Genomic DNA, 115,343 nt, shown 5'->3' with positions numbered 1-115,343 from the left:
CGGGCCCGCACGCTGCTGTCGGGACCCTCCGAGGTGCTGCTCACCGAGCTGGGGGACCCGCCGCAGACCGGCTTCGCCGTGGTGGGCCGGCTCATCGCGCGTTACGGATTCAGCTGCCACATCGAGTCCTCGCCGTACGGCGGGATGCGCACGATGCTCCGTATCCCGGCCCATCTGCTGACCGTGATGGACGACGACCGCACCCTGTCCGTGCTCGCACCGAAACCGGTGCACGCGCGGGGCACCGGTGCCGCCGCCGAAATCCCGGAACCCGCCGCGCCCTTGGCACCGGCGGAACCCGCCGCGACCACCGGGCCCGGACACACCGAACCGGTCGGCCCCGCGCCCGCCGAACCGGTCGGGCCCGCATCCGCCGAACCCGTCGCGCCCGCCGACGTCGCACCAGCCTCGGCCGGTGAGGCCCGGGAGGCCCGGGAGGTCGAGGAGCCTCCGGCAGGGCTGCCCTCCCGGCGGCGCAGATCACGTCGGACGGACTCCCCGGAGACGTCCACGACCCGGCCGCAGGCGGTGGAGGAGCCCACGCTCCGCACACCCGAGCAGGCCGGAGCAGCCTGGGCCGCCCTCCAGGAGGGCACCCTCAGCGGCCGGAAGGCGCCCGGGCCTCCGGCGCAGGCGCCCTCGGCATCCCCATCGGACGACCTAGGAGACGACGAGACGTGAGCACCACCCCCAACGCCGGTGATCTCGCCTGGGTGCTGACCCCGCTGCTGGAACTGCCCGGCGTACAGCACGCCGTGGTCGCCACCGGCGACGGGCTTGTCGAGGGTGCCTCGCCCGGACTGGACCGGGCGTCCGCCGAGCGTGTCGCCGCGATGACAGCCACCCTGCACGCGGCGGCCCGCGCCTTCACCACCGCCTTCACCGAGGCGACCTCGCCGCGCCTGGCCCAGACGGTCGTGGAGTCCGACCTCGGCTTCGCCGTCGTCGTACCGGCCGGGAAGAACACCACCCTGGCCCTCTTCGCCGCGCCCGACGCGCACCTGGGGAACATCGCGTACCAGATGCAGGTACAGGTCACCGCCCTGACCCGCGCCATGCACGCCCCCACCCGCCAACCGGACGCTGCCACCCGGCCATGACCCCCGGCCCAGGGCGCCGCCTGATTCCCGCCTACCTGGTCACCGGTGGCCGTTCCGCGCCCACCGGCCCCGCGCTCGACCGGCTCGCCGTGCTCATCCGCACGGAGTCGTCACTGCCGCCGAACACCGGTTCGGAGCAGCGCAGGCTGTGTGAACTCCTGGCACCAGGAGCCCTCACCGTCGTCGAATGCGCCGCCCACCTGGAACTGCCGGTCAGCGCAACCGTCTTCCTGGCCACGGACCTCGTGGCCGCAGGACATCTGCACGCTCGACCACCGATCCCCAGCGCCGGTGAGATCGACCGGTCGCTCGTCGAGAGGCTGCTCGTTGGACTCCGTTCCCTCCACTGACCGGGGCGGCATCGGCTATCTGCCGAGCGCCGCCGAGACCCTGATGAAGCTCGTCGTCACGGGTCCCTTCGGCGTGGGCAAGACGACCCTGATCCGTACGCTCTCCGAGATCCCGACCCTGCACACGGAGGAGGCGATGACGCAGTCCAGTACGGGACTCGACGACACCGCCGGGCTCCCGGAGAAGACGACCACCACCGTCGCCATCGACTTCGGCCGGCTGACCGTCCAGGACGACCTGGTGCTCTACATGTTCGGCACGCCGGGCCAGGAGCGCTTCATCCCTCTCTGGGAGGACATCGCGCGCGGTGCGCTCGGGGCCCTCGTCATGGTCGACACCCGCCGCCTGGAGGACTCCTTCGCCGTCATGGACATGGTGGAGGAGCAAGGGCTCCCGTACGCCGTGGCCGTGAACCGCTTCCCCGATGCCCCCGCCCATGCCGACGAGGTCCTGCGCAAGCACCTCGACCTCGACCCGCGTACCCCGCTCGTGCAGTGCGACGCCCGTGAACGCCGGGGCAGCATCGATGCCCTGATCGCCCTCGCCGAGCACGCGCTGAACAATCTGCCCGCGTCCCAGGAACCCTCATGACCCCTCCCGTGCCCGGCACCCCGGCCGCCCCCTCGATCCTCGAACCGCTCGCGCTGTACGGCGCCGCCTTCGCCGCCGATCCGCACGGCCACTACCGGAAACTGCGCGCACAGGGGCCGCTGGCGAGGGTTCGCGTCGCTCCCGACGTCGACGCGATGCTGGTCACCGACTACCACGCGGCCGTCGACCTGCTGCGGGACACCGAGACCTTCACCAAGGACCCGCGCGCCTGGCAGGCGGGCGTACCGGCCGACTCCCCGGTCCTGCCCGTGCTCGGACACCGGCCCACGGCGCTCTTCACCGACGGCGCCGTCCACGCCCGCTACCGCGACGCCATCAACGACACCCTCGCCCTGATCGAACCGCACCTGCTGCGCGCGGAGGTCACCCGTGTCGCGCAGCGGCTCATCGCCGACTTCTCGGCCACCGGCACAGGCGACCTGATCGCCCAGTACGCCCGCGGGCTCCCCCTGCACGTCTTCACCGCCTCCTTCGGTGTGGCCCCGGAGGACACCGAGCGGGTGGTCCGCGGGACCGCCGGGATGATGGACCCGGCGGCGGACGCGACGGCGGCCTACGACGAACTGGTCGGCGTGGTCACCGCGCTCGTGGCCGAACGGCGTCGCAGACCGGGCCGCGACCTCACCACCTACCTGCTCGCGCATCCGGCCGGCCTCGACGACGACGAGACGGTGCGTCAGATCACGCTCATCATGAGCACGGGTCACGATCCGACGACCAATCTGATCGGCAACGCGCTGCTGCGGATGCTGAGCGACACCGGATACGGGGGCTCCCTGCACGGCGGCGCCATGACCGCGCACGAAGCGGTGAACGACGTGCTCTGGCGGGACCCGCCGCTGGCCAACATGGGGGCGCACTTCCCGCGCCACGACACCGAGTTCCACGGCGTCCCGCTGCGGGCCGGGCAGCTCGTCCTGGTCTCCTTCGCCGCCGCCAACACGCAGTCGCCGCCGTCCTTCACGGACCCCGCGGCACGTTCGGGGGACGGTGCCCACCTGGCGTGGTCGACGGGACCGCACCGCTGCCCGGCCAAGCAGCCCGCCCTGCTGATGGCGATGACCGCGATCGAGCAGCTCACCAGCCAGCTCTGCGATCTGGAACTGGCCGTCGAACCGGACGCGCTGGTGTGGCGGCCGGGCCCCTTCCACCGTGCCCCGGCTCATCTCCCGGTGCGATTCACCCCGCTCGACAGCGTCCCGGAACCGGCTGGTCCGGGCGCTCGGCAGGCCACGGATCACGTTCCGACCCGTGTCGGTGGTACGCCGAACGGGTGAGGGACGAGAGAATTGCCCGATGAACAGCGAGCGCAGCCGGCGCACAGCCAACCGGCATACGGACGGGGTGGTCCTGTGAGCAGGTACGACAGATACGACCCCACCGACGAACAGTGGGAGGGTCTCGCCCAGGTCGTACCCCTGAGAGGCCGCAACGAATGGCCTTCGAGGGTCGACCACAGGTCGGTCCCGGAACAGCGGGGGGCGGCCGAGCAGCGGCGCCTGGTCGTCCTGCGGGTCCAGGTCTTCGCGGACGCGCGCGAGGTCGCCGAATACCTGGTGGCGCAGATCCCGGTCCTGCTGGACCTGACCGGCGCGGAGACAGATGTGGCCAAGCGGATCCTGGACTTCAGCAGCGGCGTCGTCTTCGGACTGGGCAGCGGGATGCACCGGGTGGACCGCAACGTCTTCCTGCTCGCGCCGGTGGGCATGGAGGTCGAGGGGGTCACCGCGGCGGGCGTACCTCAATCGTAGGAAGGTCGTGCGGGCGGAACGGTTCGCCGCCCACGGCCGTGCGTACGGTCCGCTCATGACTGTGATCTCCTCCGGGCCGGCGGCTCCGCCGCTGTCGGGCGCGGCCCGTCCCGCACGTCCCCTCGTCGGCGAACTCCGGCTCGACGCCTTCGCCTCGCACCGCCGCACCGTCATCCCGCTCGGGCCGCTCACGCTGCTCGCCGGTGGCAGCGGCACCGGGAAGTCGACCGCCCTGCGCGGATACGAGTCCCTCGCCCGGCTGGCCGCCGGCGATCCGCTGGAGGACGTCTTCCCCGATCCGGCGGCGTGGGTGCCGGAACGGGCGCAGGCAGACGCGCAGGGGCGGCGCGGATTCAGGCTCGGCTGCACGGTGGAGGGCCCGGCCGGCCCGGTGAGGCTCGACCTCGCCGTGCAGGCCGAGCCCGCGCTCCGCATCGTGGGCGAGCGGCTGACGGGCGGCGGGGAGACCCTGCTGACCACCGCGCTGAGGGACCCCCGCCGTTCCCACGTCCAGGCCGCCTGGCACACCGCGGGGGCGGTGCCCGTGACGCGGGCGCCCTTCCCCGACGACCGGCTCGGCACGGCGCTGCTCCCACTGCGTGTCGCGGGGACCACGGACGGGCAGCTCAGGGTGCTGGCCGCCGCCGAACAGGTGGTGGTCGCCCTGCGCTCCGCCTTCGTCTGCGACCCTCAGCCGCGGTGGATGCGTGCGCCGGTGCCGGTCGGGGAGGGGCGGCTCACCTCGAGCTGCGACAACCTCGCCGACGTCCTCCACCGCACCCGCGGCCAGTGCGCCCAGCGGCACGCCAGACTCGTCGCCGCGGCGGACACCGGGTGCGCGGAGCCGGTCACCGGACTGACCGTCGAACACCTCCGGGACGGGACCGTGCGCGCCCTGGCAGGCCGGGGCCCGGACCGCAGCACACCTATCGGCCGCCTGGGCGACGGCGAACTCCGTTGTCTCGCCCACGCCCTGGTGCTGCTGACCGGCCCGCACGTGCTGGTGGTGGACCCGGTGGCGGAGGTACCGGACGCCATGCAGGCGCTCACCGTCCTGGCCGACGGGCTCGACCGGGATCTGGACGTGCGGCAGACCCGGGCGCTGCTGGCACTCGCGGCGTCGGTCTGCGCGGACGGGCACATGCGCCTGCTGGGGACGGTCGGTGAGGCGGCCGCGGTGACGGCCCGGGGGACGGCCGGAGCGACGGTGGTAGACCTGGGACCGTGACGGATCTGGATATTGCGCAACTGCAGCGACGACTCGCCGACTTCGCGGCATCCCGGGCCTGGGAGCCCTACCACACCCCCAAGAACCTGTGCGCGGCGCTGAGCGTGGAGGCGTCCGAACTCCTGGAGATCTTCCAGTGGCTGACACCGGAGCAGTCGGCGAGGGTGATGGAGGACGAGGACACCGCCTTCCGTGTCACGGACGAGGTCGCGGACGTGCTGGCGTATCTGCTGCAGTTCTGCGAGGTGTTGGGCATCGACGCGCTGGCGGCACTCTCGGCGAAGATCGAGCGGAATGAGACGCGTTTCCCGGTGCCGGACAGCACCGAGCCGACAGGTCGTCACTCTTCGGAGTGATCGACTTATGCACAATCGACTTCCTGTCCACAGATTTCCGATTTCCTCTGGCGTTCGTGTGCCATGACCCTCACTGTGGGTAATGAAGAGGTGAGTGGGTTCTTGTACGGGTGGTCTCGGCGACGGGGGAATCGCATGGAAGCGGAGCGACTGATCGCGGCGGGCCGGAGCGCGCTGGCGGGGAGCCGGGGAGTGCCGGCCGTCATGGCGGAGGCCTGGCAGGCCCAGGCACTCGCCCGGGCGGTCGGCGGGCAGCTGGCACGGTACGGCCCGGCGGAGTTACGGACGGATGCGCGCGGGCTCAGCGAGACCTGCGCCCTGGGCAGTGCCGTGCTCGACCACCCGATGGTCCCGGCGGGAAGTGTGAGGGCGTCGCAGCTCACCGAGGTGGCACATGCGGCACGGTCCCTGGCCGCTCTCGCGCTGCTCCTCGGCGAGGCGGGTATCGCCCTCGTGGGCGTCGCCTGTGGGACGGAGGAGGAAGGGCTCTACTGGCAGTGCATCGAGGCGATAGACGCCGTCGACGAATCCGTTGACCGGGTGCAGAGCATGCTGAGACGGCTCGCCGAACAGGAACGGGAGCGTGACCGACCGCCCGAGCGTGAGCGGGACGGTCCGTTCGGAGTGGTCCACGGGCCGGCGGGTTTCGTCGCCGGCCAGCCGTGATCCGGCCGGCGGCCCGCCGGTGGTGAGGCGGCCGGCCGTGGCCGGGCCGGTCACGAGCCTCGCGAAAAGGGGCCGGCGGCGGCCCGTCACGGGCGGAGAGGGCAGGGGAGACGGGGCGCGGCGGCTTCGAAGGTGCAGGATGGAGACATGGATCTTCGAATCTTCACCGAGCCCCAGCAAGGGGCGAGCTACGACACCCTGCTGACCGTCGCCAAGGCCACCGAGGACCTCGGCTTCGACGCCTTCTACCGGTCGGACCACTATCTGCGCATGGGCTCCGGCGACGGCCTGCCCGGCCCGACCGACGCGTGGATCACCCTGGCCGGACTGGCCCGTGAGACCAAGCGGATCCGCCTCGGCACCCTGATGACGGCGGGCACCTTCCGGCTGCCGGGGGTGCTGGCCATCCAGGTCGCCCAGGTCGACCAGATGTCCGGCGGCCGGGTCGAGCTGGGCCTGGGTGCCGGCTGGTTCGAGGAGGAACACAAGGCGTACGGCATTCCCTTCCCGAAGGAGAAGTTCGGCCGGCTGGAGGAGCAGCTGGCGATCGTCACGGGCCTCTGGGAGACCGAGACCGGCAAGACGTTCAGCTACGACGGGACGTACTACCAGCTCACGGACTCGCCGGCCCTGCCGAAGCCCGCCCAGGCGAAGGTGCCGGTCCTGATCGGCGGACACGGCGCGGTCCGCACCCCGCGTCTCGCCGCTCGGTACGCGGACGAGTTCAACATCCCCTTCGCGTCGATCGAGGACAGCGAGAAGCAGTTCGGCCGGGTCAGGGACGCCGCCGTGGCGGTCGGGCGCGCGCCTGACGACCTGGTCTACTCCAACGCCCTGGTGGTGTGCGTCGGGAAGGACGACGCGGAAGTGGCCCGGCGTGCGTCCGCCATCGGACGGGACGTCGAGGAGATCAAGGCGAACGGGCTCGCGGGATCGCCCGACGAGGTGGTCGACAAGATCGGCCGCTACGCCGTCATCGGAGCCTCGCGGATCTACCTCCAGGTCCTGGACCTGGACGACCTGGACCATCTGGAACTGATCTCGTCGCGGGTCCAGTCACAGCTGGGTTGACGGGGGAGGCCCGTGTGATCCGGCGGCCGTGGGTACCGGCAGGATCAGCGGGCCGGTACCGGCAGGCAGCAGCAGGCAGGACGGGAGCGCGGGAATGCGGGACCGACTGCGATCAGCCGACAGCGAGGAGCAGTTGTGCACACCGCCCGGACACCGGAGGCCCGGACGGGCCGTACGCTCGGCCAGGCGCTCGCCGAGGAGACCGTCCTGCTGGACGGGGGCCTCTCCAACCAGTTGGAGGCCCAGGGATGCGATCTGTCCGACGCCCTGTGGTCGGCCAGGCTGCTGAGCGATGAGCCCCTGCAGATCGAGGCAGCCCACAGGGCGTACGCACAGGCGGGTGCGCAGGTGCTCATCACCGCCAGCTATCAGGCCACCTTCGAAGGGTTCGCGCGGCGCGGGATCGGGCGGGCCCGGGCCGCGGAGCTGATGGCCGGCAGCGTGGAGCTGGCGCGCCGGGCGGGGGCGGAAACGGGGCGGGAGCTCTGGGTCGCCGCCTCGGTCGGCCCGTACGGAGCGATGCTCGCGGACGGCAGCGAGTACCGCGGACGGTACGGGATGACCGTCCGGGAGCTGGTGCGCTTCCACCGGCCCCGAGTGGAGACACTGGCCGCGGCGGGGCCCGATGTACTTGCCCTGGAGACGGTTCCGGACACGGACGAGGCCGAGGCCCTGCTGCTGGCGGTCCAGGACCTGGACGTGCCGGTCTGGCTCTCGTACAGCGTGAAGGGGGACCGCACCAGGGCGGGGCAGCCCCTGGCGGAGGCGTTCGGGCTCGTCGCCGGTATCGACCAGGTGGTGGCCGTCGGGGTCAACTGCTGCGAACCGGTCGACGCGGACCGTGCCGTGGAGGTGGCGGCCGCGGCCACAGGCAAGCCGGTCGTCGTCTATCCGAACAGCGGTGAGGAGTGGGACGCCGACGGCCGGGGCTGGACCGGGAGAGGCGCGTTCGAACCCGGCAGGGTACGGGACTGGCAGCGGGCGGGCGCGCGGCTGGTAGGCGGATGCTGCCGGGTCGGACCGTCCGAGATTGCCGCACTGGCAGCCCGAACGGAGGCGTCGGGAACATGAAAATGCCTGGTCGGAGACAGATCGCCGGACCATACTCGGACACGTGTTCCTGACTATCAGCACGACCGGCACCCCTGAGCGTCCCGCCACCGATCTCGGCTTCCTGCTGCACAAGCATCCCGACAAGGCGCAGACGTTCTCCACCTCGCACGGCACCGCGCACGTCTTCTACCCCGAGGCGTCCGCCGAGCGCTGCACAGCCGCGCTGCTGCTGGAGGTGGATCCGGTGGCGCTGGTCAGGCGTGGCAAGGGAAAGGGCCGCGGCGGGGCACCCGACGCCGCGCTCGCGCAGTACGTCAACGACCGGCCGTACGCGGCGTCCTCGCTGCTCTCGGTCGCGATGACGACGGTGTTCAAATCCGCGCTGAACGGGGCCTGCCGGGCCATGCCCGAGCGGGCCGGGGAAGCGCTCCCGCTGCGGATCGAGGTGCCCGCGCTGCCCGCCCGAGGGGGCGCGGAACTCGTGCACAAGCTCTTCGCTCCGCTCGGCTGGACACACGTCGAGGCCGTGGCCGTACCCCTGGACGAGCACTTCCCGGAATGGGGCGACTCGCGCTACGTACGGCTGGTGCTGGAGGGCGAGCTGAGGCTCGCGGACGCGCTGCGCCAGCTGTACGTCCTGCTGCCCGTGCTCGACGACGCCAAGCACTACTGGGTCGCACCCGACGAGGTGGACAAGCTCCTGCGGGCCGGTGAGGGCTGGCTGGCACGGCACCCGGAACAGCGGCTGATCACCAGCCGTTACCTCTCCCGTCGCGGGGGGCTCACGCGGCAGGCGATGGAGCGGCTCGAACTGGTGCGGCTGGCGGAGTCGGACGACCTGGAGGTGGAGAGCGTCGACAACGCGGTGGACGAGACCACCGACACGGAGGAGAAGCCGGTGCCGCTCGCCGGGCAGCGCCGCGACGCGATCCTTCATGCGCTGCGCGCCGCCGGGGCGAGCCGGGTGCTCGATCTGGGCTGCGGCCAGGGCCAGTTGGTGCAGGCGCTGCTCAAGGACGTGCGCTTCACCGAGATCGTCGGGGTCGACGTGTCGATGCGGGCACTGACCGTCGCCGCCCGCCGGCTGAAGCTGGACCGGATGGGCGAGAGGCAGGCCTGCCGGATCACCCTCCGCCAGGGTGCGCTCACCTACACCGACAAGCAGCTGAAGGGGTATGACGCCGCCGTCCTGAGCGAGGTGATCGAGCACCTCGACCTGCCGCGGCTCCCCGCCCTGGAGTACGCGGTGTTCGGCTCCGCGCGGCCGCGCACCGTCCTGGTGACGACGCCCAACGTCGAGTACAACGTCCGCTGGGAGACGCTGCCCGCCGGGCACGTACGCCACGGGGACCACCGCTTCGAGTGGACCAGGCAGGAGTTCCGGGACTGGGCGGGGCAGGTGGCCGGACGCCACGGTTACGCGGTGGAGTTCGTACCCGTGGGGCCGGACGACCCCGAGGTGGGGCCGCCCACACAGATGGCCGTGTTCACCCTGACCACGGTCCACGGGACGACGAAGGAGGAGAAGGCCGCATGACCGGTACCTCTCGCACACTGCCCGTGACCGACCTGTCCCTCGTCGTCCTCGTCGGCGCCAGCGGTTCGGGCAAGTCCACGTTCGCACGGAAGCACTTCAGGCCGACCGAGGTCCTTTCCTCCGACTTCTGCCGGGGCCTGGTCGCCGACGACGAGAACGACCAGGGCGCCAGCCGTGACGCCTTCGACGTCCTGCACTACATCGCCGGCAAGCGGCTCGCCGCGGGCAGGCTCACCGTCGTCGACGCCACCAACGTGCAGCCGGAGAGCCGCAAGCAGCTCGTCCAGCTGGCCCGGCAGTACGACGTGCTGCCCATCGCGATCGTCCTCGACCTGCCGGAAGAGGTCTGCCAGGCGCGCAACGCCGGCCTGCCCGACCGTGCGGACATGCCCCGCCACGTCGTGCAGCGGCACCGCCGTGAGCTGCGCCGCTCGTTGCGCGGTCTGGAGCGCGAAGGCTTCCGCAAGGTCCACGTCCTGCGCACCGAGGAGGAGGCCGACACGGCCGAAGTCGTCCTGGAGCGCCGCTACAACGACCTGCGGCACCTCACCGGTCCCTTCGACATCATCGGCGACATCCACGGCTGCAGCTCGGAACTGGACACCCTGCTCGGCAAGCTGGGCTACGAGGACGGCTCCCACCCCGAGGGGCGTACCGCCGTGTTCGTCGGAGACCTCGTGGACCGCGGCCCCGACAGTCCCGGCGTGCTGCGCCGCGTGATGTCCATGGTGGCCTCGGGCGACGCGCTGTGCGTCCCCGGCAACCACGAGAACAAGCTCGGCCGTTACCTCAAGGGGCGCAAGGTCCAGCACAGTCACGGACTCGCCGAGACCGTGGAGCAGCTGGAGCGCGAGGACGCCGAGCACCCCGAGTTCCGCGAGCAGGTGGCGGAGTTCATCGACGGACTGGTCAGCCACTACGTCCTGGACGGCGGCAAGCTGGTCGTCTGCCACGCGGGGCTGCCCGAGAAGTACCACGGGCGCACGTCGGGGCGGGTCCGTTCGCACGCGCTGTACGGGGACACGACGGGGGAGACCGACGAGTTCGGCCTGCCCGTGCGCTACCCGTGGGCCGAGGAGTACCGGGGCGCGGCGGCGGTGGTCTACGGCCACACGCCGGTGCCCACCGCCTCCTGGGTGAACAACACCCTCTGCCTGGACACCGGGGCCGTCTTCGGAGGGAAGATGACCGCGCTGCGCTGGCCGGAGCGCGAGATCGTCGACGTCCCGGCCGAGCGCGTCTGGTACGAGCCGGTGAAGCCGCTGACCACCGAGGCCCCCGGGGGCAGGGAGGGCCTGCCGCTCGACCTCGCGGATGTGCAGGGCCGCCGCATCGTGGAGACCCGGCACATGGGCCGGGTCGCGGTGCGCGAGGAGAACGCGGCGGCGGCACTCGAGGTCATGAGCCGCTTCGCCGTCGACCCCCGGCTGCTGGCCTACCTCCCGCCGACCATGGCTCCGACCGCGACCTCCCGGGAGGAGGGGTTCCTGGAGCACCCGGCCGAGGCATTCGCGCAGTACCGGGCGGACGGCGTGACCGAGGTCGTCTGCGAGGAGAAGCACATGGGCTCGCGTGCCGTGGCGCTGGTCTGCCGCGACGCGGACGCCGCCCGTGAGCGCTTCGGGGTGGACGGCCCCACCGGCGCCCTGCACACCCGCACCGGGCGGCCGTTCCTGGACGACACCGCGCTCACGGAGGTCGTCCTCGGCAGGCTGCGCGCGGCCGTCACCGCGGCCGGGCTCTGGGAGGAGTGGGACACCGACTGGGTGGTGCTCGACGCCGAGCTGATGCCCTGGTCCCTCAAGGCCGCCGGGCTGCTGCGCTCGCAGTACGCGGCCGTGGGCGCGGCCGCCGGTGCCGTCCTGCCCGTCGCGGACAAGGCGCTGACCGCGGCAGCCGCCCGCGGGGTCGACGTCGGCGCCCTGGCCGGCCGACAGCGGGAGCGCGCCGAGGACGCGGCCGCCTTCACGGAGGCCTACCGCCGATACTGCTGGAGCACCGAGGGCCTCGACGGCGTACGCCTCGCACCGTTCCAGATCCTCGCGGTGCAGGGCCGCTCGCTCGCCTCCGTGCCGCACGACGAGCAGCTGGCGTGGCTGGACCGTCTGGTCGAGCACGACCCGACCGGACTGCTCCAGGTCACCCGGCGTCTCGTCGTCCACACGGGGGACGAGGCCTCCGTGCGCTCGGGCATCGACTGGTGGCTGGAGATGACCGGCCGCGGGGGAGAAGGCATGGTCGTCAAACCGCTGGGCGCCCTTGTCCGCGACGAGAAGGACCGTCTCGTCCAGCCGGGCATCAAGGTGCGCGGCCGGGAGTACCTGCGGATCATCTACGGGCCCGAGTACACACGGCCGGAGAATCTGGAGCGGCTGCGTTCCCGGTTCCTCGGACACAAGCGGTCGCTGGCCCTGAGGGAGTACGCCCTCGGCCTGGAGGCGCTGGACCGGCTGGCCGACGGGGAGCCGCTCTGGCGGATCCACGAGGCGGTCTTCGCGGTGCTGGCGCTGGAGTCGGAGCCGGTGGACCCCCGGCTGTAGAAGGGGCACGCCCCGGACGCAGCGGGACGGTGCCCCGGACGAGCGGTCAGCCCGTCCGGGGCCCGGTCATGTCGCGGTCAGGCCGTGATGCGCATCAGGCCGATGAGTCCTTCCCGCACGGTGAACGTGAAGTGCGAGGGCCCGTTGAAGCCGTCGCCGCCGACCTGCGCCAGGACGGTGACGTCCTCGTCCCCGGGCCCCGTCGACACCTCGGTGACGTCGAGGGTGACGCGCGCGCCGATGAACTCCGCGTCGCTCCAGCCGCGCACCGCCTCGTACCCGGTGAACACGCGTCCCCAGTCGTCCACGGCGCCGTCCGGTGCGAAGGTCCGGAGCCAGGCGGCCGTGTCACGGGCGTTCGCGGCGTCCAGGAACGCACTGACCACCGGGGGCAGGGGCGATTCGGCTGACATGGAGGAGGGCTCCTTCGGTGGTGGGGGGAGCGTGGACGTCCGGCGGCCGGCAGCGAGAGGCAGGGCGCGTCGGGGACGCCGGACGGCGCGGGCGGGGTGACCGGTCCCAGTCTCGCTGGCAGGACCGCCGGCCGGCCCGGTCGGCACGCCGGTGCGGGGGGACGAGAGCGCACCGTCGCCTGTGGGAGCGGTCGCAGAACTGGCGCGGCGAGCCGAGGGAGCAGGGCGTCTGCGGTCCGACTTCGTCCTGGACGACCTGATCCTCGTACTCATGGCCGACAAGGGGATCCACGCCACTTCGGCCGCCGCCCAGGTCAAGGCCTCGCGGCGCTTCGCAGGGCTGGTGATCCAGGCATTCGAAGCCTGTCCTCGGCACGCACCACTGCCGCCGGCGGCACGACTGGCGTCCGCGGGAGAGCAACAGGCGCCCGCCGGCGCCCGGTCCCGGCCCGTTCCGGATCGGGATGGCGGTTCGCAGGGTGAACGGTGCCCCGCGCGGTGAGGATGAGGACATGGGATTCCATGTCGATTCCGAGGCCGGGCGGCTGCGCCGCGTCATCCTGCACCGCCCCGATCTGGAGCTGAAGCGGCTCACACCCAGCAACAAGGACGCGCTGCTGTTCGACGACGTGCTGTGGGTGCGGCGCGCCAGGGAGGAACACGACGGCTTCGCCGATGTGCTGCGCGACCGAGGTGTGGAGGTGCACCTCTTCGGCGAGTTGCTCCGGGAGTCCCTCGACATCCCGGTGGCGAGGCGCCTCGTCCTCGACCGGGTATTCGCGGAGAAGGAGTACGGCCCGCTCGCCACCGAGCATCTGCGCGCCGCCTTCGAGGAGCTGTCCGCCGCGGACCTGACCGAGGCCCTGGTGGGCGGGATGACGAAGCGGGAGTTCCTGGAACGGCACGCGGAACCGACCTCCGTCCGCTTCCACGTCATGGATCTGGACGACTTCCTGCTCAGCCCCCTGCCCAACCACCTCTTCACCCGTGACACCTCCGCCTGGATCTACGACGGTGTGTCCATCAACGCGATGCGCTGGCCGGCCAGGCAGCGCGAGACCGTCCACTTCGAGGCGATCTACCGGCACCACCCGCTCTTCACCGGCCCCGAGGCGGGGGTCTTCCACCACTGGTCGGAGGGCCAGGACGACTACCCGTCCACGATCGAGGGCGGCGACGTCCTCGTCATCGGCCGGGGCGCCGTCCTGATCGGGATGAGTGAACGCACGACGCCGCAGGCCGTGGAGATGCTGGCCAGAGGTCTCTTCGACGCCGGGTCGGCCCGGACGATCGTGGCGCTCGACATGCCCAAGCGCCGGGCGTTCATGCACCTGGACACGGTGATGACGATGATCGACGGCGACACGTTCACCCAGTACGCCGGACTCGGCATGCTCCGCTCCTACACGATCGAGCCCGGCTCCGGCCCCCGCGAGCTGAAGGTGACCGATCACCCGCCCGAGCACATGCACCGGGCCATCGCCGCGGCTCTCGGCCTGGACAGGATCAGGGTGCTCACCGCCACCCAGGACGTGCACGCCGCCGAGCGGGAGCAGTGGGACGACGGGTGCAACGTGCTGGCGGTGGAGCCCGGTGTCGTCGTCGCCTACGAGCGCAACGCCACCACCAACACCTATCTGCGCAGGGAAGGCATCGAGGTCATCGAGATCCGGGGCAGCGAGCTGGGCCGTGGCCGGGGCGGCCCACGCTGCATGAGCTGCCCCGTGGTGCGCGACGCGGTGTGAGGCGGGGCGGGCGGCTGCCGGGATGCGGAGCGCCCGGAGGCGCGGCTCACGGACGGAGCTCCCTCCGCGCACAGCCATGGACACCTCTGTATAGCAATACGGTGCTTCGTATAGAGTTCCAGGGAGTAGTTCGTACGTCCGCAGTCCGACCCAGGAGCAGTCACCATGGCCATAGACCTCACAGGCCGCCATTTCCTCAAGGAGCTGGACTTCACGGCCGAGGAGTTCCGCGGCCTGCTCGCCCTGTCCGCCGAGCTCAAGGCCGCCAAGAAGGCCGGCGCGGAGGTGCAGCGGCTGCGTGGCAGCAACATCGCCCTGATCTTCGAGAAGACCTCGACGCGTACCCGTTGCGCCTTCGAGGTGGCTGCCGCGGACCAGGGCGCGTCCACCACGTACCTCGACCCCTCGGGGTCCCAGATGGGACACAAGGAGTCGGTGAAGGACACCGCCCGGGTGCTCGGCCGGATGTTCGACGCCATCGAGTACCGGGGTGACAGCCAGCAGGCCGTCGAGGAGCTGGCGGCGTACGGCGGTGTGCCGGTCTACAACGGATTGACCGACGACTGGCACCCCACCCAGATGCTCGCCGACGTCCTCACGATGACCGAGCACAGCGCGGGGCCCCTGGAGGAGATCGCCTTCGCCTACCTCGGCGACGCCCGCTTCAACATGGGCAACTCCTACCTGATCACCGGCGCCCTGCTGGGCATGGACGTCAGGATCGTCGCGCCCGCCGCCTACTGGCCGGCCCAGGACGTCGTGGACCGTGCGCACGAGCTCGCCGCGCGGAGCGGCGCGCGCATCACCCTCACCGAGGACATCGCCGAAGGTGTACGAGGTGCCGGCTTCGTCGTCACCGACGTCTGGGTCTCCATGGGGGAGCCCAAGGACGTCTGGGACGAGCGCATCGCCTCCCTCTCGCCCTACGCCGTGACCATGGACGTCCTGCGCGCCACGGGCAACGACGACGTGAAGTTCATGCACTGCCTCCCCGCCTTTCACGACCTCGGGACGAAGGTGGGCAAGGAGATCCACGAGCGGCACGGGCTGTCCGAGCTGGAGGTCACCGACGAGGTCTTCGAGTCCTCGCACTCGGTCGTCTTCGACGAGGCCGAGAACCGGATGCACACGATCAAGGCGGTCCTGGTCGCGACCCTGGCCGGCGGTTCACAGTCCGCATGAAAATGCACCCGATTGGGTGAACATGCGTGCAAGTGGCTACGATGGTGCTACTTGGTGGGGTTCGGGCTCGCGCGCCCGAACCCCTTTTCACGTGCCCGGTCCGGAGCGCGTACCCAGGTGAGAGCCCCCCACAGGCTCCGTTTCCCCGCACCACCAGAGAAGAGACCCCGTCCCCCCATGAGTGCCGTCTCCCCCACCCCGCCAAGCCCTTCACGCAGAAACGGGGCGCGCATCAAGAGCCCCGAACTGCTGCTCGCCGAGTCCGGAGCCGACCTGGAAGGGCACGGCCTGCGGCGCACCATGGGGCTGTTCCAGCTCGTGTGCTTCGGCGTCGGTGCGATCGTCGGCACCGGCATCTTCGTCGGTCTGTCCGACAGCGTCGCCGAGGCGGGCCCCGCCGTGGTGGTCTCGTTCGTCCTCGCCGCCATCACCTGCATCTTCACCGCCTTCTCGTTCGCCGAGCTCGGCGGCGCCATCCCGGTCTCCGGCAGTTCCTACTCCTTCGCCTACGCCACGCTCGGGGAGCGGGTCGCCTTCCTCGTGGGCTGGTGCCTGCTCCTGGAGTACGGCGTCTCGGTCTCCGCCGTCGCGGTCGGGTGGAGCCAGTACGTCAACGAGCTGCTGGACAGCGTCGTCGGCTGGAGTCTGCCGGCCGCGCTCTCCTCGGGGCCCGGCGACGGCGGTGTGATCAACCTGCCGGCGATCGTCGTGGTCATGATGGCGGCCACACTCCTGGTGCGCGGCATCAGGGAGAGCGCGCGGGCCACGGCGGCGATGGCGGTGCTCAAGATCGGCATCCTCGTCGCGTTCTGCGCGATCGCCTTCACCGCTTTCGAGGACGGGCACCTCTCCCCCTTCGCTCCGGAGGGCATGGCAGGGATCACGGCCGGCGCGTCGGTGGCGTTCTTCTCGTACATCGGCTTCGACGCCATCACCACCGCCGGCGAGGAGGTCAAGAACCCCCGCCGGAACATCCCGATCGCGATCCTGATCTGCATCGGCGTGGTCACGCTGCTCTACTGCGCGGTCGCCCTCGGGGCCATCGGGTCGCTGGGCGCGGACGCCGTCTCCGACAAGCCCGCCGCGCTCTCGCTGGTCGTCGACAAGGTCACCGGATCGAGCGTCGGCGGCGGGATCATCGCCTTCGGCGCGGTTGTCGCCATCGCCTCCGTCGTCCTGGCGGTGATGTACGGCCAGACCCGGATCCTGATGTCGATGTCCCGCGACGGGCTGATCCCCCGGGTCTTCGAGCGCGTGTCGCCGAAGACCCGCACCCCGGTCGCCAACACCTGGATCGTTGCGGTCCTCTTCGCGGTCCCCGCCGCGTTCGCGTCCCTCGACGTCGTCGTGAACCTGACGACCATCGGCACGCTCGCCACCATGGCGGTCGTCAACATCGCCGTCATCGCGCTGCGCCGCCGCAACCCGGACCTGAAGCGTTCCTTCCGGGTGCCGTTGTACCCGGTCAGCCCCGTTCTGGGCGTCGGCTTCTGCCTGTATCTGATGTACGGGACGGGCTGGACGACCTGGGTGCAGTTCGTGGTCTTCCTGGCCGTGGGCGCCCTGGTGTACGCGCTGTACAGCCGCAGCCGCTCCCGGCTCGTCAGCGGGCGGCAGGACCGGGCGGCGGCGGGCCCGACGGAAGGGTGAACCAGACCGCCTTGCCGTGTTCGGTGGGGCGGTGACCGCAGGCGGAGCTCAGGGCGCGGATCAGGAGGAGCCCCCTGCCGTGCTCCTGCCAGGGGTCCGGAGTGCTCTCCGGAAGCAGGCCGGACAGGTCGCCGGGCGGCTCGGGATCGTGGTCGTGCACCTCGACCTGGCAGCCGGAGGCCAGGAGCTCGACCACCAGCTCGATGGGCCCGGAGCCGTCGGTGTGCTCCACGGCGTTGGCGACCAGCTCGGCCGTCAGCAGTTCGGCCGTGTCACTGTCCGCCGGCGCCTCGAGTTCCGCCAGCGCCGTACGGACCAGCGCGCGGGCGATCGGCACCGCGGCCGTGGAGTGCGGCAGGGCGATACGCCAGAAGGGCTGAGGGGGGACGTCGGGCGGCACAGTGGGGGCTTCCGTTCGGCAGCGGGACATCCGAGGGGGCACGGGCGTGCCCCCTCGGATGCGTCCTGGCCGTGTGGTCCGTACCAGGACTTCCTGCGCTCAACCATACGAAGCGAGGCGCCCCGGACATAGAGGCTGTCGGCCGGCACAAAAGGGACCTTCGCCACAGTGGTGACGACGCGCTATCGCGTACTCATGACGGAAGTCACGGACGAGTGATAACTTCGAAGCGCATCTGCCGCAGCCCGACGGCCGGAGGGGACCCTTCCATGAGCCCGTTCACCGGCTCCGCCTCGCGGACCGAACGCTGGAAGCATCTGCGCCTGACCATCGACGACGGCGTGGCGACCGTCACGCTCGCCCGTCCCGAGAAGCTCAACGCACTCACCTTCGGCGCCTACGCCGACCTGCGCGACCTTCTCGCCGAGCTCTCCCGCGAACGCTCCGTGCGCGCCCTCGTGCTCGCCGGGGAAGGGCGCGGTTTCTGCTCGGGCGGCGACGTGGACGAGATCATCGGCGCCACGCTGGCGATGGACACCGCGCAGCTCCTGGACTTCAACCGGATGACGGGGCAGGTCGTACGAGCCCTCCGGGAATGCCCGTTCCCCGTCGTCGCCGCCGTGCACGGAGTCGCCGCCGGTGCCGGGGCGGTCCTCGCCCTGGCCTCCGACTTCCGGGTCGCGGCCCCCTCCGCCCGTTTCGCCTTCCTCTTCACCGCGGTCGGCCTCTCCGGCGGCGACATGGGCGCCGCCTACCTTCTGCCCCGCGTCGTCGGCCTCGGCCACGCCACCCGGATCCTGATGCTCGGAGAACCCGTCCGCGCCCCCGAGGCCGAGCGCATCGGGCTGATCAGCGAGCTGACCGGCGAAGGGGAGGCCGACACCCGGGCAGCCGCGCTGGCCCGACGCCTCGCCGACGGGCCGGCCCTCGCCCTCGCCCAGACGAAGGCGCTCCTCACCGCGGAGCTCGACATGCCGCTCGCCGCCTCCGTGGAGATGGACGCGGCTACCCAGGCCCTGCTGATGAACGGTGAGGACTACGCCGAGTTCCACGCCGCCTTCACCGAGAAACGGCCGCCGAAGTGGCGGGGCAGGTGACGCGATGCCCTCCCCGGACACGCAACGGATCGCGGTCGTCGGCGGGGGACCGGGCGGGCTCTACGCCGCCGCGCTCCTGAAGCGGCTGCGCCCCGGCCGCGAGGTCACCGTGTGGGAACGCAACGCCCCGGACGACACCTTCGGCTTCGGCGTGGTCCTCTCCGACGAGACGCTCGGCGGTATCGAGCACGCCGACCCCGCCGTGTACGCGGCCCTGAGCGAGGCGTTCGTGCGCTGGGACACCATCGACGTCGTGCACCGGGGCACCACCCAGACCTCCGGCGGCCACGGCTTCGCCGCGCTGGAGCGCCGTACGCTCCTGCGGATCCTGCACGAGCGCTGCGCGTCCCTCGGCGTGCGGCTCCGCTTCCGGACCGAGGCGCCGCCCGCCGCGGAGCTCGCCGCGAGCCACGACCTGGTCGTCGCCGCGGACGGGGTGCACAGCGCCACCCGCGAGGCACACGCCCGCCACTTCCGCCCCACGGTCACGCACCACCGCAACCGCTACATCTGGCTCGCCGCCGACTTCGCGTTCGACGCCTTCCGCTTCGAGATCGCCGAGACCGGGCACGGCGTGATGCAGCTGCACGCCTACCCCTTCGCCCTCCCTTCGCCCGGCGGCCGGTCCCCGACGGGCGTCCGCGGCCCGGCGGACGGATCCGGCGCCTCCACCGTCATCGTGGAGATGCGCGACGAGGTCTGGCGGGCCGCCGGGTTCGACAGCTGCGGCACCGCCGAGTCGGCCGAGCGCTGTGCCGAGGTCTTCGCCGACGCGCTCGGAGGCCGGCCGCTGCGCTCCAACAAGTCCTCCTGGCTCACCTTCGCCACCGTTACCAACCAGCACTGGTCGCACGGCCGCACGGTCCTCCTCGGCGACGCCGCCCACACCGCCCACTTCTCGATCGGCTCCGGCACCAAACTCGCCGTCGAGGACGCCCTCGCCCTCGCCGCCTGCATCGAGGAGCAGCCCGATCTGCCCGCCGCCCTCGCCGCGTACGAGGCCGAGCGCCGTCCCGTCGTCCTGTCCACCCAGCGCGCCGCCGCGGCCAGCCTGCGCTGGTTCGAGGAACTCCCGCAGTACGCGCACCAGCCGCCCCGGCGGTTCGCCTTCAACCTCCTCACCCGCAGCCGCCGCGTCACCCACGACAACCTCCGGCTCCGCGACCCCGGTTTCACCGGAGCGGTCGAGGAGGAGTTCGGCTGCCCGCCCGGCACCCCGCCGATGTTCACCCCGCTGCGGCTCCGCGGCCTCGAACTCCGCAACAGGGTCGTCGTGTCGCCCATGGACATGTACTCCGCCGCCGCCGACGGCGTGCCCGGCGACTTCCACCTCGTCCACCTCGGCGCCCGGGCGCTCGGCGGTGCCGGTCTCGTCATGACGGAGATGGTCTGCGTGAGCCCGGAAGGCCGTATCACCCCCGGCTGCACCGGCCTGTGGACCGACGAACAGGCCGACGCGTGGACCAGGATCACTCGCTTCGTCCACGACAGCGGCCATGGCGCCGCGATCGGTGTCCAGCTGGGCCACTCCGGCCGCAAGGGATCGACCCGGCGGATGTGGGAGGGCATCGACCAACCGCTGGACGACGGGAACTGGCCGGTCGTCGCCGCCTCACCCCTCCCGTACGCGCACGGTGTCAGCCAGATCCCGCAGACGCTGGACAGGGACGGGATGGACGCGGTCCGCGACCGGTTCACCGAGGCCGCCCGCCGCGCCGCCCGCTGCGGATTCGACCTCCTCGAACTGCACTGCGCCCACGGCTACCTGCTCTCCGGTTTCCTGTCCCCGCTCACCAACCGGCGCACCGACGCCTACGGCGGGTCCGTGGAGAACCGGCTGCGATTCCCCCTGGAGGTCTTCGACGCGGTCCGTGCCGTATGGCCGCGGGAGCGGCCGACGACCGTACGGATCTCCGCGACGGACTGGTTCCACGGCGGCACGAGCGACGCGGACGCCCTGGCGGTCGCACGCGCCTTCGCCGCCCACGGGGCCGACGCCATCGACGTCTCCACCGGCCAGGTCGTCCCGGAGGAGCGCCCCGGGTACGGCCGCTCGTACCAGACCCCGTACGCCGACCGCATCCGCAACGTCCTCGGCGTGCCCGTCATCGCGGTGGGCGCCATCTCCTCCTGGGACGACGTCAATTCGCTGCTGCTCGCCGGCCGGGCCGACCTCTGCGCCCTGGCCCGCCCCCACCTCCACGACCCGCACTGGACGCTGCACGCGGCGGCAGAGCAGGGGTACGAAGGGCCGGGTGCCCCCTGGCCGCTGCCGTACCGCGCGGGCAGCCGCCCTCCGCCGACCGGCCGCACCGACGCCCCCAAGCCCCGGCTCACGCTTGACTGACCGTCAGCCGTGCGCCCGAAGAAGGGCGGGGCCGGCCTCCGGTCCGCCCGCCCGGCGCGGCGGACGGCCCGCCCCCGGCGTCATTCCGGCTCCGCGGTGATCAGCAGGCGGTCGGAGACGGCCTCGTAGCCGATGCGGAGGTACACGCCGTTGCTCGTCGGATTCGCGAGGTCGGCGAAGAGCAGCACCTCCGCGGCCCCGTCCTCCCGGGCCAGGCGGCCGGCTTCCGCCGTGACCGCCGCCGCGTAGCCCCGGCCCCGGTGCTCCGGCGGGGTGTAGACGGCCGAGACCCGCACCGTGCCCGCGATCCTGCCCGAGACACCAGCCATCGACACCGGCATCCCGTCCGTCTCCCAGAGGGTCAGCCCGCCGTGCGCGGTGCGCTCGTCCACGATGTGTTCCGCGCTGTCGCCCGCCTGCCCGGTCTCCGCACCGAACGCCCGCATCCACGTGACGAGCAGCGCGCGGTCGGCGCCGGTTGCGGCCCGGGGTCTCCCGGCGGGCGCGGGGGAGGGTGGCACCGCAGTGCCGAGCCGGTACAGCCGTTGCTCCTCGTCGACGCGGTGGCGCGGCCAGCGGGCGGCCAGTGCCGTCGCCGCCTCACGGTCGGCGTTGATGCCGGGCAGCGGGAGCGCGTCGGCCAGGGCGCGGACCGCTTCGGGGGCCGCCGAGCCGAGGACCGGCGGGAAGGGCGGTGTGCGCACCAGTGCGCCGGCCACCTCCCCGTCCGGCCCGCGCCACCAGCCCAGCACGGGAACCCCCGCGCCGTAGGCATGCGGCCCGCCGTCCCGCAGGGTGGCCGTGACGGTCAGCAGCAGTGTGTTCTCGGCGGGCCGGGCGGCCAGTGACGGTCCGGCCGTCTCCAGGAAGGTGTCGACGTCGTCGGTGAAGGTCCAGGACATGCCTCATCCTGTCCGGCCGCCCGCCTCCAGGGCACCCCGTTTTCCGGCCGGTCACTCCGGGGCGGTGGCCTCACGCAGCAGGAAGCGCTGGAGCTTCCCCGTCGCGGTCCTCGGAAGCGCCGGCACGAACTCGACGGTGCGCGGGCACTTGTGCGGTGCCAGTTCGGCCTTCATATGGGTACGCAGGTCGTCCGCCGACAGGGACGCGCCCTCGCGCAGGACGACGTAGGCGGCCACGATCTGCCCGCGCAGTTCGTCGGCCCGTCCCACCACCGCCGCCTCGGAGACGTCGGCGTGGCGCAGGAGGGCCTCCTCGACCTCGGGACCGGCGATGTTGTAACCGGCGGAGATGATCATGTCGTCGGCGCGGGCGACGTAACGGAAGTAGCCGTCCGGCTCGCGCACATAGGTGTCGCCGGTGATGTTCCAGCCGTGGCGCACGTACACCCGCTGGCGTTCGTCGGCGAGGTACCGGCAGCCGACCGGACCGCGCACGGCCAGCAGGCCGGGCTCCCCGTCGGGCAGTTCCATGCCGTCCTCGTCCACCACGCGCGCCTGCCAGCCGGGCACGGGCACGCCCGTGGTGCCGGGCCGGATCGCCCCGTCGGCCGCCGAGATGAAGATGTGCAGCAGCTCGGTCGCGCCGATGCCGTTGATGATGCGCAGCCCCGTCCGTTCGTACCAGGACCGCCAGGTCGCGGCGGGCAGGTTCTCCCCGGCCGAGACGCAGCGGCGCAGGGCGGACAGGTCGTGGCCGTCGAGCGCGTCGAGCATCACGCGGTACGCGGTCGGCGCCGTGAACAGGACGGAGACCCGGTGGGCGGCGAGCGCGGGCAGCAACTGCTTGGGCCCCGCCTGCTCCAGCAGCAGGGCCGAGGCGCCGGCCCGGAGCGGGAAGACCACGAGCCCGCCCAGCCCGAAGGTGAAGCCGAGCGGCGGGCTGCCCGTGAACACGTCGTCGGGGCCCGGCCGCAGGACATGCCGGGCGAACGTGTCCGCGACGGCCAGCACGTCGCGGTGCGCGTGCATGCAGCCCTTGGGCAGGCCGGTGGTACCCGAGGTGAACGCGATGAGGGCGATGTCGTCGGCGGCGGTGTCCACCGCCCGGTAGGGCCCCGGCCGGGCCGCCGCGAGCTCCGTCAGATCGTCTGAGGAGCCGCCCCCGTACGTCGTGACGCGCAGCCCGGGTACCCCGGCGTCGAGCAGGTCGTCCACCGATCGGATGTCGCACAGTGCGTGGCCGACACGGGCGATGGAGCAGATCGTGGCGAGCTCGGAGGCCCGCTGCCGGTCCAGCACCGTCACGGCGACCGCTCCGGCCTTCATCACCGCGAGCCAGCAGGCCGCGAGCCACGGCGTGGTGGGACCGCGCAGCAGCACGCGGTTGCCGGGGACCACTCCCAGATCATGTGTCAGCACCTGGGCGATCCGGTCCACCCTGTCGCGCAGGTCCCCGTAGTTCCACACGGTTCCGTCGCCGCTGCGGAAGGCGGGACGGTCGGGGCCGAAGGCGGCGACCGTGCGGTCGAGCAGCTCGTATCCGCAGTTCAGCCGGTCCGGATAGGCCAGTTCGGGGAGGTCGAAGACCAGCTCGGGCCAGTCCTCGGCGGGTGGGAGATGGTCGCGCGCGAAGGTGTCGGTGTGCGCGCTCGCGGTACCTGACGGCTTCATGAAGCATCGCCCCCTTGTCGCCCCTGGAGCGTATCGTTTGAGTGACGGTAGTCAACGGTCCGCGATAAGACGCGACAAGAGAGGCGCCGGTATGACGGCATTCTCCCTCGATCCCGGTCAAACCGCCTGGTGCGAAGAGCTGTACGCACTCGCCCGTGAGGAACTCCGCCCGCTCGCCGAGAAGGGCGAGCCCGGCCACGTCAACCGCCCGCTCGTCGCCGCGCTCGGCGGGCTGGGGCTCCTGGACCGGCTCCTCGGATCGGGCGCGCTCGACCTCTGCCTGCTGCGCGAATCACTGGCGCGCGGCTGCACGGAGGCGGAGACCGCGCTCGCGCTCCAGGGTCTCGGAGCCGGACCGGTCCGCCTGGCGGGCACCGAGGCCCAGCGCGCGCGCTGGCTCCCCGAGGTGCGTGCCGGACGCGCCGTCGCCGCCTTCGCCCTCAGCGAGCCGGGCGCGGGCTCCGACGCGGCCGCCCTCGCCCTCGCCGCGCGGCCGGCGCCCGGCGGTGACGGCTGGCGGCTCACCGGCGAGAAGTGCTGGATCTCCAACGCCCCCGAGGCCGACTTCTACACCGTCTTCGCCCGGACGGGGGAGGGCGACGGAGCCCGCGGCGTCACCGCCTTCCTCGTGCCCGCCGACCGGCCGGGGCTCACCGGGGAGGCACTGGACATGCTGTCCCCGCACCCCGTCGGGGCACTGGACTTCGACGGGGTACCGGTGACCGCCGACGACGTGCTCGGCGAGCCCGGCCGTGGGTTCCGGGTCGCCATGGACACCCTGAACCTCTTCCGCCCCAGCGTCGGAGCGTTCGCGGTCGGCATGGCGCGCGCGGCGCTCGACGCGACCCTGGAACACACGGCAGACCGCACCGCCTTCGGAGCCCCGCTCAAGGACCTGCAGGCCGTCTCGCACCAGGTGGCCGAGATGGCCACCCGCACCGAGGCCGCCCGGCTCCTGGTCCTCGCGGCCGCCGCCGCCCACGACGCGGGCGAGCCGGGGGTGCCCCGGCGCGCGGCCATGGCCAAGCTGTACGCCACCGAGACCGCGCAGTACGTCGTCGACGCGGCGGTCCAGCTGCACGGCGCCCGCGCCCTGCGCCGGGGACACCTGCTCGAACATCTCTACCGGGAGGTCCGCGCGCCCCGGATCTACGAGGGCGCCACCGAGGTACAGCGCACGATCATCGCCAAGGATCTGTACGCGACACAGGAGACCCCCGCATGAATCCGATCACCCGGATCAACCCCGCCGAGCTCTCCCCGCCCACCGGCTTCTCGCACGCCGTCACGGCCACCGGTGGCCGGCTGGTCTTCCTGGCCGGCCAGACCGCGCTGGACGGCGACGGGAAGGTCGTCGGAGCCACCCTGCCGGAGCAGTTCGAGACCGCTCTGGGAAACCTGCTCACCGCGCTGCGCGCGGCCGGCGGCGCCCCGACCGCCCTGGCCAGGGTCACCGTCTACACCACCGACGTGGCCGGCTACCGCGCCCACGCCCGTGAACTGGGCGCCGTCTGGCGGAGGCTGGCGGGGCGCGAGTACCCGGCCATGGCGGTCGTCGGCGCGGTCAGGCTGTGGGACGAACAGGCCATGGTCGAGATCGACGGCATCGCGGTGCTGGACTGAGCCGACACGCGGAAGTGGCCTCGCATGTGCAACACGGCGCGCACACGGAACACGCACCCTTCCCTGCCGAAGTGTCGGGGATGCCTGTCATGCCCAGGTAGCGGTGCACACGCTCCGGAGTGACGCTGAAGACGCGCACGGTTCTGCCGCGCACGGGGAGGTGACGGCGGTGACCCGAGGGCCGTCCCCGCACACGGTGAACAGGTCGACCGAAGGTGGCGGCATCACCGCGCGTGACGAGGCGCGCTGCGGCCTTCACGTCACCGGGGCCGGCCGGGGGCTGCCGGACGAGGTTCCCGAGGAACCGCGCCATCTGTCCCTGAACGCCGACCGGGTGTTCCACGAAGGAGAAGTGCCCGGCGCGCAGGAACGTTCCCATGTCATGCCGTGTGGGCACGGGTGAACAGGGCAGACGCCGTTCTGTGACCTCAGTGGGACGAAAGGCGGCCGCCACCGACGCGGACCGGAACCAGCAGGCCGTCCGGCGCGCGGCGCGCCGGACGGGTGAACCGGGCCGGGGGATATATCTCTATTCGGTGGCCTTTGTTCCGGAACACCCGTCGTGACCGTCCTCATCCTCTGCCATTTCGCACTGGCGGCGTGCGCCGTGCCGCTGGTGCGACGGCTCGGCCGCCGGGCCTTCGTCGTGCTCGCGCTGCCCCCCGCCGCCACCACGGTGTGGGCATTCACCCAGTGGGGCACCACGGCCGACGGCGGGTCGGTCACCTCGTCATGGGAATGGATCGCCACCTACGACGTCTCGTTCGCCCTGCGCCTGGACGCGCTCGCCGAGCTCATGGTGCTGCTCGCAGCCGGTGTCGGCATGCTGGTCCTGCTGTACTGCGCGTCCTACTTCACCGACGGCTCACCCCGACTGGCGCCCTTCGCGGGGAACCTGCTGGCCTTCGCGGGCGCCATGCTCGCTCTCGTCCTCGCGGACGACCTGATCACCCTCTACGTCTTCTGGGAACTGACCACCGTCTTCTCCTACCTGCTGATCGGACACACCAGCGAACGCAAGAAGAACCGCCGCTCCGCCCTCCAGGCCCTGACGGTCACCACACTGGGCGGACTCGCCATGCTGGTCGGCTTCCTGATCCTCGGTGAGGCGGCGGGCACCTACCGGATCTCCGCGATCGTGGCCGACCCTCCGGAGGCGACCCTCGCCGTATCCGTGGCCGTCGTCCTCGTGCTGTGCGGGGCCCTCTCCAAGTCGGCGATCTGGCCGTTCAGCCTCTGGCTGCCGAACGCCATGGCCGCACCCACCCCCGTCAGCGCCTATCTGCACGCCGCGGCCATGGTCAAGGCCGGCGTCTACCTCGTTGCACGGCTCGCTCCCGCATTCGCCGACGTACCCGTCTGGCGGCCCGTCGTCCTCGTGCTGGGGGGAGCGACCATGCTCCTCGGAGGCTGGCGCGCCCTGCGCCTCCACGACCTGAAACTCGTCCTCGCCTACGGCACCGTCAGCCAGCTCGGATTCCTCACCGTGCTCGCCGGGGCGGGCAACCGGAACGCGGCACTCGCCGCGGTCGCGATGATCCTGGCGCACGCCCTGTTCAAGGCCGCCCTGTTCCTCGTCACCGGCATCGTGGACCACGCGGCCGGCACCCGGGACCTGCGTGAGCTCTCCGGTCTCGGCCGCACCATGCCCTACGTGTGCGCGGTCGGCGTACTCGCCGCGGCCTCGATGGCCGCCCTGCCACCGTTCCTCGGATTCGCCGCCAAGGAAGCCGCCCTCGAAGCGCTGCTGCACGGAGACACCGCCGACCGCTGGGAACTCGCCGTCGTCGTCCTCGGCTCGGTGCTGACGGTCGCCTACACCCTGCGCTTCGTATGGGGAGCGTTCGCCCGCAAGCGAGGAGCCGCCGACACCCCCGTCCACCGCGTCGGCGCCGCGCTCCTCGCCCCGCCCGCGGTGCTCGCCGTCGCCGGTCTCGTCCTCGGCCCCGGCGTCGGATGGACGGACCGTCTGTTCGCCGCGTACGCCGACGTCTTCCCCGCCGCCGCACACCCCTACCACCTCGCGCTCTGGCACGGTTTCGGGACGGCCCTGCTGCTGTCCGCCGTGACGTGGGCGGGCGGAGCCGTGCTCTTCGCCCTGCGCGGTACGGTCACCAAGGTCTCCCGCCGCGTCGCGTGGCCCACCGCGGACAGCGTGTTCGGCCACCTCCTGCTCGGCCTGGAGCGCGTCGCCCTCCAGATCACCGGTTTCGTCCAGCGCGGCTCCCTCTCCGGCTACCTGGCCATCACCATGACGGTGATGCTGGCCGGCCAGCTCGCCGTGCTGGTCACGGACCGCCCCTGGGAGGGTGCGGTCGCCCCCCGGGCGTGGGACGTCCCGCTCCAGGGCGCGGTGGCCTTCCTCACCTGCGCCGCCGCACTCTCCTGCCTGACCGTCAGCCGCCGGATGAAGGCCGTCGTCCTGGCCGGACTCACCGGATACGGGGCCGCGCTCCTCTTCGTCGTGCAGGGCGCACCCGACCTGGCGCTCACCCAGTTCTGCGTCGAAACGGTGTCGATGATCGTGTTCGTGCTGGTCCTGCGCCGGCTGCCGGTGCGCTTCGAGGAGTCCATCGGCACCTGGCGGCGGGCCCTGCGGATCCCGGTGGCGCTGGGCGCCGCTGCGACGGTCGGCGTGGCCGTCTGGGCGGCGGGCGCCGCACGCGTCGCCGAGCCCGCGGGCGCCGCGATGGTCGAGGAGGTCGCACACCACGGCCTCAAGGACGTCGTGGCCACCATCCTCGTCGATCTGCGCGCCTGGGACACGATGGGGGAGTCCGCAGTCCTCGCGGCGGCGGCGATCGGCGTCACCAGCCTCATCTATCTGCACCGCCGCGGCGAGGCCTCCATGAACAGGGAGGAACTGCGGGGGGAGACCGCGTGGACGCTGTCGGGCCGACGCCTCACCGGACTGCCGCAGGGCGACGACACCGCACCCGAACGCAGTTGGCTGGCCGCCGGATCCACTCTCGCGCCCGAGCACCGGTCCGTCGTCTTCGAGGTGGTGGGCCGCCTCCTCTTCCACCCCATCCTGGTGCTCTCCCTCTACCTGCTGTTCTGCGCGGAGAACATGCCGGGCGGCGGATTCGTCGCCGGGCTGGTGGCGGGACTCGCCCTCATCACCCGCTACCTGGCAGGAGGCAGATTCGAGCTCGCGGAGGCCGCGCCGCTGCAGCCGGGCCTCTTCACCGGGCTCGGACTGTTCGTGTCCACGGCGGTCGCCCTGGGCGGCCTCGCGGAAGGCACGGTGCTGCACGCCTGGACCTACCACGGGCACCTGCCCGTGTTCGGTGACTACCACCTGAGCACCTCGGTCCTCTTCGACTTCGGCGTCTACCTGCTGGTCCTCGGCGTCGTCCTCGACATCGTGCGGGCGCTGGGCGCCAAGGTCGACCGGCAGATCGAGCGGGCGGCGGGCGCGCTGGCCCCCGCCACGGACCCCGGGACGGGGGAGCCGAACCGATGACCATGAGCGTCTCGCTCCTCGCCACCGCCGTCGTCCTCTGCGCGGTCGGCGGCATCCTCATGCTCACCCGGCCGCTCACCCGCATCCTGCTCGGCGCGGTGATCGCGGGGAACGGCATCAACCTGCTGGTCCTCTCGTCGACCGGGTCGGCCGGGGCCGCACCTCTGCTCTACGGGGTGCCGCTGCGCCGGGTCACCGACCCGCTGCCGCAGGCCATCGCCCTCACCGCCATCGTCATCACGCTCGCCACCACGGCCTTCCTGCTCGCGATGGCCTACCGCAGCTACCAGCTCACCGGCACCGACGAGGTCCACGACGACCTGGAGGACCGGCGCATCTTCCTGCGCGCCGAAGTGCTGGGGGAGCGTGCCGAACTCCGCGAGGAATACCGGGCGGAGCCCGGACGCACCCGCAGGGAACGCGCACGCTACCGGCAGGAACGCCACCGCCTGCGCGCCCGGCTGCGCGCCGACCGGGCGCTCCAGGCCCGGGGCCGGGACGCCGGCGGCGACCTGTGGCACGACGTGCTGGGCGCCGATCCGGAGGACTACGTGAACGACACGCACGACGACCGAGGAGCCGCCGGATGAACGCGCTCGTCCCGCTGCCGGTCCTGCTGCCCCTCTGCGCCACCGGGGTGAGCCTCGCCTTCGGTGTCAGGCTCGCACGCTTCCAGCGCTTCATCAGCGTCGCCGTGCTCACCGCCGTCCTCGCGCTCTCGGTGACCCTGATGATCGCCGCGGACCGGCAGGGCCCCCTGTCCGTCCACCTGGGGGACTTCGCCCCGCCGCTCGGCATCACGCTGGTCGCCGACCGGCTGTCCGGACTGATGCTGACCGTCTCCTCGGCCGTCACCCTCTCCGTACTCGTCTACTCACTCGGCCAGGGCATGGCGGACCGGGACAAGGAGACGCCCGTCGCCGTCTTCCACCCCGCCTACCTCATCCTGGTCGCCGGGGTCTCCCTCACCTTCATCGCGGGCGACCTCGTCAACCTCTACGTCGGCTTCGAGATCATGCTGGTCGCCAGCTTCGTCCTGCTCACGCTCGGCGGTACCGGGCCCCGCATCCGCGCCGGCTCCACCTACGTGATCATCTCGCTGTTCTCCTCGATGCTGTTCCTGACGGCGATCGCCATGACCTACGCCGCCACCGGCACCGCCAACTTCGCCCAACTGGCCCTGCGGCTGCCCGACCTGCCACTGGGTGTGCAGACCCTGGTCCAGGCGATGCTCCTCACCGTCTTCGCCATCAAGGCCGCTGTCTTCCCCCTGGCCGCCTGGCTCCCCGACTCCTACCCGACCGCGCCCGCGCCCGTCACCGCCGTCTTCGCGGGCCTGCTGACGAAGGTCGGCATCTACTGCATGCTGCGGACCGAGACCCTGCTCTTCCCCGGCAACCGGCTCGGCGACCTGCTCATGGCCGTCGCCCTCGCCTCGATGATCGTGGGCATCCTCGGCGCGGTCGCCCAGACCGACCTGAAGCGGCTGTTCTCCTTCACCCTCGTCAGCCACATCGGCTACATGGTCTTCGGGATCGGCCTCGCCACCCGTGAGGCGTACGGCGGCGCGATCTTCTACGTCGCCCACCACATCACCGTCCAGACCAGTCTGTTCCTCGTCGCGGGGCTCATCGAGCGCCGGGGCGGCACCAACGAGCTCACCCGGCTCGGCGGGCTGGCCAGGTCGGCCCCGCTGCTCGCGGTCCTCTTCTTCGTCCCCGCCATGAACTTCGCGGGGATCCCGCCGCTCTCCGGCTTCATCGGGAAACTCGGACTCATGCGGGCCGGCGTCTCGGACGGCAGCGTCTGGGCCTGGATCCTCGTCGCCGGGGCCACCGTGACGAGCCTGCTCACCCTGTACGTGATGGCCAAGATCTGGAACCTGGCCTTCTGGCGCACCGAGCCGCCGGGCCAGGCCGCCTACGGCACCGTCCTCGAGACCGCCGACGACAGCGACGACGACGAAGGCCCCGGGCCCGACCGCGTCCCGGGCACCGGCGACGAAGGAGTCGGGCCGGCGCCGGCCGGACGGACCGTGGCCGCCACCCTCCAGGGGCAGGCCGTCACCACCACGGTCCGCCCGCCCCGGGCCATGACCGCCGCCACCGCGGGCGCCGTCGTGCTCGGTCTGGCCTTCACGGTGCTGGCAGGGCCCCTGACGGCCTTCACCGACCGCTCGGCGGCCGAACTCATCTCCCGCCGGCCCTACGTGGAGGAGGTGCTCGGCCCGTGAAGCGCCTGATCACCCTGTCGTACCACAACCCCGATCTGCCGCCCTTCAGCATCGGGTTCGCAGGCCGGCGGCGCCGGGTGCTCGACCTCCCGCTGATCGCCTGGCTCACCTTCATCTGGGTCCTGCTGTGGTCCACCCTGACCTGGGCCAACGTCATCACCGGTGTCGTCGTCGCGGTGGCCGTCTGTCTCGCGTTCCCGCTGCCCCAGGTCGACCTCGGGCTGAGACTGCACCCCTGGGGCATCCTGCGGCTCGCCGCCTACCTGCTCTACGACATGTACACCTCGGGGGTGAAGGTCACCCGGCAGATCTTCGCCGACCGGCCGCACCGGCCCGCCGTCATCGGCGTCCCGCTGCGCTGCCGGAGCGACCTGATGCTCGCCGCGACCGCCGTCACCGTGTCCAACGTCCCCGGGGGCTCCGTCGTCGAGGTGCGCAGGGCCACGGCCACGCTCTTCCTGCACGTCCTGGACGCCGACCGGCCGGCGGAGCTCGAGGCGGCCCGGCGCTCCGTCTGGAAGCTGGAGGAGCTGACGGTCCGGGCGTTCGGCACGCGCGACGAGATCACCCGGGTGTCCGGGCCGCCGCCACCGGTCCCCGGTTCCGACACGGGTTCCGACACCGGGGAGGAGGGGGCATGAGTGGTCCCGAGACCGTCGACCGGGTGCTGATCACCGCCGCAGTCGTGTTCGTCGTCGTGGCCGGAGCGCTGCTGCTCTTCCGCATCAGCCGCGGTCCCTCGATGCTGGACCGGGCCATCGGCCTCGACGTGTTCGCCGCCGTGATGATCGCGGGTCTGGGCGCCAAGTCGGCGTTCGCCCGGGACTCCTTCTACTTCCCGATCATGCTGGTGCTCGCGTTCCTCGGCTTCACCGGCTCGGTGGGGATCGCCCGGTTCATCGCCGTACGCGACAAGCCGTTGTCGCGGCGCAGGGCCAAGGGAAAGGAGGAGCGGAAATGAGCGTCTGGCTCCAGATCACGGACACGGCCGGTGCGGTGCTGGTCTTTCTCGGCGCGGCCATCTGCCTCCTCGGCGTGGTCGGCATGCTGAAGCTGCCCGACGTCCTGTCGCGCAGTCACGCGGCGACCAAACCGCAGACCCTCGGGCTGCTCCTGGTGCTGGCCGGGGTCGCGCTGAGACTGCGCGGCGGCATGGACTTCGCGACGCTCGCGCTCATCGGCTTCTTCCAGCTGATGACCGGTCCGGTGGCCTCCCACCTCGTGGCGCGGTCGGCGTACCGCACGGGACAGATCGAGCGTGGCGAGCTGCTGTTCGACGACCTGGACGCGCAGCTCACCGAGCCCGGCCAGGAAACAGGGGAGCGGCCGGATCCCGACAGCGGGCCCGACCGCGGCTGACAGCGGCCGTCAGCCGTCGAGCAGCCTCCCCCGCAGGGCGCCGACCGTGGCGTCCGTGACGCCGAGCCGGCCGGTGACGTACCCCTGGACCGAACCGTGGGCAGCCGTCAGGTCCGCGAGGAACAATCGGATGACCTCCTCGGGCGCCCGTCCGTAGCCGGGCCACAGCGGTGTGCGGCCGCCGTGGAGGGCCGCCCAGTCGGCGATCAGCAGATCCGTGGCCGCCTCGGTGAGGGCGAAGTCCTCGGCCACGCCGTCCTCGTCGACCCCGAGCAGGGACAGGATCAGGGCGGCCAGCAGGCCGGTGCGGTCCTTGCCGGACGCGCAGTGGAAGACGAGGGGCCCCGTGCTCCCGGCGACGGTCTCCAGCGCCTGCCGCAGTTCGGCGACCCCGTCCTCGGCGACCTCCGCGTAACGGTCGGCGAGATATCGCCACGGGTCGAGCTCCGGATCGATCGCCGCCTGGTCGTACGGGCGGTGCTCGATGCTCAGATTGAGGTAGGTGAGCTGCTCGTCGTCGGGAACCCGGCCCCGGGCCTCGATCTCCCACGGGTGGCGCAGATCGATGACGGTGCGCACACCGAGGGCGAGGAAGCGGTCCCGGTCGGGTCCTTCGAGCTTGGCGAGCGAGTCCGAGCGGTACAGCAGGCCGCGACGGACCGAGCGGCCGTCCGAGGACCGACGGCCCCCCAGATCACGGAAGTTGTGCAGTCTGTCGAACGTGATGCGTCCAGGTATCTCCACGCCGCACACACTATTTCTGCGATGATGCGGCGGGGAACCACCGGGCGCTGGGGGGCGTATGTCGGGTACGGGTACGGTGCTGCGCGAATTGCGCGGTGCACAGAAATCGTCCAAGGGTGTCTCGCTCTACTCGCGGTACGTGAACCGGCCGGCCGGGCGTCTACTCGCGGCGGGCGCGTACCGCACGGGACTGTCACCCAATCAAGTCACCATGATCAGCGCGCTGTTCACGTTCGCGTCGATCGCCGCCGTGGGCCTCGTCGAGCCGTCCTGGTGGCTGGGAGTGGCTGTGTACGCCGGCCTGGCCGTCGGCTTCGCCTTCGACTCGGCCGACGGGCAGCTCGCCCGGCTTACCGGACGCGGCGGACCGGACGGCGAGTGGCTGGACCACGTCGTGGACTGCGCGAAGATGATCCTCGTCCACAGCGCCGTGCTGATCTCGTTCCACCGCTTCGGCGCGCTGCCCGGCGAGGGGTGGCTCCTGCTGCCGCTCGGCTTCCTGTTCGTCGCCGTGCTCACCTTCTGCGCGGGACTGCTCCGGGAACAGCTCGGCAAGGCGGCGGCCCGCACGGCGAGGGCTGCCACTGGCCCCGGCGTTCCGGTGTCGCGGATCAGGGCCGTGGCACTGCTGCCCGCGGACTACGGGGTCTTCTGCCTGGTCTTCCTGCTGTTCGGCGTACCCGGCGCCTTCCGGGCCGGGTACGCCGCACTCGCGGCCGTGCACACCGTGTTCCTGGTGGCGTTCCTGGTCAAGTGGTTCAGGGAGCTGAAAGCGCTCCGGACCGGGTGACGAGCACGTCCAGCGCCCGGCGCAGTTGGGTGCTGGACGTGTGCACCGTGTAGGGGAAGTAGACGACCTCCACCCCGACGGCGGCGAAGTCCCGTTCCAGGCGTTCACCCTTCTCGGTGCCCCGCCAGTCGTCGCCCTTGAAGATGACGTCGAAGCGGACCTGCTGCCATGTCTCCACCTTGTCCGGAACGGTCTCCACGAACGCCGCGTCCACGTACCGCACACTGCGCACGATCTCCAGCCGCTCGGCCAGAGGGATCACCGGGGTGTGGCCCTTGGCCAGCGCGGCCATCTCGTCGGAGACCACACCGGCCACCAGGTAGTCGCACTGGCTGCGCGCGTGCCGCAGGATGTTGAGGTGGCCGACGTGGAACAGGTCGTACACCCCCGGCGCATAACCGACCCTGTGCTGCACCATCCGTTCTCTCCCCCCACGGTGGAACTGGTTCAACGACCTTACTGTGAAGAACACTTGTGCAACCCGTGAACGGATAAGCTCGGACAAGAGGCTGTTCCGGGGGGAAGGCGATCATCCGTTGTCCGCTGCTGAGCATCAGAGACCGTTCGAAAACTGCGACCTTCTCGTGGTCTCCACCAACTACGCCCCCGAGCTGACGGGCATAGGGCCGTACGCCACCCAGCTCGCCGAGCACTGGGCGGCGTCCGGGGCGAGGACCCAGGTCCTGACCGGCATGCCGCACTACCCCGCCTGGCGCGTGGACGAGCGTTACCGGGGAGTGTGGCGCAGGGAGGAGAGCCGCGAGGGGGTGCGCGTGCACCGGCGGCGCCACTACGTGCCGCCGCGTCAGAGCGCCCTGCGAAGAGCCGCGTTCGAGGCGTCCGTCCTGGTCCACGGCATCCTCGCCCCACCGCCCGGCCGTCCCGACGCGGTGATCTCCCAGATGCCGAGCCTCGCGGGCGGCGTGATCGGCGCCCGGCTCGCGCGGCGCCACGGCGTCCCCCACATACCCGTCGTCCAGGACCTGATGGGCGCCGCCGCCGCGCAGAGCGGCATACGCGGGGGCGGCAGGGCGGCGGTGGTCGCCGCGAAGGCCGAGCGTCACGCACTGCGCGGCGCCACCCTCGTCGGGGTCATCCACGAGAGCTTCACGGACGGCGTCACCGCCCTCGGCGTGGACCCCGGCCGCATCCGGGTCGTCCCCAACTGGACGCATGTGCGGAGCCCTTCGGCCGACCGCGCCGCCACCCGGGCCAGGCTCGGATGGGCCGAGGACACCCCCGTACTGCTGCACTCCGGGAACATGGGACTCAAGCAGGGGCTGGACGTCCTGGTCGACATGGCGCGGCTGGCCCCGGACGTCCGGGTCGTCCTGATGGGCGACGGCAACCAGCGTGACGGGTTGCGGGAGCGGGCCGCCGGCCTGCCCAACCTCGACTTCCTCCCACCCGCCGGCGCGGACGACTTCACCGACGTGCTCGCCGCCGCCGACGTCCTGGCGGTGACCCAGCGGGCCTCCGTGCTCGACATGAGCGTGCCGTCCAAGCTGACCTCGTACTTCGTCTCAGGACGCCCCGTCGTCGCCTCCGTGGCCGACGAGGGAGGCACGGCCGACGAGGTGCGCCGTTCGGGCGCGGGGGTCCTCGTGGCCCCCGAGGACCCGGCGGCGCTCCTCGCCGCCGTACGCCGGCTGGGCGCCGATCCGGTGGCGGCCGAGGAACTGGGAGCACACGGCCCGCGGTACGTCGCACAGCACCTGAGCAGGGAGGCGGGTCTCGCCCGCTTCGACGCCCTGCTCGCCGAGGCGCTCGGGGAAGCACCGGCCGGCGCCACGCGTACCGGGGAATCACAAGGGGGAGCAAGCCGATGACGCACCAGATCCGTCCCCTGGACGACCAGGACGAACCAGCGCTGCTGCGCGACCAGTTCCGCCAGCTCCTGCGCTACCGCGCCCTGCTCGCCGGGGGCGTCGTCGCGGGGCTGCTCGGCGGCGGTTTCCTCGCGCTCAGCGGCGACGAGACCTACACGGCCGCCGGCGAGGTGCAGGTGCGCTCCGCGACCGCCGACCCCTTCGCCACCGGAGCGTCCGCCGACAAGGGCATCAACATCGGCTCCGAGCGGCAGACCGCGGTGAGCGACACCGTGGGAGACCTGGCCGCCGGAACCCTGCTGAAGAAGGGTGACGACGTCACCGCCCGGAAGCTGCTCGCAGGCCTTCAGGTGACCAATCCGCCCAACACCCTCACCCTCCGCTTCTCCTACACCGGTGCCGCCCCCGAGCAGGCACGAGCCCGCGCCGAAGCCCTGGCCAACGCCTATCTGGCCCACCGCAAGGCGCGGACCCAGGAGAGCATCGACAACATGGCGAACGGCTACCGCGCCCAGCTCGACCCGCTCGAGGAGAAGCGCGACCTGCTGGAGGAACGTACCGGGGTCGACGCCGCGGACGACGTCAGCAGCGCACGCGCCAACATCATCGTCTCCATCTCCGAGCTGAGCCGGAAGATCTCCGAGCTCAAGGCACTCGACACCACCCCCGGCTACCTCAACAAGAAGCCGGTCGCGCCCACCGAGCCCGCCGGTGCCGGGCTGCCGCTGCTCCTCGGGCTGGGCGCGGTCGTCGGTCTCGCTCTCGGACTGCTGCTGTCCTGGGTGCGCCTCGTCTTCGACCCGGCCGTCCGCTCCCCCCGGGAGCTCGTACGCTCCCTCGGGGCGCCGCTGCTCGGCACCCTGCCCAGGGAACGGGCCGCCGCGGGCACCCTGCTCGCGATCGGGCGCAGCGGTTCGCGGCTCGCCGAGGAGTACCGGGCCGTGGCCTTCCGGCTCGCCTACGACCCGTCGTTCGCGGAGCGGCGCAGGCTCCTGGTCACCGCCCCGCGCGGGGACAACGCCGCCGCGTCCGCCGCGGCGGTCAACCTGGCGGCCGCCTTCGCCGAGATGGGCCGCGACGTCCTGCTCGTGGAGGCCGATCTGCGCACCCCGTCCCTGGCCCGTGACCTGGGCCGGCCGCCCACGAGGTCCGGCCGCCGAGCTGGGCCGCGGAGGAGGGCGACCGCACCTGGCCGGCGGGCGGGCGAAGCAACGTGGACGTGCCGGGATCCGGCGCGTTCGCCCTGGTGGCCGGGACCACCGCGGACAACGTGCCGCGCGCCCTGACCTCCGCGTCCGTCGCGCGGATCGTCGCCGAGGCCGACCGCCCCGGCGCCGTGGTCATCGTCCTCGCCCCGCCGGTGCTGTCGTACGCCGACGCGGTCGCGCTCGTCGACCGGGTCGAGGGCGTCATGATCGTCTGCGACCCGCGCGAGGTCCACCGCAGCGACCTGGAACGCATCCGGGAGATCATCAGCGCCTCCGGAGGCCAGGTGCTCGGCGCCCTGCTCCACACCGGCCGGGGCAGGCTCGGCAGGGGCGAACGCCGGTCCGGGGCCGGCCGGCGGCGCGGAGGCAGCGGACCCGGAGCCCCGGCCATCGAGGCGGACGCACCGGAGCTCACGAGGAATCCCGACGAGACCATGGGGCTGCGCTCCTTCACCCTCCCGGGGGCGCGCCGGTGAGAGCCCGCACCGCGATCCTCTGCTCGGTCGCGGACCAGGGCGTGGCCGCGCTCACCAACATCCTGGTGCTCGTGGCCGCCGCCCGGCTCTCCACCGTCGACGACTTCGCCCGCTTCTCCGCCGTCTACCTCGTCTTCACGGTGCTGCTGGGCGTCTCCGGCGCCTACACAGGGCAGCCCCTGGTTCTCCGGCGCGGCGCCGGTGAGGACGTCCGGGGTGCCTGCCGCTCGGCCGTCGTGTTCACCGTGGGGGCCTCGGCCGCCCTGGGCGGGCTGCTCGCCGCAGTCTGCCTGTTCGTCCCGGGGGACACCGCACGCGCCTTGGTGATGCTGGGCGCGGTCCTGCCTGTAGTGCTGGGGCAGGACGCCCTGCGCTACGCCTTCTCCACCCTCCACAGCCCCCATCTCGCGCTGGTCGCCGACCTCCTGAGGCTGACCTGTGTGCTCGGCGCCCTGTCCGCCCAGGGGTACGGAGCGACCCCCGCCCGGCTGATCCTTGTCTGGGGGCTCTCCGCCGTCCCCGCCCTCGTGCTGTCGGCCGCGCTGCTGCACCGCTCGACGGCCGGGGCCCCGCTTCTGCTGCGCCCGATGCTCCGCCGCGGTCACCTCGGACAGCGCTTCGTCGTCGAATTCGGTGTCGGCAACGCGACCGGCCAGCTCTCCGTCCTCGGCCTCGGAGCCGTCGGCAACCCGCTCCTGGTCGGCGCGCTGCGCGGGGCGACCACCCTGTTCGGGCCGCTCAACGTGCTGTTCACCTCCGCCACGTCCTTCGGCCCGCCGCTGCTCGGCCGGATCGGCGACGAACGACGCCGGGTACGGGCCACCGCCGGGCTCGCGGCCGTTCTCGCCGCCACCGCCGCCCTCTGGGCCACCGTGCTGGCCCTGCTGCCCGGGCGGGCGGGCCGGGAACTCCTCGGCGACACCTGGCCGACGGCCGCCGCCCTGCTCCCGGCGACCGGCACCCAGTACGCGGCGATGGCCGCCGGCACCTGCGGACTGCTCGCCCTGCGCATGCTCGACCCGCGTACGACGCTGAGCATCCAGGTCGTCTTCTCGCTCACCGCCGTCGCCCTGATGGCCGGCGGTTACGCCCTCGGCGGTGTCCCCGGGGCCGCCTGGGGGCTGTGCCTCGGATCGGTCTGCAAGGCCGCGGCCACCTGGACCCGGGTCGTGGGACTGCGCCGCCGGAGCCCGGCGACGGGGGAGACCGTCAGCGCCGACGCGCTGCCCTCTGCTCCCTGAACGTGGTGATCAGCACCAGGCACAGGGCGGCGATGGCCAGCTTCCCCGCCGCCTGGAGCAGGGGACCGCGCAGCAGGATGAAGGTGTAGCCGGCGATCAGCGGCGCCGCGATCGCCAGCACACTGCCGGGGCCGGGGCCGGCCCTGGTCACGGCCAGCGCGTACCTGCGGTCGGTACGCGCCGCGGCGTAACCGATCAGGGCCAGGCCGCCGATCATGCCCGAGGCGCCGAAGTCGACCCAGAACTCGGTCCACAGAGGGGCCGAGAGGTTGGTCATCCGCAGTCCCATCCACTGCCCGACCCGTACCCCGGTGTCCTCCGGCTTCCCGCTCCACACCGCGCGCGGCACGAAGAACAGGGCCGAGCCCGCGAGCTGGCGGCCGTAGGTGTGCTCCCGGGTGTCGACCCACGAGATGGTGTTGGCGAACATCACCATCTGGTCGTAGTCCTTGGTCACCAGCGGCTCGAAGACCGAGGCGGACTGCGCGGACCGCTGTGCCTCGTCGTCGTACCGGAACTTGTCCGCGTACGGGAACACCACCAGCGCCCCCACCACCCCCGTCGCCAGCACCGTGCGGTAGACCGCCGCGCTGCTCGGGAGCGCCGTGAACACGAACGCCATCAGCACCGTCAGGAACCAGTAACGGGCATTGGATATCGGGTTGTTCACCACCAGGTTCAGCGCCCCGAGTGCCACCCACACCAGCACCGTGGACGGGGTGCGCCTGGCCCGGTAGGAGGTCGCCAGGCGGCGGGTGTAGAGAAGCAGCGCCAGCAGCGCCGGGACCTGGCCGAAGCCCTTGAGGAACGCCGAGCCGACATTGGACCCCTCCGCCGCGACCCCGGTCGCCGCGACGGTCTCGTTGATCTCCTGCCGGCTGGAGAAGAAGACCGCGGGCCCGCCCAGCTTCAGCACGTAGAACGCGCTCGCCGCGAACGCCACCAGCACCAGCAGCCGCAGCCGCACGGGATGCGCGAGAGCAGGCCCCCAGCTCCGCACCGAGACCGTACGGCGTCGCAGCGGGCGCCGCGAGGCAAGCAGCGCCCCCAGGTCGTAGGCGGCACACCCCACCAGAACCATCGCGATGGCCGTGACCAGGTCCTGGCGCGGCCCCACCATCGGCGTCGGCGTCTGCCCGATCACCACCTGGGCGAACGGGGCAACGCCCATCGCGATGTACACGAACATCCAGAAGACGCCCTGGAGCAGCCGCCGCCGGGTGGAGAGGATCATCGTCGCCAGCCGGGCCCCGGCGTAGCAGGTCAGCACCAGCTGGAGCCAGTACGCCGTGTCCCGGACCTCGACGCCGGGCTGGGCGGCGATCACCGCGGGCAGGAAGCAGACCAGCCCCAGGATGAGCGGCACGGACAGGGCCCGCGACAGCATCGACCAGGCGATCGGCTGCTCGGGCGGCTCCGGGACACCGCCCCCGGCCCGTGCGTGCTCCGGACGCGCGACCGTGCGGGCGGCCTGCTCCTGCGCCGATGTGTGCACCGACGTCATGCGCCCCCCCGGGATCAGTGAACCGCTGAACACTCTAACGAATCAGCCCACTTGGGGGGGCGCGATGACTACCCTGTGAATTATTGGCCGCAGTCGAGGGGAACTCTGGTGAAGGTCCTGCATGTCGTCACGCTCCACACTCCGGACCACGCCTTCGGCGGGCCGACCCGGGTGGCGTTCAACCTCTCCAAGGTCCAGCGGGCGAACGGCGACGACGCCCGCGTCATGGCCCTCGGCGACGGCTTCCCGGACGGCGAACTGCCCAGCCACGTGGAGGGAGTTCCCGTCCACCTCTTCCAGGCGCGTCATCTGCTCCCGATGTTCGAGGTCAGCGGCATCACCTCCGCCGCCCTGCTGCGCACCGCACGCCGCATGATGCGTGGTGCAGACCTCGTGCACGTCCATCTGATGCGGGACCTGGTGACCCTGCCGGCGGCGCTCCTCGCGCTCGCGACCCGTACACCCCTGGTCGTCCAGACCCACGGCATGATCGACCCCACCGAGAAGAAGGTCGCCCAGCTCACCGACGTCCTAGGGGTCCGCAGGGTACTGCGCGAGGCCGACGCCGTCCTGCACCTCACCGAGATGGAGCGGGTCGATGTGAACGCCGTCGCGGCTCCCGTGCCGCTCACCCGTACCGTACGGCTGGTCAACGGTGTCCGCCCGCAGGAGCGCAAGCCCGCCCGCGACCCCGGCCGTCCGCCGACGGTGCTGTACCTCGCCCGCATCCAGGAGCGGAAGCGGCCCGAGGACTTCGTCGCCGCGATGCCGCACGTCCTCGCCCGCCACCCGGAGGCCCGCTTCGTGCTGGCCGGCCCGGACACCGGCGCGCTGGCCGGCACCCTGGCCCTCGCCCGGAAGCTGGGCGTCACGGACTCCCTCGACCATGTGGGCCCACTGGAGCACGACGAGGTCCTCGCCGCCGGACGCGAGGCCGATGTGTACGTTCTGCCGGCGATCGAGGAGCCGTTCCCGGTCTCGGTCCTGGAGGCGATGTCGGTAGGCACTCCGGTCGTCATCACCCGCACCTGCGGGCAGGGCCCCGACGTGTCGGGGGCCGGTGCGGGCCGGGTCATCGACAGCCGGGTCGGTGAGGACGCGGCCAACGCCCGTAAGGTCGCCGACGCGATCCTGGAGCTGCTGGAGCCGGAGGCCGCCGAGCAGGCGGGCAAGGCCGCCTGGCAGCTGGTCAACGACCAGTTCACCATCGAGGCCGTCACCGCCACCCTCCGGCGGACCTACGAGGACGTGGTCCGCCGGAGGCGGTGAGCCTCAACCTGTCTTTCCCTCGCGGGACTTGAGGGCGATCTGCCAGCGGTAGAAGCTCATCGCGAGGGCGAAGTCCAGGCCCGCACGCCCGTCGAGGAATCCCTTCCGGTAGACGTACATGTAGGCGAAGGACACCAGCGGCTTGAACGGCGCCTTGTGGAAGAGCTGCCCCTGCCGGGACTTCACCCTCCGCACCTGCTCCTTGACGTCGGGGTGGTGCTCCAGCCACGCCTCCCAGTCCGAGTAGCGGTTGTGCCGCTCGAACCAGGCGGTGACAGGATCCAGGTCCTGGTGCTCGATGGGGTTGCTCAGTGCCTCTGCCGTGGTGGCGACCGGCTGGTAGTGCCCCTCGACCTCACCGATGCCGGGCGCCGCGAGATCACCGACCTCCGGGTAGTAGCACCTGGTCCGGTCGGTCAGGGACCGCTTGCGGATCGTGTAGCCGTGCCGCAGCCGCTTTCCCGAGAACCAGTAGCCCAGCGGTATGTCGTAGGCCGCCGGTTTCGGGTCGTCCTGGTCGGCGAAGATCCTCCGCAGCTCCGCGAGCAGCCCGGGGCTGAGCCGCTCGTCACCGTCGAGCAGCAGGATCCAGTCCAGATCGGTCCGGACGTTCTCCAGGCACCACTGCTTCTTCCGGGGATGCCCTCCGTCCCAGGTGTAGGTGACCACCTCGGCCCCGCACTCCTCGGCGATCTTCGCCGTGTCGTCGGTGCTGTGGGAGTCCACCACGACGACCGCCTCGAAGTGGCCCAGGACCGACTTCACCGCCTCCGCGATGTTCAGCCCCTCGTTCTTCGTGGGGATCGCGACGGCGATCGGCAGCTTGCTCATCCGTTCTCTCCTCGGGGCAACCAGGCGTAGCAGCCTGTGGAGGTGAAGGTGCGGGCGGATCCCGGGACGGTGATCTCGACCTGTTTCCCGGTGGCGGAGGAGCCCGAGTCCAGCTCCTTGCCGCCGGCCCCGGTCAGCTGCCAGCTGCACGCGGTGGTCGGAGAGGCGGCCCTGTACCGTCCCGGCCGGACCTTCGACCCCTCGTAGGTGCCGTCGGCGTAACCGAGCGCGGCCTCGTCCACGAGGTCCTGGTGACGGGGGCAGAGATGGGCGACGGCCGGCTTCGCGTCCGCCACCTCGCCGGAGACGATCGCGCCGACGGCGATGTCCCGGTCGGCCTTGACCAGGTACCGGAGCCGGTCGCAGGTCTCCTGCCCCGTCTGGAGCACCGCGGCGGGGTCCATCCCCTCGGGCACGCGGTCGGTCAGGTACTCCTTCTGCTTCTCGGTGAAGGAACCCGTGGCCGGGGTGATCTCCCCGGCCGGCACCTTCGGGACGTCACTGGACCTCTGGGGCTTCGGAGCCGTCGTACCGGCCGCCGGGCCGGCCACGGAGGGCGTCGCGGAGGCCGCCGCGGACGGCTTGCTGCCCGCCGCTGCCTCCGTGCCCCCGTCGCCGGACCCGCCGGACGAGCCGCAGGCGGCCAGCACCGCCGTCGCGAGCGCGACGGCGGCACCGGCCAGGAACGGGTATCTCACTCACTCGTCCTCAGGGCGTAGTGCGCGCTGACCTGGGAAGCGCTCAGCGCGGTCGGGTACACGGCCGTCTCGTCGATCTGGCCGGCGAAGAAGTTGCTGGTCGGGCGGTTCGGCCAGTTGGCCAGGTTGTCGCCGCCGACCCGCCAGTACCCCGGGTAGTTCTCGTTGCCGGAGTAGAGGAAGTTGGACGCCCGCAGCTGCCCGTCCACGTAGAGCGCCATGCCGCCGGTGCCCTGCGTGGCGACGACGTGGTGCCAGTTGCCGTCGTTGTAGGCCCCCGTCGTGGTGACGGTGCGGTAGCCGCCGCTGTAGACGCCGAAGACGAGGCGCCCGTTGTTGGCCATGTAGACCTGCTTGTCGTAGCGGCTGCTGTTCTGCATGGTCAGATTGCCGAACCCGATGACCTTGCCGCCACGGGTGGTGGTGGTCCTGATCCAGGTCTCCACGGAGAACCGGGAGGGCTGCGCCTGCAGCTTGTTGCTGTACACGTACTCGTTGACGCCGTCGAACCCGATGGCCGTCGAATCACCGGCGATCGCCGCAGGGGTCTGGCGGTAGGCCGGCGCGTTGCGCAGGAAGCCGTTGTTCAGCTGGCCGGTGGTGTCCGCCGCGAAGGTCGAGGTGCCCTCGTCGTAACGCCAGTAGAGCGACGCCCCGTCGGACAGCACCCGTGCCGGGTAGGGCTGGGTGGAGGCCGCCACGGTCGCCGACTGCGCGGGGGACTTGGCGCTGGTGTTGGTGCCGTCGCTCGCGGTGATGCGGTACGAGTGCGTCTCACCCACCGCCACGTCGGTGTCCGTCCACTTCAGCTGCGGACGGTTCCAGAAGAGCGAGTAGCCCGTGACGGTGTGCACGGGAGTGCTCGCACCGTCCTTGTAGATCCGGTAGGTCAGTTCACCGTCGTCGGTGTCGAAGCTGGTCTGCCACTGGACGTCGATCCGCCCCGGGGTGACCGTGGAGAGACTGACGTTGGGCACCCAGGGGGTCCCGGTGTCCGGGCCGTCGGCGAACCGGGTCAGCCCCTGCTGGCCGGAGCCGTTGACGGTGGTGAACTCACCGCCCACCCACAGGTAGTGGCGGCCGCCCTTGTCGGTCTGCGTCATGACCCGCGGCCCGACGGGCTCACCGATGCCGTCGTTCGTGTCCGGGAACCAGGGCAGGAGCGTCGGGTCGTCCACCGACTGGGCCAGCAGGTGCCTGCGCGGCTGGTCCGGGAAGCCGCCCATGCTGGCGCAGTCGTGGGCGTGGCTCCCGCTGTACAGCACGCCCGAGTGGACCAGCACGGCCTGGGTGGCGCCCAGGCAGGTGTCCCGCCAGCGCTGCTGGTAGTCGTCGAGATCGATGGCGATCCGGCCGTCGAAGACCCCGCCTCCGGTGCCCTCGTTGGCGGTGTACAGCCCGGTCGCGTCCGTCGTGAGGTCCTGCACCGTCGAGGTGTTGGGGATGAAGCCCGGGTAGCTCCTGGTGAGCGCGCCCGTGGTGGCGTCGACCACCGCCAGGGCGTGCGAGGTGGTGCCGTTCACGGTGAAGAAGTCACCGCCGAGCGCCACGTGCTGCCCGTCCGGGGTCACCTGGACCGCCCTGGCCACCTCGTCCGCGTTCGCGGTCCACGGCAGAAGGCCGGCGGCCGTGGTGACCGCGGCGAACTTGTTGCGTGTCTGGCCGCCCACGCTGTTGAAGTCACCGGCCAGGTAGACGGTGTCCGCCGTGACGTCCAGGGCCCGTACCGTCGCCGAGACGGCGATCTTGAAGTCCTGGCGCGGCGTGCAGGTCGCCGTGTCGACGGCCACGATGTTGCTGACGCCCACCCCGTTCACCGCGCCGAACTGTCCGCCGGCGTAGAGGGTCCCGCCGTCCGGGGAGAGCGCGAGAGCCCGTACGGTCGCGCTTCCCGAGGACAGCGTGAACGACAGGCTGCACCCCGTCGGCGCGCCCGTGGCCGCGTCGAACGCGGCGAAGTTGACCGCGGGCTCCTCGGAGGTGCCCGCCGCCGCGCCCGGCGGCCGGACGGTGGAGAAGGTGCCGCCCGCGTAGACGACCCCGTCCGTCGCGGCCATCGACCAGACGATGCCGTTGGTCTGCCAGGTGGTGAGGTCGTCCGCCGTGATGGACACCGGGGGTGTGAGCGCGGCCGCCGGGGAGGTCCCGGCCGCTGTCGCGGTCAGGGCTCCGGCGAACAGGCAGAGCGCGGCGGACGCGGCCCGTACACGGCCGCTCCCCCCATGTCTCCGCCCCGTGCTTGCGTTCATCATTCATCTCCGAAGGTGAGGACGAGCTGCGGCCGGTAGGCCGCGGTTGCCTCGCTCGACCAGATGCGGAGACTGTCCGTCCCGCTGCTGGTCAGGGCGAGTGAGGTGACGGAGCCGAGGGCCCCGTCCAGTGCCGTCGCGTCGAGGTCCGCCGAGTGGTCGGTGGAGACCGCGGACGCGCCGGTGATGGTCCCCAGCACGGACGTGGAGAGCGTCGGCCGGGTGTTGTAGGTGACCGCCGACTCGGTCCACGCGCCGGTGACCGGCACGATGCTGTGGCTGTCGGCCGAACCCGCCGTCGAGTCCGACGAGGTACGGAAGGTGAGCCGCGCGCTCCTGAGCACCTGGCCCGCCGGAGCGGACGGCAGCGTGAACCGCAGATAGCTCAGGTAGGCCGTGGTGCCCCGTGAGGCGAGCTGGCTGTCGTTGTAGTTCGCGTTCGCCGCCACGCTGTTGACATAGGCGTCCTCGTCCGGGGTGAGGGTGACGGTGCTGTCACCGGGGCCCGGCGGGGTGCCCGCCAGCTCGTGGTGCGCGGCGACCTGGGCGGCGGTCAGCGCCGACGGGTAGACCGCGGTCTCGTCCACCTGCCCGGCGAAGTAGTCGCTCGTGGGCCGGTTCGGCCAGGCGTTGTTCATGGCGTCCCCGCCGACCCGCCAGTACCCGTTGTACGAGCGGTTACCGGTTGCCGCGTTCGTGCCGACCGGCTGCCCGTCGACGTACAGCACCATGCCCGACGGCCCCTGGGTGGCGACCGCGTGGTGCCAGGAGCCGTCGTTGTACGAGCCGGGCGAGGTGACGGTGGGCCTGGTGCCGCCGCTCTGCACGCCGAACGCGAGGCGGCCGTCGTTCGTCAGGTAGAGCAGCTTGTCGGAGATGCTGCTCGTGTGGCCGCGTGCCGTACCGATGTTGTTGCCGTATCCCACGATCCGCCCGCCGCTCGTCGACGTGGTGCGGAACCACGTCTCCACCGAGTACGGCGTGGGGGAGGTGTAGTGGTGCAGCCGGTCGCTGTGGACGTACTCGTCGGTGCCGTTCAGGGAGAGCGCCGCGGAGCCCGCCACCGCGGCGGGTGTCGTGCGGTAGGACGGCGCGTTCACGTACACGCCGCCGTTGTCGCTCGCCGAGGCGTCCGCGGCGAACGCGCCACCGGCCTCGTCGTAGCGCCAGTACAGATCGGCGCCGTCCGCCAGGACCCGCTCCTGGTAGGGGGACGCCGAGGACGCGGCGGTCACCGACGCGGCGGCGGAGAGCCCGCTGGTGTTCGTGCCGTCGCTCGCCGTGATCCGGTAGCTGTACGTCCGCCCCGCCACCACGTTCCGGTCGGTGAAGGTCAGCTGCGGCCTGCTGAAGAACAGCGAGGAACCCGTCGTCGTGTACACCGGCGTGGAGCCGCCGTCGCGGTGGACGCGGTACGTCAGCAGACTGTCGTCCAGGTCCAGGGCGCTGCGCCAGCTGACCTTGACCTCACCTGCCCTGGGCGCGGACACGCTCACCACCGGTGCCGCGGGCGCCCCGGTGTCAGGGGTGTTCGCGAACCGGGTCAGCGCCTGCTGGCCGGACCCGTTGACCGTGGTGAACTCGCCGCCCACCCAGAGGAATTCCCGGCCGCCGCGCGAGGAGACGGTCAGCGCACGCGGGCCGACAGGCTCACCGATGCCGTCGTTGGTGTCCGGGAGCCAGCCCAGCAGATCCGGGCCGTCCACGGACTGGGCGGTCAGATGCTTGCGGGCCTGGTTGGGGAAACCGCCCATGGTCGAGCAGTCGTGCACATGGCTGCCCGCGTACAGCACTCCCCGGTGGACGCGGAGTGCCTGGGTCGCACCCTGGCAGGTGTCCCGCCAGCGCTGGCCGAAACCGTCGAGCTCCATGGCGAGCCGGCCGTCGAAGGACGCGCCGCCCGCGCCCTCGCCCGCCGCGTACCAGCCGTCCGACGCCGCGTCCGTGACGATGTCCTTGACGACGGCCGATGCCGGGATGAAGCCCGACGGGTAGGCGCGGGTGACGGCTCCCGTGGAGGGGCTGGTCACGGCGAGCGCGTGCGAGTCGGCGCCGCCCACGGTGAAGAAGTCACCGCCGATGAGGACGCTGTTCCCGTCAGGGGTCACCCGCAGGGTGCGTCCCGACCTGTCCGCGTTCGGATTCCAGCCGGTCAGCGCACCGGCCGCCGTGACGGCGGCGAAGAAGCGCCGGGCCGCCCCGTCGACGGTCTGGAAGTCGCCGCCCGCGTAGACGGTGCCGTCCGACGCGACGTCCAGCGCGCGGACCGTCGCCCCGAACCGCGGCGCGAAGCCCGCCCGCGGCCGGCAGGTCGCGGTGTCGACCGCCGTCAGCCCGTTGGCCGCCGCCCCGTTCACGGCGTTGAAGTAACCGCCCACGTACAGCGTGGACCTGTCGGGCGATACCGCCAGAGCCCGGACCGTCGCCGTGCCGCTGCTGCGTGTGAAGGACAGTGAGCAGCCGGTGGGGGCACCGGTGGCCGCGTCGAACGCGGCGAAGTTCACGGCGGGCGTCGTGTTGCTCCCGGAGGGGGAGCCGGCCGGGCGGATGCCGGAGAAGGTGCCGCCCGCGTAGACGACCCCGTTCGCCTCGGCCAGCGACCAGACGATGCCGTTGGTCTGGTAGGTGGACAGGGCGTCCGCGGTGAAGCCGACCGGCGGGGTGAGCGCGGCGGCCGGGGGAGCGGTGACCGACGCGGCGCCCAGCAGACCGGCGGCGAGGGCGAGGACCGATGCGAGGACGCCGGCCCGGGTACGTCTGAGACGTCCGGGCCCGCTCACCGGTCCACCCGGACCGCGGACCCCGTGAGCTGGTCGCTCAGCAGCCGGATGTCGGCGTCCACCATGATCTGCGCCAGCTCCCGCGACTTCACCTCCGGCTTCCAGCCCAGGAGTTCCTCCGCCTTGGACGCGTCACCGATCAGCGCGTCGACCTCGCTGGGGCGTTCGTACTTGGGGTCGTAGCGCACGTGCTCCGCCCAGTCGAGGCCCGCGTGCTCGAAGGCGTACTCCAGGAACTGCCGCACACTGACCCCCTCGCCGGTGGCCACCACGTAGTCGTCGGGGGTGTCGCACTGGAGCATCCGCCACATCGCCTCCACGTACTCGGGGGCGTACCCCCAGTCGCGTACGGCGTCGAGGTTGCCCAGATGCAGCCGGTCCTGCAGCCCCGCCTTGATCCGGGCCACCCCGCGGGTGATCTTGCGGGTCACGAAGGTCTCGCCGCGGCGCGGGGACTCATGGTTGAACAGGATGCCGTTGGTGGCGAACATCCCGTACGCCTCACGGTAGTTGACCGTCGCCCAGTACGAGTAGACCTTGGCCACGCTGTACGGGCTGCGCGGGTGGAACGGGGTCTTCTCGTTCTGCGGGGGCGGGCTCGCGCCGAACATCTCGGACGAGGACGCCTGGTAGACCCGGGTCTCGATCCCGCTCGCGCGGACCGCCTCCAGCAGCCGCACGGTGCCCAGGCCCGTGACGTCACCCGTGTAGAGGGGCGCGTCGAAGGACACCCGGACGTGCGACTGGGCACCCAGGTTGTAGACCTCGTCCGGCTGGATGTCCCGCAGCAGGTTCACCAGCGCCACGCCGTCGGAGAGGTCGGCGTGATGGAGCACGAAGGAACGATTCGCTTCCTCGGGGCCCTGGTAGATGTGGTCGATCCGCTCCGTGTTGAAGCTCGACGATCGCCGTATCAGGCCGTGGACCGTGTACCCCTTCTCGAGCAGCAGCTCCGACAGGTACGAACCGTCCTGTCCGGTCACACCGGTGATGAGTGCGGTCTTTGCCATGACTCCCCCCTTCTGTGGTCGCCCTTGGGGCGGTTTGTGTCACCGAAATTTCGGGATCTGAGTGGAATGCGGCAAAGGGTCACCCCGATGCCGTGCTGCTGGCACAATCCGAGCCATGACGACTGAGACTCCGGGCCCGGCCCAGGAATCCACCCGCCCCCTGCTTCGCCCGGGCGCCCGCATATTCGTCGCGGGCCACCGCGGCCTCGTCGGATCGGCGCTGGTGCGCCGCCTCACCGCCGACGGCCATGAGGTGATCACCCGCGGCCGGGACGAGCTCGACCTGCGCGAGTCCGCGCCGACCGAGGCGTTCCTGCGTGAGACCCGTCCCGACGCGGTGGTGCTGGCCGCCGCCAAGGTGGGCGGGATCATGGCCAACAGCACCAGTCCGGTCCAGTTCCTGGAGGACAACCTCCGGATCCAGCTCGCCGTGGTCGCGGGCGCCCACGCGGCCGGCGTCCAGCGCCTCCTCCTCCTCGGCTCGTCGTGCATCTATCCCAAGCACGCCCCCCAGCCGATCCCCGAGAGCGCCCTGCTCACCGGCCCGCTCGAACCGACCAACGAGGCGTACGCGCTGGCCAAGATCGCCGGAATCGTGCAGGTCCAGTCCTACCGCCGGCAGTACGGCGCCTCGTACATCAGTGCCATGCCCACCAACCTCTACGGCCCCGGGGACAACTTCGACCTGGAGACCTCGCACGTGCTGCCCGCCCTGATCCGCCGCTTCCACGAGGCGAAGCGGGACGGCGCCGGCGAGGTCACCCTGTGGGGTTCCGGCAGCCCCCGGCGCGAGTTCCTCCACGTCGACGACCTCGCCGCCGCCTGTGTGCGACTGCTGGAGGTGTACGACGACGCCGAGCCGGTCAACGTCGGCTGCGGCGAGGACCTCGCCATCCGCGAACTCGCCGAAACGGTCAAGGAGGTGACGGAATATCAGGGCCGCATCGTCTGGGACACCACCAAGCCCGACGGCACCCCGCGCAAGCTCCTCGACGTGTCCCGGCTCGCCTCCCTCGGTTTCAAGCCGCAGATTCCGCTGCGGGACGGCATCGCCCGCACCTACGCCTGGTGGCTCGGCCGGCAGGCCCCTCAGGGCTGACCGCCCGGCCGGACGGCCGCGGCCCGTCCTGATCCCGTGCACGCGGCCCCCCTCGTGACCCCCCACCACGTCTCAGTACGCTCCCCGGCCGTCGGTGACGGCGCGTACCGTCCGGGCGAGCAGCCCCATGTCCGTCGCCACCGACCAGTTGTCGACGTACCAGAGGTCCAGCGAGACCGTCTCCTGCCAGGACAGGTCCGACCGTCCGCTGACCTGCCACAGACCGGTCAGGCCCGGCCGCACGGCCAGCCGCCGCAGCTCGCGCTCGTCGTAGCGCGACACCTCGTCCGGCAGGGGCGGACGCGGGCCTACCAGGGACATGTCACCCCGCAGCACGTTGAGGAGCTGCGGGAGCTCGTCCAGGGACGTCCGGCGCAGGGCATGGCCGATCCGGGTCACCCGCGGATCGCGGCGCATCTTGAACATCGGCCCCTCGCTCTCGTTCGCTGCCGAGAGCTCCTCCCTGCGGGCCTCCGCATCGGCCACCATCGTGCGGAACTTCCACATGGTGAAAGGCCTGTTGTGGCGGCCGTGACGGGTCTGGCGGTGGAACACGGGGCCGGGAGACGAGAGGCGGACCGCCAGCGCGACCCCGAAGAACAGCGGGGCGAGCGCCAGCAGGCCGAGTGCGGCACCGGTCCGGTCCAGCGCGGTCTTGAGCAGGGCCTGCGGACCGTGCCGCAGCGGCGGTGCGACGTGCAGCAGTGTCAGTCCGGCCGCGGACGCCGGCCGCACCCGCGCCGCGGCGACCCCCGACAGCTCCGAGAGCACGCAGAGGGCGAGGCCGCCGTCGTGCAGACCCCATGCCAGCCTGCGCATCCGGTCGTCGTCCAGCTGAGGCCCGGGCGCGACGAGCACGAGATCCGCGTCATGGGCGAAGGCGCCGCCCAGCACCGTGGACACGTCGTCGTCGGCCGGCTCGGGCGCCAGCCGGCCCGGCGCCGGGGTCCCGCAGTCCGGCGCCGCCGGACCCACCGGTACCACCGCGACGGCCGTGTACGGGTGCCCCTTGCGGGAGTTGAGCAGATTCACCGCCCGGTCCAGACCCGCCGCCTCGCCGACCACAAGGACCCGGCGCGCGCGCCTGCCCCCCGTGGTCCGCAGCCGGCCGACGGTCCCCACGAGGACCGCCAGGGCCAGGCCGGGCACCAGCGCCGCGACCGCGGTCGCCGGGTCGAGGCCCCCGCCCGTGACGGCCAGCAGCACGGCCAGCACCCCGATGAGCGCCAGCCAGTCCCCGAAGTGCGCGTACGGGCCCCCGGAGGACTCCCCGGGCAGCGGGCGCGCGTACCGGCCGCGCGCCGCACGCACTCCGGCCCACACCAGCGCCGCCGACGCCGCGGCGGCCCCCGGTCCCGGCTGGTCACCGGCCCGCAGCACGAGCCAGGTGGGTACCCCCATACCCACCAGATCCGTCAGGACGAGGAAGGGCACACGCGGATCGGGCCGGTGCCTCGCCCGAGGTCTCTCCGCGTGGTCGCGCTGCACTGTCGTCGGGGCTCTCCACACGCGCCCGGGAGCCACCCCGTGATTCCGGGAGGCTGCGGTACGCGGTCGTGGTGCCCCCGCCAGCCCGACAGGCCCGGATATATCCGATTCAGGTATTTCGACATGCCCCATGAACCCCCCAGCCACAGTTGCATCCCCACAAACGGGACGCATCCGCCGATCCCATGGACAGACGGATGCGCCCTCGCTCGGTGCACGATATCCACACACGTGCCATTTCGCTGGAGTTCCCGTGAAGTTCAGACACGACGGACGTTGTGATGCGTATCGCGCTGCCCGACTGGTTTGAGGGGTGCCCGCCTAATATGGCGGTATGGAACCGCTTTCCGAGGAACAGACCGACCAGCTTGTCGTGATCGTGACGGACCTGGCCCGGCAGGGGCGAACGGAAGAGCTCCTGGAGTTCTTCGACCACGGTCTGCCGGTCGACGTCCAGGACCACGAGGGAAACACGGCGCTGATGCTCGCCGCGTACCACGGGCACACGGAGACGGTGCGCGCGCTGATCGGGCGCGGCGCCGACGTCGATCTGCGCAACGCCCGGGACCAGTCACCCGTCGCGGGAGCCCTGTTCAAGGGCGAGGACGCGATCGTGGGGGCCCTGGTCGACGCGGGCGCCGACCTCGACGCGGGGACGCCCAGCGCGCGGGCCACGGCGGAGATGTTCGGGCGGACGGCCCTGCTCGGGTAGCCGCGTGGTCGCGCGTGGCCCGGGAGGGGGGCCGGTCCAGGCGTTCCGGACCCGTCGCGGGAGCGGCTGACGTGGCACGAGGGGCCCCGGGCGACGACGTCGCCCGGGGCCCCTCGTGTGCTATGGCCGGAAAGGGCCTACTTGGCCGCCTTCAGGGCCTCGATCGCCTTGCGGACACCCTCGCCGTAGGCCGGGTCGGCCTGCGTGCAGTGGCCGATGTGGCGCTCGATGGTGGCCTGCGAGGCACCGTCGATGGCCCGGGCGGTGTTGCCGAACAGGGCGTCCTGCTCCTCCGGAGTCATCCCCCGGAACAGGTTCCCCGGCTGCTCGAAGTAGTTGTCGTCGTCCTCGCGGTAGTCGAACCGGTCCGCCGCGGCACCGTCGAGCGCCAGGCCCGGCTCCGCGAACTGCGGCTGCTCCGCCCAGCGTCCGTAGCTGTTCGGGGTGTAGCCGGGCACGGCGCCCTGGTTGCCGTCCACGCGCAGCTGGCCGTCACGGTGGTAGGTGTTGACGTTCTTCGCGCCACGGGGCTGGTTCACCGGGATCTGGTGGTGGTTGACGCCGACGCGGTAGCGGGCGGCGTCACCGTACGAGAACAGCCGGCCCTGCAGCATGCGGTCGGGCGAGGCGCCCACGCCGGGAACGAGGTTCGCCGGGGTGAAGGCGGCCTGCTCCACGTCGGCGAAGTAGTTCTCCGGGTTGCGGTTGAGCTCGAACTCGCCGACCTCGATGAGGGGGTAGTCCTTCTTCGACCAGACCTTGGTCAGGTCGAAGGGGTGGTAGCGGTACGTCGCGGCGTCCGCCTCCGGCATCACCTGGATGAAGAAGGTCCACTTCGGGTTGTCGCCGCGCTCGATGGCGTCGAAGAGGTCCGCCTGCGAGGACTCACGGTCGTCGGCGACGACCGCGGCGGCCTCCGCGTCGGTCAGGTTCTTGATGCCCTGCTGCGTACGGAAGTGGAACTTCACCCAGAAGCGCTCGTTGCTCTCGTTGACGAACGAGTAGGTGTGCGAACCGAACCCGTGCATGTGACGGTAGCCGTCGGGGATGCCACGGTCCGACATCACGATGGTGATCTGGTGCAGGGCCTCGGGGAGGTTGGTCCAGAAGTCCCAGTTGTTCTCCGCCGAGCGCAGGTTGGTGCGCGGGTCGCGCTTCACGGCGCGGTTCAGGTCGGGGAAGTGGTGGGGGTCGCGGTGGAAGAACACCGGCGTGTTGTTGCCGACGACGTCCCAGTTGCCCTCCTCCGTGTAGAAGCGGAGGGCGAAACCACGGATGTCGCGCTCGGCGTCGGCCGCGCCGCGCTCACCGGCCACGGTCGAGAAGCGGGCGAAGAGCTCCGTCTCCTTGCCGACCTCGGAGAAGAGGGCGGCCCGGGAGTAGCGCGTGATGTCCTGCGTCACCCGGAACGTGCCGAAGGCGCCGGATCCCTTGGCGTGCATACGACGCTCCGGGATGACCTCACGGCTGAAGTGGGCCAGCTTCTCCAGGAACCAGACGTCCTGGAGCAGCATCGGACCGCGCGGACCCGCGGTGACGGCGTTCTCGTTGTTCGCGACAGGTGCGCCGGCGGCAGTGGTCAGCGGCTTCGTGTTGTCAGAAATTTTTCTGCTCCTCTTCGTGAAGACTTCGGTGCACCGACTCCGGGTCCCGCTGACCCCGCTCGGCACGGCATCCGGGGCACAGGCCCCAGTACGTCACCTCTACGTGGTCGACGGTGAACCCGTGATCCCGGGGCGTCTCGGGACGCGGAGCGCCCTGCGGGACATCGACGTCGGCGATCGTGCCGCACGAGCGGCAGACCACGTGCTGATGGTTGTCCCAGGACCGGCCCTCGTACCGTGCCGCGGAATTCGGCAGATCGATCCGCCGTGCCAGTCCGGCGTCGACGAGCGTCCTGAGTACGTCGTAGACGGCTTGGGTCGAGACCGCGCCGATGCGTGTGCGAACCAGGGTGAGGAGGGTAGTGGCATCGGAGTGCGGGGCCTCGTGGACCGCCGAGAGCACGGCGACCCTGGGGCGGGTCACTCGCAATGACGCTCCGCGCAGGAGGGTCGTGGCCTCGGTTTCGATCACGTACGCAGTCAACCACTTTTCTGGAATGATTCCAATCAAAGACATGTAAGAGAACTGTTGTCCGTAGAGAACTATGGCTTGTAGAGAACTGTGGGTCGTAGTGAACTGTGGCTCGTGGCGGACTTCGGGGCGTGGCCGGCTGTGGGCCGTCGTCCGGAACGTGGTGTCCGATATCCGCCAGCACGGCTGAGCGCCATGCCGCACCCTGGAGGCATGACCAGCGAGGACAGCAGGTACGAGGCGGTGAGCAGCCGCGACGCCCGGTTCGACGGCGAGTTCTTCTTCGCCGTGTCCACGACCGGGATCTACTGCCGCCCGAGCTGTCCGGCCACCACGCCGAAGCGCCGGAACGTGACGTTCTTCCCCACCGCGGCCGCGGCCCAGGGCAACGGATTCCGTGCCTGCAGGCGCTGCCGCCCCGACGCCGTGCCCGGCTCCGCCGACTGGAACGCGCGCGCCGACCTGGTGGGCCGGGCCATGCGGCTGATCGGCGACGGGGTCGTCGACCGCGAAGGGGTGGCCGGGCTCGCTGCACGCCTCGGCTACAGCGCCCGCCAGATCCAGCGCCAGCTGAACGCCGAGGTCGGCGCCGGACCCATCGCCCTCGCCCGCGCCCAGCGGGCCCACACCGCCAGGGTCCTGCTCCAGACCACCACCCTGGGAGCAGCCGAGATCGCTTTCGCCGCCGGTTTCGCCAGCGTGCGGCAGTTCAACGACACGGTGCGCGAGATCTACGCCCTCACCCCCGGAGAGCTGCGCGCCGCCCGGCCCGGCGGCTCCTCCCGCTACGGCTGCGTCGGCACCGCCGACGGAGGCGGCGGAGTGCCCCTGCGGCTCGCCCACCGGGGCCCCTACGCCGCTGCCGCGATCTTCGACCACCTCGCGGCACGCGCCCTCACCGGCATCGAGGAAGTCGCGGGTGAGCGCGGCGACCGCACCTACCGGCGCACCCTGCGTCTGCCGAACGGCGCCGGGATCGCCGAGGTCGGGGAGCGGACCGGCGACGGCTGGCTGGAGTGCCGGCTGCACCTCGGGGACCTGCGCGACCTGACGACCGCGACCCAGCGGATGCGCCGCCTCTTCGACCTGGACGCCGATCCGGACGCGGTCGCCGAGCGCCTCGGCACGGACCCCGCACTCGCCCCGCTCGTCGCCCGGTCGCCGGGGCTGCGGGCCCCCGGTACCGCCGATGTCCACGAACTGGCCGTCCGGGCGGTACTGGGCCGGCAGGTCTCCGTGGCCGCCGGACGCCGGCTCGGCAGCGCGCTGGTGACGGCCTACGGACAGCCGCTCAAGGTTCCCAGCGGCGCCCTCACCCGTACGTTCCCCGACCTCGGGGACCTAGCCGAGGCCGGCCTGGACGAGCTCGGGATGCCCGGCTCCCGGCGCGCCACCCTGCGCGCCGTCGCGGCCGCGCTGGCCGACGGGAGGATCGGCCTGGACCCGGGCGCCGACCGGGACCTGGCCGAGAAGGACCTCCTGGGCCTGCCGGGTGTCGGCCCCTGGACCGCCGGATACATCCGCATGCGGGCACTCGGCGACCCCGACGTACTGCTTACCGGCGATGTGGCCGTCCGGGCGGGGATGCGGCAGGCGGGGGCCGAGGCCGCGGACACCGGGACCTGGCGCCCCTGGCGCACGTACGCCATGCACCACTTCTGGAGGGCTGCCGCGGACCGGCGCCGTCCCGCGCCGGCGTGACGTCCGGATACCGCCGGTCGCACCCCCGCGACCCGGCACCCTTGTACGTGTACGACGACGAACCCGGAAGGACCCTGACCATGACGCTCTACACCACGATCGACAGCCCGCTCGGCGAGCTGCTGCTGGTGGGCGAGGAGTCGGCCACCGCACGCGGCGGTACCGCGCTCGCCTCGCTCTCCGTGCCGGACCAGAAGGGCGGCGCGACGGTCCAGGACGGATGGAAGCGGGACGACGGGGCCTTCGGCACGAGCGCCGCCGAACTGAGCGCGTACTTCGAGGGCAGCCGGGCCGGCTTCGGCATCGAACGCACGGCCGGCCGCGGTACCGACTTCCAGCGGCGCGTGTGGCAGGAACTGGAGGCCATCCCGTACGGCACCACGCTCAGCTACGGAGAGATCGCGGCACGGATCGGTGCCTCACGCATGGCCGTGCGCTCGGTCGGCACGGCCATCGGCGCCAACCCGCTCCTGGTCGTACGCCCCTGCCACCGTGTGATCGGCGCGAGCGGCGCCCTGACGGGCTACGCGGGGGGTCTGGAGCGCAAGCAGCTGCTCCTCGACCTGGAGAACGGCCACGGGGCGGCCTGAGAGGAGCCAGGCCGTGAACGCCCTGATCCCGCGCCCCGCCAGGGAGATCGCCCCGGGCGCCTGGCACGTGCCGGACTGGCTCACCCCGGCGCAGCAGCGCGAGTTGGTGACGGCCTGCCGTGCCTGGGCCATGGGGCCCGTACCCATCCGTCACACGCGGCTTCCGCGCGGTGGCGTCATGTCCGTGCAGACCGTGTGTGTCGGCTGGCACTGGCAGCCGTACAGGTACACCCGAACCGCGGACGACGTGAACGGCCGGCGGGTCGCCGAGTTCCCGGACTGGATGGTCCGGCTGGGCCGTCGCGCCGTCCTCGCCGCCTACGGCGACGAGGCCTCCGCGCAGGAGTACACCCCGGACACCGCGCTGATCAACTTCTACGACGGCCGGGCCAGGATGGGCATGCACCAGGACAAGGACGAGCGGTCGTCCGCCCCGGTCGTCTCCCTGTCCATCGGCGACACCTGCGTCTTCCGCGTGGGGAACACCGAGACCCGAACCAGGCCGTACACCGACGTCGAACTCTCCTCGGGCGACCTGTTCGTCCTCGGAGGTCCCTCACGCTTCGCGTACCACGGTGTGCCGAAGGTCCTGGAGGGCACCGGTGACCCGGACATCGGACCGGCCTCGGGGCGGCTCAACATCACCATGCGGGTCACGGGGCTGGAACGGCCCGGCCGATGACGGGGCGTCCGCCGCTCCCCTAACCCCGGCGCGCGCTCCCGCCTGCGGCGACCGCGTTGTCAGTGGGCGCCAGTAGGTTCAGTCGTGTTCCGCCGGTCCGGCGAGGACGACCCCTTAGTTGTGCATGGGAGATGGCGTGTTGTCCGATTGGGAGAGGTCGAGCACGGCACGGGTGATACCACCCGCGCGGCCGCGCAAGCTCGCCAAGGTTCCGTTCGTCGAGCTGGCCGACGGGCGTCTGCAGGGTGTGGTGTCCAGCGGATCCGACATCGGGCGGGTCTACGTCTCGTCCGTCGCCGCGGGGTCCTTCGCCTTCGCCTGCAGCACCAACAACAACCGGCCCTGCGGCGGTGCGCACGGATCGTTCTGCAACCACATCGGCGCCCTGGTCAACGAGTCGGTCCTGCAGTACGGCGCCGACCGCGTGGTCCGGTATCTGAAGGCCGAGGTCCCGGAGGGGGACGTCGACGGGGCCGTGCTCGCGTCCGCCATGCGGAGAACCCGCCCGGAGGCGGACACGACGAAGGCCGCCGCGTCCGTCTTCAGCCGCTTCCTGCGTCACCTCACCTACCTCGAACACGCTCCGGCCACACTGCCGTTGCCCGAGATGCAGTTCTTCCCGCCGACCAGGGCGGTGGCGTGATGCGCGCCGATCTGCTCGCCGGACCCGTCGACGGGCTGGACGAGGCCCTGGAGGCCGTCGACGCCTTCGACCGGGCGCTCGTCCCCGGCCTCCTCCGCCCCCAGGCCGGCGACTCCGGCCCGACACGGCTCGCCGACGCCGTCGTGGGGACACCACTGGAGGCCCGGGTCGCGGAGGCTGCCGGGAAGGCGGCCGCCGGAGCCGCGGGCGAGGACCACTTCCTGGCCCTGGCAGGCGCGCGCACCGCGCTCCTCGGCTCGGTCCACGACGCCCTGCTGGCCCGTGTGGAGGAGGCGGCCGGACGCTCGCACGGTACGCATACCGCACCGCCGGCCACTTCGGGGCCCGCGGAGAACGTCCTGACCGCCGCCCGCGCGTGGCTCTCCGACCTGGCGCGCTGCGGATGGCAGGGACTCGACCACGAGGTGGTGTCCGGAGCGGCCGAGGTCGTCTCCGCGATGCTCCCCGATCCGTCCCTGCGCCGCCTCGCGACCCTCCTCGACGGCTTCGCCGCCGAGCTCGCCGCGACCTGTCCCGGTGCCTCGGCGGAGCGCTTCCCGGTGCGCCGCTGGGCCGACCTCTGGTCGCGCGGGATGCTCCTGACGGTGCCCGGCGCGGCCGCCGCGCCCGTCACCGGGACCGCAGACGGACGCCTGCTGCCGCTCGGCATCGACGTACAGGAGCACGCGACCGCCGCGCAGGCGCAGGTGCACGCCGTGTTCGAGCCCGCGGACGGCTCCCCGTCCCGGCTCGTGCGCGCCAGCGTGTCGGTGCCGAAACCCGACACGGTCGTCGGAGCCGGGATCTGGCAGCTGCTCCGCCCGCACATGTCGCTCCTCGCGGCGGCCGGCGAGGGCCGCTCGATGGACCTCACCGGTATGCCGGTCACCGCCGAGGGCGATCTCGTCTGGAGCGACGGGCACGCCCGCACCGGTGAGCCGGCCGAGGCGTTCGCCACCGCCCGCGTGGCACTGCCCACCGCGGTCGCCCACGTGACCGCGCCCCTGGACCGGCATCCCGCGCGGCTCGCCGTCCCCGTCTTCCTGGAGGGATACACCGCCTCCATGGACGACGACGGCGTGCTGACCTTCACCGTCGCCGGACTCGAACTGCTCGTCGACACCGACCGCATCCCCGCCGCCGGGCCTCTCACGCCCGAGGCCGCTGCCAGGTCCGGGGCGTGCATCGCGCTCGTCCGCTGGGACGCCGGGACGTTCCACGTGCAGCCGCTCGCCGTCGAGACCACGGTGCGCAAGAAGGTGACGTCGGTGCACGCGGGCGCGTGGGCCGGAGGGACGACGGACAAGGCCGGGGTCAGGGCGGAGAAGGCCGCGACCGACGCCGCGAAGGTGCTGAGCGAGCGCGCGGGAAGGCTGTTGCGGAAATGACCGGACAGCGGAGTCCCGGGACCACCGGGCAACCCTCGTACGACAGCCGCCGCCAGGTCATGTACTGGCGTCTCCTCGCCCGCCTCTTCGACCACGAGGAGCAGGCCGCCCTGGAGTCGGCGAGCCTCGCCGTGGTGGAGGACATCGGGCTTCCGCCGACGCTGCTGGACCCGCAGGCGTCGGTCGACTCCGTGGTGCAGCGCCACCCGGAGCTGGCCGCCGAGTTCGACGGTCTGATGGTGCCGGAGGAGGACGCCGACGCCGGTGTGACGGCCGAGGACGCCGACGGCGCGGGGACGGCCGACGACGCCCGCGACCGGGCCGCCGAGGTGCGTCGCGCCGCGCTCGTGTCGAAGGTCCTGCTCAACGTCTTCCACTCCCCGCCCGGCACCGTCACCGCCGGCCAGCTGTCCCGGTGGCAGTCCGACGCCGGATGGCTGGAGCGCGCGCTCGGCTGCGGGCCGGGGGAGCTGCGCGGAGGGCGCGCCGGAGGGCCGGGAGCCTCCCCGACCGGTACGGGCGGCGGAGGCCGGATGCCCGACCTCGGCCGGCTCATCCCGGAGATCGGACCGGAACTCGGTTCCATCGAGGCCGGGCTCGTCAAGCGGATGCGCCTGCGCGAGGTGCTCGCCGACCCCCAGCTCGCCGGGCAGCTCACGCCGAGCATGTCGCTGATCGAGCAACTGCTGCGGGACAAGGACAACTTGTCCGGCGTGGCCCTGGCCAACGCCAAGGCGCTGATCCGCCGCTTCGTCGACGAGGTCGCGGAGGTGCTGCGTACGCAGGTGGAGAAGTCGACCGTCGGCGCCCTGGACCGTTCGGTCCCGCCCAAGCGGGTGTTCCGCAACCTGGACCTCGACCGGACGATCTGGAAGAACCTCACCAACTGGGACCCCGAGGAGGAGCGGCTCTATGTCGACCGCCTCTTCTACCGCCACACCGCCCGGAAGACGACACCCCAGCGGCTCATCGTGGTCGTCGACCAGTCGGGCTCGATGGTGGACTCGATGGTCAACTGCACGATCCTCGCCTCGATCTTCGCCGGCCTGCCCAAGGTGGACGTCCACCTCATCGCGTACGACACCCAGGCGCTCGACCTCACCCCATGGGTGCACGACCCGTTCGAGACCCTGCTGCGCACCAATCTCGGGGGCGGCACCGACGGCACGGTCGCGATGGCTCTGGCCCAGCCGAAGATCGCCGAGCCCCGCAACACGGTCGTGGTGTGGATCTCGGACTTCTACGAATGGCAGACCGAGCCGCTGTTCGAGAGCATGGCGGCCATCCACCGCTCCGGGGCCAAGTTCATCCCGGTCGGCTCCGTGACCAGCGCCGGGCGCGCAAGCGTCAACCCGTGGTTCCGGGAGCGCTTCAAGGACCAGGGGACGCCGGTGCTCTCCGGCCACATCCGCAAGCTCGTCCACGAGCTCAAGACCTTCCTCACCTAGGGCCGAGTCCTGGGGCCGAGCCCCGGGGCGGAGGGCCCCGAAGTGCCCACGCCCAGGTGCAGTCGAAACCGAACATCTCAGAAAGGCTTACAGACATGTCCGACCTGTTGCGCGCCCCTGCCGAGATCAAGTACGCCGAGGAGCTCGACTGGCTGGAGTCGGTCGACGACGGCCCCAAGCCGTTCTCCTGGCGGCTGTCGCCGAAGATGGTCCGCCTCTTCATCCTGGGCTCCGAGCGTGCCGACGGTCTCGACCGGGAGATCTCCCAGAAGTGGTACGGCGACCGCAGCTTCGTCGAGCGCTCCATCGTCACGCTGGCCTCGGACCGGGGGCTGCTGCTCATCGGTGACCCCGGCACGGGCAAGAGCTGGCTGGCCGAGCTGCTGTCCGCCGCGATCTCCCGCAACTCCACCCTCGTGGTGCAGGGAACGGCCGGCACCACCGAGGACCACATCAAGTACTCCTGGAACGTGTCCATGGTGATCTCCAAGGGCCAGTCGCGGGAGTCGATGATCCCCTCGCCGATCATGACCGCGATGGAGACCGGTGCGATCGGCCGTTTCGAGGAACTGACCCGCTCCACCAGCGACGTCCAGGACGCGCTGATCTCGATCCTGTCGGAGAAGTACATCTCCGTCCCGGAGATGGACAGCGACAACATCGTCTTCGCCAAGCCGGGCTTCTCCGTCATCGCCACGGCCAACAGCCGCGACCGCGGAGTCAACGACCTGTCGTCCGCGCTCAAGCGCCGCTTCAACTTCGTGCGCATCCCCGTGGTGACGAACAAGAAGAGCGAGGCGGAGATCGTCCGCTTCCGCACCGAGGAGCTCCTGAAGCGTCATCAGATCGAGCTGGACGTGCCGCCGACCCTGCTGGACGTGCTCCTGCAGAGCTTCGCCGACCTGCGGGCCTCCTCCGCCGCGGCCGGCAGCGACGACGAGAAGCTGGAGTCCGCGCTGTCGAGCGCCGAGCAGATCGGTGTACTGGAGGACGCGATCCTGCACAGCAACTTCTTCGGTGAACGTGCGCTTACCGCGCGCACCCTGGCCTCCTCGCTCGTCGGCTCGCTGGCGCGGCGCGAACCCGAGGACCTGGCCATCCTCAACAAGTACCTGCACGGTGTCGTCGAGCCGCGCAGCAAGGAGGAGGGCGGCTCCTGGCCGGAGTTCCTGGAGGGCGGCCGCGACGCGATCGCCACCCTGTCATGAGTGCCGTGGACGAGGGAACGCCGTTCGAGGCGCTGCGTGGTCAACTCCAGACCGCCGCGACCGAGTTCGCCGACGGCCCGGATGCGCTGGAGGGCATCCTCCTCGGCATAGTCGACGACGTCGACCGCGCCGTGCGCGAGCCGCTGGAGATCTTTCCCGTCTGCCACCACTCGCCCGCGTCCGCGGTCGCGATGGCACGCAGGCTGCGGGAGAAGCAGCCGAAGGTGGTCTACCTGGAGCTGTGCGAGGACATGGCACCCCTCCTGTCGGAGCTCCGCAACTGCCGGCTTCCGGTGGCCGTCCAGGCGTTCGCGAGCGAGGTGAAGGGTTTCCCCGCCGAATGGGCACCCCTGTCGGTCGTGGCCCCGATCACCGAGGCGTCGGCCGAGTACCAGGCCATCGCCTACGCCCTGGACACCCCGGGCGTCGAGCTGGTCCTGGTCGACCGCTCCTCGGACCACGTGTTCCAGTGGCAGGCTGGCAGCAAGGAGCCCGCAGGGCCGGACGACCCGCCCGCCGAGGAGGAGGCCGCACTGCACGGCGACGCCGTCGGTGTGGAGATCGGTGACCTGCGGCCCCGTTTCGCCGAACTGGAGGAGCACCTGCTGCGCCACGGCCGCGTGCGGCACTGGTCGGAGTGGTGGCACCAGTACGTCGAGCTGCCGCTCGGGGACAGCGACCACGACACCTACCGTCAGGTCATGCTCCTGATCGGCAGCCTGTTCCGCCGGCTGGCCCCCGGGGACGCGGACCGGGTCCAGGTGGACGAGGACCGTGAGCGCTACATGTGGACCCGGATGCGGGAGCACCTCGCCGCGACGGGGACCGACCCGGAGGACTGCCTCTACGTCTGCGGCGCGTTCCACGCGTCCAGCCGGGTCGAGGAGTTCGGTGTCCACGGCGCCGACACCTTCGAGATCACACCGCCCAGCGAGAGCACCTGGCAGCACGGCCTGATCCCGTCCAGCCACGCTGCGATCGAGGCCCAGTTCGGCCTGGCCGCCGGTTCCGTGTCGATCGCCGCCACCCAGTGGGCGAAGAACCTCAAGCGCACCCGGGTGCAGCCCTTCCGGCTCGAGGGCCAGGCGGGGGCCAGGAAAGCGGCGAAGCCCAGGAAGACCTCGGTGCCGGCCGGCCCCGTGGCACCGGAAGCACCCACCGACAGGCTCTCCGGTTTCCTGCAGAGCCCGCCGGCCCTCGACCGGCTGGACGAGGCCGAACTCCTCGGCTGGTCCGTGGAGATCGTGCGCCTGGCCCGGCGCAACGGCTACCTCGCCTCGACCGCGGACGCCATCGCCGTGTTCGAGACGTCGATCCTGCTGGCCGGCATGCGGGACCGGGCCCGGCCCACCCCGTACGACTTCCAGGACGCGGCGGTCACCTGCATCGAGAAGGAGACCGTGCCGGGCAGGCGCGACGTCCGCCGTCTCGTCGAGATCCTGATGGGCGGCGACCGCGTCGGCCAGGTCGGCTACGACGCGCTGCCGCCCCTGGCCCGCGACGTGCACGACCGGCTCGCCCCGCTGAACCTCAAGCTCCAGCAACGGGGTGTCCAGCGCGCCCTCCTGGACATGACCTCGCAGCCCGAACTGCGCCGGTGCTCCGATGTGCTGTGGATGCTGCGCCACCTGATGCCGCACGGAGCCGCTCGGCCGATCATGGGGGAGCGGGAGCTCGGCAAACAGTCCGTCCAGGAGTCCTGGGACCTGGCGCTCGGCACCCACCAGAGGGCGCTCATCGAGCTCGGTTACGAGGGCGTCAGCATCGAGCAGGTCCTGGAGCAGCGCCTGCGCCGTGTCGCGTACGCGCCGAACGCCACCACGGCGCAGGTCCTCGGGGCCGTCGAGGACGCCGTGCTGCATCTGCGCAGCGGCCGCCTCGCCGACGAGCTGGGCACCCACGCCCTCGCCGTGCTGGCCACCGAGCGCAGCGTCGACGGGGCGCCGGAGGTGCTGCGCAGGGTGCGCAGGCTCCTCGCTTACTACCGCATCAGCCGGCCGGTGCTGCCGGCGTGGATCGAGTCCTTCGCCAAGACGGGATACGCGCACTACTGCACGCTCCTGCCGACGGCGTTCACGGACGAGGACGCGACGGTACGCCAGGTCGCCGCGATGCTGGGGTTCCTCTTCAGCATGGAGAGCCTGGCCCTGTCGCTCGGCTGCGACCGGACCCAGCTGGATCTGGCCTTCGCCCAGTCGCACCCCGAGGAGCCCTCCAGGGTGGCGCTGCTGTGGGCGGCCCGGGTGCACCTCGGACAGCTGTCCCGCGCTGAGCTGAGGGAGCGGTGCGACGGACTGCTGGCCGACCCGCTGGTGGTGCCCGCCTACCCGCGCTACCTCAGCGGGTTCCTGCACGCTCTGGAACCGGTGCCGCAACTGGCCGATTTCGTCGTGGAGGCGGTCTCCAACGCGTTCGCGCGACTGCCGGACCCGGTGTTGCTGCCCTGGCTTCCGAAGCTGATCGCCACGTTGCGGTCCGAGGGCGCCGAGCTGGCCCCCCTGCTGATCCGTGAGGCCGGCCGCGTCTTCCCCGGCCGCCTCGCGGCCCTGGACGCCTGGGTCCCGCCGTGGCAGGCCGTCCCCGAAGCGCCGGCCGCGCCAGCGGCCGGCGGCTCCGGCGCCCGCCGCGCCGCACTGCTCGTCGCCCACCCCGAGACGTGCGACAGCGTGGCGGAGCTGCTGGGCTGCGAGGGCACCTGGGGGGCGGAGACGCCGGAGCCCTCGGGCGCGGCACTGGTCGGCCTTCACCCGGAGACCGCTGCGGCGGTGGAGCTGCTGCTGACAGGGGGCTGACGGGAGGCGCCGACGGAACCGGCCCCGGGACCACCGGCAGAGCACCGGGGTGTCGGGGCCGGTTCCGCGCGGGGTTCCCCAGGCGGTCGGGCCGTCGGCCAGGGGTCCTCAGGCCGTCGGGGCCTTGGACGGCGGCGGGTGCGGGGCCCGGAGGGTGAACGCCTCGGGCCCCTCGCCCCTTTCGCGGATCAGGGCGACGCGCGCCATCGCCTCGGTGACGGTCGGGCGATGGCCGGCGGGCACCCACCACAGCGCGAGGTGGAAGTCTGCGAGGCGTTCGAACCACTCCCGGCGCCGGGCCAGCACCTTGAGGTGGTCGCTGCGGTAGGTGTACTCCCGCAGCGCCTCGACCGACTCCCAGACCGAGCAGTTGATCAGGAGCAGGTCGTCGTCGTTCTCGGGGCGCAGGGAAGTGGAGTCGGACCCGTCGTCGTCCACCAGGCGCCAGACGAAGCCGGGAGCGCGATCGGCGAGGGCGTTGATCTCGGGAAGCTGTGCGACGAAGTCGGCCAGTTGAGGACTGTCGAGCGGGGCGAGGATCCGCCCGACGTTGACCTGGGCAAGGTGGAAGTCGTTCACGGCGTCAGCATGCCCGCGCGAACTTCTAAAGTCAACGAATTTTGTTTTTAGTTCTCGTCGTCGGCGGGCCTCAGTGCGACGCAGCATCCCCGCGGCAGCGGATCCATCTCCGCGGTCCATCCCTGACCGCCCTTCAGACCCGCGAGCAGGCCCTCGATCCCGGCCAGGTTCATCCCGCAGACCAGGGCGGGGAACTGATCGGCCAGCGCATGGAACGGGCAGTTGTTCAGCCGCAGGGTCCCGGCGTCCCAGAACGGCTCGAAACCGCGCGCCCGCAGCACCTCGACCGGGTCGGTCCCGTCGCCGGAGGCCTCACCCCCGGCCTCCCCGTCAGCCCGCGCCGCAGCCTGCAGTTCCCCGTCCAGCCCCGCCCGTTCCACCACCTCGGCGAGCAGCCGGCCCGCCGTGTCGTAGGAGCGGGGAGGCACGGACACCGCCCGCTCGCCCTCGGCCCGCCGGTAGAGCTTCGCGGGGCGCCCGGCGCCCGGACCGCTGCGCCCCGACAGCCGCCGGAAGGACACCTCCAGCAGCCCGGCCTCCACCAGCTTGTCCAGGTGGAAGGCGGCCAGTGAGCGGGAGATCCCGGCAGCCTCGGCCGCCGCGTCCCGTCCCACCTCATCCGGTGTCCCGCTCACGTGCCGGTACAGTCCGCGCCGCACCGGGTCACCCAGCACGGCCAACGCCTCGAGGGCGGCATCCTCACTGCTCACGGCGCAATTCTATGACCAACGACGATTGACGCCGATGGAACCTGCCCGGGGGTCGTCGCAGTGGTCGGCCCGCCTGCACCGGCCGATCGGCGAACTCGGTTCCCCGGGAATCTCGTTCGCGGGCCACGACCGTCCGCGCTTCGGCGGGCCCACGTCGTGGGACACGTACTGAGTGGTGAGACGCGCACGCTTCCCGCAGGCCCTGAACCCTGACGGCAGCCGAGCCTCCGCCCGGTTCCGCGGCGAGCCCGCGCCCTACTGGAAGCTCAGCCGGTGCGGATGGGCGGGGTCGGCCGGGCAGGTGTGGACGCGCATCAGCCCCCGGCCGAGGTGGACGCCGGTCGGGTCATGGGTGCGTGGGCCGCTCTCCTGGTCCTCGACCGGCCGCCAACTGCGTGAGGCGCTGTCGCCCTCCCACTTGTCGACGGTGAGCAGCGGCGGCATGGCGGTCCCGCAGACCAGGCAGTCGACGCGCGCGGGGTCCGTCAGGTGCCAGGAGGCGAAGCCTCCGACCTTCCAGCCGGGGGCGATCGACAGATCGCTCATGTAGGTGAAGGTCTCGGGTCCGGCTTCCCGGGCGGCCGCCATCGCCGCCGCGTAGTCCTCGTACGTCGCGTAGCTCACCGGGGGAGAGGTGTCCTCGTCCTGGTCGTCCTCCTCCTCCGGGTCCTCGTCGGGCTCCTCGTCGTCGAGAAGCCCGCCCCTCCACGTGCAGATCTCCTCCTGGAGGTCCTCCTCCAGCGAACCGAGGTACTCGTACTCCACGACCTGTTCCGGATGGACGACGCACATCGTCGGGACGCACCCCTCGCGGCCGATCACGCGGGGTTCGGGCTGGGGGTCGAGCACCGCCCCGACGTCTGCCGAGCGTCGCCACGCCAGCACGACGTCGATCGTCGAGCCGGGCCCGTGGGCCTCGAACGGGCACCAGAAGACCTGGAGCAGGTCCTGGTCCTGCGGCCCGGTCAGATCAGGGACGTCCCGCGTGTACAACTGTGCGACGGCCAGCATCGGCACGGGGCTGTCGGGCGCGAGATCCGGGGCGTGGCGACCCCGTCCTGTGCCCGTCAGCACGCGCAGCTCCTCGTCGGTGAGGTCGCGTCCCTCCGCCTCGGCGTGGATCCGGCGTTTCAGCCGTACCTCGGACAGGAGGTGCCCGGTCCCCTTCTTGTGCGTGGCGGTGCACACCGGCCACGGCTCGTCGGCCGGCCACAGCAGGGGTCCCGCCACCGAGCTCTCCCGCACCGTGGGAGAACCGGACCGGGGGTGCAGGCGTGTGGCCGTGCGCCGGTGAGCGGCCAGAGCGGGGAAGACCGCTTCGACGTCGAGTGGACGCGGCGGTGTGGTGCGGGTCATGGAGAGCCCTCCAGGTGTGTGCGGCGGCGATGCTACACACAGCCCTCTCGGTGGAGGACGGCGCGAGTGCGGCCCCCCCCCCGTGAATCGGGCGGCGCCGGTCGGCCCTGTCCGGTTCGTCGACCACTCGGGGGCGCGTACCCGGCGCATGGGGGCTCGGCAGGATCTTCGCTCGTAACAGGAGTACGCGGGCGCACTCCGGAGCGCTATCCGAAAATGCATGGCTCATATCAAGTGCTACCGGACTATAGGGACATCCGGGTGGCTGGATTATTCCGCTCTCCCCGCGTTGGCATATTCCCCGGGCCGGTGCGCCCTCTCGCAGTTGTGTGAGTGCTTGTAAGTAATCAGGCGAATACGCGCCGTTCGCAGCTTCGAATCCTCTAATGTGATCGGCGTGAACGGGCGACATCGGATTGACGGTGGATCGGTCAGGGATCCGGCGGTGCGGGCGGAGGCGTAACGTATCCGTTCCGATGGGACGAGATCTCGCCGTGGGGATGCAGGGGGGCTCGACGGTGTGTCGCGGAAACGACCGACGCGAAACGCCCGGGAGCAGTTGCTGAACAAGTCATGGAGAACGTGAGAACAAGTGGGGGGACAGTCGTGACCAATCCTTTCGATGACGAGTCGGGGCGATTCCTGGCGCTGGTGAACGACGAGGGTCAGTACTCGTTGTGGCCCGCGCACATCGAAGTCCCGGGCGGCTGGCGCGCCGACGGTCCGGAGGGGTCGCGTCAGGAATGTCTCGACGTGATCGAGGGTGCCTGGACCGACATGCGGCCCGCCGGTCTGGTGCGGGCGTCAGGCGTCGAAGCGGGACGAGCCGGCGGCCGGGCCGCCGGGTAGCCCCAGGTGGGACTGCGTGCCGGCACTCCAAGCTGATCGATTTCGCTCTCGCTCGGGCGGAATCGATCAGGTTTGATCGAGTCAGCGTCGCGCTTTGCTCGTAAGTGCTCATGCCGCCTTCATGTGGCGTTCATAAAACATCGATGGGCTGTTTGTCGACGCCCTCGGTGAGTGAAGGCGATGTGATCTCCCGGGGGTGGGTGAGCCCCCCTTGCGGGATCCTGGCCGCGCCCGGAGAAGTGGGGGCGGCGATGCCCCTTCTCCGCTTACGCCGGCTCCGGCGTCGATGATCGGTGCACTGGCGCGGCCGGTTCCCTCCGGCCCTTCTTCACCGTCCCCGAAATCTCTCCCCAAAGGTGTGGACCGGCATGCGCGAAATCCGTTCGATTCCGACCGGTGTGGTTCCCGATGAGCTTCTCGAACTGACCGCGGCGCAGCAGGGCGTCTGGTACGGACAACTCGTCGATCCGGGCAGTCCGAAATACAACATCGGCGAATGCTTCCAGATCCGTGGCGACCTCGACGAGGAATTGTTCGCCTCGGCTCTGGCCCGGGCCCTGGCGGTTTGCGACAGCCTCAACCTCGAGTTCGTCGCCCGGGGAGAGACGGTGCGTCAGCGCGTGGTGCACCGCCACGCGAACGACACCGGACGACTCCGTACCGTCGACCTGTCCGACGCCGACGACCCGGTTGCCGCGGCCGAGCGTTACATGGCCGACGACATGTCGACCGTCGACCGGCTCGACGCCCCGCGCCACCACTTCGCCCTGCTGCGTCTCGACGCCCGGCTGCACTACTGGTACGTCCGCTTCCACCACATAGCCGTCGACGGCCTCGGCGGTGCCGTCTTCGGACGCGCCGTGGCCGAGCTCTACGGGCGCGCCGTGCGCGGGGAGGACCTCGCGGCGGTCGAACCACCCGCCGCCGCACCCCTGCGCGACCTCGTGGCCGACGAAGCGGCGTACCTCGGCTCCGACCGCTACGAGGCAGACCGCGCCTACTGGACCGGCAGGTTCGCCGATCTGGCCGACGCCACCGCGACGAACGCCGCCGGTGCCGGCACCGATGCCGGTGGTGGTACCGGCGTCGGCGACGTGTACGCGCGCGGCGGTACCGCGCTCGTACGCCGCCGCACCGACGCCCCCGCGCCCGCCGTGGCCGACGTGCGGATGCACACCGGCGAGACCCTGCCCGTGGCCGTGCTCGACGCCCTGCGCAGGCTCGCGGCCGGCCATCGCACCAGCTGGACCGCCGCCCTCGTGGGAGCGGTCGCCGCCTACGTCGGCCGGGTCGGCGGGGCGCAGGACGTCACCGTGGGCCTTGCCTCGAACGGCCGGCACGGCGGGCTGCGGCACATCGTCGGCATGACGTCCAACATCCTGCCGCTCCGGCTGACCGTCACCGCCGACATGACGGTCGGCGCCCTCGTGCGTGCCGCCGCCGACGAGATGCGCGGCGCCCTGCGCCACCGACGCTTCTCCCGCGAACAGCTCGCCCGCGAGCTGAACATGACCGACGGCGCGTCACACCTCACCGACGTCGTCGTCAACATCATGGGCTACGACTACGACCTCGACTTCGCAGGCAGCCCCGCCCCCTCCCGTGTGCTGTCCATCGGCCCGGTCGGCGACGTGTCGCTCTTCGTCTCCGAACGGGCCGAGGGCAAGGGCCCGTTGATCGGATTCGACGCCAACCCGGACCTGTACCACCCCGAGGACGTGCGGCTGCTCCAGCAGGCCGTCGTCTCCTTCCTGTCGAACCTCGCCGACGCGGACGCCGGAACGCTCCTGCGTGACCTGCCGTTCCTCGACGGCACCGCCGCCGAGACGCTGCTCGCCCAGGGACGCGGCGCGGCTCTGCCGGCCGGGGGGACGGCCGCCGTGAGCCTGCCGGAGGCGTTCAGCACGCAGGCACGGCTGACCCCCGACGCCCCGGCGGTCCTGGACGGGGCGGCCGCGCTGTCCTACCGGGAGCTGGCACGGACCACGGACGAACTCTCCGCTCTCCTGGTCCACTCGGGCATCGGCGCCGAGGACGCCGTCGGCGTCCTCATGGGCCGCTCCGCGGCAGTGGTGACCACCACGGTCGGCGTGGTCGGCGCGGGAGCCGCGTACGTACCCATGGACCCGGCCTGGCCCGCCGAACGGCTGGACCGGGTGGCGGGGGTCGCCCGCCTGCGCGCGCTGGTGGTCGACGAGGCGGCCGCCGCCCAGCCGTGGGCGGAGCGGGCGGCCGCCACCCTGCCGGTGATCGTCGTCGACGCTCTCGGCGGCGTCGTGGGCCACGCCCCGCCTCCGGGGGGAACGCTGCCGCCGGTGCTCCGAGGTGACCGGCTCGCCTACGTGATGTTCACCTCCGGCTCCACGGGCCTGCCGAAGGGTGTCGGTGTCACGCACGCCGACGTGCTCGCGCTGGCCGCAGACTCCGCGTGGTCGGACGGGGCGTGCGACGCGGTGCTGCTCCACTCCGCGTACGTCTTCGACGCCTCCACGTTCGAGATCTGGGCCCCGCTCCTGAACGGCGGTCGTGTGGTCGTCGCGCCCGCCGGCGCCCTGGACGCACCGGCCCTGGAGGACGTGGTGTCCAGGCACGGGGTGACCGCCCTGTTCCTGACGACGGCCCTGTTCAACGTGGTGGCCGAGGCCGACCCCACGGCGTTCGCCGGACTGCGCCTCGTCGCCGCGGGAGGCGAGGCCGCCACCCCGGACCTGATGCAGAGGGTGGCGGCGGCCGCTCCCGGCACCCGCGTCCTCCATGTGTACGGGCCCACGGAGACCACGACGTTCGCCACCCGCCACGAGGTCGTCGCGGACGCGCCGGGCGTGCCGCCCATCGGCCGGGCCCTGGACGGAACGCGCCTCTACGTGCTCGACGGCTCCCTCGCGACGGTGCCGCCCGGTGTGGTGGGGGAACTGTACGTGGGCGGCCGGGGTGTCGCCCGCGGCTACCAGGACCGCCCGGCACCGACGGCCACCAGGTTCGTCGCCGACCCGTACGACGCGGCCGGAGGCCGCATGTACCGGACGGGCGACCTCGTGCGCTGGACCGCGCGCGGTGACATCGAGTACGTCGGACGCGCGGACGGACAGGTCAAACTCCGCGGCTTCCGCATCGAGCCCGCCGAGATCGAGAACACGCTCCTCGCCGACCCGGACGTCCGTGCCGCCTGCGTCGTGGTGCGTGAGGACATACCCGGCGACCGGCGGCTCGTCGCGTATCTCGCCACGGCCCCCGGCACCCGGCCCGACGAGGCCGCCCTGGCCCGCCGGGTGGGACGCACGCTGCCCGCGTACATGGTGCCTTCCGCATTCGTCCTCCTCGACGCGCTGCCCCTGAACGCCAACGGCAAGGTCGACCGGCGCGCGCTGCCCGCACCCCGCGCCGCCGCCACCACGGGACGTTCCCCACGCACCGCCTACGAGGCGGTCCTGGCCGGACTGTTCGCGGACGTCCTCGGGGCGGAGTCCGTCGGCATCGACGACAACTTCTTCTCCCTCGGCGGCCATTCCCTTCTCGCCACCCGCCTCACCGGCCGGGTCCGGGCCGCCCTGGGCGCCGAACTGGGCATGCGCACCCTCTTCGACCACCCCACCGTCGCCGCCCTGGCCTCCGCCCTCGACACCACCGCGACGGCCCGGCCGGCCCTCACCCCGCGGCCACGGCCCCAAGCGGTGCCGCTGTCCCACGCGCAGCAGCGCCTCTGGTTCCTCAACCGGGCCGAGGGGCCCAGCGACACCTACACCGTCCCGCTGGTCCTCGAACTCGAAGGCCCCCTGGACACGGACGCCCTGCGCGGTGCCCTGGCCGACGTGGTCGCCCGGCACGAGAGCCTGCGCACCGTCTTCGCCGAACACGACGGCACGGCCCGACAGGAGATCCTCGGCGCGTCGGTCGCCGCCACGCTCGTCCCCCTCGTCACCGAGGAGCGCCCGCCCGGGGTGGACGCCGACGCCTGGGCCGAGGAGACGGTGCGCCGTCTGTCCGCGGTGCCCTTCGACCTCAGCGGCGACGTGGGTGTCCGCGCCCACCTGCTGCGCCCGGGCCCCGACCGCCACATCCTGCTGCTCGTCCTCCACCATGTCGTCGCCGACGGCTGGTCCCTCGCCCCGCTCAGCCGGGACCTCGGCGCCGCCTACCGTGCCAGGAACACGGGCACGGGCACACCGGAATGGCCCGAGCTCCGGGTGCAGTACGCCGACTACGCCCTCTGGCAGCGCGACATGCTCGGCGCCGACGGGGACCCGGACAGCCTGGCCGCACGTCAGCTCGTCTTCTGGCAGGAGGCGTTGCGTGGCGCCCCCGACCTGCTCGACCTGCCGCTCGACCGCCCCCGCCCGGCCGTCGCCGGTCACCGGGGCGACGCGGTCCCCTTCGAACTGCCCGCCCCCGCGCACGCCGCGCTCACCCGGCTCGCCCGCACCGCCGGCTGCACCCCCTTCATGGTGCTGCAGGCGGCGCTCGCGGTGACACTGCACGCCCACGGAGCCGGCACCGACATCCCGCTCGGGGCCGCGGTGGCCGGGCGCACCGACGAGGCGCTCGACGATCTGGTCGGGTTCTTCGTCAACACCGTCGTCCTGCGCACGGACCTGTCCGGGGACCCGACCTTCCGCGAACTCCTCGCAAGAGTCGCGGAGTTCGACATCGCGGCCTTCAGCCACGGCGACATCCCCTTCGAACGGGTCGTGGAGGCGCTCAACCCCGAACGCTCCGGCGACCATCACCCGCTCTTCCAGACCATGCTCGTCCTCCAGAACCAGGAACAGGCGGAACTCGGCCTCCCCGGCATCACCGTCACCGACCGGTCCCGGCACACCGGGGTGAGCAAGTTCGACCTGACGTTCTCGCTCACCGAGCGCACCGAGCGCACCGAGCCGGACGAGCGCGGCTCGGCGCACGAGGCAGGCGGCATCGGGGGATATCTGGAATTCGCCACCGACCTCTTCGACGCAGCGACCGCCCGCGCACTCTGCGCCCGCTTCGCCCACGTCCTCACCCTGGCGGTGACCGACCCCGACCGCAGGGTCGGGGGCCTCGACCCCCTCGCGCCGGGCGAGCGGGATCTCGTCCTGCGCCAAGGCGCGGGAGCGGACAGGCCGTTGCCCGTCCTGAGCGCTCCCGAGGTGGTCCGGAAGTGGGCCGCGCGCACCCCCCACGCCGTCGCCGTGCGCGACGCGCACACGAGCCTCACCTACACCGAGCTCGACGCCCGCGCCGACGCCCTGGCCCACGCCCTGCGTGAGCGGGGCGCCGGCCGCGAGGACCGGGTGGCCCTCGCCGCACCACCGTCCGTGGACACCGTCGTGGCCATGCTGGCCGTCCTGCGCGCCGGCGCCGCCTACCTGCCGGTCGACCCGCAGTATCCGCCCGCCCGCATCCGGCACATGTTCGACGACGCCCGTCCCGTCCTGCTGCTCACCACCACGGACGTCCGGGCGGCCCTGCCGGAAAGCGACGTACCGTGGCTCGCCCTCGACGATCCGGGCTCCTGGCGGTGCGGGGCCACCGTGCCCGCCCCGCACACGCCCCACCCGGCCGACCCCGCGTACGTCATCCACACCTCGGGCTCCACCGGCCGTCCCAAGGGCGTGGTCGTGACGCACTCCGCGCTGGCCAACCACATGGCCTGGATGGCCGGGCACCTGACGGTGACCCCGCAGGACCGGGTGCTCGCCCGCACCTCCACCAGCTTCGACGCCTCCGTGTGGGAGATCTGGCTCCCGCTGATGAACGGCGCCGAAGTGTGCGTCCTGCCGCAGGAGGCCAACCGGGAACCCGGCAACCTCGTCTCCTGGATGAACCGGTTCGGCGTCACCGTCGCCCAGTTCGTGCCCTCGCACCTGGCCCTCGTCCTCGCCGAGGCCGCGCACGCGGCGCCCCTTCCCGCGCTGCGCGCCGTGCTGTGCGGCGGAGAACCGCTGCCGCGCGCCCTCGCCGAGGACGTCGCCGGTCTGTGGCGGGCCGAGGTCCACAACCTGTACGGGCCGACCGAGGCGACCATCGACGCGACCGCCCACCGCGCGAGCGGTCCGGAAGGCGACGGACACGAGGACGCCCGCACACCGTCCGAGAGCGTGCCGATGGGCCGGCCCGTCGACACCATGCGCACCTACGTCCTCGACTCCCGGCTGCGGCCCGTGCCACCCGGTGTCACCGGAGAGCTGTACCTGTCGGGTCCCAACCTGGCCCGTGGCTATCTGGACAGGCCGGGCCCGACCGCCGCCCGGTTCGTCGCCGACCCGTTCGAAGCCTCCGGCTCCCGCATGTACCGGACGGGTGACCTCGTACGGTGGAACCGGCACGGCCTGCTCGACTACGTGGCCCGCGCCGACGACCAGGTCAAACTCCGGGGCTTCCGCATCGAACTCGGCGAGGTCGAGGCCGCGCTCCTCGCACGCCCCGGCGTCACCGCTGCCTGCGCCGTGATCCGCGAGGACACACCCGGCCACCGCCGGCTCGTCGCCTACGCCGTCACCGGGGGGCCCGAACCGCGCCCCACCGCCCTGCGGGACGCACTCGCCGAGACCCTTCCGCACTACATGGTGCCCGGCTCCGTGGTCCTCCTGGACGACCTGCCCCTCCTGCCCAACGGCAAGGTGGACCGGCGTGCCCTGCCCGAACCCGGTGCGGGCGCGGGTGATCCCGCCGGAACAGCCCCCCGCACCTTCCAGGAGGACCTGCTCGCCGGGATCTTCTCCGACGTCCTGGACAGACCGGTGGTGGGCCCGCACGACAGCTTCTTCGACCTCGGCGGCCACTCACTCCTCGCCATGCGGGTCGTCAGCCGGGTCCGCGCTGTCCTGGGCGCGGAGATCGCCGTGCGCACCCTCTTCGAGCACCCGACCGTCGCGGGTCTCGCCCGGGCCCTCCACACGCCGGGCCCGGCCCGTCCGCCGGTGGTGCGGGCCGTGCGGCGGCCCGATCCGATGCCGCTGTCCTCGGCGCAGCAGCGCCTCTGGTTCCTCGACCGGCTCGAGGGACCCAGCTCCGCCTACAACATCCCGCTCGTACTCGAACTCGAAGGCACCCTGAGCACAGACGCCTTGAGAGCCGCTGTGCACGATGTCGTGCGACGGCACGAGGCGTTGCGCACCCTGTTCCCGGAACAGGACGGCGTGCCACACCAGCTGATCCTTCCCGCCGATGCCGTGACGCTCCCGCTGCCCGTCGTCGCCACGGCCCCGGGCGACCTGGAGGCGGCCGTCCTGGCCGCCGTGCGCGAGCCGTTCGACGTCGTCACCGACCTGCCACTGCGCGCCCTGCTGCTCCGCCCCGCACCGGACCACCACGTCCTGGTGCTGGTGCTGCACCACATCGCGGGCGACGGCTGGTCCCTCGCCCCGCTCGCCCGCCATCTCGGCGACGCCTACCGGGCCCGCGTCGAGGGCCGTGAGCCCGAGCCGACGGCCGGCGAGCCCCTCCAGTACGCCGACTACACCCTCTGGCAGCACGAGACCCTGGGCGACGGTGTCGCCCCGCAGAGTGTGCTCCGGCAGCAACTCGACCACTGGCACACGGCCCTCGCCGGTCTGCCCGGACCGATCGACCTGCCGCTGGACCGGCCGCGCCCCGCGACCACCGATCCGCGCGGCGCCGTCCACACCTTCGATGTGCCGCCCCCGGTGTACGACGGCCTCCTCCGCCTGGCACGTGAGTCGGGCAGCAGCCTGTTCATGGTGCTCCAGGCGGCCGTGGCCACCCTGCTGCACCGGCACGGCGCCGGTGACGACATCCCGCTCGGCTCGCCCGTCGCAGGCCGCACGGACGAGGCGCTGGAGGACCTGGTCGGCTTCTTCGTCAACACGCTCGTGCTGCGGACCGACCTGACCGGCAACCCGACCTTCCGCGAACTGCTCGTACGAGTGCGGGAGTTCGACCTCGCCGCGTACGCGCACCAGGACGTGCCCTTCGAGCGTCTCGTCGAGAGCCTCAACCCCGTCCGGGCGCGCAACCACCACCCGCTCTTCCAGACCATGCTGGTCCTCCAGAACCAGGAGACGGCCCGCCCCGACCTGCCCGGTCTCCTCGTCGAGGACCGGCTGGTCCACAACGGACTGAGCAAGTTCGACCTCACCTTCGCCTTCACGGAGGAGCGGCGGACCGAGGACACCGACGGGCGTGGCGAGAACACCTCCGGACGTGCCGGGGGCTGCCTCACCGCCGGGATCGAATACGCCACAGCCCTCTTCGACCGGACCACGGCCGAGATCCTCGCCACCCGTCTGGTCCGCCTCCTGGAGCAGGTGGCCGCCGACCCCGGCCTGCCCCTGGCCGGCTACGGCCTGATGGCGGCCGACGAGCACGCCCGTGTCAGCCGCTGGGGCACCGGCCGCAGGCTGCCCGCGGACACCGGGGGCGCCACCCTGCCCGCGCTCTTCGCCGCCCAGGCACGCCGCACACCGGGAGCCGTGGCCGTCACGGGCGAAGGCACCACGCTGACGTACGCTCGACTCGACGCGATCTCCGACGACCTGGCCCACGCCCTGGCGGGTCTCGGCGTGGGCCCCGAGGCCGGGGTGGGAGTGCTCCTCGCCAGGTCACCGGCCGTCGTGTCGGTGTCCCTGGGTGTGGTCCGGGCGTCCGGCGCCTACGTCCCGCTGGATGCGCGCTGGCCCGAGGAACGGCTCGACCAGGCCGCCGGGGTCGCGGCCGTGCGGGTCCTCGTCGTCGACGAGGAGGCATCCGCCTCCCCCTGGGTGACCGCGACGGCCCGGCGGACACCGGTCGTGGTCGTGGACCGGCTCGGCCGGATCCTGCGGGGCGCGCCCGAGCGGCCGGTCCGGCCGGGCCCGGTACCGGGCCCCGGAGCGCTGGCCTACGTGATGTTCACCTCCGGCTCCACCGGCCTGCCCAAAGGCGTCGGCGTCACGCACGCCGACGCGGCCGCGCTCACCGCGGACTCCGCCTGGGAGGGCGGCGCGGGCGACGCGGTGCTGATGCACTCGGCGTACGTCTTCGACGCCTCCACCTTCGAGATCTGGGCTCCGCTCCTGAACGGCGGGAGGATCGTCGTCGCACCGGACGGTGTCCTGGAGGCGGCAGCCCTCGGCGACGCCGTACGCGAACACGGGGTGTCAGCGGTCTTCCTGACGACGGCGCTGTTCAACGTGATCGCCGAGACCGGTCCGGGCGCCTTCGCCGGCCTCCGGCTCGTGTGCGCCGGCGGGGAACTGGCCTCACCGGACGCGATGCAGCGGATCGCCGGTACCGCGCCGGGCGTACGGGTCCTCCATGTGTACGGGCCCACCGAGACCACCACCTTCGCCACCCGGTACGACGTGGCGGCGGACCTGCCCTCCGGACCCCCGCCCATCGGCCGCCCCCTGGACGGCATGAGCCTGTACGTCCTCGACGGCTCCCTCGGGCAGGTCCCGCCCGGTGTCGTGGGCGAGCTGTACCTCGCGGGACGCGGTGTGGCACGCGGGTACACGGGGCTTCCCGGGCTGACCGCCACGCGCTTCGTGGCCGACCCGTTCGACGCGGCGGGCGGACGCATGTACCGCACCGGCGACCTCGTCCGGTGGACCGGCGACGGACAGATCGCCTACGTCAGCCGCGCCGACGGCCAGGTGAAACTGCGCGGCCACCGCATCGAACTCGGAGAGATCGAGGGCGTGCTGGCCTGCTGCGAGGGCGTGGCCGACTCCTTCGCCGTCGTCCGGGAGGACACCCCGGGCGACCGGCGGCTCGTGGCGTACGTGGTGCCCGCGGAGGGAACGCGCCCCGGACCGGGCGACCTCGCCCGGGCCGTCGGCCGGTCCCTGCCCGCCTACATGGTGCCCTCCGCGTTCGTCCTGCTCGACGCGCTGCCGCTGACCGTCAACGGCAAGGTGGACCGGCGGGCCCTGCCCGCACCGGACCACGCCGCACCGGCCGCCGGGCGCCCCGCCCGTACCGTCCGCGAGGAGATCCTGTGCGGGCTCTTCGCCGATGTGCTCGGCTTGGACGCCGCGGGTGCCGACGACGACTTCTTCGCCCTCGGCGGACACTCGCTGCTCGCCACCCGGCTCGTCGCCCGCATCCGCCCCGCGCTCGGTGCGGAGGTCCAGGTCAAGGCTCTCTTCGAGCACCCGACACCGGCGGCTCTGGCCACCGCGCTGGACGGTGCCGCGGACGCCCGGGCACCCCTGCGGCGGGCGCCCCGCCGCCCCGACCCGATGCCGCTGTCCTCCGCGCAGCAGCGCCTGTGGTTCCTCAACCGGCTCGAAGGGCCCAGCGCCACGTACAACGTGCCGCTCGTGCTCCGTCTCCGCGGCCCGCTCGACGCGGACGCCCTGGAGAGCGCCCTCGCGGACGTCGTGGGGCGTCACGAGAGCCTGCGCACCGTCTTCCCCGAGACCGACGGCGTGGCGCGCCAGCTCGTCCTCGACGCCGACGGCGCCGACATCGACCTGACGCCCCGCGTCTCCCCGGCGGACCGTCTCGACGAGGTTCTCGCCGCCGAGGTGGCACACGCCTTCGACGTCGGCACGGACATCCCCGTACGGGCACGGCTCGTGCGGCTGGAAGCCGAGGACCACGTCCTCGTGCTGCTCGTCCACCACATCGCGGGCGACGGCTGGTCCCTCGCCCCGCTCGCACGCGACCTCGGCACGGCCTACCGGGCCCGCACCGAGGGGGTGGAGCCGCCCTGGACGGAACTCGCCGTCCAGTACGCCGACTACACCCTCTGGCAGCGCGCGCTGCTCGGCGACGAGGACGACCAGGCCGGGCAGGCGGCCCGCCAGCTGGACTTCTGGCGCACGGCGCTCGCGGGCGCCCCCGACGTCCTCGACCTGCCCTACGACCACCCCCGGCCCGCCGTGACGGCGCACCGCGGTGACGCGTTCGTCTTCCCCGTCGACGCGGACACCCACCGAGCCCTGGCGGGGCTGGCCCGTGCCCGTGGCTGCAGCCTGTTCATGGTGCTCCAGGCAGCCCTGTCGGTACTCCTCTCGCGGCACGGCGCCGGTGAGGACATCCCCCTCGGCACCGCCGTCGCGGGCCGCACCGACGAGGCCCTCGACGACCTGGTGGGCTTCTTCGTCAACACCCTCGTCCTGCGCACCGATCTGAGCGGGGACCCCTCCTTCACCGAAGTCCTGGACCGAGTACGGGAGTTCGACCTGGCGGCGTACGCACACCAGGACGTGCCCTTCGAGCGGCTGGTGGACGCCCTCGACCCGGTCCGGGCACAGAACCACCACCCGCTGTTCCAGACCATGCTCGTCCTCCAGAACCACGCGGACGCGGCGGTCGACCTGCCGGGCCTCACGGTCACGGAACAGCCCGTGCACACCGGCATCAGCAAGTTCGACCTGACCTTCACCTTCACGGAGAAGCACGACGGCACGGGAAGACCCGCGGGTCTCGACGGCGTACTGGAGTTCTCCACCGAACTCTTCGGCCACGCGACCGCGCACGCCCTGGCCGCCCGGCTGACCCGGCTGCTCGCGTCGCTTGCGGCCGACCCAGGCCGGCGCGTCCACGCCGTGGACGTCCTGGACGCCGGCGAGCGGCAGGGCCTCGAACGGGCCGCGCACGGCCGCGTCCGGCCGCCCGCGGCACGCACCGTGCCCGACGCCTTCCGGGCACAGTGCGCGCGGACCCCGGCGGCGATCGCCGTGCTGGACGGCACGCACCGCCTCACCTTCGGTGAACTCGACGCCCTCTCCGACGATCTGGCGCACCACCTGTGGAGCCGGGGCATCGGCCGCGGGGACCTCGTCGCCCTCGCCCTGGAAGGCACCACCGACCAGGCGGTCGCGATGCTCGCGGTGGCCAAGGCCGGGGCCGCGTACCTGCCGCTGGACCTGGAGTACCCCGAGGCGCGCGTCGCCCACATGATCGACGACGCCCGTCCGGCACTGCTCCTCACCCACGGCACCACGCGCACCGCACGCCACGAACGGTCCGTGCCCTGCCTCGCGCTCGACGACCGGGCCGCCTGGTCCGACGGCTGCGCGGGGCCACCCGCCGCCGTGCCGGACCCGCACGACGCGGCGTACGTCATCTACACCTCGGGCTCCACCGGCCGACCCAAGGGCGTCGTCGTCACCCACGACGCCCTGACCAACCACATGGCCTGGATGGCGGACCACCTGGGCCTCACCGACGACGACCGGGTCCTCGCCCGTACGTCGCCGAGCTTCGACGCCTCCGTCTGGGAGACCTGGCTGCCGCTGCTGCACGGCGGTTCCACCTGCCTCGTGCCGCCCGCCCTCAACCACGACCCGGCGGGGCTGCTGGCGCGGATGCGCGACGCGGGCACGACCGTCGCGCAGTTCGTGCCCTCGCACCTCGCGGTCGTCCTCACCGAGACCGGGGCCGACGAGGCGCCCACGACGCTGCGGGCCGTGCTGTGCGGCGGCGAACCCCTGTCCCGGGCGCTGGCCGAGCGCGTGGGACGGGCCTGGCACGCCGAGGTCCACAACCTCTACGGCCCCACCGAGACGACGATCGACGCGACCGCCCACCACCACCGGGCCGACGAGGCCGACGCCTCGGCGGGGGAGGGGACCGTGCCGCTCGGACGCCCCGTCGACAACACCCGCGCCCATGTCCTGGACGCCGGACTGCGGCCCGTGCCGCCGGGCGCCACCGGTGAGCTCTACGTCGCGGGCGACGGCCTCGCACGCGGCTACCTGGGACGCCCCGGCCTGACCGCCGGGCGGTTCGTCGCCGATCCGTACGGCCCGGCCGGGAGCCGCATGTACCGCACGGGCGACCTCGTCCGGCGGGACGCCGACGGCCTGCTCACCTATGTCTCCCGCGCCGACGACCAGGTCAAGCTGCACGGCTTCCGTATCGAACTCGGCGAGATCGAGGCCGCGCTCACCGCCCTCGACGGCATCGCCGCCGCCTGCGCCCTCGTCCGGGAGGACCGGCCCGGTGAGCGGCGACTGGTCGCGTACACAGTCGCCGACCCGCGCGACGGGACCGCCGCCCTCACCGACGGGGAACTGCGCGCCCGGCTGACCGCGGTCCTGCCGCCCTACATGGTTCCCGCCGTCCACGTGCCGCTCGACGCCCTGCCGCTGCTGCCCAACGGCAAGACCGACCGGCGTGCCCTGCCCGCCCCCGAGCGCCCCGCGGCCACCCGGCCCGGAGGCCGGCCGCGCACCCCACGGGAAAGCGTCCTGTGCGACGTCTTCACCTCCGTGCTGCGCACCCCCGCCGTCCGCACCGACGACGACTTCTTCGCGCTCGGCGGTGACAGCATCCTCTCCATCCAGCTCGTCAGCCGGGTCCGCGAGGCCGGCCTCGGCGTCACCCCGCGCGACGTCTTCGTCCACCGCACACCCGAGGCCATCGCGGCCGTCGCCACCGAGCTCGGCCGGGCAGCCGCCGTCCCGGCCGGGCAGGGCACCGGACAGATGCCCCCGACGCCCATCGCCGCCTGGTTCCTGGAACGGCCGGGCACCACGGACGGCTACAACCAGTCAGGGGTGCTGCGCACGCCCGCCGGCGCCTACGAGGACGCCCTCGTCGCCACACTCCAACTCGTCCTGGACCAGCACGACATGCTCCGGCTCCGCGCCACCCGCCCGGCCGGCGGCGCCCCCGTGCTGGAAGCGCTGCCGCCCGGCTCCGTGCGCGCCCGGGACCGCTTCACCCGCGTCGACGTCGCCGGGCTCGACGGCGACGCGGTACGCGCCGCCGTCACCGAGGCGGGCGAACAGGCCCGCAGACGGCTGAGGCCCGCGCACGGAGAGGTCGTCGAAGCCGTCTGGTGCGACGCCGGTCCCCGGATGCGCGGGAGACTGCTGCTGGTCGTGCACCATCTGGCCGTCGACGCGGTCTCCTGGCGCATCCTCGCCACCGATGTGGCCGCCGCCTGGCAGGCCGTCACCGAGGCACCCGACGCCACCGGACGGGCGGCGCTCCCCGCGCCCACCACCTCCTACCGGCAGTGGGCCCGGCTCCTCGCCACCCAGGCGCACGAACCCTCACGCGAGTCGGAACTGCCGCTGTGGCAGGGGATTCTGAGCACCCCCGACCCCCAGCTCGGATACCGACCGCTCGATCCCGACCGGGACACCGCCGACCGCACCCGCACCCTCACCACCCACCTGCCCGCCACCTGGACGAACCCCCTGCTCACCACCGTCCCGGCCGCCTTCCACGCCGGGGTGGAGGACGTCCTGCTCACGGGCCTCGCCCTCGCCGTCTGCTCCTGGCGCGCCGAACGCGCGGCCGCCCTCGGCGGCCCGCGGCCCGCCGGCACCGCGGTCCTCCTCGACCTGGAGGGGCACGGCCGCGAGCAGGTGGCCGAGCACCTCGACCTCTCCCGTACGGTCGGCTGGTTCACCAGCCTCTACCCGGTCCGGCTCGACCCCGGACCCGTCGACGTCCGCGACCCCGGACGCTTCGACGCCGCGCTCGTCGAGCGCGCCCTCAAACGCGTCAAGGAACAGCTGCGCACCATTCCCGACCACGGTGTCGGCTACGGGATGCTGCGCCGTCTCAACCAGGCCACCCGCGCCCGGCTGGCTCCCGAGCCCGACCCCCAGATCGGGTTCAACTACCTCGGCAGGTACGCCTCTTCGCGGGAGTCCGCGAGCGACGGCGCCGACTGGGACGTGGTGCTCGACGGGGGCGGTCCGCGCGCCCAGGACCCCGACATGCCCGTCCACCACGTCCTCGACATCAACGCGCACACCGAGGACCTGCCGGACGGCCCCCGGCTGGTGATCCGCTGGACCTGGCCCAGCGACCTCCTCAAGGAGGAGGACGTGGAGGCCCTGGCCGAGGCGTTCACAGGGGCGCTGCGCGCCACGGCCGAACACGCCGAACGGCCCGAGGCGGGCGGCTGGACGCCGTCCGACCTTCCCCTGGTCTCGCTCGACCAGGCCCAGATCGACCGACTGCAGAACAGGTGGGGTGGACGCAAGTGACCGGGTTCCGACTGGAAGACGTACTGCCGCTGACGCCGCTACAGGCGGGCATGCTGTTCCACGCGCTGTACGACTCCCGCGCCGTGGACGTCTACACCGCACAGTTCGTCTTCGAACTCGAAGGCCCCGTCGACGTCCCCGCCCTGCGGGCCGCCGTCGGCGGTCTGCTGCGGCGGCACGCCAACCTGCGGGTCGGGTTCCTCCACGAGGACCTGGACGAGCCCGTGCAGGCCGTCGCGGCCGAGGTGCCGGTGCCGCTGGAGAAGCTGGACCTGACCGGTGCGGGCGCCCCGGGGGCGGTGGAGGACCGCCTCACCGCGTTCCTCGCCGCGGACCGCACCCGCCGGTTCGACCTCGCCACCCCGCCGCTGATGCGTTTCACCCTGGTGCGCACCGCGCCCGACCGCCACCGGCTCGTCATGACCAGCCATCACATCCTGCTCGACGGCTGGTCGATGCCCCTGCTCGTACGCGAACTCTTCGAGCTGTACGCACACCACGGCGACGACAGCACCCTGCCGCGCGTCGCCCCCTACCGGACCTATCTCGCCTGGCTGGCCCAGCAGGACCGGGACGCGGCCCTGGACGTCTGGCGCACCGCCCTGGCCGGGATCGAGGCACCGACCCTGCTCGCCGGGCGGGGCGGGGCCGATGTGCCGGGCTCCGGCGACCTGCCCGGCACGCTGGTCCTCGACCTCGACGCGGCCACGACGCACCGGCTGCGCCAGACGGCCCGCGCCCACCGGCTCACCCTCAACACCCTGGTCCAGGGAGCCTGGGGTCTGCTCCTCGCGCACCTCACCGGGCGCCCCGACGTCGTCTTCGGTACCACCGTCTCCGGCCGCCCGCCGGAGATCCCCGGCATCGAGTCGATGGTCGGTCTCTTCATCAACACCGTCCCCGTGCGGCTCCGCCCGGCACCGGGCGAGACCCTGGCGACGCTCCTGACCCGGCTCCAGGAGGAACAGGGCCGGCTCCTCGGCAGCCAGTACGTGGGCCTGACCGAGATACGCGGCGTCACGGACCTGCCCGAACTCTTCGACACGCTGGCCGTGTTCGAGAACTACCCGATGGACGCCGAGGCCCTGCGCACTGCCCGGCAGGCACTGCCCGGTCTCGCCGTGACCGGATTCAGCGGCACGGACGCGGCGCACTACCCGCTCACCCTCACCATCGCCCCCGGCGACACCCTGAAGATCACCTTCGGCTACCGGGCCGCCGCCCTCGGCCGGGAAGAGGTGGCCCGCACGGTCGCCCGCATGCGGCGCCTGCTGACCGCCATGGCGGAGGGACTCGACCGCCGCGCCGACAGTGTTCCCGTACTCCTGGAGGGCGAGCGCGAGGCGTTGCTCTTCCTGAGCGACGGGGCCGGACTCCCGCACACGGCGGCGGGGACGAGCATCCCCGACGCCGTGGCCCGGCACGCCGGACTGCACCCCGACGCGGTGGCCGTGACCGGCGCCGGGGAGCAGCTGACCTACGGAAGGCTCCGCGACCTCTCGGAGGAGACGGCCGGAGCCCTGACCGGACTCGGCACCGGCGGGGAGGACGGTGTCGGCATCCTCCTGGGCCGCTCGGCCGCCACCGTCACCGCGTCCCTGGCGGCCCTGCGCGCGGGCGCCGCCTATGTGCCGCTCGACCCGCGCTGGCCCGCCGAACGGCTCGCCCGCGTGGCCGAGGTGACGGGCCTGCGCGCACTGATCGTCGACGAGACCACCCGCACCCACCCCTGGGCCGCGGGGCTGGACCCCCGGGTCGCCGTACTGACCGTGGACGCCGCGGGCCGTGTCGTGCACGGAGGGCCCGCCGTCCCGGGAGCCCTCCCCGCCGTCACGGGCGGTGCCCGGCTCGCGTACGTCATGTTCACCTCGGGCTCCACCGGTCTGCCGAAGGGTGTCGGCGTCACCCACGCCGACGTGGCCGCGCTCGCGGCCGACCGGACCTGGGCCGACGGCGTGGCCGACGCGGTGCTGATGCACTCGGCGTACGTCTTCGACGCCTCCACCTTCGAGATCTGGGCGCCCCTCCTCAACGGCGGCCGTGTCGTCGTGGCCCCCGAGGGCGCCCTCCAGCCCGCCGTGCTCCGCGACCTCGTCGCACGCGACGGAGTGACTGCGGCGTTCCTGACCACGGCCCTGTTCAACGTCGTCGCCGAGACCGACCCCGATGCCCTCGGCCTGCTCCGGCTGGTCGCCTCCGGAGGTGAGACCGCGGCGCCCGGCCTCCTCCAGAGCCTCGCCGCCGCGCACCCCCGCACCGCCTTCCTCAACGTCTACGGGCCCACCGAGACCACCACGTTCGCCACGCGCCACCGCGTCCACCCCGGCGCCCCGGCCGGCGCGCCCCCGATCGGCCTGCCGCTGGACGGTATGCGGGCCTACGTCCTGGACACCGCGCTGCGGCACGTGCCGCCCGGCGCAGAGGGAGAGCTGTACGTCGCGGGAGCCGGAGTCGCGCGCGGCTACCTGGGGCGCCCCGGCCCGACCGCCACCCGCTTCGTCGCCGACCCGTTCTCCGGCTCGGGGGCGCGCATGTACCGCACCGGCGACCTCGTACGCAGGGACCCCGACGGCACCCTGCACTACGTGGCCCGGTCCGACCAGCAGATCAAGCTGCGCGGCCACCGCATCGAGCCGGCCGAGATCGAGGCCGTGCTCCGCACCGACGACTCCGTGCGCGCCGCGTGCGTCCTGGTCCGCGAGGACCTGCCCGGCGACCGCACCCTGACCGCGTACGTCGTCCCCGCCCCCGGGCACACCCCGGACCCCGACCTGCTCGCCGCGTACGTCGGCCGCCGACTGCCCGCGTACATGGTGCCCGCCACCATCCAGCCGCTCGACGCCCTGCCCCTGACCGCGAACGGCAAACTCGACCGGTCCGCCCTGCCCGCGCCCGCCACCGCACCGGCCTCGGGGAGCCGCCTGCCCCGCACGGCCCACGAGGAGATCCTCGCCGGGCTGTTCGCCGACGTCCTGGGCGTCGACCGCGTCGGGATCGACGACAGCTTCTTCGCCCTGGGCGGTCACTCCCTGCTCGCCACCCGCCTCGTCGGCCGCGTCCGTACCGCCCTGGACACCGAGACCGAGATCCGCACCCTCTTCGAGAACCCCACCGTCGCCACGCTCGCAGGCGCGCTGCGGGACGCGGGCCGCCCCGCCCGCCCCGCCCTCGTGCCCCAGGAGCGCCCCGACCTGCTCCCGCTGTCCTACGCGCAGCAGCGCCTGTGGTTCCTGCACCGCCTCGAAGGCCCCTCGGCCACCTACAACATCCCCTTCGCCCTGCGCCTCGACGGGCCGCTCGACGCGGAAGCCCTGCGCCGGGCCCTCCACGACGTCCTCGGCCGCCACGCCGCCCTGCGCACCGTCTTCCCCGAGCACGACAGCAGACCGCACCAGAGGATCACCGCCCCGGACGACGTCCGCCTCCCGCTCGCCGTGGAAGCCGTCGACGAGGACCGCCTGCCCGCCCGGATCGCGGCCGCCGCGACCGCGCCGATCGACATCGAGCACCGACTGCCCCTCCGGGCCACCCTGCTGCGCCTGGACGACACCGCACACGTCCTGGTCCTCGTGATCCACCACATCGCCGCCGACGGCTCGTCCCTGGCGCCCTTCGCCCGCGACCTCGGAGCCGCCTACCGCGCCCGCGTCCGCGCCGGTGCGCCGCAGTGGACGGACCTTCCCGTCGACTACGCCGACCACACGCTCTGGCAGCGCCGGCTGCTCGGCGACGAGAGCGACCCCGACAGCCTCGTCGCACGGCAACTCGTCCACTGGAAGGACGCGTTGGACGGACTTCCGGAGATGATCGAGCTGCCCTGGGACCGATCGCGTCCCGCGGTGCCCCGGCACACCGGCGCCACCCACGACTTCGCCCTCGACCCGGCCACCGCCCGGCAGGTCGCCGACCTGGCCCGCACCAGCGGCTGCAGCGTCTTCATGGTGCTCCAGGCAGCCCTCTCGGTGGTTCTCTCCCGGCACGGCGCGGGCGACGACATCCCGCTGGGCACAGCCGTCGCGGGACGCACCGACGAGGCCGCCGCGGATCTCGTCGGCCTCTTCGTCAACACGCTCGTGCTGCGCACGGACCTCACCGGCGACCCCACGTTCCTCGAACTCCTGCACCGGGTGAAGGAGTTCGACCTCTCCGCGTACGCGCACCAGGACGTTCCCTTCGAGCGTCTGGTGGAGCTGCTCAACCCCGCGCGCTCGCAGAACCACCACCCGCTCTTCCAGACCATGCTCATCCTCCAGAACCACACCCCCGCCGCCCCGGTCGACCTGCCCGGCGTCACCACCCGGGGCATCCCGGTCGACCCCGGGGTCAGCAAGTTCGACCTGTCGTTCACCTTCACCGAGACGTACGACGACGACGGCACGCCCAGTGGCATGCGGGCCGCGGTCGACTACGCGACGGAACTCTTCGACGCGTCCACGGTCCGCGACCTCGCCGGACGGCTCGTCCTCCTGATCACCGCCGCGACCGCCGACCCCGACCGCCCCCTGAGCACGTACGACGTACTCACCGCCGCCGAGCGCGACCGCCTGACGGCCTGGGGCACCGGCCCCGCCGACGACGGGCCCGGATCGACCGTCCCCGCCCTCTTCGAGCAGTGGGCCCGGCGCACCCCGGACGCCCCCGCCGTCCGCGACGCGGGGACCACCCTCACCTACGGCGAGCTCGACAGCCGCGCCGACGCCCTCGCCCGCCGGCTCGCGGCGCGCGGCATCGGCCCCGAGGACCGGGTGGCGGTCGCCCTGCCCCGCACCGCGGAACTCGTCGTGGCCCTGCTCGGCATCCTCAAGGCCGGGGCGGCGTACGTCCCCCTCGACCCGGACTACCCCGCCCGGCGCCTGTCCCACATGCTCGACGACTCCCGCCCGCGCCTGCTCCTCACCACACCCGCCGTCCGCAGCCGCCTGCCCGAGACCTCGGTGCCCTGCCTGTACGCCGGCGACCACGAGGATTCCGCACCCACGTCGGCGTACCCCCCGGCCCTGCTCCCCGCACACCCCGCGTACGTCATCTACACCTCCGGATCCACCGGCCGCCCCAAGGGAGTCGTGGTCACCCACCGGGGCGCCGGAGCCATGGCCAGGACCCAGCGCGAACGGCTGCGCGTCACCCCGGGCAGCCGGGTGCTGCACATGGCGTCCGTCAGCTTCGACGCCGCGTTCTGGGAGCTCTGCATGGGGCTCCTCTCCGGGGCCTGCCTGGAGATCGACGAACGGGAGGCCCTGCTGCCCGGCCCCGCCCTCGCCGCCCTGGTCCGCGAGCGGGGCGTCACCCACCTCACCCTGCCGCCCGCCGCCCTCGCGGTGATGCCGCCCGACTCGCTGCCCGCCGGGACGACGCTGGTCCTCGCCGGTGAGGCGTGCACACCGGCCCTGGTGCACGCCTGGGCGGCGGACCGCTTCCTCGTCAACGCCTACGGCCCGACCGAGACCACCGTCTGCGCGACGATGAGCACCTTCCAGCACGCGGACGGACCACTCGCCCCCGACCGCACCGTGCCCATCGGCGTCCCCGTCGACGGCACCCGCGTCCACGTCCTGGACGACAGGCTGCGCCCCGTACCCCCCGGCGTCACCGGCGAACTCCACGTCGGCGGCGGGGGAGTGGCCCGCGGTTACCACGGCCGGGCCGCCCTGACCGCGTCCCGCTTCGTGGCCGACCCCTTCGGCGCGGCGGGCAGCCGGATGTACCGCACCGGTGACCTGGTGCGCTGGACGGCCGACGGGCAACTCGTCTACGTCTCCCGCGTCGACGACCAGGTCAAGCTTCGCGGCTTCCGCATCGAGCTCGGTGAGATCGAGTCCGCGCTCACCGCTCTGCCCGGCGTCGCCGCGGCCTGCGCGGTCGTCCGCGAGGACCGGCCGGGCGACCGGCGACTGGTCGCCTACACCGTGCCGGCCGACGGCGCGGACGGCCCGGACGACAGCGAGATCCGTACGCACCTCGCCGCCACCCTGCCCGACCACATGATCCCCGCCGCCCACATGCGGCTCGACGCGTTGCCCGTCACGCCGAACGGCAAGACCGACCGGCGCGCCCTGCCCGCACCGGAACATGCCGCGGCGGCCGACGGCCGGGCACCGGGCACCGCTCGCGAACGGGCCCTGTGCCAGGCGTTCGCCGAGACGCTCGGTGTACCCGAAGTGGGCGTCACCGACGACTTCTTCGCCCTCGGCGGCCATTCCCTGCTCGCCGTCACCCTCGCTCAGCGCATCGAGGAGCGGTGCGGCCGGCGCCCCTCCCTGCGGTCCGTGTTCGCCGCCCCCACCGTCGAGGGCATCGCCCGCCTCCTGGACGACGGCGCGAAGGAGGGGAACGCCGACCACGACGGCACACCGGACCTCCTGTCCGAGGTCCGGCTCGCGGCGGACATCACCGGGCGGACCGGCCCCGCCCCCGTACCGGCTCCCACCCGGAGGCGCGCCCGGCCCACCCCCCGCCCCCTGCTGACCGGCGCCTCCGGCTTCCTCGGCGCCTTCCTCCTGCGCGATCTCATCGAGACCACCGGCGGGCCCGTCGACTGCCTCGTACGCGCCGGGAACGAGCAGCGCGCAGCACACCGCGTGCGGGCCAACCTGGAGCACTACGGTCTGTGGCGCTCCCGGTACGCAGGCCTGGTCCACGCCGTCCCCGGGGACCTCGCGGCCCCTGGCCTCGGCCTGTCACCCGGGGACCGGACCGCCCTGGTCCGACGTCTCGGCACCGTGATCCACAACGGAGCACACGTCAACTTCGCGGCCGGCTACGGCGATCTGCGCGCCCCCAACGTGGCCGGGACCGAGGAACTGCTGCGCCTGCTCGCCGACTCCGCGTCACCCGGGATGCACTACGTATCGACCACGAGCGTCCACGCCCCCGCGTCCGGCCCCGACCCCGTCACGATCACGGAGGCGACCCCGTCGGGCCCGGCCTCCGCCCTGCCCGACGGGTACGCGCAGAGCAAATGGGTCGCCGAGCAGCTCGTCGGGCTGGCCCGCGAACGCGGCCTGCCGGTCACCGTCCACCGGCCCGGCCGCATCAGCGGCGACACAACTACCGGCGCCTGCCAGGACCGTGACCTCCTGTGGCAGCTCATCAAGGGATGCCTCCAGGCGGGCATGGTGCCGGACCTGCCGCACGGGTCGACCGACTGGGTGCCCGTGGACTACGTCAGCGCGGCCGTGGTGGCGCTCGCCACGTCCGGCCGGACGGACGCGGAGGTCCACCACTTCACCCACCCGGACGCACCCGGCCTGGACCGCGTCTTCGAGGTCGCCGCCCGCATGGGACACGAGCTGCGGACCGTCCCGGTCCCGCAGTGGCAGGCACGTGTCGCCGCTCAGCACGACAACGCGGCGCAGCTGTTCCTCGGCGAAGCAGGCGGGAGCCGCCACAAGGTGACGGACCACCGGGGCTTCGACTCCAGCAGGACGGCCGAGACCGCCGCGGCCCTCGGCGTCCAGCTGCCCGCGCTGACCGACGGCGTCCTGACCCGCTACCTGGCCTACTTCCACCGAACGGGCTTCCTGCCCTCGCCGCAGGGGGTACGGGCCGCGAGTTGACCTGAGCGGACGTCTGCCACCCGGGATTGTCAGTGGCGGGTGGCAGACTCCGTCGGCATGACTGAACAGGTGTGTCTCAGAGACGTGGTCCAGGCCGATCTGGAGGTGTTCCTCGCGCAGGAACACGACCCGGAGTCCGTACGCCGGTCGAACTTCCCGCCCCGCGAACGCGAGGCATTCATGAAGCACTGGACGACGAGGGTGCTGGGGGACCCGTCCAACCTCGTGCGTGCCGTCACCGTCGACGGAGAGCTCGCCGGCAACCTGGTGGCGTGGTGGGAAGAGGACCGGCGCTTCATCGGGTACTGGCTCGGCCGGCAGTACTGGGGCCGGGGCATCGGAACACGCGCGCTGGCGCTCTTCCTGGAGGAGGAGACCAACCGCCCGCTGTACGCCGACCCGTTCGGGGAGAACACCGGGTCGGTCCGGCTGCTGGAGAAGCACGGCTTCCGTAGCAGCGGGACGGTCATGCACGGCGAGCACGAGCACATCATGCTGGTGCTGCGGAAGGACGGCTGACCGAAGCCCGGAGCCCCTCGCACGGGGGTGCGCCCCGGGCGACGTCCATCGGTTCGCGGAGGATCCGGCGGACCGGGCCTGACCCGGTCCGCGGGCAGGGGCAGGCCATGGACCCGTCGCGCGACGCCGATCCCGGACCGTCGGAGAGCCAGGACCAGCGCACCGCAGGTGTCAGGGCGCCCCGGGGCGCCCGTCGCCGACCCGTTCCTGACCGTCCCCGTACCTGACCGGCCCGGCGCCCGATCGGCCCCGCGCCCGGGCCCGATGAGGCGCGGGTCAGCGGCGCCGGGCGGCCTGGGCCGCGGCGACGGAGGCGGTCAGCAGCTCGGCGTCGAACAGCGTGGCCTCGCCGAGGCGGTGGGCTCCGGCATAGGAGTTCAGCATGGCCTTCGTGCTGCGCAGGGCCGAGGGGGAGCGGCGCAGCAGCGGCTTGGTCCAGCGGTCGACGGTGGCGTCGAGCTGGTCCTCCGGAACGACCTTGTGCAGGATGGCCAGTTCGGCGGCCCGATCGGCGTCGAACCTGTCGGCGGTGAGCAGCAGCTCCCGGATCCGGGCGGCCCCTGTCTCGTACAGCATCCGGGCGGTGATCCCACCCCAGGCCGGGGGCACGCCGAGGCCCAGCTCCGGTATCCGGTAGTGACTGGTGTCCGCTCCGACGCGCAGATCGCAGAAGACCGCGAGTCCCAGTCCCGCGCCCACGACGCCGCCGTGCAGCCGCGCGATGGTGACGACTCCGGTGTTCGCCAGCAGGTCGCACATCCGGCGCGCCTTGTTGGCGAGCGCGCGCATGCTCGCGTTGCCGGTCTCCGGGGAGAGCAGTGCGGGGAATTCGGTGCGGTCCCCGCCGAGGCAGAAGTCGTCGCCCGCGCCGGAGAGAACCAGGACGCGGATGGCGGGATGGTCGTCCAGTGCGCCGAGGACGGCGAGGAGTTCGTCCAGGAGCAGTCCGGATATCGCGTTTCCGGTCTCCGGACTGTTCAACCGGACTCTCACCACCGCGTCGTCGTGCTCGACGTGCAGGGCCTTGAGATCATCGATCATTTTTCTTGAATCCTGACGGACGGTTTGTTTTGGGGACTGGGCACGATGAAACGATTCTTCTCTTCGGTGCGGCCCGGTTCAGGCCGGAGTCACCATGAGGTGGTTGAGCCGGCGGAACGAAACCCGGGGCTCCCAGGCGGGCGGTTCGCTCATCCGCAGCCGGGGCAGCCGCCTGAGCATCGATTTCAGCAGCAGACCGGCTTCCAGCCGTGCCAGCGGGGCACCGAGGCAGTAGTGGATTCCGCTGCCGAAACCGAAATGGGGCGGCTTGCGGCGGACGTCGAAGTTCTCGGGGTCCTTGTACTGCCGCGGATCGTGCTGGGCCGCCCCCACCATCAGCTGCACCATCTCGCCCTCGCGGACCAGTGTGCCGCCCAGCGTGATGTCGTGCGGCGCCGTCCTGCTGATCGCGTGGATCGCCGGGTCGTAGCGCAGGGTCTCGTCGACCACGTGCGGGATGTACTCGGGGTGGGTGCGCAGCCGCTCCAGCTGCTCGGGGTGTTCCAGCAGCAGCCGGACCATGCTGGACAGCAGGTGCTCCGTGGTCTCCAGGGCTGCGACGATCACGAAGACCGCCATGGAGTGCGCCTCGGCGTCGGCCTTCTCCCGGTCCGGTTCCAGCGTGTCCCAGGTCGCTATCCAGGAGGAGACCGGGTCGTCCCCCGGCCTCGCGCGACGCTCCCGCACCAGCGCGGTGAAGTACTCCTGGAGCCCGCGGGCCGCCGCGTCCGCCCGCGCGAGCTGGCTGGGGGTGGGGAAGAATTCCTGACTGAGCGTCTGGTCATTGGTCAGCGACCTCAGCCGGGGATAGTCGCCTGACGGAAGATTCAGCCATTCCCCGATCGATCGGACGGGCAGCTCGTCGGCGACCAGGGAATTGAAGTCCGCAGGACCCTTGAGTAGCTCGTCCTCGAAGGCGTCGAGCACCTTCTCGACGTTCTTCGCTATCGAAATCTCTATTTCCGCAAGCTTTGTCCGGTCGAACATGTTGCCCGCCGAACGCCGCACTTTCGTATGGCGGGGCGGATTGAGCATGGGAAGCGATTTCGCCGTTTGCAGTGAGGCCGGCCTGTTCCAGCGCGCGGCGTTGGCCTGACCGGACCTCCACTGGGTATCGGGCACTTTCCACGTTCTGCTCCGCATGACCTCGTCGCAGAGCGCGTACGAGGTGACGAGGTGTCCGCCCCAGGGGGAGGGGAAGATATCCCCGAGCTCCCTCAGTTCCGCGTAGAGGGGCCGGGGATTCGACTGGCCTTTCCCGGTGCGCAGCCGGGAGAAAAGAGAGGCCACGGTGCGGCGGTCGACGGTCGCGGTCGGCAGGGTGGGTTCCACGAGAATCTTTCTCTCAAAGGATCACGTAAGGTTTCCAGCCCTGACTACCCCTCGGGTGGAACACCCATGCGACCGCGACCGCCCATGTGGTGTGGTGGATGTCACCCCTTCCACCAGGAGAGAAAGCCGCTCCAGAAAGTCCCCTTTCTGGCCTGTTGCTGTTGTTCGCCCACCGGATTCGCCGGTGCGGAACGGACATCGGCCGAGAAGCGCGCGGCGGCCGAACTCTCCCCTCGTACCGGGGTGAACCGGGCAGGCAACGATGTCAGCGCGCGGTGCAGCGGGCCCGGCCGCCACGTCAGCGATTCGACAGGGACGCTCAGTTCGATGTCCGGCAGCTTGTTGAGGAGCTTCTCGATCGTCAGGATCGAGATCAGCAGCGCCGGGTCCTTCGCGGGGCACGCGTGCGGGCCCGCACCCCAGGCCAGATGGGCGCGCTTGCTGAGTGTCTGACGGTTCGTGGAGAGGCTCGGATCGCTGTTGGCGGCCGCGAAGCTGATGAGGACCGGGTCCCCGGCGTTCAGCCGCGTCCCGGAGAGCTCGACGTCGCGCACCGGATAGTGGCCCGCCCAGTTGGCTATCGGCGGGTTGTTCCAGAGCACGTCGTTGATGGCGTCCTCGACCAGCAGGCTCCCGCCGTACTGGTCGCCCGCGTACTTCTCGTCGGACAGCAGGAGCCGCAGCGCGTTGCCGATGAGGTTCTGGGTGGGCTCGGCGCCGCCTCCGATCAGCGTCATGATCTCGGAGATCAGTTCCTCGTCCGTCAGGCGGCCCGGGTGCTGCATCAGCCAGGAGGTGACGTCCTCACCGGGCTGGGCGCGCTTCAGGGCGATCAGCTCCATCAGCGTCTCGGTCAGCAGGGCGATGGCCTTGTCCGCCTCGACGCCGTCCATCAGGCAGGAGATGCTGAAGACCAACTGGTCACCCAGCTCCGCGGGGCAGCCGAAGAGCTCGTTGAAGACCAGCAGCGGCACCAACTGGGCGTAGTCGGCGACCAGGTCGACCCGGCCCCGGCCGTTGAACTGGCTGATGAGGTAGTCGGCGACCCGGTCGACGTGCCGGCTCAGCCGGTGCGTGTCGATCCGGGCGAACGTCTCCGTCACGACCTGGCGGTGCCTCATGTGCGCCGCGCCGTCGGAGTAGAGCGAGTTCGGCCGGTACAGCATCATGGGGACGATCGCGCTGTCCAGGGGGACCTCCCCCGCGTTGAGCGCGCGCCAGCGCCGGGCGTCGCGGACGAAGGTGTCCGGATTCTGCAGGACGTGCAGCGCCGCCGCGTAGTCCGTGACCAGCGAGGCGTGCACACCGGGCGACAACTCGACGGGTGCTGCGGGGCCGAACGTGCGCAGGTACTCGTAGAAGCCGTCCGGATCGGCGGCGAACTCGGGGCCGTACAGGGGAACGCCGCTGCCGTGAGCGGGGCAGCCCGGCGGCGGGACGGGGAAGTCCGAGGGGGATTGCATGGGGGTCGAGCTCCTAGGTGAGGCGTGACTGGAGGTAGCGGACGAGCGTGATCAGCGCGTTCGCCGAGGAACGCTGATCGCGGGCGTCGCAGCTGACGAGAGGCGTCTCGGGCAGCAGGTCGAGTGCCTCCCGGATCTCCTCGTCCGCGTGATCGGGGCGGTCACCGAAGCGGTTCACGGCGATGGTGTAAGGAATCCCGTAGTGCTCGACCAGGTCCATCACGGGGAAGGACTCGTCGAGGCGCTCCGGGTCCACCAGCACCAGTGCCCCGAGCGCGCCGCGTGACATGTCCTCCCAGACCTGTACGAACCGCTGCTGCCCCGGGGTCCCGAAGAGGTAGAGCACCAGCTCCTCACTGAGGGTGAGCCGGCCGAAGTCCATCGCGACCGTGGTCGTGGTCTTGCCGGTCGTGCCCTTGAGGTCGTCGATCCCCTCGCCCGCCCGCGTCATCACCTCTTCGGTGCGCAGCGGCGGAATCTCGGACATCGTTCCGATGAACGTGGTCTTGCCCACGGCGAAGTGCCCGACCACGAGAATCTTCGCTGCAATCTGCACCGATTCCCGGAGATAGACACCGTCATCCAAATCGGGCTTGAAGGCCATGCAGCACCTGCTCCAATATGTTCCGGTCGACGAGCTTCGCGGCGGGGATCGGGGCCCGCGTGACGAGGTACCCACCCTGGGTGAGATCGGACAGCAGAATCTTGACGACGCCTACCGGGAACTGGGTGTGCCCGGCGATCTCGGCCACCGACAGGTGCCCCCCGGAGCACAGCTCCAGAAGACGCCGTTTCTCGGGGTCGAGATGCTGTATGGCCGGTGAGTCCTGAGCGGTCGTCACCAGAGTGATCAGCGAGAGTGTGTCGTCGTCCAGCAGACTGCGGCCGTTGGTGATGACATAGGCCGGGACTAAGGGGGTGGCGGGCTGTTCCTGTTCCGGCTCGTCCGGTGTCGTCATGCCTTGGTGTCGGCAATCTCGCGAGGGGGTGTGGTCAGGGCTTTGCCGAGCTGTCCGACGAGCTGCTGCATGCGGAACGTGATCTCGGCCATGTCGACGTCGGGCGTCGCGGAGACCGCGAGATAGGCGCCCTCACCGGCGGAGATGAGGAAGACCCAGCCGTGGTCGAACTCCACCAGGGTCTGGCGCCACTGCCGGTGCCGGCTTGCCGGTGTCCCGCAGAAGTCGACCACCGTCCGGCTCAGCGACTGGATTCCGCTCATGGCGGCGGCGACGGTGTCGGCCTGGTCCTTGCCGACGTCCTTCGAGCGCGCCATGAGAAGACCGTCGGCGGACACGAGGAGGGCGTGCTGCGCCTCGGGCACTTCCAGGGCACTGTCAAGCATCCATGACAGGTCGTAATTCACTGATTCTCAGGCCCTTCGCTGCTTGCGTTGGTGGAACGGCGGCCGGACTGTGTCCCGCGCTGGAACGCGCCCATGACGGAAGCGGCCTGTTCGCTGGAACGAACCGGTACGTCCGGTGAGTCGACGGCGGGGACGATGGACATCGCTCCTCTGCGCCGGCGTTTGGGCAGACCGCCGAGGGTGGTCGGGGGGGCCACCGGGCTCTCCTCGGGCGGCATCGAGGGGGGTACGGCCACCGTGGGGAACTCCTTGGGCTCGGGCTTGTACTCGGGCCTGGGCTCGGGCTCGGGCTCGGGCGCCTGGACTGTCGTGAGGAGGTCCTCCGGGAGCAGCACGACCGCTCGCACGCCGCCGTAGGGGGAGGTCGAGTCCACGGAGACGGTGAAGCCGTACCTGGCGGCGAGGACGCCGATCACGGTGAACCCGAACTGCGGCGGGTTCCCCAGCCCGGAGACACCGGGGGCGCCCTCGCTCGAAAGGAGCTTCGCGGCCCGGTCCTTCTCCTCCTCGTTCATGCCGACACCGGCGTCGTCGACGATGATGCAGACGCCCTTGGGCACGGGGCGGATGTTGATCTCGATCATCGTTTCCGGCGCGGAGTAGCTGGTCGCGTTGTCCAGCAGTTCGGCCAGGGTCAGCGCGACCGGTTCGACGGCGCGGCTGACGATCGCGAAGTTCGTCTGGGCCCGGATCTCCACACGGGTGAAGTAGCGGATGCGCCCCTTCGCGCTCCTGACCACGTCATAGAGCGACGCGGCGGCACGCTGCCTGCCGAGCCACCCGTCGCAGAGCACGGCGATGGACTGCGCGCGCCGGGCGAACTGCGAGTTCATGTGGTCGATGTCGAGCAGGTCCTGGAGAATCTGGAGTTCCCCGTACTTCTCCTGCAGCTTCGTGATCGCCAACTGCTGCTCGCCCGCGAGGCCCTGAAGCGTACGCATGGCCGACTTCAGCGCGGTCTTCGTCGCTTCCTCGGCCCGGTCCTTGGCCTCTTCGACGGCCTCGGCGTAGTGATTTTCGAGATTCGCGTAGTGAGTCTTCAGCTCCTCCTTCTCTCTGCGTAGCTCGGATATCTTCTTCCTGCCGCGCAATATCGCGATGGCCGCGACAGGAATGCCGGCGATCAGGATCCAGAAAGCTGGATCCTCGAGGTATGGCGTCATAAGGCTCTCTTCGGGCGACTGGGCCACCGGATACTCGATATCTGGCGGGTGCTGTCGAGTACGTCCCCGGTCACAGGTGTCCTGCGGCCACAGATATGTGGGATCGGTCGCGCATGCTCGCCCGGCCGGACAGCCTCGAAAGGCTTGGCTGATGGCATAGGTCTCCCCCGGGGGATGGCGGATTTCTGGGCCGATGCGCTGACTTCCTGTGATGCCATAGCGGGTTCTGCGCCGCTTGGCAAGCTCTGTGATCGTATCACCACGGGGTGATCGGATCATGAGCCGATCTGTTCCTTTTCGGGCACCTGACGGCTATTCAGCAACGTTGCCTGATTAGGGGATTTGGTGAGCGTTGAGGATCGCTGGGATGCGGCGCGGGTCCGGGGTGTTGCCTGTTTATCGGGCGAATCATCCCCTCGGTCGCACCCAGGGGCATCTGCCAGGGGCATGGTCGTGAGGAATTGGTGCGGAACCGGTGCGGATGTGGCGGCCCCGGCAACCGGACGCCCTCCGGCCCGGCGAAAGCCCCCCGTCGCCCCGCCGTTGTGTCGAGGGCGTCGAGCCGCGCGGCAGCCTTCCGGGCGGCCTGCGGGTTCGCGAACCCGAGAGCGAAGGATGCGCGAGAACACGGCTCGAGCCTCCGTCGGGCGGCTCATCCCGAGCGGCGTCGCGCCCAGGCGGTAAAGATCCCGATTCCGCTGGCCGGCGTCGCCACTCCTGCCGACGATTTCGACGACTGTGCGCAGATGGAGAACTGCCTCTTCCGGCTCAGGGGCCTGACGGAAGGCATGCGCAGCCGCTTTGTTGTGGCATTCGCGCCGGTGCGACGGTGAAGCGCCGACGCTCGACAAGACATCGTGGTTCGCGTGAGCACGAAAGACCCAGGCTCGGTCGCTCCGTCCGACGAGGCGCGCGAGCTCGCCGTCGAGGCCGATGTGGTGCCTTCGGTCCTCGGAGCCACCGGATCGTAGGGCCTGAGAGGGAACGTCTTCACCGGCGACGCGGAGATGTCCAGCAGCGCTGCGCCGGCGGCCGACCGCAGGACGATCCCTATGGTGTCGGGCAGGCGTCCACGCCGGGGGAGTGGCAGGACGTCGCCGGCGCCGGTCGGCCGCCGCGTTCCCTCGGTGAGCGGATCATGGGCGAACACCCCTGCACGGCTCCGGCTTCGGATTCGTACTCATCCTGCTGGGGTGGCCTGGAGGTCGAGGCTCCAGGTCTGGCCGACGAGGTCGTGGCCGAATCCCCGGTAGGGCTCCTCCTCGGTAAGGACGAACCCGAAGTGCTGGTAGATCTTGCGCGCCGACACCAGGTTGTCGGTGGTCCACAGCTTCACGCGTCTGAAGTCGGCTGCGCGGGCGAAGGCCAGGGCCTCCTCGACCAGGCGGGTGCCCATGCCGAGGCCGCGGGCGCTCGGGGTGACGAGCAGGACACGCAGCTTGGCCGTTCCCGGGTGGTCGTCGGCCACGAGCATCACGCAGCCCGCCCGCTCGCCGTCGACTTCTGCGATCCAGGCCGCGTCTGTTGCCGGAGACGGCTCTGTCGCGTAGTCGGCGACGATCCGGGCGACCAGGGTCTCGAAATCCGTACTCCAGCCGAACTGCTTTTCGTACAGCTCGCCATGGGCCATGACCATCCAGCCCAGATCGCCCGGGCGATCGGCGCGGCGAATCACGATCTGCCGTTGGCGGGCTCCGTCCGGCATGACAACTCTCCGTAGTCATTCGATTCGCGCAGGCTACTGACACGAGCGTGTCAGTAGCTTTGGGCTAGGGCCATGCCCTCGCGATCCGCAAATCCGTCCGCGCGCCAGACCGAGCTGCTCGAAGCCGCCTACGAGTACTCCCTCCTCCACGGTCTGAACGATCTGTCCCTGCGCCCGCTCGCCGAGGCGATCGGTTCGAGTACCCGCGTGCTGATGTTCCTGTTCGGGAACAAGGACGGACTCGTGCGGGCGCTGCTCGAGCGAGCCCGCGCGGAAGAACTGGCGCTCCTGGACGGGCTCAGCCGGCCCGAGCAGCCCGTTGGTCTCGCCGCTGCGGCGCAAGGGGTGTGGGAGTGGCTCGCCGCCGACGAGCACCGTCCGCTGCTGCGCTTGTGGGCCGAGGCCTACGCCCGCTCTCTCGTGGATCCCGACGGCCCTTGGGCGGATTCGCCAGGAGCGCTGTGGAGGACTGGCTCGAGGTGCTTGCCGGCTGCCAACCGCAGGCCGAGCGGGAGACCGAGGAGGGCGCCGTCCGCCGCACACTGACGCTGGCCGTACTGCGCGGGGCGCTGCTGGACCTGCTCGCGACCGGTGACGAGGGCAGAGTGACAGCCGCTGTCCGTCAGCAGCTGGCCCTTCTGCACGGCGTGGGGCATCGCTGCGATTGACCGCCGGGGTGGATCGGGCCATCCAGAAGCCTTGCGCTGCTGGTGCCGTATCGGGCGGCGTAGGAACTGCTGCTCACGGCCTCGCGAAGGCGTTCGTCGGCAGCGCTCTTGTCCCGCCGGAGGATGTCGCGTGCGGGGAGCAGATGATCATGATGCGTCGGGATGCGGTCGATCCTCACGTCGTCGGCCGCCGGCCAGATACCGAATCGTCGGCACCGAGGCCCCCGTCGGTTGCGGACCCACCCGCTGTTGTCGCGGCTGCATCGAGTCGTACCTGTGCGGACCGGCGATCAGGCATCTGATGTGAGCTGCGCCCATTCGTCTTCGAATGTCGCCGTTCCCCTGTCCCGGTGTGAACCACACAGCCCATGACAGGTGGGATCCCGACCACGGTCGCGACACGAAGGCGCCTTCGCCCCTGTCCCGCATGGACAGAGGCGAAGGCGTTTTCCGGCGTGCCCGCCGGATGAGGCGGGCGGCGAAGTTGTGTGCGCCACCCGCGAATCGGCAGGACCCGCTGCCCGGGCCAGCCGCTTGGCTGGGCCAGGACCGCGCAGGTGGGAGGTGCTGCGGCGACGGTAGGTAGGACCCTCGGCCTACGCCCTCCGGGAATCATCCTGGAGACGGTGAGAAACCGCATCGCAGGCCGTCATCGGTTCGCCCCTTCGTCTGTGGCAGGTCCCGTCAGGTGAGGGTCCAGCGCTGGTTGCTGCCGTTCGAGCAGGAGTAGAGCTGGATCCGGGTGCCGTTGGCGGTGCTGTTCCCGACGGCGTCGAGGCAGAGGCCCCGAACGGCTGGTCATCCCCGCAGGTGCTCTTCTCCGGAAGCATCCCCGACTCCGGAACAGGACCCATCGACCAGACGCTCATCGGTGACGGGACGAGCATGTACCTGTTCTTCGCCGGCGACAACAGCAAGATCTACCGGGCCGGCATGCCGATCGGGAACTTCCCGGGCAGCTTCGGCACGACCTCGACAGTGATCATGAGCGATACGACGAACAACCTGTTCGAAGCCCCGCAGGTCTACAAGCTGCAGGGCCAGAACCGCTACCTCATGATCGTCGAGGCGATCGGCTCGCAGGGTCGCTACTTCCGCTCGTTCACGGCAAGCAGTCTGAACGGCGCGTGGACACCTCAGACCGCGACCGAGACCAACCCCTTCGCCGGCAAGGCCAACAGTGGCGCCGCCTGGACCAACGACATCAGCCACGGCGAACTGATCCGCACCAGCTCCGACCAGACCATGACCGGTGGATCCCTGCAACCTGCAGTTGCTCTACCAGGGGCGCAGCCCCAACTCCGGTGGCGACTACGGCCTCCTGCCCTACCGTCCTGGTCTGCTGACACTGCAGCGCTGACGACGTGACACATGTCCGGCTCCGGGACGGGGCCGGCGCGGCGGGCTCGGCGGACGGCCGAGCCCCGGGTGCTGGCTGTGGCGTCTACACGCTGCCCTGGAAGCGCCGCGGCTGGGGGGAGGTCGAGCGACTGATCCGAGGCGGCTTCGCGGACGGCGTGATCGGAGCTGGGTGAGCGGTCCAAGGCATTCATTCACGTCGTGATCCCCGAGGAGCTGTCCGGTCCGACTTGAAGGCGACCGTTGCGGTGGATGGATGCGAAGGGCTGGGGCTGGAGACAGGCCGGCGCTCAGGTTCTCCTCGTCGTCACCGTGTTCGCAGTGCTCGTCACCGTCTACCAATCCGCCTGATCGGAGGGCCGTTTTGACGTTCGAGGGATACACCGACCAGGCAACACACTTCCTGCCGCTCCGTGAGGTGGGACTCGACCTTTGCATCGTGCCTGCAGGTGACCCGCAGGGCGCGGCATGACCGCGATCAAAGAGACCTGCGCGTGCAGTGGTCGTCTCACCCGGATCCCTGCTTCGTCGTCGAGTGGAGGAGAAGCCACTCACGCTCGAGGGCGACCGCACTGCCACCACCCTGGGGCGCTTCGACGGCTACAGCGCAGCAGCCATAGCGGCCTTCATGGGGCGGTGCCACAAGTCCCCCTCTTCGGCCGTGCCCGAACCGTGTTCCCCCACGGCACCGTAGCTGGCCGAAGAGGGCCCAACTTCCCACCCGAGAGGACGAGCACCATGTGTGCGCACAACCCGCCGTGCCCCACGGCCATGGCGCCCGACAGGGAGGCCGCGCGACCCGTCGCGCACCACCCTGAGCAGGGCTGGAGCCTGCTGTGCAACAGAGTGCTTGTCTTCGAGGACACCGGAGAACTCCTCCCCGACGGCCGTATCGTCGCCCCCCACCGGCCGCTCGCGCTCACGGTCGGAAGCGCGGCATGACGATCACCGCAGCCGACCTGGTCGTTCCGTACATCACCGCCCGTGAAGGCGAAGAGGCGGACTCCCTCCTCAACCTGAACGTACGCATCGGTCCTGACCGGCGCCCGCGGCTCGGGTACAAGGACGAGGCAGGGCCCGACCGAGATCTCCGCGGCGTGCTGTGGGCCCGGTACTCCATGTCACTCGGCTTCGCGGGACAGCCCACCGGGAACCCGAGGTGGCGGCTGGTGCACCCGCTCCGCCAGCGCATCACGACGGCGCTCCTGCGCTGCCAGGTGTGCACGGTCCCGCTGAAGCGCAGCGACGGCATCCTCTTCGTAGAGACGGCCGACGACGGCGACGACTACACCGGGCCGGTGAAGACCGCGCAGCCGCCGGTGTGTCTGGAGCACGCCCGGATGGCGGCCCGGCGGTGCCCCCGGCTCAGGAGCCAGGGCCACGTCGCCCTGCTGGCCACGCGGTTCCCGCTCTACGGCGTCATCGGCACCCCGTACCAGTACACCGCCGACGGCATCCAGCCCCTCGCCGCCTCGGACGCTCCCCTGCCCTACGACCACCCCCAGATCGGCTGGTTCCTCGCCTCTCAGCTCGTACGCGAACTGCGGGACTACGAGGTCGTCAGCCTGGACGAGGAAGAACCACTTCACCCGCACGCTCGTCCTATTCTACGGGGCATCAGCCGACCAGGACGAGGGGGACGCGTGGGACAGCCGAGGACGATGCTCGCCCAACGAATATCCGAGCAAAGGGCGGGAGTTGGCAATGCGCAGGCGTTGGTGGGTGAGATGCGGCGCACGGTTCTCCTGGTCCCATCGGTGGGGCCCGGTCTGTGGAGTGCCCGATCGGGCGGTGTTCGGTGGATCTGTGCGTTCACGGACGATGCGGCGCTGGCCCGCTTCGCCATTCACCACGGTCAGGGTGATCGTCTGATGGACTACGTCGCGCTGCTCGGGGCGCGGATCGTGGACGAGATCGTGCCGGCCTTGGACGAGCCCGGCGGACTCGCAGTGGACATCGCCAACGAGGACGGGGCGATGTTCTTCCCGCCGGTCACCGGAATCGTCCCGGACAGCGTCGCAGTCGACGCCGGCGCCACGGAGAAGGTACGCAGCCATGGGCACTGACGAAGCGAACCTGGCCTTCGACCAAGGGTCGGTCGCGAAGTTCACAAAAGGCGTGGGCGCGACGATCGATCAGCTCGGCGAACTCGGCGGCGCCACCGGGTCGGTGATGGGCAAGGGGTTCTCGGGTCTTGCCATGACGGGAATGGAAGCCGGGCACCACGGGCTGTCGGTGGACTTCGAGGATTTCTGCGAGCGGTGGGAGTGGGGCGTGCGTGCCCTGGTGAGCGACGCGAGCGAGCTCGCATCGCGTCTCGGGCTGGCGGCGGGCACACAGTGGGAGCACGACCAGTACGTCGAGGGCTCGCTGAAGGTCGGCGTCAATGCCGTGATGGGCGGCAACCCGCATGCCAGTGAGGAGGACATCACCCAGCAGAACTGGGGTGACGTCTTCACTCCCGACTACCTGGACCCGGACTGGAGCGCCGAGTCGTTCGAGAAGGCCGGCCAGGACATGGAGCAAACCTGGAAGGACACCGGACGCACCGTTCTTACCGAGGGGCAGGGTGGTCGGCAGTCGGAGAGGCTCAAGGACGAGCTCGGCCTCAGTGACGGCCAGTGGGACCGGGCGCTGGACGACACGTTCGGGCCGTCGCCCGAGGAACGTGCCCAGCAGGCACAACGACAGGGTGGCTCGGACACGGGCGGGGGCGGCTGAGGATGGGCGTCGGAGATTTCATCAGGGACATCACGCCGGACTCGGTCGAGGACGTGGTTGAGGACGGTGTCGAATGGGCCGGCGACCGGGTCGAGGATGCCGGGAACTGGACAGCGGACCGGCTGGACGACGTGGGCTGGGAATCCGGTTCGGACTGGGTTCGGGAGCAGTCGCGTTCGGTGGCGAACCGGATGGGCGCCGAGGTCGAGGAGATGGACCTCGGGCAGACCGAGGACAAGGCCAAGCTGGTCTACGGGAGCCCCGGCAACATCCGTTCCACGGCGACGCAGCTCCGCTCGTTCCAGGAAGCATTCGACGACGCCGGCGGCGGGTTGAAGGGTCTCGACTCCTCGCGGCTGAAGGGTGAGGCAGCGGATGCGCTGCGCACCGCGGTGAATACCCAACCGCCGAAGTGGTTCACCGGTGCCGATGCCTGTGAGAAGGCGGCGGCCGCGCTGGAGGCGTACGCCGGAACCGTCACCTGGGCACAGAACCAGGCGCAGACGGCGATCGACGTGTGGAAGGAAGGCGTCAAGGCCTCTCAGGACGCGGCCGACGCACATCGCAAGCGGATCGACGACTACAACAAGGCCGTCGACCTCTACAACGCGCAGGCCCCCGAGCAGCGCAACCCCAGTACTCTGCCGCCCTGTCCCGCGTCGACGTTCGATGACCCGGGCAAATCGCTGATGCAGGATGCGCAGGAACTCCTCGCCCAGGCTCGCGAGCAGCGGAACACTGCCGCAGAGACTGCCCGGAGCGCCGTCCGCGCCGCCCGCGACACGGCCCCGGACAAGCCCTCGTACGCACAGCAGGTAGGTGACGGTCTGCAGGAGTTGCAGATCATCAACGACCACGTCGGCGGCGGCGTCATCAAAGGCACCGCAGGGCTGGTGAACTTCGTCCGGGGGATCAATCCGCTGGATGCGTACAACATCACCCACCCCGCCGAGTACGCCACCAGCCTCAACAGTCTTGCCGCCGGCCTGCTGGTCGCCGCCAACGACCCGGTCGGTACCGGCAAGCAGATGATCAGCGACTTCATGAAGGACCCCGCGGAAGGGTTCGGTCGGCTGCTGCCCGACGCGGCACTGACCGTGGCCACCGGCGGGGGCGGGGGCGTCGTCAAGGGTGTCCGCCTCGCCGTGGACGCGGCCAAGGCATCCCGTGCCCGGAGGCTGCTCGACAACGTTCCCGACGGCACCCACAACCGCCCCGACGGGCATCGCGTGGTCTCCGGCACCGACCCTGTCGACCTCGCCTCGGGCCGGATGTTCCTGCCCCAGACCGATCTGGTGCTGCCGGGAACCCTGCCGCTGGTCTTCACCCGCCGCACCGAGTCCGGCCTGTTGGCAGGCAGGTTCCTCGGTCTCTCCTGGACCTCCACTGTCGACGAGCGCCTGGAGATCGACGCGTCCGGCGTCGTCCACGTCACCGCCGACGGCCTCCTGATTTCCTATCCGCACCCCGCCCCAGGGACCCCGACCACCCCGGAGTCCGGGACGGCCCGCACACTGCTGGCCCGTGAAGCGGACGGCGACTACACCGTCACTGATCCCGGTACGGGCCTGGTCCGGCACTTCGCCGCGCCGGAGGACAGCGAACCGGGCGGCGACGGTGACGGCTGGCTGGACCGGGTCGAAGACCGCCACGGCAACTGGTGGGCCGTGGAACGTACCGAAAACGGCACTCCGCTCGCCCTCACCTGTTCTGCGGGCCGTCGGGTGGCCGTCGAGATGAGCGACGGGCGGGTCACGGCGCTGTCCCTGGAGGGAGCGGGAAAGAACGGGGAGGACCTGCCTCTGATGCGCTACGGCTACGAGGACGGAAACCTCACCACTGTCGTCAAGCCGTCCGGTGCCACCACCACCTTCGTTCACGACGGCCGCCGCCGCGTCACCGCCTGGGTCGACTCCAACAACAGCCGTTACGACTACACATACGACGACCGCGACCGCGTCATCGCCGAAGGCGGTCAGGCCGGCCACATCCAGATCACCCTCACCTACACCGAACCCGACCCGGAGACCGGTGGCCGCACCACCAGCCTCACCACGGCCGGCGGACACACGACCCGGCACCAGATCGATCGCCACTGCCGGGTGGTGGCCACCACCGATCCGCTCGGCCACACCACCCGCTTCACCCATGACGCCCGTGGCAACACGCTCACCCGCACCGATCCGTTGGGCCGCACCACCGCCTTCACCCACGACGAGAACGGCCGCCTGCTCGCCGTCACCCGTCCCGACGGGAGTGAACTGCGCACTGTGCGCGACCTGTCGGGGCTGTCCACGGAATTCCGCGGGCCGGACGGTGCCCGCTGGCTCCAGGAATTCGACAAACACGGCAGCCGCACCGCCGTCACCGACCCGGCCGGTGCCACCACTCGGTACGCCTACGACGGCCGGGGCAGGCTGACCACCGTCACAGACGCCCTCGGCGCCACCACCACCGTGCGCTGCGACGCAGCAGGGCTGCCGGTGGCAGTGACCGACCCGTCCGGCGGCACCACCCGCCTGGAACGCGATGCCCTGGGCCGGATCGTGCGCACCGTCGACCCGATGGGGAGCGTCACCCGGGTCGTCCTGGACGAGGACGGCAACCTCGCCCGCCGCATCGCCCCGGACGGCTCCACCGAGTCGTGGACGCACGACGGCGAGGGGAACCCCCTCAGCCATACCGGTCCGGCCGACGGCATGTCCCGCTTCGACTACACCCACTTCGACCTGCTCACCGCCCGAATAGGGCCCGACGGTACCCGCCACACGTTCGAGCACGACGCGGACCTGCGGCTGACTCGGGTCACCGGCCCGCACGGCACCTGGTCCTACACATACGACGCCGCCGGACGACTCGCTTCCGAGACGGACTTCGACGGTCGTACCCGCACCTACCGGTACGACGCCGCCGGGCAGCTCACCGCCCGGTCCGACGCCCTCGGCCGGACCGTGTCCTACACCTACGACCAGCTCGGCCAAGCGGTCCGCAAGGACGTGGCGGGCAAGGTGACCACCTACGCGTACGACCGGGCCGGACGCCTGCTGCACGCTGCCGGACCGGACAGCGAGATCCTCTACACGTACGACCGGCGCGGCCGGACCAAGACCGAACTCGTCGACGGCCGCGCCATGAACTATGCCTACGACAGACTGGGCCGCCGGGCCCGCCGCGTCACCCCTACCGGCGCGGTCACCGAGTACGGCTACGACGCCGCCGGCCGTGCCGCCCGGATAACCAGCGGCGGCCGCGAGATAGCCTTCACCCACGACGCGGCCGGCCGGGAACTCGAGCGCGTCTTCGGCGGCTCCCTCAGCCTTGCCTCCGCCTGGGACGAGGCCGGAAGGATCAGCGCCCAGCACCTGACCATCGAGGGCCGTTCACTCAACCACCGTCACTACGCCCACCGCGCCGACGGCCATCTCACGTCCGTGACCGACGATCTGTCGGGCTCCCGCGCATTCGATCTGGACCCGGCCGGCCGGGTCACCGCTGTCCACGCAGAAGGATGGACCGAGCGCTACGCCTACGACCCGGCCGGCAATCAGACGGCGGCCTCCTGGCCGGCCTTCCCATCCCGGCCACGATGCCACCGGTCCCCGCTCCTACACCGGAACCTCCGTCACAAGGGCCGGCAACGTCCGCTTCGAACACGACGCCCTTGGCCGGGTGACCCTGCGCCAGAAAACCCGCCTCTCACGCAAGCCCGACACCTGGCGCTACGAGTGGGACGCCGAGGACCGACTCTCCGCCGTGGTCACCCCCGACGGCACCCGCTGGCGCTATCGCTACGATCCGCTGGGCCGTCGGACCGCAAAGCAGCGCCTTGCCGACGACGGCGAGAGTGTCGCAGAGGAGGTCCGCTTCACCTGGGACGGAACCACGCTGTGCGAACAGATCGTCCAGACACCGGATCTCTCGCACGTGGTCGCCCTCACCTGGGACCATCGTGGCTTGGTGCCGCTGTCCCAGACGGAGCGCCTCCTCACTCCGGACAGCCGTCAGGAGGAGATCGACCGCCGGTTCTTCGCCATCGCCACCGACCTCGTGGGAACGCCCACCGAGCTGGTCGAGGAGTCAGGCGAGATCGCCTGGCGCGCGAGGAGCACCCTCTGGGGCACCACCGCATGGGCTCGCTCCAGCACGGCCTATAACCCGCTGCGTTTCCCCGGCCAGTACTACGACCCGGAGACCGAGCTTCACTACAACCTTTTCCGCCACTACGACCCGGAGACCGGTCGCTACACCTCCCCGGACCCCCTCGGCCTCGGCCCCGCACCGAATCCGGTCGCCTATGTGCACAACCCGTTCACCGTCTGCGACCCCCTCGGCCTGTCGCCGTACTCGCAGTTCAAAGGTCTGGGCTGGCTGACGGACAAGCTGCTCGAACGCGCGTCGTTCCGATACCAGCGGCTCGTCACGGATCAGAGCTACGAGCAGCAGTGGATCCTGCCGGACGGCCGGGAGGTCCACGTCGACGGAGGCCCGCGGGACGGCTGGATCACAGAGGCGAAGTGGACCGGCGGTGACAGAATCGGCGAATGGGAGAAGTCTCCGTACAACCCAGATTTCAAGTACTACAACGAGGGTCGGCTCACGGCACAGACCGACAAACTGCTCGCCCTCAACGAGGATCTGGGAGGCAAGGGGGTCCGCTATATGGTGTCCAATGAATGGGGTGCCGCGCATGTGAACGAAGTGCTGTCCAAGGCCTTCCCCGAGGCCTATGCCAGCGGGCAGCTGAAGGCGTATCACGTGCCCGGCAACGGCATGAGTGGAATGAGTTCATGGCTGCAGTGATCGCAATGCTGGAAGAGCTCCGGGGCCTCGCCCCGCTGACTGCCGAGGGCGCGGCCGCGCGGTTCTCGGCCCAGGAGTGGACGCCCGGAGGTAAACCCCGCCACGGCGTGGAGACGTCGTGGGACAAGGGCAGCATCGGGGCCTGGATCCAGACGTTTACCAGTGGAACGGTCAGCGTCTCGTTCGCCGTCTGGATCCGCGACGTCGACGAGTCGGGCTACTTCGACGACCTGGAAGCTGTCTACGAGGAGGGGGAGCAAGCGCTGGCCGACTTCCTCCCGGCGGTCGAGGAATCCCCGCTTGCCGGCCACCTCATCGAAGCCGAGCCGACGGAGGCGGACCGGGACGAGTTCATTACGGTGAAGAAGTGGACCCTCGACGCCCGGATCCTGACTGCCGGCGTGATCCAGCAGGACACAGATCTGCCGGTGATGGTCGTGGTGGCGCTGGAGGAGCCCGGCGCCGCCTGACCCAGCCCGTATGCCAGGGTGCCCACGTCTCCATCCAGCGCTTGGCGAGCCCTCACGTACTTGGACCCGACATCCAGAGCTGAGTCGTACCGTACGCGGCTGGGCGTACGGCAAGGCCGCCCCTGCCTGATCGGCGCGGGGCAGCCTTTTGCGGTTCTCGGTCAGACCTCGGCGAGACGGTTCGAGAGGTCGAGGGCGTCGGTTGCGAACGTGAGGGCGGCGCACAGGCCGACTACCTCGTGGACGGTCGGACGGATCAGGCGAGGCCAGTTGTCCGGGGCGGCGGGCCAGGAGGCGAGGTGCACCTCGGTGGTGGCCAGGCCCAGGTGGGCGGTGACGTCCCAGCCTCCGGGGGAGGCGGGCTCCCAGCGGAGACGGATGCGGCCGAGGGGGAGTCTTGGAGTTTCGGCGGCGTGCCATGTGATGTCGAGCGGGCCGTCGGGGTGGGCGGAGACGCGCTGGACCAGTGCGCCGCTTACGCCGTCCGGCATGGGGCGTACGGCGAGGCCGTGCAGCGGAAGGACGGACGACGGGCGGTGTCGCGATGAGATGGAAGCCTCCGTGATGTTGAGGGAACGGGTCAGGCCCAGGAGAGGGCGTCGCACGCGCCTCCCGGGAGGTAGCCCTCTTGGCCGTCGTCGGCGATGAACGCCATGCCGTCCCGGACGACGACATCGGCCCCCACGTAGTGGGCGAAGGGGAAGTCGGGGTTGATGGCGAGGCGAATCGGCAGGTTGAGGTCGAGCCCCTCGAGCTGGCGGAGCAGGTGGCCGACGGTCAGGTGGTGGGGCGAGGGAACCTCCGAGAGCGGTACGGGAAGAGGGGGCCGGATCGATGGGTGCCGGGAGCACCGTTATTCAGCGAGGTCGCGCTGCCACTGGCGCACCTCGGCACGGCGGGCGGCGCGGCGGCGGATGGTCTTGGTACGACGGCCGTACTGGCCGGGCAGGTAGTAGCAGGTGCAGCGCCGGGCAAAGGCGCATTTGCGGCGGTAGCCGGGGCGGGTGGCCAGGAGCATGCGCACGGGTCGGGACCCTCTGTGGGGCGGACGGGTGAGCGAGCTCCGGTGAACGGGGCGGGCCATCGCCGGCCCTCAGTGGTTCAGTGGTCGGCGGGGGAGTGGGTGACGAGGGCGGCGAGGAATCCGGCGACGGCCTCGGTGGGGGTGTAGAGACCGAACTCCTGGATCCAGGCCTCGCCGTCCGCGGGCTGTACCCGGATCTGCCAGATGATGTCGCGCTGCCAGGCGGTGGCGTCCTCGGGAAGCCAGCCGACGTAGACGCGGCCGTCCGGGCTGGTCGCGTGGACGTTGGCCTCCGGGGCGTCGACGACCTCCCAGTCGAGGGCGCCCAGCGTCGGCTACGGCGTAGTCGCGGGCCAGAGCGGTGGTGAGGCCGGCGACGATCTCGGGTGGGGTGACGTGGTTGAAGGCGGCTGTCCAGCGGGGTGCGGAGAGGGCGTCTTGGGATGCGTTGATCTTCGTCGACTGGGTCCAGGACCTCCACATCGCGCAACCCTCCGTAAAGACTGACGGGCACTCAGGTATTCCTGACGTGTCGTCATTTATTTAAGATCATCTTGCACATGCATTGCACAAGGTGCTGAAAGACAACAGGGATCAGTGGAGGGTCGTAAAGGTAGGTATTAGCAGGTCAGGTGACACATTGAGGTGTCGTGCCCCTTGCCGCCAAGGGGCACGACACCCCGCCCGTCAGATGTCCCGGAAGAGAGCAGTCGCTCAGCTGACCTGCAGGAACGATCGACCATCAGCCCCTGACCTGGGGAAATGTCCTTTCGGTTGTTTCACGCTTGTGCCCCTTGATGCGGCCGAAAGTCCCAGGAAAGTCCCAGAGGGCTCCCAAGGAGACCAGGCGTTCTTTCCAGGTCATGCGGGCTGTGCCGCGCGGCGTCTGCCGGCGTGGCGGCCGCGGCAGCGGGGCGCAGCAGACAGCGGCGGCAGGAAGACCTGCTGCTCCTCGTCGTGGGCGAGGCCATGGCCATAGCGGTGGTTTCGGCGGTGCTCTCCTGGCTGGTGACGAACTGGTGGGTGCTCGTCGTACTGGGAGCGTGCGCTGCGGTGGGCGGGGCCTGGTGGTTTCACCGGTTCCAGCAGCAACAGGCTTGGGCGCGGGTACAGCAGCAGCCCTGCGCTATGCGCTGCCGCAGCTGGATGCCCTGCATCACCAGGACTTCGAGTACGCCATCCGTGACTTGATGCGCCGTGACGGAGGCACCGACGCCCGGCAGATCGGCGGGGCTGGCGACAACGGCGCCGACGTCCTGGCCACCGACCCCATGGCCGGACCTGGGTCATCCAGTGCAAGCACCGAGCGGCCGGTGACCGCGGGTCTTCGGTCCGCACCCCGGACCTGCAGCGGGTCAACGGGACCGCCCGTCAGCTCTACGGCGCGGCATCGTCCTCGTCGTCACGAACGGCCGGTTCTCCGCGCGTTGCGCACCCCGGGCTGCTCAGCTGATATGCACCTGGCCGACCGGCGGAGCCTTGCGGCCTGGGCGAGCGGTGGACAGCCTCTGTGGGAACTGCTGTCGAAGATTCCCGGCCCCCGCAAGAGCCGGTGATTCACGAGCCCTGAGCCGTGAACCGCTCGGGGGCCTCACTGCGGGGTGATCACGCCTCTACGGTGGGGTTTAGGCCGTAGGGCCCTATCAATCAGCCTTTACTACGAGCTACTGACCAGCCGGAGGGCTGGCCGGTCTTCCTCGACACCGAGCATGCGCCGCACCTGGGCTGCGCTCCAAGCCAACTCGTAAGCCAGTTCAGTCATTGTCAGCCCGTGGTCGCAGGCGAGAGTGAAGGCGTGGGACAGCAGCGCGGGCTGTTCGCCGGGATCGCCGGCCGGGGGTCCGGAGCGAAGCCGGGTTGCCCCTGCAGACCGTGCAGCCGCTGGTTGGGCTTGATCCGCTTTGACGGACATTCGAGATCTGGGGTTCAGCCCCGGGAGGATGTCCATCATGGAGAGCATGGGGAAGAAGAAGCCTCGCCGCCCTCGTCGTTCGTTCACGCCGGATTTCAAGGCTGAGATCGTCGGTCTGTGCCGACGAGGCGACCGGTCGGTCGGTCAGGTCGCCAAGGACTTCGAACTGACCGAGACCGCGGTGCGGGACTGGGTGAAGCAGGCCGAGGTCGACGCGGGCGAGCGCAACGGGCTGACCAGCAGTGAGCGCGAGGAACTGGCCGCGTTGCGGCGGGAGAACCGCCGGCTGCGTGAGGATGTCGACGTCCTCAAGCGAGCCACAGCTTTCTTCGCGAAGGAGACCCGGTGACGGTGCACCCGTTCATCGAGGCGGAGAAGCGTGCAGGTCACAGCGTCAAACGGGCGTGTGAGCTGATGAAGGTCTTCAGGACCGCCTTCTACGCCCGTCGCTCCGGCCTGCCCGGCCCCCGGGCGGTGCGGGATACTGAGCTGACCGAACAGATCACCGAGGTCCATGCGCGATCGCGCGGGACCTACGGGGCTCCGCGCGTGCATGCCGTGCTCACACGCGAGGGTGCCGGGTGCGACCGCCGTCGTGTCGCACGACTGATGCGGGCTGCCGGGCTGCAGGGCCGGCACCATAGACGACGGCAGGCGACCACGATCCCGGATCCCGGGGCTGCTTGGCGCCCCGACCTCATTGCCCGGGACTTCCAGCCCGACCGCACCGGGCTCGACACCCGCTGGTGCGGCGACATCACATACATCCCGACCGACGAGGGCTGGCTCTATCTGGCCACGGTCATCGACATCGCCTCCCGGCGCGTGGTCGGCTGGGCAACCGCCGATCACCTGCGAACCGATCTGGTGGCCGACGCGCTGAAATCTGCCTGCCGGCAGCGTCGCCCCACCCGTCCCGTGATCTTCCACTCGGATCGCGGCTGCCAATACACGAGCCAGCAATTCGCCTCCCTGGCCGACCAGTTCGGAGTTCGTCTATCCGTCGGCCGCACCGGTCAGTGCTGGGACAACGCGCTCGCCGAGTCGTTCTTCTCGACCATCAAACGCGAACTGCTCGGCACCTCCGCCTGGCCCACCCGGGCCACCGCCCACACCGCGATCTTCGACTTCATCGAAGGCTGGTACAACTTGCACCGACTGCACAGCAGCCTCGGCTACCTCAGCCCCGCCGAGTACGAGACCGCACTCGCAGCCTGACTACCACACCAATGGTGTCCGTCAAAGCGGAACAAGCTCACCCTTGGCCGAGGCGTGGGATTCGGCGACGTGAGGCATACGCGAACGATCAGCAGCGGGCCACCAGTCTGATCGCGGTCACGGCCCGCTCGAACCGGTCGAAGGCCGATCAAGATCCCTTCGAGTGGTTGCCCCCGGCCCAGGAGACCCTGTGCAGGTACGCCGCGGAGTGGACCGCGACCAAGCGCCGCTGGCAGCTCGCCGTCGACCAGGAAGAGTAGGACCGGCTGTTCGACATCGCGGCCGACTGCGGCGGGACCCTGGTCACCTCCGCCCCAGCCGTGTAGAAGCGGTCGCCCCCGCCGGCACGATGCGGATTTCCTTGGGCTCCCGATGGTGTCGAGCAGCATGAGGGGGCTACCTTCGGTTCGCCGACGGGCGGTGGGTCCAATCCGGTTTGGACGCCATTTGAGCGGCGGGCGTGATTGTTGTGCATACAACACCGGCCGCCAGCAGAACCGCCTGCTGGCGGCCGTAGCCTGGCTTCTTGTGGACACTGACAACCCGGTTCCGAGGACTCATGTGGTCGCGGCACTGGTTTATGACGGAATGGCTCCGTTCGAGCTGGGGATCGTGGTGGAGATCTTCGGGCTGCGACGTGCCGAGCTGGATCTTCCCTGGTACGATCTGCGGGTCTGTGCCGCCCGCCGTGGCCCTTTCCGGATCGCGGGCGGCATGACCGTGGAGGCCGATCACGGCCTGGAGGCGCTCGATCTCGCGGACACCGTGATCGTGCCCGGGGCCAACGTTATGGGGACGACGCCCGAGGATGTCCGAGACGCGCTGCGGCGGGCTCACGGGCGTGGTGCGCGCATCGTGTCCATCTGCTCCGGCGCATTCACTCTTGCCGACGCGGGCTTGTTGGACGGGTTGGATGCCACGACGCACTGGAAGTTCGCGCCGCTTCTCGCCTCGCGCCACCCGGCAGTCCGAGTGGACCCGAGCGTCCTTTACGTGGACTGCGGCCAGGTCCTCACCAGCGCCGGCTCGACGGCGGGCATTGACCTGTGCTTGCACATCGTGCGGACGGATTTCGGCGCTGTGGCGGCGAACACCGTCGCGCGGCACATGGTGGCTCCGCCGCACCGCGAGGGAGGGCAGGCGCAGTACATCGACGCGGCGGTGCCCGCGCCCCGCCAGGACGACGCTGTGGGGCGAGCGATGGGCTGGGCACTGGAGCACCTGACGGACACCATCACGCTGGACGATCTGGCCATGCAGGCGAACATGAGCCAGCGCAGCTTCGTACGGCACTTCCAGAAGCGTGCGGGTACCAGCCCAATACGGTGGATTGTTGATCAGCGGGTCCGCGCGGCTCTGCCGCTGCTGGAAGGCACGGACGTGCCGGTCGAGAAGGTGGGAGCCATGGCGGGATTCGACAGCCCCGCTACCTTCCGGCACCACTTTCACCGCGTGATGGGCACCTCGCCGACCGCGTACCGCAGGGCTTTCGGTCTCGGAGTTTCCTCAGCCTCCACCGGTCCTGTTGTGGCGGGATTTTCACGGTAACCAGCAGTTTCGCCACTGTCGGACCCAGGGCCAGCCACCGGAAGATCGCAGGGGACGTCCCTTCGCCGTCCCCTTGCTCTTCCGAAGGAAGCTTGAATGTCCCTCGTCAGACGTGATCTTCCCCCTCCCCGCGCCGCCGACTCAGTGGCCGCCCGGTTCACCGCCCAATTGCAGATCCACACCGACGTCCACGACGTCGCCGCTGACCTGGAGGCCGGCGCCGACGGCCTCGTCATCATCGATACGAGGCCGCACGAGAGCTGGCGGAATGGGCACCTGCCCGGCGCGATCCCGATGCG

General features: G+C 71.4%; 83 protein-coding genes and 7 pseudogenes (2 of these 90 only partly in view). 58 read left to right on the top strand and 32 right to left on the bottom strand.

Annotated features, from left to right (window positions below; genetic code table 11):
- The 13 genes from P8A20_RS08125 to P8A20_RS08065 form a co-directional block, all read left to right on the top strand.
- Positions 1-681, top strand: the 3' portion of a protein-coding gene (locus P8A20_RS08125; RefSeq protein ID WP_306103227.1) for an ATP-binding protein. Its footprint begins 819 nt before the window's first position; 681 of the gene's 1,500 nt are visible here — the last part of the coding sequence; its start codon lies off the left edge, out of view; the stop codon is at positions 679-681.
- Positions 678-1,100 (top strand): roadblock/LC7 domain-containing protein, encoded by a 423-nt coding sequence (locus P8A20_RS08120; RefSeq protein WP_147959892.1) that lies wholly within the window; start codon positions 678-680, stop codon positions 1,098-1,100. Before P8A20_RS08125 ends, P8A20_RS08120 begins: the two co-directional genes overlap by 4 nt.
- Positions 1,097-1,450, top strand: coding sequence for a DUF742 domain-containing protein (locus tag P8A20_RS08115; protein WP_147959893.1), 354 nt, complete (start codon positions 1,097-1,099; stop codon positions 1,448-1,450). Before P8A20_RS08120 ends, P8A20_RS08115 begins: the two co-directional genes overlap by 4 nt.
- Positions 1,428-2,042 carry a GTP-binding protein gene (locus P8A20_RS08110; RefSeq protein WP_147959894.1) on the top strand — a complete coding sequence of 205 codons (615 nt, stop codon included), beginning with the start codon at positions 1,428-1,430 and terminating at the stop codon, positions 2,040-2,042. Before P8A20_RS08115 ends, P8A20_RS08110 begins: the two co-directional genes overlap by 23 nt.
- On the top strand, positions 2,039-3,340 hold the full coding sequence (locus tag P8A20_RS08105) for a cytochrome P450 family protein (RefSeq protein ID WP_306103226.1): 1,302 nt from the start codon (positions 2,039-2,041) through the stop codon (positions 3,338-3,340). Before P8A20_RS08110 ends, P8A20_RS08105 begins: the two co-directional genes overlap by 4 nt.
- Positions 3,341-3,415: 75 nt before the next feature.
- Entirely contained in the window at positions 3,416-3,814 is a 399-nt protein-coding gene (locus tag P8A20_RS08100) for a cell division protein SepF (protein ID WP_147959896.1), read from the top strand.
- Positions 3,815-3,821: 7 nt separating this feature from the next.
- Positions 3,822-5,042: an AAA family ATPase gene (locus P8A20_RS08095; protein WP_147959897.1), complete on the top strand. Its 1,221-nt coding sequence runs from the start codon at positions 3,822-3,824 to the stop codon at positions 5,040-5,042.
- Entirely contained in the window at positions 5,039-5,398 is a 360-nt protein-coding gene (locus P8A20_RS08090) for a nucleotide pyrophosphohydrolase (protein WP_306103225.1), read from the top strand. Before P8A20_RS08095 ends, P8A20_RS08090 begins: the two co-directional genes overlap by 4 nt.
- Positions 5,399-5,533: 135 nt before the next feature.
- On the top strand, positions 5,534-6,064 hold the full coding sequence (locus P8A20_RS08085; protein WP_147959899.1) for a DUF6099 family protein: 531 nt from the start codon (positions 5,534-5,536) through the stop codon (positions 6,062-6,064).
- 147 nt (positions 6,065-6,211) lie between these two features.
- Entirely contained in the window at positions 6,212-7,135 is a 924-nt protein-coding gene (locus P8A20_RS08080; protein WP_147959900.1) for an LLM class F420-dependent oxidoreductase, read from the top strand.
- A gap of 135 nt (positions 7,136-7,270) precedes the next feature.
- Positions 7,271-8,206, top strand: coding sequence for a homocysteine S-methyltransferase (gene mmuM, locus P8A20_RS08075; protein WP_306103224.1), 936 nt, complete (start codon positions 7,271-7,273; stop codon positions 8,204-8,206).
- 43 nt (positions 8,207-8,249) lie between these two features.
- Positions 8,250-9,725, top strand: a complete 1,476-nt coding sequence (locus tag P8A20_RS08070) for a 3' terminal RNA ribose 2'-O-methyltransferase Hen1 (RefSeq protein WP_306103223.1) — start codon at positions 8,250-8,252, stop codon at positions 9,723-9,725.
- Complete coding sequence (locus P8A20_RS08065; protein WP_306103222.1) at positions 9,722-12,265, top strand: polynucleotide kinase-phosphatase; 2,544 nt, start codon at positions 9,722-9,724, stop codon at positions 12,263-12,265. The genes P8A20_RS08070 and P8A20_RS08065 overlap by 4 nt, the downstream gene beginning before the upstream one ends.
- Before the next feature lie 77 nt (positions 12,266-12,342).
- Here the strand turns inward: P8A20_RS08065 and P8A20_RS08060 are convergent, their stop codons facing one another.
- The gene (locus tag P8A20_RS08060) at positions 12,343-12,678 is read right to left on the bottom strand and encodes a nuclear transport factor 2 family protein (RefSeq protein ID WP_306103221.1); all 336 of its coding nucleotides are present in this window, start codon (positions 12,676-12,678) and stop codon (positions 12,343-12,345) included.
- A 512-nt stretch (positions 12,679-13,190) separates the two neighbouring features.
- Between P8A20_RS08060 and P8A20_RS08050 the strand changes: the two genes are divergently transcribed.
- The 3 genes from P8A20_RS08050 (at position 13,191) to P8A20_RS08040 (ending at position 17,255) form a co-directional block, all read left to right on the top strand.
- Positions 13,191-14,423 carry an arginine deiminase gene (locus P8A20_RS08050; RefSeq protein ID WP_147959905.1) on the top strand — a complete coding sequence of 411 codons (1,233 nt, stop codon included), beginning with the start codon at positions 13,191-13,193 and terminating at the stop codon, positions 14,421-14,423.
- Between the two features lie 165 nt (positions 14,424-14,588).
- On the top strand, positions 14,589-15,605 hold the full coding sequence (argF, locus tag P8A20_RS08045) for an ornithine carbamoyltransferase (protein ID WP_306103220.1): 1,017 nt from the start codon (positions 14,589-14,591) through the stop codon (positions 15,603-15,605).
- Positions 15,606-15,782: 177 nt separating this feature from the next.
- Positions 15,783-17,255, top strand: a complete 1,473-nt coding sequence (locus P8A20_RS08040) for an amino acid permease (RefSeq protein WP_306103219.1) — start codon at positions 15,783-15,785, stop codon at positions 17,253-17,255.
- On the opposite strand, the gene P8A20_RS08035 is transcribed toward P8A20_RS08040, so the two are convergent.
- A complete protein-coding gene (locus P8A20_RS08035; RefSeq protein ID WP_306103218.1) occupies positions 17,209-17,655 on the bottom strand; it encodes an ATP-binding protein in 447 nt (148 codons plus the stop codon). The two genes, P8A20_RS08040 and P8A20_RS08035, sit on opposite strands and share 47 nt — an antisense overlap.
- A 269-nt stretch (positions 17,656-17,924) precedes the next feature.
- Here P8A20_RS08035 and P8A20_RS08030 point away from each other — a divergent pair, with 269 nt between their 5' ends.
- A complete protein-coding gene (locus P8A20_RS08030) occupies positions 17,925-18,752 on the top strand; it encodes an enoyl-CoA hydratase family protein (RefSeq protein WP_147959909.1) in 828 nt (275 codons plus the stop codon).
- Positions 18,753-18,756: 4 nt separating this feature from the next.
- Positions 18,757-21,099: a bifunctional salicylyl-CoA 5-hydroxylase/oxidoreductase gene (locus P8A20_RS08025; RefSeq protein WP_147959910.1), complete on the top strand. Its 2,343-nt coding sequence runs from the start codon at positions 18,757-18,759 to the stop codon at positions 21,097-21,099.
- Between the two features lie 80 nt (positions 21,100-21,179).
- On the opposite strand, the gene P8A20_RS08020 is transcribed toward P8A20_RS08025, so the two are convergent.
- Both P8A20_RS08020 and P8A20_RS08015 read right to left on the bottom strand, forming a co-directional pair.
- Entirely contained in the window at positions 21,180-22,001 is an 822-nt protein-coding gene (locus tag P8A20_RS08020) for a GNAT family N-acetyltransferase (RefSeq protein ID WP_306103217.1), read from the bottom strand.
- Between the two features lie 51 nt (positions 22,002-22,052).
- Positions 22,053-23,672, bottom strand: coding sequence for an AMP-binding protein (locus P8A20_RS08015; protein WP_306103216.1), 1,620 nt, complete (start codon positions 23,670-23,672; stop codon positions 22,053-22,055).
- Between the two features lie 91 nt (positions 23,673-23,763).
- Here P8A20_RS08015 and P8A20_RS08010 point away from each other — a divergent pair, with 91 nt between their 5' ends.
- From P8A20_RS08010 to mnhG, 9 genes are all read left to right on the top strand, one after another.
- The gene (locus P8A20_RS08010) at positions 23,764-24,897 is read left to right on the top strand and encodes an acyl-CoA dehydrogenase family protein (protein WP_147959912.1); all 1,134 of its coding nucleotides are present in this window, start codon (positions 23,764-23,766) and stop codon (positions 24,895-24,897) included.
- Complete coding sequence (locus P8A20_RS08005; protein WP_147959913.1) at positions 24,894-25,295, top strand: RidA family protein; 402 nt, start codon at positions 24,894-24,896, stop codon at positions 25,293-25,295. The genes P8A20_RS08010 and P8A20_RS08005 overlap by 4 nt, the downstream gene beginning before the upstream one ends.
- A 169-nt stretch (positions 25,296-25,464) precedes the next feature.
- Positions 25,465-25,698, top strand: coding sequence for a hypothetical protein (locus tag P8A20_RS08000; protein WP_147959914.1), 234 nt, complete (start codon positions 25,465-25,467; stop codon positions 25,696-25,698).
- A gap of 159 nt (positions 25,699-25,857) precedes the next feature.
- Complete coding sequence (locus P8A20_RS07995) at positions 25,858-28,761, top strand: Na+/H+ antiporter subunit A (RefSeq protein ID WP_147959915.1); 2,904 nt, start codon at positions 25,858-25,860, stop codon at positions 28,759-28,761.
- Positions 28,758-29,351 (top strand): Na(+)/H(+) antiporter subunit C, encoded by a 594-nt coding sequence (locus P8A20_RS07990; protein WP_147959916.1) that lies wholly within the window; start codon positions 28,758-28,760, stop codon positions 29,349-29,351. Before P8A20_RS07995 ends, P8A20_RS07990 begins: the two co-directional genes overlap by 4 nt.
- Positions 29,348-30,994, top strand: coding sequence for a Na+/H+ antiporter subunit D (locus tag P8A20_RS07985; protein ID WP_306103215.1), 1,647 nt, complete (start codon positions 29,348-29,350; stop codon positions 30,992-30,994). The genes P8A20_RS07990 and P8A20_RS07985 overlap by 4 nt, the downstream gene beginning before the upstream one ends.
- Complete coding sequence (locus tag P8A20_RS07980; protein WP_147959918.1) at positions 30,991-31,635, top strand: Na+/H+ antiporter subunit E; 645 nt, start codon at positions 30,991-30,993, stop codon at positions 31,633-31,635. The genes P8A20_RS07985 and P8A20_RS07980 overlap by 4 nt, the downstream gene beginning before the upstream one ends.
- Entirely contained in the window at positions 31,632-31,955 is a 324-nt protein-coding gene (locus P8A20_RS07975) for an MrpF/PhaF family protein (RefSeq protein WP_147959919.1), read from the top strand. The genes P8A20_RS07980 and P8A20_RS07975 overlap by 4 nt, the downstream gene beginning before the upstream one ends.
- A complete protein-coding gene (gene mnhG, locus P8A20_RS07970) occupies positions 31,952-32,353 on the top strand; it encodes a monovalent cation/H(+) antiporter subunit G (protein WP_147959920.1) in 402 nt (133 codons plus the stop codon). The genes P8A20_RS07975 and mnhG overlap by 4 nt, the downstream gene beginning before the upstream one ends.
- 9 nt (positions 32,354-32,362) lie before the next feature.
- On the opposite strand, the gene P8A20_RS07965 is transcribed toward mnhG, so the two are convergent.
- The gene (locus P8A20_RS07965) at positions 32,363-33,097 is read right to left on the bottom strand and encodes a tyrosine-protein phosphatase (RefSeq protein WP_315985971.1); all 735 of its coding nucleotides are present in this window, start codon (positions 33,095-33,097) and stop codon (positions 32,363-32,365) included.
- Positions 33,098-33,155: 58 nt separating this feature from the next.
- Between P8A20_RS07965 and P8A20_RS07960 the strand changes: the two genes are divergently transcribed.
- The gene (locus P8A20_RS07960; protein ID WP_306103214.1) at positions 33,156-33,887 is read left to right on the top strand and encodes a CDP-alcohol phosphatidyltransferase family protein; all 732 of its coding nucleotides are present in this window, start codon (positions 33,156-33,158) and stop codon (positions 33,885-33,887) included.
- Here P8A20_RS07960 and P8A20_RS07955 read toward each other — a convergent pair.
- Positions 33,856-34,305 (bottom strand): FAD synthase family protein, encoded by a 450-nt coding sequence (locus P8A20_RS07955; protein WP_147959922.1) that lies wholly within the window; start codon positions 34,303-34,305, stop codon positions 33,856-33,858. The genes P8A20_RS07960 and P8A20_RS07955 overlap by 32 nt on opposite strands.
- A gap of 166 nt (positions 34,306-34,471) precedes the next feature.
- Between P8A20_RS07955 and P8A20_RS07950 the strand changes: the two genes are divergently transcribed.
- The 3 genes and pseudogenes from P8A20_RS07950 to P8A20_RS07940 all read left to right on the top strand — a co-directional run bounded on the left by P8A20_RS07950 (position 34,472) and on the right by P8A20_RS07940 (position 38,641).
- Positions 34,472-35,716 (top strand): glycosyltransferase, encoded by a 1,245-nt coding sequence (locus P8A20_RS07950; protein WP_147959923.1) that lies wholly within the window; start codon positions 34,472-34,474, stop codon positions 35,714-35,716.
- Positions 35,713-37,400 (top strand): annotated as a pseudogene (locus P8A20_RS07945) (P-loop NTPase family protein). Before P8A20_RS07950 ends, P8A20_RS07945 begins: the two are co-directional and overlap by 4 nt.
- Positions 37,397-38,641: an MATE family efflux transporter gene (locus P8A20_RS07940; protein WP_306103213.1), complete on the top strand. Its 1,245-nt coding sequence runs from the start codon at positions 37,397-37,399 to the stop codon at positions 38,639-38,641. The pseudogene P8A20_RS07945 and the gene P8A20_RS07940 overlap by 4 nt, the downstream one beginning before the upstream one ends.
- Here P8A20_RS07940 and P8A20_RS07935 read toward each other — a convergent pair.
- The gene (locus P8A20_RS07935) at positions 38,610-40,145 is read right to left on the bottom strand and encodes a hypothetical protein (RefSeq protein ID WP_147958131.1); all 1,536 of its coding nucleotides are present in this window, start codon (positions 40,143-40,145) and stop codon (positions 38,610-38,612) included. The genes P8A20_RS07940 and P8A20_RS07935 overlap by 32 nt on opposite strands.
- A gap of 108 nt (positions 40,146-40,253) precedes the next feature.
- Here P8A20_RS07935 and P8A20_RS07930 point away from each other — a divergent pair, with 108 nt between their 5' ends.
- Entirely contained in the window at positions 40,254-41,414 is a 1,161-nt protein-coding gene (locus P8A20_RS07930; protein ID WP_306103212.1) for a glycosyltransferase, read from the top strand.
- Positions 41,415-41,417: 3 nt separating this feature from the next.
- On the opposite strand, the gene P8A20_RS07925 is transcribed toward P8A20_RS07930, so the two are convergent.
- Genes P8A20_RS07925 through gmd form a run of 5 tightly spaced genes read right to left on the bottom strand, consistent with a single transcriptional unit; the run spans position 41,418 to position 48,982 of the window.
- Positions 41,418-42,245, bottom strand: coding sequence for a glycosyltransferase family 2 protein (locus tag P8A20_RS07925; RefSeq protein WP_147958133.1), 828 nt, complete (start codon positions 42,243-42,245; stop codon positions 41,418-41,420).
- Positions 42,242-42,943 carry an Rv1352/Rv1906c domain-containing protein gene (locus tag P8A20_RS07920; RefSeq protein WP_147958134.1) on the bottom strand — a complete coding sequence of 234 codons (702 nt, stop codon included), beginning with the start codon at positions 42,941-42,943 and terminating at the stop codon, positions 42,242-42,244. The genes P8A20_RS07925 and P8A20_RS07920 overlap by 4 nt, the downstream gene beginning before the upstream one ends.
- Positions 42,940-45,195 carry a LamG domain-containing protein gene (locus P8A20_RS07915; RefSeq protein WP_306103211.1) on the bottom strand — a complete coding sequence of 752 codons (2,256 nt, stop codon included), beginning with the start codon at positions 45,193-45,195 and terminating at the stop codon, positions 42,940-42,942. Before P8A20_RS07915 ends, P8A20_RS07920 begins: the two co-directional genes overlap by 4 nt.
- On the bottom strand, positions 45,192-47,972 hold the full coding sequence (locus tag P8A20_RS07910; RefSeq protein WP_306103210.1) for a LamG-like jellyroll fold domain-containing protein: 2,781 nt from the start codon (positions 47,970-47,972) through the stop codon (positions 45,192-45,194). Before P8A20_RS07910 ends, P8A20_RS07915 begins: the two co-directional genes overlap by 4 nt.
- Positions 47,969-48,982, bottom strand: coding sequence for a GDP-mannose 4,6-dehydratase (gene gmd / locus P8A20_RS07905; RefSeq protein WP_147958137.1), 1,014 nt, complete (start codon positions 48,980-48,982; stop codon positions 47,969-47,971). The genes P8A20_RS07910 and gmd overlap by 4 nt, the downstream gene beginning before the upstream one ends.
- 115 nt (positions 48,983-49,097) lie before the next feature.
- On the opposite strand from gmd, the gene P8A20_RS07900 reads away from it, so the two are divergent.
- On the top strand, positions 49,098-50,081 hold the full coding sequence (locus P8A20_RS07900; protein ID WP_147958138.1) for a GDP-L-fucose synthase family protein: 984 nt from the start codon (positions 49,098-49,100) through the stop codon (positions 50,079-50,081).
- 72 nt (positions 50,082-50,153) lie between these two features.
- Here P8A20_RS07900 and P8A20_RS07895 read toward each other — a convergent pair whose 3' ends face one another.
- Positions 50,154-51,701: a sugar transferase gene (locus tag P8A20_RS07895; RefSeq protein WP_147958139.1), complete on the bottom strand. Its 1,548-nt coding sequence runs from the start codon at positions 51,699-51,701 to the stop codon at positions 50,154-50,156.
- A gap of 202 nt (positions 51,702-51,903) precedes the next feature.
- On the opposite strand from P8A20_RS07895, the gene P8A20_RS07890 reads away from it, so the two are divergent.
- Positions 51,904-52,281, top strand: a complete 378-nt coding sequence (locus tag P8A20_RS07890; protein ID WP_147958140.1) for an ankyrin repeat domain-containing protein — start codon at positions 51,904-51,906, stop codon at positions 52,279-52,281.
- Positions 52,282-52,418: 137 nt separating this feature from the next.
- Here P8A20_RS07890 and P8A20_RS07885 read toward each other — a convergent pair whose 3' ends face one another.
- Both P8A20_RS07885 and P8A20_RS07880 read right to left on the bottom strand, forming a co-directional pair.
- Positions 52,419-53,885 (bottom strand): catalase, encoded by a 1,467-nt coding sequence (locus P8A20_RS07885; protein ID WP_147958155.1) that lies wholly within the window; start codon positions 53,883-53,885, stop codon positions 52,419-52,421.
- Positions 53,878-54,357 carry a Fur family transcriptional regulator gene (locus P8A20_RS07880; RefSeq protein ID WP_306103209.1) on the bottom strand — a complete coding sequence of 160 codons (480 nt, stop codon included), beginning with the start codon at positions 54,355-54,357 and terminating at the stop codon, positions 53,878-53,880. Before P8A20_RS07880 ends, P8A20_RS07885 begins: the two co-directional genes overlap by 8 nt.
- Before the next feature lie 213 nt (positions 54,358-54,570).
- On the opposite strand from P8A20_RS07880, the gene P8A20_RS07875 reads away from it, so the two are divergent.
- The 8 genes from P8A20_RS07875 to P8A20_RS07840 all read left to right on the top strand — a co-directional run bounded on the left by P8A20_RS07875 (position 54,571) and on the right by P8A20_RS07840 (position 64,809).
- Positions 54,571-56,058 carry an AlkA N-terminal domain-containing protein gene (locus P8A20_RS07875; protein WP_306103208.1) on the top strand — a complete coding sequence of 496 codons (1,488 nt, stop codon included), beginning with the start codon at positions 54,571-54,573 and terminating at the stop codon, positions 56,056-56,058.
- An 80-nt stretch (positions 56,059-56,138) separates the two neighbouring features.
- On the top strand, positions 56,139-56,648 hold the full coding sequence (locus P8A20_RS07870) for a methylated-DNA--[protein]-cysteine S-methyltransferase (protein WP_306103207.1): 510 nt from the start codon (positions 56,139-56,141) through the stop codon (positions 56,646-56,648).
- Positions 56,649-56,661: 13 nt separating this feature from the next.
- A complete protein-coding gene (locus tag P8A20_RS07865; protein WP_147958144.1) occupies positions 56,662-57,330 on the top strand; it encodes an alpha-ketoglutarate-dependent dioxygenase AlkB family protein in 669 nt (222 codons plus the stop codon).
- Between the two features lie 124 nt (positions 57,331-57,454).
- Positions 57,455-57,973, top strand: coding sequence for a hypothetical protein (locus P8A20_RS07860; RefSeq protein ID WP_147958145.1), 519 nt, complete (start codon positions 57,455-57,457; stop codon positions 57,971-57,973).
- On the top strand, positions 57,973-59,361 hold the full coding sequence (locus P8A20_RS07855; protein ID WP_306103206.1) for a hypothetical protein: 1,389 nt from the start codon (positions 57,973-57,975) through the stop codon (positions 59,359-59,361). The genes P8A20_RS07860 and P8A20_RS07855 overlap by 1 nt, the downstream gene beginning before the upstream one ends.
- The gene (locus P8A20_RS07850) at positions 59,358-60,809 is read left to right on the top strand and encodes a vWA domain-containing protein (RefSeq protein ID WP_147958147.1); all 1,452 of its coding nucleotides are present in this window, start codon (positions 59,358-59,360) and stop codon (positions 60,807-60,809) included. Before P8A20_RS07855 ends, P8A20_RS07850 begins: the two co-directional genes overlap by 4 nt.
- Positions 60,810-60,904: 95 nt before the next feature.
- Positions 60,905-62,017 (top strand): ATP-binding protein, encoded by a 1,113-nt coding sequence (locus P8A20_RS07845; protein ID WP_147958148.1) that lies wholly within the window; start codon positions 60,905-60,907, stop codon positions 62,015-62,017.
- Positions 62,014-64,809, top strand: coding sequence for a DUF5682 family protein (locus P8A20_RS07840; protein WP_306103205.1), 2,796 nt, complete (start codon positions 62,014-62,016; stop codon positions 64,807-64,809). Before P8A20_RS07845 ends, P8A20_RS07840 begins: the two co-directional genes overlap by 4 nt.
- A gap of 108 nt (positions 64,810-64,917) precedes the next feature.
- Here the strand turns inward: P8A20_RS07840 and P8A20_RS07835 are convergent, their stop codons facing one another.
- The 3 genes from P8A20_RS07835 to P8A20_RS07825 all read right to left on the bottom strand — a co-directional run bounded on the left by P8A20_RS07835 (position 64,918) and on the right by P8A20_RS07825 (position 67,454).
- Positions 64,918-65,388 (bottom strand): DUF3291 domain-containing protein, encoded by a 471-nt coding sequence (locus tag P8A20_RS07835; protein WP_306103204.1) that lies wholly within the window; start codon positions 65,386-65,388, stop codon positions 64,918-64,920.
- Between the two features lie 47 nt (positions 65,389-65,435).
- Positions 65,436-66,098, bottom strand: a complete 663-nt coding sequence (locus tag P8A20_RS07830) for a helix-turn-helix transcriptional regulator (RefSeq protein WP_147958151.1) — start codon at positions 66,096-66,098, stop codon at positions 65,436-65,438.
- Positions 66,099-66,353: 255 nt separating this feature from the next.
- Positions 66,354-67,454 (bottom strand): hypothetical protein, encoded by a 1,101-nt coding sequence (locus P8A20_RS07825; protein ID WP_147958152.1) that lies wholly within the window; start codon positions 67,452-67,454, stop codon positions 66,354-66,356.
- Positions 67,455-68,060: 606 nt separating this feature from the next.
- Between P8A20_RS07825 and P8A20_RS07820 the strand changes: the two genes are divergently transcribed.
- From P8A20_RS07820 to P8A20_RS07805, 4 genes are all read left to right on the top strand, one after another.
- Positions 68,061-68,303 carry an MbtH family protein gene (locus P8A20_RS07820; RefSeq protein WP_306103203.1) on the top strand — a complete coding sequence of 81 codons (243 nt, stop codon included), beginning with the start codon at positions 68,061-68,063 and terminating at the stop codon, positions 68,301-68,303.
- 368 nt (positions 68,304-68,671) lie between these two features.
- Positions 68,672-83,179, top strand: coding sequence for a non-ribosomal peptide synthetase (locus P8A20_RS07815; protein ID WP_306103201.1), 14,508 nt, complete (start codon positions 68,672-68,674; stop codon positions 83,177-83,179).
- Entirely contained in the window at positions 83,176-90,735 is a 7,560-nt protein-coding gene (locus P8A20_RS07810; protein WP_306103200.1) for a non-ribosomal peptide synthetase, read from the top strand. The genes P8A20_RS07815 and P8A20_RS07810 overlap by 4 nt, the downstream gene beginning before the upstream one ends.
- A 57-nt stretch (positions 90,736-90,792) precedes the next feature.
- Positions 90,793-91,254: a GNAT family N-acetyltransferase gene (locus P8A20_RS07805; protein ID WP_187282071.1), complete on the top strand. Its 462-nt coding sequence runs from the start codon at positions 90,793-90,795 to the stop codon at positions 91,252-91,254.
- A 276-nt stretch (positions 91,255-91,530) separates the two neighbouring features.
- Here the strand turns inward: P8A20_RS07805 and P8A20_RS07800 are convergent, their stop codons facing one another.
- The 9 genes and pseudogenes from P8A20_RS07800 to P8A20_RS07765 all read right to left on the bottom strand — a co-directional run bounded on the left by P8A20_RS07800 (position 91,531) and on the right by P8A20_RS07765 (position 99,324).
- On the bottom strand, positions 91,531-92,295 hold the full coding sequence (locus tag P8A20_RS07800; RefSeq protein ID WP_147958281.1) for an enoyl-CoA hydratase/isomerase family protein: 765 nt from the start codon (positions 92,293-92,295) through the stop codon (positions 91,531-91,533).
- 78 nt (positions 92,296-92,373) lie between these two features.
- The gene (locus tag P8A20_RS07795; protein ID WP_147958280.1) at positions 92,374-93,627 is read right to left on the bottom strand and encodes a cytochrome P450; all 1,254 of its coding nucleotides are present in this window, start codon (positions 93,625-93,627) and stop codon (positions 92,374-92,376) included.
- Between the two features lie 101 nt (positions 93,628-93,728).
- Positions 93,729-95,090 carry a cytochrome P450 gene (locus P8A20_RS07790; protein WP_147958279.1) on the bottom strand — a complete coding sequence of 454 codons (1,362 nt, stop codon included), beginning with the start codon at positions 95,088-95,090 and terminating at the stop codon, positions 93,729-93,731.
- Positions 95,091-95,103: 13 nt separating this feature from the next.
- The gene (locus tag P8A20_RS07785; protein ID WP_147958278.1) at positions 95,104-95,694 is read right to left on the bottom strand and encodes a GTP-binding protein; all 591 of its coding nucleotides are present in this window, start codon (positions 95,692-95,694) and stop codon (positions 95,104-95,106) included.
- Positions 95,669-96,049, bottom strand: a complete 381-nt coding sequence (locus tag P8A20_RS07780; protein ID WP_306103199.1) for a DUF742 domain-containing protein — start codon at positions 96,047-96,049, stop codon at positions 95,669-95,671. Before P8A20_RS07780 ends, P8A20_RS07785 begins: the two co-directional genes overlap by 26 nt.
- On the bottom strand, positions 96,046-96,456 hold the full coding sequence (locus P8A20_RS07775) for a roadblock/LC7 domain-containing protein (protein ID WP_147958276.1): 411 nt from the start codon (positions 96,454-96,456) through the stop codon (positions 96,046-96,048). Before P8A20_RS07775 ends, P8A20_RS07780 begins: the two co-directional genes overlap by 4 nt.
- Positions 96,453-97,619, bottom strand: a complete 1,167-nt coding sequence (locus P8A20_RS07770; protein ID WP_147958275.1) for an ATP-binding protein — start codon at positions 97,617-97,619, stop codon at positions 96,453-96,455. The genes P8A20_RS07775 and P8A20_RS07770 overlap by 4 nt, the downstream gene beginning before the upstream one ends.
- A gap of 1,006 nt (positions 97,620-98,625) precedes the next feature.
- A pseudogene (locus P8A20_RS38665) lies at positions 98,626-98,769 on the bottom strand (SsgA family sporulation/cell division regulator); the annotation flags it as partial.
- 30 nt (positions 98,770-98,799) lie between these two features.
- Positions 98,800-99,324, bottom strand: coding sequence for a GNAT family N-acetyltransferase (locus tag P8A20_RS07765; protein ID WP_147958274.1), 525 nt, complete (start codon positions 99,322-99,324; stop codon positions 98,800-98,802).
- Positions 99,325-99,396: 72 nt separating this feature from the next.
- Here P8A20_RS07765 and P8A20_RS07760 point away from each other — a divergent pair.
- A pseudogene (locus P8A20_RS07760) lies at positions 99,397-99,992 on the top strand (TetR/AcrR family transcriptional regulator).
- Between the two features lie 684 nt (positions 99,993-100,676).
- Here P8A20_RS07760 and P8A20_RS07755 read toward each other — a convergent pair.
- Positions 100,677-100,778, bottom strand: a pseudogene (locus P8A20_RS07755) (RICIN domain-containing protein); the annotation flags it as partial.
- Between P8A20_RS07755 and P8A20_RS07750 the strand changes: the two are divergent.
- The 6 genes and pseudogenes from P8A20_RS07750 to P8A20_RS07715 all read left to right on the top strand — a co-directional run.
- Positions 100,779-101,352, top strand: a pseudogene (locus tag P8A20_RS07750) (non-reducing end alpha-L-arabinofuranosidase family hydrolase); the annotation flags it as partial.
- Positions 101,353-102,089: 737 nt separating this feature from the next.
- Positions 102,090-102,293 carry a DUF5999 family protein gene (locus P8A20_RS07745; RefSeq protein WP_306103198.1) on the top strand — a complete coding sequence of 68 codons (204 nt, stop codon included), beginning with the start codon at positions 102,090-102,092 and terminating at the stop codon, positions 102,291-102,293.
- Positions 102,294-103,012: 719 nt separating this feature from the next.
- Complete coding sequence (locus tag P8A20_RS07740; RefSeq protein WP_371606759.1) at positions 103,013-103,417, top strand: SseB family protein; 405 nt, start codon at positions 103,013-103,015, stop codon at positions 103,415-103,417.
- Positions 103,407-104,072 carry a hypothetical protein gene (locus P8A20_RS07735; RefSeq protein WP_306103197.1) on the top strand — a complete coding sequence of 222 codons (666 nt, stop codon included), beginning with the start codon at positions 103,407-103,409 and terminating at the stop codon, positions 104,070-104,072. Before P8A20_RS07740 ends, P8A20_RS07735 begins: the two co-directional genes overlap by 11 nt.
- Before the next feature lie 2 nt (positions 104,073-104,074).
- Positions 104,075-108,872: pseudogene (locus tag P8A20_RS38660) on the top strand (putative T7SS-secreted protein).
- Positions 108,860-109,342, top strand: coding sequence for a hypothetical protein (locus P8A20_RS07715; RefSeq protein WP_147958269.1), 483 nt, complete (start codon positions 108,860-108,862; stop codon positions 109,340-109,342). The pseudogene P8A20_RS38660 and the gene P8A20_RS07715 overlap by 13 nt, the downstream one beginning before the upstream one ends.
- 161 nt (positions 109,343-109,503) lie before the next feature.
- On the opposite strand, the gene P8A20_RS07710 is transcribed toward P8A20_RS07715, so the two are convergent.
- The 4 genes and pseudogenes from P8A20_RS07710 to P8A20_RS07690 form a co-directional block, all read right to left on the bottom strand.
- Entirely contained in the window at positions 109,504-109,833 is a 330-nt protein-coding gene (locus P8A20_RS07710; protein WP_147958268.1) for an esterase, read from the bottom strand.
- A 362-nt stretch (positions 109,834-110,195) separates the two neighbouring features.
- A complete protein-coding gene (locus tag P8A20_RS07700; RefSeq protein WP_187282069.1) occupies positions 110,196-110,366 on the bottom strand; it encodes a hypothetical protein in 171 nt (56 codons plus the stop codon).
- A gap of 77 nt (positions 110,367-110,443) precedes the next feature.
- Positions 110,444-110,695, bottom strand: a complete 252-nt coding sequence (locus P8A20_RS07695; protein WP_147958325.1) for an SPDY domain-containing protein — start codon at positions 110,693-110,695, stop codon at positions 110,444-110,446.
- A gap of 22 nt (positions 110,696-110,717) precedes the next feature.
- Positions 110,718-110,849 (bottom strand): annotated as a pseudogene (locus tag P8A20_RS07690) (DUF317 domain-containing protein); the annotation flags it as partial.
- Between the two features lie 314 nt (positions 110,850-111,163).
- Between P8A20_RS07690 and P8A20_RS07685 the strand changes: the two are divergent.
- The 5 genes from P8A20_RS07685 to P8A20_RS07660 form a co-directional block, all read left to right on the top strand.
- Entirely contained in the window at positions 111,164-111,922 is a 759-nt protein-coding gene (locus tag P8A20_RS07685; RefSeq protein ID WP_445978186.1) for a restriction endonuclease, read from the top strand.
- A 393-nt stretch (positions 111,923-112,315) separates the two neighbouring features.
- A complete protein-coding gene (locus P8A20_RS07680; RefSeq protein ID WP_371930258.1) occupies positions 112,316-112,627 on the top strand; it encodes a transposase in 312 nt (103 codons plus the stop codon).
- Complete coding sequence (locus P8A20_RS07675; RefSeq protein WP_306103196.1) at positions 112,624-113,496, top strand: IS3 family transposase; 873 nt, start codon at positions 112,624-112,626, stop codon at positions 113,494-113,496. Before P8A20_RS07680 ends, P8A20_RS07675 begins: the two co-directional genes overlap by 4 nt.
- A gap of 528 nt (positions 113,497-114,024) precedes the next feature.
- Complete coding sequence (locus tag P8A20_RS07665; protein WP_306103195.1) at positions 114,025-115,044, top strand: helix-turn-helix domain-containing protein; 1,020 nt, start codon at positions 114,025-114,027, stop codon at positions 115,042-115,044.
- A 96-nt stretch (positions 115,045-115,140) separates the two neighbouring features.
- On the top strand, positions 115,141-115,343 hold the 5' end (the start) of the coding sequence (locus P8A20_RS07660; protein WP_306103194.1) for a rhodanese-like domain-containing protein. The gene runs 271 nt beyond the window's last position; the window shows 203 of its 474 coding nt (coding positions 1-203); its start codon is at positions 115,141-115,143; the stop codon falls past the right edge of the window.

The sequence above is a fragment of the Streptomyces sp. Alt3 genome (genome assembly GCF_030719215.1).
Taxonomy (GTDB): Bacteria; Actinomycetota; Actinomycetes; order Streptomycetales; family Streptomycetaceae; genus Streptomyces; species Streptomyces glycanivorans.
The sequence above is the reverse complement of the archived record's forward strand: the minus strand, read 5'-3'. Positions and strand labels throughout refer to the sequence as shown.

Excerpts from the sequence above, each read along its gene's own strand:
- P8A20_RS08115 (WP_147959893.1), top strand. The coding sequence starts at position 1,097 with ATGACCCCCGGCCCAGGGCGCCGCCTGATTCCCGCCTACCTGGTCACC.
- P8A20_RS08105 (WP_306103226.1), top strand. The coding sequence starts at position 2,039 with ATGACCCCTCCCGTGCCCGGCACCCCGGCCGCCCCCTCGATCCTCGAA.
- P8A20_RS08085 (WP_147959899.1), top strand. The coding sequence starts at position 5,534 with ATGGAAGCGGAGCGACTGATCGCGGCGGGCCGGAGCGCGCTGGCGGGG.
- P8A20_RS08080 (WP_147959900.1), top strand. The coding sequence starts at position 6,212 with ATGGATCTTCGAATCTTCACCGAGCCCCAGCAAGGGGCGAGCTACGAC.
- P8A20_RS08065 (WP_306103222.1), top strand. The coding sequence starts at position 9,722 with ATGACCGGTACCTCTCGCACACTGCCCGTGACCGACCTGTCCCTCGTC.
- P8A20_RS08060 (WP_306103221.1), bottom strand. The coding sequence starts at position 12,678 with ATGTCAGCCGAATCGCCCCTGCCCCCGGTGGTCAGTGCGTTCCTGGAC.
- P8A20_RS08050 (WP_147959905.1), top strand. The coding sequence starts at position 13,191 with ATGGGATTCCATGTCGATTCCGAGGCCGGGCGGCTGCGCCGCGTCATC.
- argF (WP_306103220.1), top strand. The coding sequence starts at position 14,589 with ATGGCCATAGACCTCACAGGCCGCCATTTCCTCAAGGAGCTGGACTTC.
- P8A20_RS08040 (WP_306103219.1), top strand. The coding sequence starts at position 15,783 with ATGAGTGCCGTCTCCCCCACCCCGCCAAGCCCTTCACGCAGAAACGGG.
- P8A20_RS08030 (WP_147959909.1), top strand. The coding sequence starts at position 17,925 with ATGAGCCCGTTCACCGGCTCCGCCTCGCGGACCGAACGCTGGAAGCAT.
- P8A20_RS08025 (WP_147959910.1), top strand. The coding sequence starts at position 18,757 with ATGCCCTCCCCGGACACGCAACGGATCGCGGTCGTCGGCGGGGGACCG.
- P8A20_RS08020 (WP_306103217.1), bottom strand. The coding sequence starts at position 22,001 with ATGTCCTGGACCTTCACCGACGACGTCGACACCTTCCTGGAGACGGCC.
- P8A20_RS08015 (WP_306103216.1), bottom strand. The coding sequence starts at position 23,672 with ATGAAGCCGTCAGGTACCGCGAGCGCGCACACCGACACCTTCGCGCGC.
- P8A20_RS08010 (WP_147959912.1), top strand. The coding sequence starts at position 23,764 with ATGACGGCATTCTCCCTCGATCCCGGTCAAACCGCCTGGTGCGAAGAG.
- P8A20_RS08005 (WP_147959913.1), top strand. The coding sequence starts at position 24,894 with ATGAATCCGATCACCCGGATCAACCCCGCCGAGCTCTCCCCGCCCACC.
- P8A20_RS07990 (WP_147959916.1), top strand. The coding sequence starts at position 28,758 with ATGACCATGAGCGTCTCGCTCCTCGCCACCGCCGTCGTCCTCTGCGCG.
- P8A20_RS07985 (WP_306103215.1), top strand. The coding sequence starts at position 29,348 with ATGAACGCGCTCGTCCCGCTGCCGGTCCTGCTGCCCCTCTGCGCCACC.
- P8A20_RS07975 (WP_147959919.1), top strand. The coding sequence starts at position 31,632 with ATGAGTGGTCCCGAGACCGTCGACCGGGTGCTGATCACCGCCGCAGTC.
- mnhG (WP_147959920.1), top strand. The coding sequence starts at position 31,952 with ATGAGCGTCTGGCTCCAGATCACGGACACGGCCGGTGCGGTGCTGGTC.
- P8A20_RS07960 (WP_306103214.1), top strand. The coding sequence starts at position 33,156 with ATGTCGGGTACGGGTACGGTGCTGCGCGAATTGCGCGGTGCACAGAAA.
- P8A20_RS07955 (WP_147959922.1), bottom strand. The coding sequence starts at position 34,305 with ATGGTGCAGCACAGGGTCGGTTATGCGCCGGGGGTGTACGACCTGTTC.
- P8A20_RS07935 (WP_147958131.1), bottom strand. The coding sequence starts at position 40,145 with ATGACGTCGGTGCACACATCGGCGCAGGAGCAGGCCGCCCGCACGGTC.
- P8A20_RS07925 (WP_147958133.1), bottom strand. The coding sequence starts at position 42,245 with ATGAGCAAGCTGCCGATCGCCGTCGCGATCCCCACGAAGAACGAGGGG.
- P8A20_RS07915 (WP_306103211.1), bottom strand. The coding sequence starts at position 45,195 with ATGATGAACGCAAGCACGGGGCGGAGACATGGGGGGAGCGGCCGTGTA.
- gmd (WP_147958137.1), bottom strand. The coding sequence starts at position 48,982 with ATGGCAAAGACCGCACTCATCACCGGTGTGACCGGACAGGACGGTTCG.
- P8A20_RS07900 (WP_147958138.1), top strand. The coding sequence starts at position 49,098 with ATGACGACTGAGACTCCGGGCCCGGCCCAGGAATCCACCCGCCCCCTG.
- P8A20_RS07895 (WP_147958139.1), bottom strand. The coding sequence starts at position 51,701 with ATGGGGCATGTCGAAATACCTGAATCGGATATATCCGGGCCTGTCGGG.
- P8A20_RS07890 (WP_147958140.1), top strand. The coding sequence starts at position 51,904 with ATGGAACCGCTTTCCGAGGAACAGACCGACCAGCTTGTCGTGATCGTG.
- P8A20_RS07875 (WP_306103208.1), top strand. The coding sequence starts at position 54,571 with ATGACCAGCGAGGACAGCAGGTACGAGGCGGTGAGCAGCCGCGACGCC.
- P8A20_RS07870 (WP_306103207.1), top strand. The coding sequence starts at position 56,139 with ATGACGCTCTACACCACGATCGACAGCCCGCTCGGCGAGCTGCTGCTG.
- P8A20_RS07860 (WP_147958145.1), top strand. The coding sequence starts at position 57,455 with ATGGGAGATGGCGTGTTGTCCGATTGGGAGAGGTCGAGCACGGCACGG.
- P8A20_RS07855 (WP_306103206.1), top strand. The coding sequence starts at position 57,973 with ATGCGCGCCGATCTGCTCGCCGGACCCGTCGACGGGCTGGACGAGGCC.
- P8A20_RS07850 (WP_147958147.1), top strand. The coding sequence starts at position 59,358 with ATGACCGGACAGCGGAGTCCCGGGACCACCGGGCAACCCTCGTACGAC.
- P8A20_RS07845 (WP_147958148.1), top strand. The coding sequence starts at position 60,905 with ATGTCCGACCTGTTGCGCGCCCCTGCCGAGATCAAGTACGCCGAGGAG.
- P8A20_RS07840 (WP_306103205.1), top strand. The coding sequence starts at position 62,014 with ATGAGTGCCGTGGACGAGGGAACGCCGTTCGAGGCGCTGCGTGGTCAA.
- P8A20_RS07825 (WP_147958152.1), bottom strand. The coding sequence starts at position 67,454 with ATGACCCGCACCACACCGCCGCGTCCACTCGACGTCGAAGCGGTCTTC.
- P8A20_RS07815 (WP_306103201.1), top strand. The coding sequence starts at position 68,672 with ATGCGCGAAATCCGTTCGATTCCGACCGGTGTGGTTCCCGATGAGCTT.
- P8A20_RS07805 (WP_187282071.1), top strand. The coding sequence starts at position 90,793 with ATGACTGAACAGGTGTGTCTCAGAGACGTGGTCCAGGCCGATCTGGAG.
- P8A20_RS07800 (WP_147958281.1), bottom strand. The coding sequence starts at position 92,295 with ATGATCGATGATCTCAAGGCCCTGCACGTCGAGCACGACGACGCGGTG.
- P8A20_RS07790 (WP_147958279.1), bottom strand. The coding sequence starts at position 95,090 with ATGCAATCCCCCTCGGACTTCCCCGTCCCGCCGCCGGGCTGCCCCGCT.
- P8A20_RS07785 (WP_147958278.1), bottom strand. The coding sequence starts at position 95,694 with ATGGCCTTCAAGCCCGATTTGGATGACGGTGTCTATCTCCGGGAATCG.
- P8A20_RS07780 (WP_306103199.1), bottom strand. The coding sequence starts at position 96,049 with ATGACGACACCGGACGAGCCGGAACAGGAACAGCCCGCCACCCCCTTA.
- P8A20_RS07770 (WP_147958275.1), bottom strand. The coding sequence starts at position 97,619 with ATGACGCCATACCTCGAGGATCCAGCTTTCTGGATCCTGATCGCCGGC.
- P8A20_RS07765 (WP_147958274.1), bottom strand. The coding sequence starts at position 99,324 with ATGCCGGACGGAGCCCGCCAACGGCAGATCGTGATTCGCCGCGCCGAT.
- P8A20_RS07745 (WP_306103198.1), top strand. The coding sequence starts at position 102,090 with ATGTGTGCGCACAACCCGCCGTGCCCCACGGCCATGGCGCCCGACAGG.
- P8A20_RS07740 (WP_371606759.1), top strand. The coding sequence starts at position 103,013 with ATGCTCGCCCAACGAATATCCGAGCAAAGGGCGGGAGTTGGCAATGCG.
- P8A20_RS07735 (WP_306103197.1), top strand. The coding sequence starts at position 103,407 with ATGGGCACTGACGAAGCGAACCTGGCCTTCGACCAAGGGTCGGTCGCG.
- P8A20_RS07715 (WP_147958269.1), top strand. The coding sequence starts at position 108,860 with ATGGCTGCAGTGATCGCAATGCTGGAAGAGCTCCGGGGCCTCGCCCCG.
- P8A20_RS07710 (WP_147958268.1), bottom strand. The coding sequence starts at position 109,833 with ATGCCGGACGGCGTAAGCGGCGCACTGGTCCAGCGCGTCTCCGCCCAC.
- P8A20_RS07685 (WP_445978186.1), top strand. The coding sequence starts at position 111,164 with ATGCGGCCGAAAGTCCCAGGAAAGTCCCAGAGGGCTCCCAAGGAGACC.
- P8A20_RS07680 (WP_371930258.1), top strand. The coding sequence starts at position 112,316 with ATGGAGAGCATGGGGAAGAAGAAGCCTCGCCGCCCTCGTCGTTCGTTC.